Here is a 115343-nt window from a genome sequence, read left to right as displayed (position 1 = left end):
TCCAGCGGGCGATCCCCTCAAACAGCGTGCCGCTGCGGTTCCACTCCGGCTCCCCCGCCGTGAGCGTGGCGTCGAGATGGATATGCGGCTCGACGAACGGCGGGATAACCAGCTTTTGCCGCGCGTCGAGATCGCCGGCCGCGGCCACCTGTGCGGAGGACTGCTCCGTGATGCGGCTAATCACCCCGTCGTGCAATTCAAGGGTATGGAGTGTGTCTTTGTGGCGCAGGCGCGCGTTGATAATGTTCATAGATGTTCCCGTAAATTGTCTTGTGACATACGCCAGATGGTCAAAGCGACCGAGGCGTTGAGATGAAACTGCGGTTGACCGACAGCGTAGCCGGTCAGCTTTTCAATGCGTTGGATGCGCTGATGTAGCGTGTTGCGGTGGATGCCGAGCCGCTCGGCGGCCCTGACCACGTTGCCGTTCTCCTGAAGCAGGGTTTCCAGCGTCTCCATCAGCAGCCAGGGACTTTTGCGATCGCGCTCAATCAGGCAGCCGAGGGTGTCATGCATAAAATCGCTCAGCAGCGCAGGATCGCCGATGGCGGAGAGCAGCCGGATAAATCCCAGCTGCTGATAGTCGCTGATGCGCTGGGCCGGGCGCAGGTTTTCGCTGAGGTCCAGCGCCTGGCGCGCCTGCGACAGCGCGCGCTGGTAGTCCTGTAACTGCTGCACCTTTGCCGACAGGCCGCACAGCAGCGACAGCCCCTCATTGCCTTCCGCCAGTTCGCGCAGCCACTGTTGTAGCCACGTTTTCTGCTGATAAAACGCATCTTCCTCATCCGGGAGCAGGAAGATAAACATGTTGCCGCGTTCGACCAGCGGAAAGCCGTTGCCCTGCTGATTGAGCTGCTGCTGCAGGCGCTGGCGGATAATCCGGCGCGCCTGCTGCAGCCAGGCTTCCGCCTGTTCGGGAGGGAACTGGCGAAACAGATTCTGTATCCCCTCAAGGCGCAGCGCCGCCACCCGCAGCGGGCGGGTAAAATCCAGCTGCTGATGGATTGCGCGCTGCTGTAGCATCTGCAGATCGGGATAATCCCCGGTTAACAACTGCATCAGAATATCGCGCTGCGACTGCAGCGCATTTTCACTGCGCACCAGGGCGGTACCAATCCGTTCGGTCACTATCACCATCTTCAGCAGATAGGGCTGCTCGATCAGCGGAATACCCAGCTCGTCGGCCAGCGCGATAAGGCGCGGCGGGATTGACTGAATATAGGCGTCACCGGTCAGGATCACCATCCCGGCGATCCCGCGCTGTTTGCCCTCTATCAGCAGCTGGACCAGATTGTCCTCATCGCGCGGGTGATTGATGCCGGTGATAAACACCAGCTCGCCGCCCATGATCCAGTCGGCGATGTTTTCATTTTCCGCCACGTAGTACCAGCGCACCGCCAGCTGTAACCCCTGCCCGCCAGCGCGCAGCCGCAGGGCGGAGAGCCCGTCCAGCGCGAGGATGTCGCTCAGCGTCAGGCTCATGCTTACTGCTCCGCGACCGAATCGGCGGCGGGATGGCGTTTGCTGAGGCGAGTCAGAACGATGTAGGCCAGCGCGGAAACGGAAATACCCACCAGCGGAGCGATCCAGGGCGACAAATAAGCCGCAACGGCGCCCACCGCGTAAGCACCAAGTCCTGCCCCGTTAAAGCGCGGCAGGCGGGCCGTGTGCAGCAGAGGGTAGCGGCCGCCGCGATAGAACCAGTAGTCGGCGAGGATAACGCCGCCGATCGGGGGAATGATGCTGCCCAGCAGCACCAGGAACGGGATCAGCATTTCATACATACCGCCAATGGCCAGCAGAATGCCAACCCCGGCGGAAGCGACGGTCAGGGTGCGGCGGCGCTCGCTGCGCAGCAGATGGCAGGCCGCCGCCGAGACGTTATAAATCGTCGGCCCCTGAATGGTCAGCAGGTTGAGGCACAGCATCACCACTGCGGCGGCAGACAGCCCCTGCAAAATCAGCACCTCGACGATATCGGCCTGCTGGTAAACAATCGCGCACCAGGCTCCGGCCACGATCATCAGCCCGTTACCCAGCAGGAAGCTGCCCATACTGGCGACGATCGCAGTGCGGCTGGAACGGGCCAGACGCGTCCAGTTTGTTGCCTGGGTTGCCCCGCTGGCGAAGGTGCCGAAGACCATGGTGATGGCCGCCGACCAGGTCATAGTGTCGCTGGCGTCCGGCTTAATTTGGGTCATCGCCTGCCAGCCACCGGCGTGATGGGCCGCAATGTACATAGCAATGATCAGCAGAATAAACATCAGCGGCACCGTCACGCGGGACAGCGCATCCAGCCCCCTGTAGCCCACCAGCGCAGTGACGCAGAACAGGATACCGAAGACGATCATCAGCGGAACGGTCATCGCGTCGGGTATGCCGAGGATCTTGACCAGTGAAATGGCCACGGTCGCCGTCCCCCAGGCGTACCAGCCCAGCTCAGCGAAGCCCAGAATAAAATCAGCCAGCCTGCTGCCTGCTTCACCGAAGCAAAACCGCCCCATCAGCACGGTATTCAGCCCGCTGCGGGCCGCGATCCAGCCGAGCGACGCGGCATAGAGGGCCAGCAGCAGGTTACCGATAACGGCAATCCACAGCAGGTTAACGATGGAAAACGAGACGCCCAGTTTTCCTCCCGCAAACATCGTGCCGGTAAAGAACGTGAAGCTGAACAGGACCATGGAAATCGAAAATAGACCCTTGCGCTCCGAGGCGGGCGCTTCGACGAGCGGAAAATCATTGCTGTTTGACATAGTGAACCCCTGAGTGGCTGTCTGAATGGCTATGCCAGTAACAGCAAGAGATATGCCAAAATTATCTGGGCAGAGGCACCACAGGAAAGTGGGCACTCTGCACATAAAAGAGTATGAACTTGCGGGTAACTGTCAGGAAATTGTGCAAGGTGCAGGCTTTCGCACCATGACGGAGCAGCGGTGAGCATATGCACATCTACTCAAAGTTTGTTGGCCTTTATTTTAAAAAAAAACTAACATTGCGCCTCTTTTTTACATGTGATTAACAACCCTTACCCTTTGTAAGGCTTTAGCATTGCCGTTATCGCATGTGTTACACCTAAGGGAACATTTATGTCGGGTCACAAAAACACCAAAGCGGCGGCCGCATGGCTGACGGTTTTGGGTGCCATCATTCTGCTGATGGCCGCTTTCTTCATCTATTTCGGCTGGCAGCTTGTCAGCCTGCACGGCAGCGCCTACTTCCTGATAGCGGGTATCGCGCTATTGGTTTCAGCCATTCAGATTATTCGCCAGCGTGTTAGTGGCGCGGTGCTTTATGGCGCGGTGCTGGTGGGAACGGGTATCTGGGCGCTGTGGGACGTGGGCCTGGATTTTTGGCCGCTGGTTTCAAGGCTGCTGACGCTGGCAGGTTTTGGCATTCTGGTCGCGCTGTCCCTGCCGCTCCTGCTGAAGCGGTCGGGTAAAAAAGCCTGCTGGAAATTCTCCGCATCGCTGGCCGGCGTGCTGGCGATTGCCTTCGCGGCGACCCTGGGCGGGATGTTTGTCCCACATGCGCCCATCAGCGCGTCCGGTGAGTCTCTGCCGCTGGTTAAGGTGAAGCCGGGTGAAGAGCAGGTCAACTGGGATAATTATGGCAACACGTCGGGCGGTTCGCGCTTTGTCGCGCTGGACCAGATTACCCGCGACAATGTGAAAAACCTGCAGGTCGCCTGGACCTACCGCACCGGGGATATTCCCGTCAGCCCGAACGGCGGCGGTGCCGAAGATCAGCAGACACCTTTGCAGATCGGTAACCGTATCTTCTTATGTACGCCGCACAACAACGTGATTGCCGTTGATGCCACCACCGGTAAAGAGCTGTGGAAAACGGAAATCAACGCGAAGCAGAAAAAATGGATGCGCTGCCGTGGACTGGCCTACTTTGATGCCCAGGCACCGCTCAAGCAGCCTGATATGCCGGACTCCACCCCGGTCGCCAGCGTCTCCGTGCCGGCAGCGGCACAGTGTCAGCGCCGCATTCTGATGAACAGCGTCACGCCGGAGTTGATCGCCCTGGATGCCGATACCGGTGAGTTCTGTCATGACTTTGGTAACAACGGTCGGGTAAGCCTGAGCGACCATATGGGTAAAGGCGCGGACACGGGTGAATACTATCCGACCTCCGCGCCTACGCTGGCGGGCACCACCGTGGTGATCGGTGGCCGCGTGGCGGATAACGTGGCGACCGACATGCCCGGTGGCGTCATTCGTGGGTTTGATGTGATCACCGGCCAGCTGCGCTGGGCGTTTGACCCGGGTAATCCTGACCAGAAACAGGCACCGGAAGATAATAAGACCTATACGCGCTCCACGCCGAACGTGTGGGCGCCGATGTCTTACGACAGCCATTCAAACACCGTGTATATGCCAACCGGCAGCGCGGCGGTGGATTTATGGGGCGTCAAACATAACGATCTGGACCGTAAATTTGGTGCGTCGATGGTGGCCGTTGATGCCAGCACCGGTCGGGTGAAATGGGTGTATCAGACCGTTCATAACGATCTGTGGGACTTCGATGTTCCGATGCAGCCGTCCTTCTCTGATTTCCCGGGTGCGGACGGTAAAAAAACGCCGGCGCTGATTTTCGGCACCAAGTCAGGCCAGCTGTTTGTCCTGGATCGCGCCACCGGCAAGCCGCTGACCAAAGTGGAAGAACGCCCGGTGACCCAGGGGCAGATCCCGAATGAAAACTACTCGCCGACGCAGCCCTTCTCCGTGGGCATGCCGACCATTGGCGCGGATGTGCTGAAAGAGTCGGATATGTGGGGCGCAACGCCGTTCGACCAGCTGCTGTGCCGCATTCAGTTTAAATCCAAACGCTACAACGGGCTGTTCACCCCGCCGGGTACCGATCCTTCACTGAATCTGCCCGGCTCGTTAGGCGGCATGAACTGGGGCGGCCTGTCGACCGATCCGGTTAATCAGTTACTGTTTATCAACGATATGCGAGTGGGTCTGGAAGTGCAGCTGATCCCGGCTTCGCCAGAGATTCAGGGCATGAAGAACGACGGCAACGAAGCGGCGGCCATCAGTCGCCCTCTGCCGCTGTCAGGCACCCCGTATGCGATCAATGCGAAAGTGCGCTTTATGTCGCCGCTGGAAATCCCCTGCCAGAAGCCACCGTTCGGCACGCTGACCGCCGTTGACCTGAAAACGCAGAAAATTGCCTGGCAGGTACCGGTTGGCACCGTCCAGGACACCGGACCGTTCGGAGTGAAAATTGGCCTGCCGATGCCAATTGGTATGCCGACCATTGGCGGTACGCTCGCCACGCAGGGCGGCCTGGTGTTTATCGCCTCGACGCAGGATTACTATCTGCGCGCTTTCGATACCTCAACGGGTAAAGAAGTGTGGAAAGCCCGCCTGCCAGTCGGCAGCCAGGGCACGCCAATCAGCTACAAATCGCCGGTAGACGGTCAGCAGTATCTGCTGATCTCCGCAGGCGGCGCGCGTAACTCGCCGGATCGCGGTGATTACGTGATTGCTTATAAACTGCCGTGATTTAACGATCGGATTGTACAACCGGTCTACTGACTCGATTTCAGCCTGCTGCCAAAGGGGCTGAGACAAAACATGAGGAGGGCTAAGCCCTCCTCATCACGTTCGTACCTCATTCAGATACGCGCACCACTCCGGTCACGCACCCTATAGCGATGAATAGCCGGGACTTTCACCAGCACACAATTCAGCACAACGCATAAACATATGCACTATGCCCGTCCCTTTCACAGGCGGAACGCAGGTCAGGTTTATGGTTTCGGACAAAGAAATAGCCAAACCGTAATCGAGAAAATTTACATCCCGAATTAAACTAGTAATTAAAGATCCCATGACCTGTGAATAAAACTTTCATTATTTCAGTACGGATTTCCGGTGCCTGAATGGCGCCTTATAAGTCCATACATTTATCATGGATAATGTATTCCGACCGCTGCAACCTCCTAAAATCCGTCGCTAAATCACGGGTTTCACCCCTTGTGCTACCATTGTAAAGGCGTGTAAACGCCCTTTTATGTATTTATTGGCAAAGGAAAACATTTTGAAAATTTCAAAGCGTATACCCCGACTTTCCGTCTGGAATAAGCTGTTCGCCATCGCCCTGCTCTTATTTGGCGTGGGCATGGTTTATGGCGGAGGCTGGTTGGTTGCTGCAGGCGGAACCTGGTATTACCTGTTAGCAGGGATAGGATCGATTATTTCTGCTGTCCTGATTTTCATGCGCCGATCCAGTGCGGTGTACTGGTTTGCTCTGGTATTTATCGGCACTCTGTTCTGGACTATTTATGAGTCAGGGCTGGATTACTGGGGTTGGGTACCTCGTTTTGACCTGATGCTGATACTGGGGATCGTGTTTGCTTTTCAACTGCCGTCCCTGGCTCCCGGATTTAGCAAAAAACTGTCGCTGACCCTGACGGGGATATTTGCTGTCGGGTTTATCGCTGCGGCGATTATTCCGTTTACTGCACTGAACGTGACGCCGGCATCCGAAGTTCCTGCTCCGGGTAAGGATACTTTCGCGACCGATACCGGCTCCGGTAAGGCATCATCGCCCTCTTCTGGCGACTGGTATACCTATGGCGGTTCGCTCGCCTCACAGCGCTTTGCGGAATCGACCGAAATCACCCCTGAGAATGTAAAAGACCTCAAGCTGGCCTGGCAATTCAGGACCGGAGACCTGCCGAAAACGCGCTGGGGCGCAGAAAACACCCCGATTAAGGTCGGAGATACGCTTTATACCTGTACCCCACATAACCAGGTGTTTGCTCTGGATGCCGCTACCGGTAAAGAAAAGTGGCACTTCGATCCGAAGGTGAGCGATAAGTCTATCCCTTACACTGCGGCGTGCCGCGGACTGACCTGGTACGATGCCACGACCAACAGCCATGTCACCGCGTCGGAGAATGCTGTCGCTGCCGTCCCTGCCGGTTCAGGCGGAGATAATGACTGCGATCAGCGCATTATCCTGGGCACGCTCGATGCCCGCATTATCCAACTGAATGCGAAAACGGGTGAAGTCTGTAAAAGTTTCGGCAACGGCGGCACCGTGAATTTAGCTGAGGATATGGGCGAAATTTACGAAGGCTATGTAGCGATTAACTCCGCACCGGTGGTGATCCGTAATACGCTGGTCGTGGCTCACCAGACTATCGATGGCCAGCGCGCTTTCGGCCCGCCGGGCGTTATCAAAGCCTATGATGTCCTTACCGGGAAGCTGAAATGGGCATGGGATGCTGCCGCGCCGGAAACCAGCACGCCTAAAACGGGTCCCGATGCCTATAAGCGGGGTTCGCCCGACGTCTGGACCTCATTTACCGGTGACGATAAGCTCGGCCTGGTCTATCTTCCTGTCGCCAACTCCTCCGGGGATTACTGGAGCAGCTCCCGTACCGCCGCGGAGAACAAATACGCGGTTTCACTGACCGCAATCAACGTGGAAACCGGTCTTCCGGTGTGGTCGTTCCAGACCGCGCACAAAGACGTCTGGGACTATGACCAGGGTTCACAGCCAACACTGATTGACTACCCGGATAAAAACGGTCAGAAAATACCTGCCATTATTGTCCCCACCAAGCAGGGTGAAATTTATGTTCTCGATCGCCGCACGGGTAAATCCCTGTTTGGCGTTGAGGAGCGTCCGGTGCCGGGGGGTGGCGTTGAGCCAAAAGATCGTTCCCCGACGCAGCCGTATTCTCTGTTCCACCATCTGAGCAAGCCGGACCTGACCCCTCAGGATATGTGGGGACTCACGCCGTTCGATCAGATGGTGTGCCGTATTCAGTTCCAGAAAGCGGGCTATCAGGGACAATACACGCCGCCAGAAGCCGATCGTCATACCATTGAGTATCCGGGCTACAACGGGGGTTCAGACTGGGGCAGCGTTTCATTCGATCCCGGCCGTGGGATTATCATCGCCAACTACAATGATATGCCGAACCTGAATATTTTAGTGCCCCGCAAGAAGGCCGATGAGCTTGGCTGGAAACCCCGGGATCAGGTCACGCACAACCCACACGACACCGGCCATGCCGAAGGCGCCGGCGACCCGCAAATCGGCGTACCGTATGCGGTGAATGTTAACGCAGGCTGGCGTCTGCCCTTCACCGGTATGCTCTGTAAAGAACCTCCTTACGGCGGTATCCGGGCGATTGACGTGCGCGATGGCCGTACGATTTGGGATCGACCTCTGGGAACGGCCCGCCGCAATGGTCCATTTGGCCTGCCGACCGGTTTACCCATCAACATCGGTACCCCGAATAACGGCGGTTCAGTCGTGACATCGAGCGGTCTGATCTTTGTGGCTGCGGCGACCGATGATTTAATCCGTGCTATCGATATTACAACGGGTAAAACGGTCTGGAGCACCCCGTTACCGGCGGGAGGACAGGCGAACCCGATGATTTATACCCAGAACGGGCGTGAGTACCTGGTCATCGTTGCCGCGGGGCATCACTTTATGGAAACCCCCGCAGGCGACTATGTTCTGGCCTATGCCTTACCTGAGAAAAAATAACGATACGGCCTGATGATCAAGCGCGCCACGGCGCGCTTTTTTTTGCCCTGAACCTGAATTAATTAACCGGAGACCCCGTTCAGCCTGGCGTTTTGACGGGCTGAACGTCAGACCGAAAGCCTCCGCCTGACGATTTTTCCTGAAAACGTTTTAGGTAATGAGTGCCGGAAATGGATCCGGCGCGGCAGCACATGCCGCCCGCATCGCGCCGTCAGCGTTTCGCGGATGTGGTGTTTTAACATCGCCAACTGGCATGCATCCAAATCCTCCGTCACCACGTACAGCGCGACCATTTCACCCAGCAGGTGATGCGGCATGCGGGTTGCGACCACTTCCACGATCCCCTCAAGGTCCGTTAGCGCGTTTTCAATTTCGGCCGTAGCCACTCTTTTGCCGCCGACATTGATCACTTCGTCCATGCGTCCCCTCACCGCAATCCGGCCATCCTGCCGGACTGCACAATCATGGGTCAGGTAATGCCAGCGCCCCGAAATTTTGACCCAGTACTGTCTGTCGTGTGCCTCATCGCCGTCCCAGAGTGTCAGCATCGCGCCCGGTCCCAGCGTGTCTTTCACCAGCAGCAGCCCGGCAACGCCGTCCGCGCAGGGCTGGTACGTTCCCGGATGAACGATATCCACCCCGCGGGTAAAAACGGCGTTCAGCGCCGATCCTTCCCCGGCAAGCAGCGGCCAGCCGGATTCGGTCTGCCAGTAGTGGTTTTCGCATTTCACCGCCAGATGCGTTTTCACCCACCGTTCGGTAGCATCATCCAGCGGCTCACCCGCAAGATACAGGGTGCGCAGGGAACCCAGGCTGGCGCGCGGTGCGCCCTGCTGCCGTGCCAGACGGATCGCACCGGCAATGGTCAGCACGCGCGTAATACCCAGCTCATCAATCATCTGCCACCAGCTCTGGCCGGGTGAATTTACCGGGCTGGCCTCACACATCACCGTGGTTAACCCCGCCAGTAATGGCGCGTAAACGCCATAGCTGTGTCCGGTTACCCAGCCGACATCCGCCGAGGTGAAGCAGATTTCATCCTCGCCCAGTTTGAAGAGATGGTGCAGGCTCGCCAGCAGGGCAACCGCGTAGCCCCCGGTATCGCGCACGATGCCTTTCGGTGTGCCGGTGGTGCCGGAGGTAAACAGAATATGGGACGGCTGATCTGAATCCAGCCACACGCAGGGCGTGATCTGTCCCTGGTGCAGGGCGAGATGCTGTGCGAACTCAGCGGATGCCGTGTCGACGACCCGCATCGTGGCGGACGATGGCGGGATATGCGGCAGGATGCCGCGTCCACGCGGGTCGCCGTGATGCAGCAGCAGTACGGGCTGGCAGGCCGCGATGCGCTGAGCCAGGGCGTCGCTGGTCATCGCGGAATACACCACAACGTGCACCGCCCCAATACGCGCACAGGCCAGCATCGCCACCGCGGCCTGCGGCGTCATAGGCTGGGCGATCGTGACACGATCGCCCGGTTTTATCCCCCACTGGATCATCAGGCTGCTCAGCGCGTTGACCTGCTGCCACAGTTGGCGATAGGTCAGACGATGCGTCCGGCCCTGATAGTCGCGATGAATGATGGCGCATCGATCCCCGCGCCGATCCAGATGGCGATCCAGCGCGTTGAAGCATAAATTCGTGGTGCCATCCGGGAACCAGCGGCAGCGCGGCCCCCGCTCCGTCACCGCCACTACCTGCCGGAAAGCGCGCTGCCAGTGTATCCGCCGCGCTTCCTGCTGCCAGAAGGTGCGGCTGAACCCATCCTGATTATCGTTCATCGTTAACATAGTCATTTTCAGCAAGCTCCGCGCGCGCAGCGTGATGGTCGATATGTTGCGCCAGCCACTCGGCATCTTCGCCTATCCCCTCGAAGCGGCCCGATCCCCATGTCCACAACCACGGCAGACCGAGGAAATAGAGTCCGGGGTGTGACGACACGCCGCGGGTATGGCGCGGATAGCCGTTGGCGTTGAACGCGGGAGCATCAATCCAGCTGAAATCGGTGTGAAAACCGACGGCCCAGACAATGGCGCTGATAGCGCGCAGATCGAGGGTTTTTTCCCCGAGCTCCGGCTGCCACAGCGGCTGATAACGCGCCTCTGCCGGGGCATCAATCCCCTGTTCTGCGATCCAGGCATCAATACTGTCTTTGATTTTCTGCGAGGTGGCGTCCGCGGCGTCAAGATTGTGTTGCAAATCGTTTGCCGTCAGCAGTTGTCCTTCGCGATAGCCGAGCAGCCGTCCGTGTAATTGCATCCCCTGTAAGGCAAATGCCCGCAGGTCGATGTCGCGCCCGCCATCGCGCCCGGTGACGTAATGATTCGTTTTACGGCGGGCTTCTTCACCCAATGGGTGATTGTCTACCGTTAAACGGTAATGACCCATCATCTCCAGCCACTCAACCACGTCTTTTCCGCGATAGAAGCGTGCCACGCGGGGGGCGCTGCCGACGCATAAATGTACGCGGCGGCCGTCAAGATGAAGATCCTCTGCGATCTGCGCACCCGACTGCGCGGAGCCCACCACGAGCACTTCCCCTTCAGGCAACTGCCGTGAGGATTTGTAATCGGCAGAATGCACCTGGACGATGCGATCGGGTAGCTGTGCCGCAATTTCAGGGAAACGCGGGCGATGGTAATTCCCCACCGCCACCACGACCCGATCGGCGAGAAACTCCCCGGCGGAGGTGCGCAGCAGGAAACCCTCACCGCGCTGGGTCACCTGCTCAACCGTCACGCCTTCGCGCAGTGGGGCGTTGAAGCTTCGGGCATAGCGCTCAATGTAGGCCACAATGTCATCACGCAGCATAAACCCGTTGGGATCGTTGCCGTCATAGGGAAAGCCCGGCAGCTTACACTGCCAGTTAGGGGTCACGAGGCAGAAATTGTCCCAGCGCTGATGACGCCACGCCCAGGCCAGCTGATGACGTTCCAGTACGATATGACGGATCTGCTTTTGGGTCAGATGCCAGCTCATGGCGAGGCCAGCCTGCCCGCCGCCAATAATGACCACAGGATAATGATTATTCATAAGGTGTCCGCTTGTTGTCAGGCCGTTACAGGCTTAATGGTTTCGACAATGACGACCTGCTCCGGGCTGAACTGCTGCGCCCTGAGCCTGATGGCCGCCGACTGATCCATCGCACTGGAGCAGAAATAACCGAATTTCGCTTTTACCCGTTCGCTGGCTTCATCCAGCGCGCGACCCGCGATGGCGATAAACTCATCCAGCCGGTAGGGGTGATTAATCAGCAGGTGTTTCTCAATCGCCGTTGAAGGTGAATAACAGGTTTCTTTGCTGCCGTCCGGCCAGCAAACGACAAAGTGCATTGCAGGCATTGCTCGCTCCTTTCTAGTGATGGCTCATGCCGGTTAACGGCTGTTGGTCGAGATCCCAGTAGCAGGCGCGCTGCTGCCCGAGTTGCATTATCAGCTGTCTTTCCGCGGTGAAATGACCGACGCGCGCGCAGGCGATCCCGACGCTGTGAAACTGCTGCTGAACGGTTGAACACCGGTCAGGTTCTACGGCCAGCAGGAAGCCAAAGCTGGGGAAAGCACACAGCCACTGCTCAAGATCCACCTGCTGCGGAACAGGAACGTCGGCCAGATTGATTTCAGCCCCGACGCCAGCGCTTTCCAGCATCATCACCAGCGTGCCCGCCAGTCCGGCCTGGCTGATATCCTTCGCGGCATGGACCTGGCCAGAAGCTGCCAGATCAGGCAGTAAGCCCAGTGCACGCCGCAGTGCGGCGGGGTCAGCTTCCGTTGCGGCGTCCCAGTTGTGGCCCGGCGGATGCCAGCGCCCCTGCAGATTAATCGCCACCATCAATGCCTGACCGGGCTGCACCAGAAAACTGCTTAGCGGATGGCGGGTTTCGCCCAGTACCGCAACCGCAAGCTGTGGCCGATCGCCGCGCAGATTGGTATGCCCACCGACGATCGGAACCTGATAAGCCCGGGAGGCGGCCGCCATTCCCTGCATGATCCGTTCAGCATGCGGCAGCGAGTCGTCCCACAGGGCATTAACGACCGCCAGCGGTCGCCCGCCCATTGCGGCGATATCGCTCAGGTTCACCATCACGCCACACCAGCCTGCGAACCACGGATCCTCCGCGACAAAACGATTGATAAATCCCTCCATCGCCAGCAGTTTGTACCCCTCGCCGTCGGGGATCAGCGCGCAGTCATCACCGTTTGCGCAGGGGTTAGGCCACGCTTCACGCAGTTGCTGCGCAATAAGCTGAATATCCTGCTTGTGGGCCAGGCCGCTGAACGCCCGCAGACGGGCACTCATCGCGGTCAGTTCGTCAGTCATCACGCCGCTCCTGTCAGGAAGTCTGAGGTCCTCGCAGCGCGTGGCCGCGTCGCGCTGCCGATCACCATCCCGCTGCGGGGATCGTGGCAGGGGGGATAGAAATTGAGATCGGCCTGCATTCGCACATGACGCACGCCGTGCAGGTCGATACTGTCCAGCGCGTGCCAGTGCATGCGTCTGAACAGCGGTTCGTTCTGGTGCTGAACCTGCGCATAAAACGCCGTGCAGCCCAGTGCATGAGCGCTGCATACCGCCAGACGGATCAGCGTCGGGCCTAGCTGCCCCTGCCGCCGGTACAGACTGTCTACGGCCAGACGGGAACCGATCCAGATACCCGGCTCCGGCTGATGAATACGCACGGTGCCTACCACCTCATCGTGCCAGCCGCCGACGCTGCCCAGCGCGACCAGCAGACGGGCGTGCTTATCAATGTCATCGCGATCGTCGCCCTGGAACAGCTGTTGTTCCTGGCAGAAGACGCGCTGGCGCAGGTCATAGGCTTTTTGCCGTTCCCACGGCAGCGTGACCCATTTTATGGTGTATCCCGCGTAGTGATTCATCGATACTCCTTCAGGCCATCGCCTGCTCAAAGCTGGAGAGTGACGAACAGGCACCGCAGCGGCCGCAGCCGGCTTTGATATCGCGGGAGCGAAGATTGGCCTGATTCAGCATCTGTCCCAGCGGTTGCAGAATGGACGTCATAAAAGCGCTGTCCGGCGCGGCATGATGCTCCAGCGGTGTGCCGCTGATCGGTACGAACGGCACCACGAAGGGATAAACGCCCAGCGCAATCAGTTTCTCCGACAGCGTCAGAATGGCCTGCGGCGTATCCCCCAGCCCCGCCAGGATATAGGTACTGACCTGGCCCCGACCGAATACGGCCACCGCATCGGCGAAGGCAATCAGATACTGTTCAACGCTGACCTGCGCTTTCCCCGGCATAATACGTGCCCGCACCTCAGGTGTTACGGCCTCCAGATGCATGCCTAACGTATCAATCCCGGCATCCTTCAGGCGCTGAAACCAGCGCGGATCGCCCGGCGGTTCGCACTGCCCCTGTAGCGGCAGATTCACGGCGGCTTTAATCGCTTCGGCGCTTTCCACCAGGATGCGCGCGCCCCGATCGCTGCCCGACGGCGTGCCGGTGGTCATCACCATATGTTTAACGCCGTCTAATTCCACCGCCGCTTTCGCCACTTCGGCCAGCTGCTGTGGCGTCTTGCGGGCGATGGTACTGCCTGCCGCCAGGGACTGGCCGATGGCACAAAACTGACAGGCTTTGGCGCGGTTTTCATAACGAATGCAGGTCTGCAGCACCGTGGTGGCGAGCACATCGGTGCCGTGCAGGGTCGCTATCTGTGAATACGGGATCCCCTCCGCTGTCTGCCGCTCATAGAAGCGCGGCTTGCGGGTGACACCGATCTCCCGCACGGGAATGCTCTGGTTATACAGGCGGGTTGTGCCCGATTCTTCGTGCTTCACCTGCCACGGCGAACGGTGGGCGGAATGGGTATAAACCGGCACCATCACCGTCACGCCGTCGATATTCATCGCCTGGTGATCGGAAGGCCCGGCTCCGCCGTGGCGGCTGGCATGCTGCTGCTGCGGGTTGATCACCTGTACTCCCTGTGTAAGGAGCTCGGTGATCAGCTGCTGACGATTAAGTGGGGCGTTCTGCATCGCGCGCTCCTTCTGGTTCTGCTTCAGGGCTGCGGGGGATCACGTATCGGGCGGGCCTGTCATCCAGCACCAGGCTCAGCAGCTCCGGGCGGGCGTAGTGACCCACGGAATCCATCATCCGCTTACGCTTGGTGATCAGCGCCATATCCAGATCGGCCACCAGGATCCCTTCCCCTTCGGTCAGCGGCGGCACCAGATGGCGGCCTTCAGGGGAAATAATCGCGGTGTTGCATCCGCCGCGCAGCCCTTTCTGCAACGCGGGATCGGCTGTTAATTCATTGATTTGCGTTTCCGTCAGCCAGCCGGTGGCGTTGATGACAAAACAGCCGGACTCCAGCGCATGATGACGGATGGTGACATCCATCTGCTCCGCGAAAATCGGCCCCACCAGCGAGCCGGGGAACTGGCTGCAGTGGATCTCCTCGTGCTGCGTCATCAGGCTGTAGCGCGCCAGCGGGTTGTAATGCTCCCAGCAGGCCAGCGCACCCACACGCCCGACGGCGGTATCGACCACTTTTAACCCGGCACCATCGCCCTGTCCCCAGATCATGCGCTCATGATAGGTTGGTGTGATCTTGCGGCGTTTGAGCACCAGCTCCCCGCTGGCATCGAACACCAGCTGCGTGTTGTAAAGCGTGCCGCGATCGCGTTCATTGACCCCCAGCACCACCACTATATTGCGGACGCGGGCACGCTCGCCGACGGCATAGGTAATCGGACCGGGGACCACTACGGCCTGTTCGTAAAGTTTCAGATGTTCAGCACCGGCGGTCATCGCGGGGGTGATAAACGAAAAGTACGGGTAATAGGGAACAAAGGTTTCAGGAAATACGATGATTTCAGCGCCCTGCTCTGCGGCCTTATCGATTGCCTCGAGTACTTTGGCCAGCGTTTTGCTGGCCTCGTAAAGATCGGGAGCAATCTGAGCTGCAGCGGCGCGGACTATGCGAGATCCAGCCATCTTGCGCCTCCGCTTACATGGTCCAGGTATCAATGATCAGTGCGTTGTCACGCACATGCAGCAGCTTAAGATCCAGCACATCCAGCGGGTTGATTGGGCGGACCCCTTCCAGTAATGACGGTTCGCCGTGACCGTACAGCGCCTGTAATGCAAAACGACAGGCATACACTTTGCCGCCCTCGGCCATAAATTTGTTCAGCTGGTTGGCATAGTTCTGATGACCGGGAAACGCTTCCGCTCCGATGGTCGGGTAGCCTCGCACCACGCCCAGCAGCACGCCGGGTCCATAAAGCAGAATTGAGGTTTCGAATCCCTTACGCTGCAGGCGGGTGGCCTGCAGCATATTGACGAAGCCAATGGATCCTTCAAAGGCGACCGTGTGGAAGGTCACTAATGCCTTCTGTCCCGGTTCCGCTTTCACATCCTCGAACACCTTCTCTTCGTAATCGACAAAGAAATCACCGGTGGCATGAGCTGGTAATGTGACTTTTGGCATAGCACGTTTCTCCCGTTTATTGTCTGGGGGAGTCTGGCTCCCCATGTTGGCGCATCCGCAGGTGATGCTGTATTAACAGGAGCAAGGGACGTGCCAGCCGCGATTTAGCCTGATGCAATCAACCTCCCATCAATTGCTTATTTTGTGAGCCAGAAATTTTTTTACCCGGCGTAATTCCCTGTTATTCGCGGGGCCATCGCCTCCTCTTCACGGCATAAATGCACTGGTTTGATGCTGTTTTGCACCAAAAAAGCACACAATAAAAATCATCATGCAATCAATGATGCAATCAATGGGAATCTGATTGCAGAGGGGCATAGCGGACGGCATAGTGTGGGTCTTGCTATCGCCCGAGGCGCGACGACGATGCTGACCAAACTCTCCAGCAGCTGGAATACCCATCTCACCCATCAAACGCAACGCCCGGCTTATCTGCTGATTGCCGATATCATTGCTGATGGCATCAACAGCGGGGAGTTTCAGCCGCGCGACCGCCTGCCGCCTCTACGCGATCTGGCCGTGTCGCTGTCGCTTAACTACACCACCGTGACCCGGGGCTATGCCGAAGCGAAACGACGCGGGCTGATTGATTCCCGGCCGGGCTTGGGCAGCTTTATTCGCGGCAAGGTGCCTGCCGTCCCGCTCACCGGCGGCAGCAGTTACGAGATGACCATGAACTCGCCGATTGAGCCGGGTGAAGAGCTGGCGCAGGCCATCCGCGACGGGGCCGTCAACATGTTCGCGCAGAAAGACATTATCCACCTGCTGCGCTATCAGGATTTTGGCGGCACGGCTGACGATAAGGTGATTGCTAAAGTGTGGCTGGAAAAGCAGCTGCCACCGGTCAGCGTTGAGGAGGTGCTGATTACGCCCGGTATCCACAGTGCGCTGGTAGGGTTGCTGACCCTGTTGTGCCGCCGGGGTGGCAGTGTGGCGGTCGCCTCGCTGATTTATCCCGGTCTGAAAGCCATTGCCAGCCAGCTGAACATTCCACTACAGTCGCTGCCGTGTGATGAAGACGGCCCGCTGCCGCGCGCGTTTGAGCATCAGTGCCAGACGGGAAATATCGGCGCATTTTACGTTAACCCGACGCTACAGAACCCCACCACGCTGACCATTCCCCTGCGCCGACGCGAAGCCCTGGCCGACGTCGCTGAGCGCTACAGCATTCCGGTGATTGAAGATGAGGCGTATGCCGCGCTGGCGACGGATCACATTGCCAGTTTCAGTGAGCTGATACCGCAGCTGACGTGGTACATCACCGGTATGTCGAAATGCTTTGGCCCGGGATTACGCACCGCCTTTGTCAAAGGGCCGGGCAGGCGCAACACGGAACTGCTGGCCGGTGCGCTGCGCGCGCTGAATGTGATGGCCAGCCCGATAACCAATGGCCTGGTCGCGCAGTGGATCCAGGACGGTACCGCCGATCGCGTGCTGGATTCGATTCGTGCGGAGGCCGGCATCCGCCAGAAGCTCGCTGCGGAGATTTTGCAGCCGTTCACCGTGCGTGCCTCTAAGCAAGGGTTTCACCTCTGGCTGCTGCTGCCGCGCCACCACAACTGGAATCCGGCAGAAGTGGCCGTCAAGCTGCGCGAACTCGGCGTCAGCGCCGTTTCCAGCGCGGCGTTCTGCACCGATAATAACCCTCCCGATGCGCTGCGCATCTGCCTGGGCGGCGCGTGGTCGCGGGAACTCTGTGCAGAAAATCTGCAGACGATTTCCCACGTGTTGCAGTATCCGGAGCACTACCACAGCATCCTATTGTAAAATAGCCAAAAAGGGAGGGAGAGGATGTTAATGCGACAAACAGCGGTCAGTTTTACTTCAGCGCTTTGCTGGATAAGCTTCTGGATAGGTACCGTTCTGGTCGGCACGTCGTGGCTTTACGCCAGGCTACAGGGGCTGACATTTCTGACGGGTATTGAAAAGGGGTTTCTGGCCTTACAATCACCGGACAGCACCGTGGCGCTATTGCTTTCCGCGGGTGCGATGCTGATTGCCCTGGGCTTAATTTTCGTTCCTATGTACTATTCCGCGCTTTTGGTCGGTGCCTTCGTCAAAATTCTTACTCGTCGTCCGATCAGGATCTGATGCGAAGAGCGATCGGAAAATGAAAAAAGAGTTCGAGGTTGTCTTTACCACCAACCCAACATCTGAAGATATCTACGGTGAGATTCTGTACGACAGCCAAATCCTTTGCAGGCTGATTAAAACAGAGGTTGAGGTCGAAGAAGTGGAAATCGAATTTTTCTTCGATCAGATTGTGCTTGAGCGGGAAGCTGAAAGGCGCTTTCCGCTCAGGGACTTCATGAATATCCTGCAAGAAGTCGAGGGTGAACTGATTCGCTGGCTCAAGAATATTAATCACGTCGAGGAAATATAAACGACTCAATTACCGTTCTGTATCCTGATTATCAACGTTTCACCCGTCATCAGCCCAGTGACTATTTCCCTGGGTTAAGCTCAGAATGGTCAATGGCGACATCCTCAACGCCATATTTGGCGAGGATCTTTTGGTAAGTGCCGTCTTTGATCAATGAATTGATCGCTTCGACCCAGTATTTCGCATTGCCTGAAGATTTGCTGACGGGAATGCCGGCATAAACCGTGTCAAAGATGGGCCCGACGCGCTTTAAATCAGCCTGTTTCTGTAACAGCCAGCCATTCTCCCCGGTATAACCCAACGTGGCATCCGCACGACCGGATCGCAGTGCCAGCCAGGTGGCCCCGCGATCGGGGAACTGACTCACCTTCACCGCTGATTTACCACTCGATTCACACTGCTGTGAGATCTGCTCAAAGGTTTTCGTCGACGGATGGCTGGCAAGCAGCGCAATGGTTTTACCGCACAGATCGTTGAGCTTCACGTCCTGCTTCAGGGGGGAGTTTTTCAGCACAATCAGCTGATAGCCCGCCCGCACCGTTGAAGCGATATCGACCACCTGCTGCCGCTCTGGCGTGGCGTCCAGCCCTGCCGCCAGCGTGAATTTCCCCGACTGAATCGCCGGTATCACGGCGGCAAAATCACCGCTGGTCACCGCTAATTTTGCCCCCAGGCGATGTGCTGCCTCATTGGCAATATCGTAAAAATAGCCCGTGGGTTGCCCCTGGTCGTTTTTGTACGACAGCGGCTCCCAGTCATACTGGATCGCGGTGACCAGCGTTTTTCCCTCGTAGGGTGAGTCGCCGATCGTGGTGGCATTGGCCTGGCTCGCCGTCAGCAGGACCGACAGCGCAATAAAGCTCTTTTTCATTCTCTTTTCCCAAGTTGAAGTGACGGCTACAAAGCCGGAATTAAAGAAACGTTGCCAAATGAACGCGCCGCCAGATAGCCTTCCCGCGTGGCTTCAGTGAGTCCGCGCGGTGCGCGGGCATCCCCCACCAGCTGCACAGAAAACCCTGCCTGCTTCGCGGCGAGATACAGCGCGTTATTCCCGGCGGGGATCAGTGAGGTCACCAGCATGGCGAATGAACCGGAAAGCGGGATCCACGATCCGCTGAGCTGATTTTGTACCTGCAAGGATCCCTGATGCAGCGCCACGCGGTGTTCCGCCTGGAAAAGCACGCCGAGCTTCGCCAGACGACTCACTGCGGGTAACCGCACGGTGTCATTCAGTCCCTGTCCCGCCCATTTAAGCGAGGTGACAAATTCGACCTGATGGCCCTGCTGCGCGAGTAACTCGGCCACGCTGAGTGCCGCGCGGCCGCCCCATTCGTCGTAAACCATCACCGAACCCGGGACGCTGGCGGCGTGTTGCAACGCCTGATTAACGGTGAGGATCTCGCCCGAAAAACCGGCGTTCCCTTTGCTGACAGCGGTTTCCTGGCTGCCGGTGGCGATAATCACCCGATCGGCCGTCGCCGCGCGTAATTTGTCCAGCGTCACCTCTTCGCCAAAGCGGAATTCTGCCCCGCTGTGCGTCAGCTCGCGGACATACCAGTCGATGATATTGCGCAGATCCTGGCGATGAGGCACCTGCTCAATCAGCGCCAGCTGCCCGCCGGGGCGCGATGCACGGTCGTAGAGCACCACCTGATGCCCCTGCAGGGCCGCATTGCGCGCGGCTTCTAATCCGGCAGGTCCGGCGCCGACCACCACCACCTTTAAGGCTTTTTCATTGATCGGCGCGTGCCAGCGTGCGGCCTCGGCTTCACGACCGGCAACCGGATTGAATGCGCAGTGAATAGGCTTGCCGTCGGCAACGCGCTGCCAGCAGCCGGACTGGATGCCGACGCAGGGGCGCGTGCGGTCGCTTGCTCCCTGCTGCGCGTTGCGCGGCAGATCGGGATCGGCGACCAGCTCACGCGCCATAGTGACAGCGTCACAGACGCCTTCCGCAATTAAGCGGTCCGCCAGCGCCACGTTCAGCACGCGCCCGGCCAGCCAGATCGGTAAATGTGGTAACTGGCGCTTCAGCGTGGCTGCCGCCTGCTGCCACAGCGCAGGCGGGAAGCTGGCGTCCGGCAGATTGGTTGCCACCCCCCAGCCGCTGGAAAAATTGCCGCCGCTCACGGAGAGATAGTCCAGCAGGCCGCTGTTACCCAGCGCCACAATCTGCCCGGTGAGTTCCGCCCTTTCTTCCGCCTGCGGTGCCAGCTCAAGATTGACGCGCGCGCCCACCACTAATCGGGTGCCGATGCGGGCGCGGATACGTTCCAGAATCGCCAGCGCAAAACGACTGCGGTTTTCAGCGCTGCCACCCCAGCGGTCCTCCCGCACATTGGTTTCCGGGCTGAGGAACTGCTGCACCAGATTGCCGTGGCCGAAATGCAGTTCGATGCCATCCACTTTCGTCTGCGCGACGGCCTCCGCAGCGGCGGCGAAATCGTCGATGATTTGTTCAATCTGCGCCTCATCCAGCGCCAGCGGCACGCGGACCGCGCCCCCGTATTCGTGCTGCGGGATCGCCGACGCGGAAAACAAAATTTCGTCGCTGCGATTCGGGCCAAGAAACGCCTGACGGCCGGGATGATTAAGCTGCACAAAGCAGTAAGCACCGTGCGCCTGAATGCGGCTGGCCAGGCGATCGTATTTGCCGTCCCGCGCTTCATCGTGCACGTAAAAATCACCGCAGCCCGCACTGACCGCGTTCGCCTGAGTGATCACCACGGCCGCGCCGCCTTCAGCGCGTCGCGCTTCGTAGGCCAGTAAATCTTCGTTGTGCGTGCCCGGCCCCAGAGACGTACCGTGGCCGGAGTTGATGATACGGTTTCGCAGCAGCAAATGCCCCACCCGCAGCGGTTGGAAAACGGCCTCAAATACCGGTGTTTTAACGATGATCTCAGACATGTTCAGCCTCGCTGCGCAGAGAGGAGATTTGTTGCAGGAAGGCCCGCGTCCGCGGTTGCTGCGGTGCATCAAGCACCTGCTGCGGTGAGCCATATTCCACAATATGGCCCTTATCCAGAAACGCCACATTGCTGGCAACCCGGCGTGCAAACTGCATTTCATGGGTGGCAACCACCATTGTGATCCCGGTTGCCGCCAGATCGGTCATCACCGCCAGCACTTCATTAACCAGTTCGGGATCGAGTGCGCTGGTCGGTTCATCAAACAAGATCAACGCGGGATCGCGCGCCAGGGCACGGGCAATGGCCACGCGCTGCTGCTGCCCGCCTGAAAGTGAAGAGGGCCAGGCATCCGCTTTATGCGCCAGTCCAACACGTTCCAGCAGTGTGCGCGCTTTACCTTCGGCTTTCCCGCGCTGGCCCTGCAGGCGCGGGGCCAGCATGACGTTTTGCAGAACGGTCAGATGCGGAAACAGGTTGAACTGCTGGAAAACGAAACCAATGCGATCGCGCTGCTGCCTGATGATTTTTTCCGGGGCGACGTATAAATTGCCGCCTCGCTCCACAATGCCCAGCGGCGTGTCGTGAAAAAACACCACCCCGCTGTCCGGCGACTCCAGCGTCGCCAGCAGGCGCAGTAGCGTACTTTTACCCGACCCCGATGGGCCAATCAGGCACAGCACTTCACCTTCGACAATATCGAGATCGATATGCTGCAGAACGATATTATCGTCATAGCGTTTCTGTAAACGACGGGCGCGCAGCACCGTCGCCTTTTTATTATCCAAAGCCGAAACAGGGGATTCGCTCATAGCAAAACCTTAATTATTTTCGATGATAGCCGCGACCGTAATAACGTTCGCTCCAGTGTTGTAATAAAGACAATACGGACGTGACAACCACATACCAGAATGTCGCCACCAGTAAGAGTGGAATAATTTTGTAATTTCGGTTGTAGATAAGCTGGGCAGAATAAAGCAGCTCCGTCACCGCCACCACGCTGATAATCGAGGTGCCTTTTAAATTATCAATCAGGAAATTTCCCAGTGCGGGAATAATCGTGCGAAGCGACTGCGGCAGGGTAATTTTGATAAATATCTCTGACGGCGAAAGCCCCAGCATGGTGGCCGCTTCTTTCTGTCCCTGCGGAACCGCCAGCAGCCCTCCCCGAATAAACTCCGCTGAATAGGCCATGCCGTGCAGGGTTAAACCGAGAATCGAGGCGCCAATCGCGCTAATGAGATCGTTCGTTGACACGCTGAACCAGGGGGTACCGCCGGGCCAGCCCAGCGTCAGGCGCGGTACAAGATAGCCAATGTTGAACCAGAACAGCAGCTGCACCAGCAGGGGCGTGGCACGAAACAGCCAGATGTAACTCCAGGCAAAAAGAGAAACGACCGGATTACGCGAGAGCCGCATTAAGGCAACCACCACGCCAAAGACCACGCTCAGCAGCGTCACCAGAGCGGTCAGCCAGAGTGTTGTCCACAGGCCTTTGAGGATCTGGCCGTCAAATAAATAATGCCCGACCAGCGGCCAGTCAAACGCCGGATTTTCCGCTGCCTGCCAGATTAAAATAATTAAGATGGCGCTGACGACGATCGCAGAAAGATGTCTGCGCCAGCGCCATGGCTGGCGAACACCGTGTTTTCCTTCCGCCTGATTAATATGCTGCAATGTTTCAAGCTGAGGAGCCGTAACGGCCTGACTGGGCGGCCGAATAGTATGACCCGGCACAATTTTCACCAGGCTTTCATTTATTTCACTCATGATATTACCGGTTAACAATGAAGGTAATGAAATGGCATTAAGTCAGTTGTCACTATTCTGCTCAATGCCGATTTATGCATTCCTTTGCCGGTTTTTAACGATGTTGACGGGGGCTTATTTAGCCGGATTGATCACCACCGTTTTCAACGCCACGCTTTCCACACCGTATTTCTGTAAAATCTTTTGATAACTGCCATCAGCAATCAGCGCATTTACCGCATCAGCCCACAGCTGCGCATGCCCCTGCTGTTTATCAACGGCGAAACCGGACTGACCGCTGTTAAATACCGGCCCGGTAACCCGCCAGGTTGGATCTTTTTTAACTATCCAGCCCGCTTCACCGGTATAGACCGGGGTGAGTTCCGCCTGACCGCTTTTTACCGCCAGCCATGCCGCTGAACGCGACGGATAGATGGCCACCTTCAGCGCCGGTTTACCCTGCTGCTGGCAGGCCGCAGCCTGTTGATTTAACGCATCAATGGTAGATTGCCCGGCCAGGGCTGCGACGGAATGACCGCAGAGCGATGTCAGCTCGCTGGAGAGTTTTACGGGGCCATCGCTACGGGTAATAAACGAATAACCAGCATCAATTAAGGGCACGATATCCACGACCTGCTGGCGCGGCACGGTGGCATCGGTGCCGAGCGCCAGATCGTAACGGTGGCTTTGCAGGCCGGGAATAAAGGTATCAAAGGTGCCATTCTTAACGTCCAGCTTCGCACCCAGCTTCGTTGCCGCCGCTGAAACTATTTCGTAGAAATAGCCGCTGTTCTCTCCCTTATCGTCAACAAAGACGACCGGTTCGTAGTCATTCTGCATAATGCCGTGCAGCTGTTTATCTTTTAACGTTGTTGCTAAAGGCGCGGCCAGTGCAGCGTGCGTCAGGCTACCGATTACAGCGGCCAGTAATATTTTCTTCATGAGATACCCGGTGATTATCGAGAGTAAACCGCCTGCGGTTCAGCAAAATGCCGTTCAGGCGAAAAAAGAGGCCAGTCGCGTGCGATCTTCACGTCGCCTGCAACGGCCTGAGCCAGCAGCTCGCCCAGCGCGGGGGCGAGTTTGAAGCCATGCCCGGACAGGCCAATGCCAATCCAGACGTGGGGATGGTTTTTCAGTTCGCCAAGCAGCGGCGCCTGATCGTGGGTGTAGGCTTCCGGCCAGGTGCCGCCGCCCACAATGGTACGGTGTGCGCCGTTCACCGCATCCGCCACGTGACGATCGAGGCGCTCGTGGAGTACCGGCGTCAGACTGCCGGTGGCTTCAGTGGCGACAAGTTCGGGGTCGTGCAGTTCATTCAGCTCCGCATCGCCCACAAAGAATTTAAAGTTTTTGCCATCCGGCAGGGGTTGGGTATTCCACATCGCCCGCCCGGCGCTTACACGCATCGTCGGAGGAAATGCCACATTGTCGAAGCCGGTTGCTTTACCTACGTGAAAGCTCATACCCAGGCGGCGTGAGGAGATGGGTAAATCAGGGAACAGCCGTTTGCTCCACGCACCTGTGGTCACAATCACCCGGTCAAAAGAACGGACTTCGCCGTTAAACGTCAGTTCGACTCCGCCGTCTCGCGCCACAATCTCATTAATTTGAGTCTGTTCATGCACCTTTGCGCCCAGCTGTTTAGCCTGTTCGGCGGATGCCAGCAGCAGTTCATGCGTCAGCAAAATGCCCCCGGCGGGGTCAAAAATGCCTTCCTCATCCTCGTCAATATTCAGGCGCGGGAATCTCTGATTCAGCGCCACGCGCGATAATCGCTCATGGGGCAGATTTTGCTGCTTCGCCGAGTTTTCCACCGCCGTAAACCACGGGCTGTCAGGCGTGCCGATGGTGAGGAATCCGCCCCCCCAAAACAGCTGGATTTGTTGTTCCTCTTCCAGCTGATGCCAGAGCTGGCTGGCGCGCTGGAGCAAGGTCGTGTAGGCCGCGCCTTCGCCGTAGATCAGTCGATGCTGGCGTGTACGGCCCCCTGATGCACCGATATTATTCCCGACGCGATACTGCTCGAATCCCTCAACGTGAAAGCCTTTACGTGCCAGTGCCAGCAGGGTTGCACAGCCCAGCGCACCCAGTCCTACCACTGCTATCTTGATGGTCATGATGGCGACAACCTTAAAAGAAAATACGTTCTGTGCTCGTCAACGACGCTTCCCTGCACGCAGCGGATAAGCGGCGCGGGCAAAGCGTTCCGTATGAAATGCGCTAAATATTAAAAGGGTGACAGGGAGAAATAACGGGTATGGCATCAGCCATCATTCATTCCGCCTGAATCAGACAACCATACTGGAATGGTCAGAGGGGGTTGTAAAATCACTATATCGGCTATGTAATTCGGTAAAACAGATATGCCACGAATTATATAATGGTTTCTTTATGCTTTAGGCGAGCGTATGAATGTGATACCGAAGGGGTCAGGTTCCTTACGTGCAAGGAAGCTCTTACCTGTCGTAAGTCCTCACCGTTACAGACGGGATCAGCCCAGCCTGACACGGGCAGCTGCTTCTGCTGTGCTGCGTTCCGGCGAACTTACGCCCCACCACTGAATCGTCCGGAATATGTCCGACGATATTATACACGCCCGGGTACTGGCCACAGGTCACACTATCCTGCTCGCGAGCAATCGCTCTACCCAGCAGAGTATGATTGGGATCGCCTTCGATGATCGTGCCTCCGCAGGTCGTTTTGTCCTGTATCACCAGGTAGTAACCTTTTGCCATAACGCCGTCCTTTTTTTGTCTGCCCTGACTGGCAGGTTTAAATAAAGCCCGACCCCTAACCGTTCTACTGGCCCGTTACAATGGGTGCAACAACGGAACTCCAGACGGCATCGCGCCCCTGTTCAGCACTGATAATCATATGGTGGGTGGGTGCCAGACTGGCCGCCTGTGCCGCTGCGCAAATCCCCAGCCAGGGATTTGCGCAGCCAAGGTCGCCTAAAAACGCATTAAAATTATGCACGTTAGCGCAAGCGGAAACCGAGGATAACGGAGCCTTTCCCTGAACAACAATGGCGCTACGACAGGCTTCGCTTTCTGCCGGCAATCCGGCCAACCAAAGGTGTTCGATTTCATTGTCCAGCATCGGCACCCAGTTTGCCGCCTGTAAAACACCCGACTGCAATGACGCCTGCTGCGCATCGCTTCGTTCAGGCCGGTGAAGCAGCGCGAAAGGCGTTAACTTTGTTTGCGTCAGGCGATTGCCAAAGAGCAATCCGACGACGCACTCGCCGCTCATCTCTGTTTCTTCCGGAGCGATTTGCAGGGCAACGACCAACAGCAGCGATTTATCTTTGATACGGTGATCAAGCCACAGATCAATGGCTTCCAGCCCCTTTCCTTCCGTTAAGAAGGCCGGCTGTGATAAGAAACGATCTCGCCAGGCCTGTTGCCACAGTTCGCGTATCCGCGTTGCTGAATGTGAAGAGCTGGATTCAAGTAAAACGGTGACGGGATAATCTGAAGGCAGTTGAGATAACGGCACGGCCAGCTTTTCCAACAGGCGTGAAAATATGGCGAGAATTCTTATATCCGTTGGCATTCCGGATAAATCGGGCAAGCGGCTGTGCCGAATGTTCAGAGCACCATTCCAGGATGGCTGAGCCGTGATTTTATTTTCATTAGTTAATAATGCATCGGCGATGTCGGTAAATTCCATATCGACAGAATGCGCCGTAATGCATTCTGCCGCCAGGATTTGCAAAGCCCGGCGTCCGCGCCGAACCATCTGTAAAATATCCCTTTCGCGCGCTTGATCGTAGCCATTGGAATAACTCTGCTGCATCAGATAGAACAGCAGACGAACACTTGCAATGATCAGCCATAAAAAAACGGCGCTGCCGATGGCAAACCACCAGAAGACGTTTTCCTCAGGTTGTAATCCCTGATAATGCGCAAGCAGTGAACCGGCGACAAAAAAGCCAGGCAACGCACCCAACCATCGTAGAGGTTTGGGTGCCGATGGCCGCCATGCGGGGCCGGGAATCGTGTTTAATTCTACGGGCATTTGAAAAACTCAATGACGATGCTATCAGGGCCAGCCAATAACCTTGATATTAATAAGGTTTTTAAATTTATCATACTTCATCCGCTGCCGTCGTGGATTCCTTATCCAACTCGTGCGGCCAGCGCACCGTGTTAAACGGCGTCCAGCTCCACGGAACGTCTGTCAGCAGCGGTGCGGTCGGTACGGGCTTCGCCTCCATGTAATGGCAACAATGGCTCCATAATCCGTAAGCGTCAAAAATGCTGCCAACCGCCCAGGTCAGCACGAACCGGTCCACCACTTCAACCGTCCCCGGCTTGCAAACGCTGCAGTAGATGCGGTGCCCCCAGTCCGCGTGCCCGGCCATCAGGACGCGCTCGGCGTGAATATCTGTCCAGTTGAAAACCTTTATCTCGGCATGCCAGCGTTGCCACGGAAACATGCGGCGATGATATTCATAAACATACACTTTCTGGCGCTTGCGGTTGAAACGAACGGGAGCACCACGGGGTTCGAACAGAACCAACTTCAAACAATAAATGAAAAACGAAATGAAACAAAAGAGAGAGAAAAATATAATTAATGATAAAAATAGACTTAATGAACTCACAATATTTAAAATGAAAATCACAGACCAACTGGAACTTAAAAACAATACTAAAACGGGAAACCAAATCATCCCCCACCCATGATTTACATATCGAGGAATTTCCATCCAGATATCGTTAATTTCATTGACCCGAATCAGCTGTGGAGGATGGTATTGCTCTTCAGCGCCGTCGGGGAGGTCTTCATCCCAGTTATCCACCGGGGGGCATAACCGTGGCAGATTCTGCCTACGCTGGTTCCGCTCACGTTGTCTCTGCTGACGCTTCTTAATTTTACCCACTCTTATAAGTCCTTTTATTCACTTAAAATCGGATTAACACGGCTGGCCTGCTGACCCCTCATCCCGTCCCAACGGGATTAATCCGCTGCCGACGTGGATTCCTTATCCAGATCGTGCGGCCAGCGCACCGTGTTAAACGGCGTCCAGCTCAACGGAACGTCCGTCAGCAGCGGCGCGGTCGGTACGGGTTTCGCCTCCATGTAATGGCAGCAGTGGCTCCATAATCCGTAAGCGTCAAAAATGCTGCCAACCACCCAGGTCAGCACAAACCGGTCCACCACTTCAAACGTCCCCGGCTTGCAAACGCTGCAGTAGACGCGATGCCCCCAGTCTGCGTGCCCGGCCATCAGGACGCGTTCGGCGTGAATATCTGCCCAGTTGAAAACCTTTATCTCGGCGTGCCAGCGTTGCCAGGGGTTCCAACTACTACGGTGATACTCATAAACATAAACTTTCTGCCGTTTTCGATTAAACCGGACAGGAGCTCCACGGGGCTCGAATAGTAGAGTTTTAATAAAAAGCACAATTAATGTAATTAATGGTGCAAACAAAAAAAAGGAAAAAATAATCTCTAACATTCCAGAAAAGAGGAACTTAGTAAAGCTTGATGAAAATAGTAGACAAAAGCAAAGAGAACTAAAAGCAATCAATACCATAACCCATAATCCCAACCACCCATGATTTACATATCGAGGAATTTCCATCCAGATATCGTTAATCTTATTAACCCGAATCAGCTGTGGAGGATGGCATTGCTCTTCAGCGCCGTCGGGGAGGTCTTCATCCCAGTTATCCACCGGGGGGCATAACCGTGGCAGATTCTGCCTACGCAGGTCCCGTTCACGTTGTCTCTGCTGACGCTTCTTAATTTTACCCACTCTTATAAGTCCTTTTATTCACTGAAAATCGGATTAACACGGCTGGCCTGCTGACCCGTCATCCTGTGCCAACGGTTTAATCCGCTGCCGTCGTGGATTCCTTATCCAGATCGTGCGGCCAGCGCACCGTGTTAAACGGCGTCCAGCTCCACGGAACGTCCGTCAGCAGCGGCGCGGTCGGTACGGGCTTCGCCTCCATGTAATGGCAACAATGGCTCCATAATCCGTAAGCGTCAAAAATGCTGCCAACCGACCAGGTCAGCACAAACCGGTCCACCACCTCAAACGTCCCCGGTTTGCAAACGCTGCAGTAGACGCGATGCCCCCAGTCTGCGTGCCCGGCCATCAGGACGCGTTCGGCGTGAATATCTGCCCAGTTGAAAACCTTTATCTCGGCGTGCCAGCGTTGCCAGGGGTTCCAACTACTGCGGTGATACTCATAAACATAAACTTTCTGCCGTTTACAATTAAACCTGATAGGAGCTCCTCGAGGATAAAATAATAGTGATTTTAATAAAAACAACAGAATTGATAATAGAAAAATAACTGGTAAAAAAAACACAAGCAGCAATGAAAAATTTAAAACCACTGTTTGTGTAAAAATAAAAACCACAATCATAAACAAGGGTATCATAATTATAAATGCGACCAGCCATATCGCGGACCACATGACATATTTGAAGCGTGGAATTTCCATCCAGATATCGTTAATCTTATTAACCCGAATTAGCTGAGGAGGATAGCATTGCTCTTCAGCGCTATCGGGGAGATCTTCATCCCAGTTATCCACCGGGGGGAATAATCGTGGCAGATTCTGCCTACGCAGATCTCGTTCACGTTGTTTCTGCTGACGCCGTTTAATCTTGCCCATATTCTTCAGTCCCTATTCGCATTCAACTCTAAGCCCAGACGGAAATCCGGTTCCGCCCGATCCGGCCAGTAGTTTGCCGTTAGAGTGACCTTTGATGTTCGGGCGCGATCTACCCAAATACTGACCACAATGTTCAGGTTTTTCAGTCCGCTACCCTTTCCGTTGCCTTCTTTTACCTCTTCGAGCAGCCACAGATATTTATAATATCCCTCGGGCGCGGCGTGCCGTTCGTGATCGTTCAGGTCCGGAGCGTTGTCAGACTGGGTGAAAAGTACAAATCCGTCAGTGGATCGGGTTAAGGTTATTAACCGCCCGCTCACGCCCTCAACCCACCCCGGCAGACTTATCCTGAAATCAACCCGACGATAGGCAATATTATAAATGGTTGGGTTACCCGTAACGGTGTCAAAGGGCGAGGCGAAGGCAACATCGGCGACCATTCCGGTGATAATCGCACGATATTCAACTAACGCCTCGGCCAAATCAGTCATGCTGCTGGCGTGCCAGAGTGGATAGTTTTTAATGCTTTCGTTCGCTAAACCAAAGCAGGTTCGCCGTAGCCAGAGTTCAAAAGCAGTACTTCTAATTTTAGATGCTTCATATACGATAAAAAATCCCATGAAAATTAGTAATGCTGCCCATCCAGATGGGCCCAACCTTAGAAAACCTACTTTGCTGGTTAAGGCATAAATTCCGTCTGCTCCCCAGTAAGCAGATACTCCTCCGCCCGTAATAAGAAATACTCCGCCTATGGCAAAAGCAAATGAAGCATTTGTATCGCCATCTTTGTATGCTCTTAATCCATTGTCCAAATTACGGATACCATCAAAAATACCCGCAATCCCTCCGAGAACGGCGCCGAGTCTGACCAGTTTCGGTACCTGCTGACGCGCACTGAGGGTGAGCCAGTTCTGTTTTACCGCCAGCTTTGAGGCAAAACCGGCAATTTCTGCCATCCCTTCCAGCACCAGAAGTCGGTTAATGGCATAGTCGGCAACAGCATCCACATCGGTGCCCACGGAGTACTTCACGGCATCCGCTTTGGCATGCCAGTCCTCTAACTGTAGGGCCATGAGTCCCGCGCCCAGAATCAAACCGACGCTGTCGCCGCTAATCAGTCGTCGGCCCCGTTCATTCCATTCCGCCATCTGCGTATAAGTCGCCCGCAGTACAGGGCCTTTGATGTCTTTGCCCTGCAGCGACAAATCGGAGATAAACACGTTATCCAGGTCATTCATGCCTGCGAAATAGTGGAAGGGCCTATCATTGAGCGGGATGTTGCCTGCCGCCTTCTGAATTTCATCCAGCGTACCCGTCATGCTGAACTGCACTTTGATCGGAACGTCCAGCCCTTTGCCGCGCAGCCCCATCATTTCATCCACTACGGCCCCGCTGCCGCCCCTGAACCCCGTATTTTCAAAGGCCGGGTTATTTTTCGCCAGGGACTGGCGCAGCCCGGCATTCTCTTTGAGGTGGCGCTTTAGCTTCCGCAGGGTCGTGTTGTATTCCAGCACGATCGTGGACTCGCCGGCGGTCAGCATCGCTCCCTGCATCATTGCCAGGTAGCTTTTACGTGTTGCCGGGTTGATGGATTTCCCCAGCCGACTCACGGACCCGGTTACGGCCAGTATTCGGCTCGCCCAGCCGCGCTGGATAGCCAATTTTTTCAGGTAGTTGCCAAATTCATCGGAGGTTGCGGCCGTTTTGAGATCGTTAAAGACATTGCCGCCGTTAAAAAGCGTATCCTGCAGGGAGATTTGCATTCCCGTAAAGCCCAGATAGGCCGGGGAGTCCGCCTTTTGCAGCCACTGAGCCCAAACGTCTTGGGTGCTCTCGGTCATTGCACCGCCCTGAACGCAGGCCGCCAGCGTTAGCATCTGCGCTGCCCAGCCTGCGGCGCTGCTGTCAGGGGCGTAATCATAGCTGATGATATTCAGCCAGGTCTGGCTCCTGAACCAGGCCGCCAAATCCATATCAATCGCCCTGAGCTGCCGTTCCGGCATGGTGAAATGCTGCCTGAACTCTGCTGCAAAAGCGGCCCGTGCCGGTTCGTCATAGCTTTTCAGCAGACGAGCATACTGCTGAGCAAAGGTCTGCTCAGCCACTTTATCTGCGGGAATAAACTCAGGCCCATAGCCCCCAATGGCCGGGCCGTTCATTTTGAATGCGGGGGAACTCTGTTTTGCGACATCCTGTTTTAATCGGTCCAGATACTGAGTTATCGCACCTGAAATCATATGCTTATGGAAGACTTCAGGCTGGGCAATATAGGCCAGGCAGGCTTCCATGATTTGCATTCGTCCCAGGTTAAGCTCCTGAACAATCCCCACTGAGTCGTCAACGGCAATCGCCATGACCCCGCACTGATATTTCCTTTCAAGTTGAGAAACATAGCGGCCCATGGCACTTTGTTTGTCTTCGTCCGTACGGGAATAAAATCCGTGCGCCCCACCGGTCATTTCGCCGTCAGTCGGCGCGATATTGGTAAAGAGAGGGGTCGCAAACTCTGCCACGCTGGACTTCAGCGCCGATAGCGAAGCATCGAGTGGAATACAGACGCCGTCAGTGCCGGAAATCTGACCGTTTGACAGCGTTATCCTGGTGAAGCGGCTCGCCGGTCGCTTACCGCTCAGATACTCCGCCAGCACCTCTTCACTCCACGGATCGCTGCTGAACGCAATCCACGCTTCATGATATTTTCTGTCGTCGATATTGATAAAACTGGCCGCAATTTCGTGCCCCTGCGTCAGGCAAATCTGGCTCAGCGGCATTACGGCATCACCTTCCGGCATCGCCAGCGGATTAAACTGTCGCAGAAAGCCCTCAGCCGTGACCTCGTATCCCTGCCAGACGGTTTTATCCAGCAGTACGTAGAGGTAACCCATGCGTAAGGTGCGCAGAACATATTTGAATTCGCCGCCGGTAAGTGCCACCTCCTGGCGGGGAACGGCAGGCACCCAGCCGGAATTCAGCAAGGCTTTCGGCACCGCCGCCACGCGCAGCGGAAATATCGGCAGTCCGCTGCGCTGGCAGGCCTTACAGCCGGAAGGCGTTGACGTTGCCTGCTGGCTGGCAGCGGCGTTTTGATTAACCCGATCTTTAAGTTGCATGGAATTCCTTTCCTTAATCGTTATCCTGCTACGGCATTATCGTCTTTTCCAGCTCCTGCCAGACGGAGTCCGGCAAGGTTGAAAAAAGGTGTATAAAGCTCTGATGCGGTTCGGCGATCGCCTGCTGTAAAACGCACATCACGGCGGGGTGTTTTTCGATCTCCTCCGGTAACGTCAGGCGGTTCAGGGCGAGAAAATGGCGATCGTCACGGCGGTTAAGCCCGGTACAGGCCGTTCCCTGCCAGGCCTGTAACGCCTGTAACACGGCATTTTCCGGCAACAACGAGCTCACCCGCTGCCAGGCAAACAGAAGCGCCCAGATCTCCCTCACTTCACGCTGTGCACTCTCTACGGCCCAGTTTACCGGCCTGTTATCTGCGGAAGCCGAACCGGGCTGGCAGGCAATCTCACCCGACGTCCTCATATACAACCACTGGCTCACCGGCCAGACAGCGCCAGACATCTGTTCCGCCGGGAGCATCGCCTGTAGCAGTTCAAAACGCAGAGGTTCAAACAGCGGTATAAAGCCACCCTCAACGGGCTGCTGGCACCGTGCCGCCAGAGCAACGGCCAGTGATGCCGGAGGAAGTGTGCTACTTAGCCAGGCGCACAGGTAGCGTTTTTCGTGCAGTGCTTCGCTACGGGCATAGCGTTCTGCCCCGGCAAGCCAGGCAACATCACCCGGCTCGTCGGGAGATGCCAGCAAGACGAGCTGCGGGCAATGCGGTGGGGAATAGGCCAGATCGCTGCGCAGAACCGGAAAAATAGCGCGCTCGCCCAGTTCGTTACGTAATGTGGGCAGGGATAAAGGGTTGATCTCCGCAACGGCTTTCAGCGGATCGAGCAGTAAATAACGGTACTCACCCTGTTGCCGTTGCATTATTTCGTTCAGCGAACCGCTCATCTGATTGGATGTTGTCATTGGTTTATCCATTACCTGGCCTGCTCTACGCATTTTGCTTCCGGCGGCAGATCGGGCGGTGACGGCTCATAGCTGTGCGCTTTCAGCTGGTTCAGGCTGGCACACTTAATGTTAACCTCACCCGGCGTCAGGATCGTCACGCCAGAATTTTCAATGACCAGGGCGGTCTGACCGCATGCCAGCGTGATTTTTTTACTGGCCTGAATGTGTACTTCATCTTCTTTGCTGATGATTTTCATATCACGAAGAGAGGTCAGCGCCATGGCATCACCCTGCGCCTGAATGTCAACTTTCCCTCTGTTGGCATACATTTTTATCCCCAGGGTTTTAGCAAACAGGCTGATGATTTCACCCGCTGCCACGGTAAACTTTTTGAAAACGCTAAACTCACTGTTTTCCGCCGAGGTCTGGATAAAATTATTGCCGCTGCTGATTTGAATACTCTGCGGCGAGGCATGGACAATTCCGGCAGGGGCGCTGAGTAACAGAACGGACTGCTGAAGATCTTTAATCGAAGATTCCAGCAGCGCTTTCTGCTGCTGGATTTGTGCCAGTTCCGCCCGGGCGGTATCAACCGCCTGGCTCAGCGAGGTGCTCAGCCCCAGCGCCTGTTGCAGGCAATCCAGCGCGGGTCGCATCTCCAGTACCTTCCCCTGCGCCCGTGCTTGCCCATCGGCGCTGATGAAAATGCCTTTCTCCGCTCGAATGGCCCCGTACAGGCCGGTACGCAGTTCAAATCCCTGACCGCGCGGCAGCCTTTCACTGTCCACCAGGTGGCCCAGATTTAGCTGACTTTTGTCACCGTACTCCGTGCTGAGCTTGATATGCTCCTGCTTCCTTGTATCGTCGAGCCGGAGTTTGTTGTTGGCTGGCGTGCGCAGCACGTTACGTTTGTAATTACGAATGGTGACAGGATCGTTGTGTGCAGAGTCGTGGAGGGCGTGTGCGATATAAGGCCGATCGGGGTTGCCGTCCTCATAGGCAATAGCCACTTCGGTGCCAGCCAGAAGGGGGAGGTGCAGCCCGTATTCATCTCCCGCATACGGGCGGGCCTGGCGCACCCACAGACTTTCGAAACCCTGCTCCCAGACATCACGGTCGAACAGCATCTTTACCCGGTAACGCCCGAGTTTATCAATGTGGCCGTAAATATCATTTATCGCGGTACTGGTAACCCGCGCCGGTAAGGTGCCCGCCATTTTGGGTTTGCTAATCCGCGCCGGGCGGAAACAGTAATCCACCGAACAAGGAATGGCTTCAAATTCCACCTCATAGCTGCGATCCCGCCGGGCCAGACCGGTGATGCGTACAATAACGACATCTTTGATAAACGCCCCTGGCACATCACTGCCCGTCACCTTCAGTCTCACACCGGGTGCCAGTGTTACCGTATTGGCCAGTCCGGTTAAGCGGGTTTGCTGGTTCAGGTAGCGCTCGTGGCGCAAACGTGCATAGAAAACCCCACTTTCCGGCTCGGGACGATGCCCGGGGGTGCCGGGGATGAGATAATTCTCCGCGTAATGACAGGCTTCACCGTAGGTTGTGGCATCACCGCGAGTAACATCTGCCCTGCAGCTCATGTCGGTGATGGCCGTGCGATAGTTGTAATCATCGGTGCTGACTGATTTTTCCACCACCCGATGAATGCTGGACAGATCCCATACCGAATCTACACCGCTGTCATGCATCCCGGACGGGGGAACCACCCGCAACGTAATGGCCTGCGAATAATGCGATTGATGATCGTAAAACTCGACCACATCGATATTGAGCCGCTGGTCGGCAGTAAAGCGAAACCAGATCCCGACCTCTGCCAACAGGCGTGAGATGAACGTCAGATCATCTTCGCCATACTGCATCACCTGTTCGCGACGGGGATACTCATTAACCAGAGTGAAGACAAAGTCCTGTCCGCGCATTCCATGGCGCTCACGCAGGATTTTTTCCACAATGCCCGGTACCGAAATATCCTGATATATCGCGTTTTGATGGCTGTGTGACAGCAGGGCCAGACGGGGCTGTAAACAGATTTCGTAAAGGCTTTCGTCTCTGGAAGTGGACAGACGCTTAAAGCCGGTCACCTTACCTTGAATGACGCGAAGCGGCTGCTGGATTAATACGCCGTAAGCTTCATCAACCGGGGCCTGTAGGGTGAAAGAAGCCTGATGCAGCAGCATCGCGGCGGGAGTGATATCTTTGTCGCCGCTGGTGAACTGAATGTCATACCGATACGGTACGCTCAGTGACTCCTCAGCGGTAAAACCCAGTACATCCAGCGGAGCATTGCTGTTACGTACCGCTAATTTATGATGGCTGTGATCGAATAACAGCGCGGTGGATGGCTTGCCCATCTTTTCCCTCCATGAATTTCGGCATCATGCCGTGTCCTTTTGCCAGCGAGAAAAGGTTACGCCAGTTGCGTAACCTTTTAAAAGGGCTGTTTCACATTATCAGAAAACGAGGGTTAACTCTTCCCGCTCTCCCATCCTCCTCCCAGCGCCTGATACAGCCGCACCAGCGCCAGCGAAACGTTGGCGTCGCTTTTCACCAACGCCTGCTGCGAAGCCAGCAGCTCTTTTTGCATGGTCAGCACGTTGAGGAAGTCGGTGGCACCCGCCTCGTACTGCTTCGATGCCGCCGCCAGCGCGATGCGATCGTTTTCCACCAGGGTTGTCAGCTGACCGCACTGGCGCTGGTACGTGTCGTAATCCACCATCGCGTTACTCACTTCATGCCAGGCCTTGAGCACCGTGGACTGGAAGTGGATTGCCGCTTCCTGCTGCTGCGCTTTTTTCAGGGCCAGCTGGCCGCGCAGCCTTCCGCCCTCGAATATCGGCAGAGTCAGCGACGGACCGACGCTGTACAGGCGCGATCCCCAGTTCCCCAGCTGGCTGAACTGCATCGCCTGTAGCCCGATGTTGCCGGTCAGGGTAATGCTCGGATAGAAATCTGCGGTCGCCACGCCAACATCGGCGGTGGCCGCGTGCAGCTGCGCCTCGGCGGCGCGGATATCCGGCCGCCGCTGCGCCAGCTCGGACGGCAGCCCCACCGGCACTTCCGGCGGCGTCAGCGGTAGCGGTCGGCTTCCGGCCAGCCGCTCGGTTAATGCCCCCGGGTTCTCACCCAGCAGGAAACTCAGCGAATTCATCAGGTGCGCTTCCTGCTGTTCGAGGATCGGCAGGGTCGATTCCACCGAGGCGACCTGCGCCTGCGCCTGGGCCACCTCCAGCCGGGTGGCCACGCCGTCGGCCAGGCGGATGCCGGTCAGCTTCAGGCTGTGGCGTGCTCTCTCCAGGTTTTGCAGGCTGATATCGTGCTGAAGCTGTACGCTGCGCAGCTGGAAATAGTCGCTGACGGTCGCCGCCTGCACGGTTAACAGCACCGCACGGCGCTGTTCGTCGCTGACCTCCACGCGGGCGGCGGACGACTCTTTCTGGCGTCGCAGTCGGCCCCACATATCCAGCTCCCAGGCCGCACCAATGCCCGGCTGCCACACGCTCCAGGCCTTTTTACCAGCCAGCCCGGAGATATCCTGCAGCCCGTTCTGGCTGTTGCGGGCGCGCTGGTACGACGCCGTGGCATCAACCGACGGCAGGCTCTCTCCCGTCACTACCCGGTGCTCCGCCTGTGCCTGTAGCAGACGCGCGCCCGCCGCCTGCACATCGAGGTTGCTTCGCGCGGACTGTTCAACCAGCGCGGTCAGCGTGTCGTCATGGAAAATTTGCCACCACTGTGGCTGCAGTCCGCGTTCTACAATACGCCCCGACGCGTGACCCTGCGGCCACCCCTGCGGGCTGTTCACCGTCGGCGGCGTGAAATCCGGGCCGACCATGCAGCCGCTCAGCAGCAGAATACTGGTGGTTAAGGCGGCCAGTTTCATGATTTTTCTCCGGCTTTCGCGGTATGAATAGTGGCCTCCACCGCCATGCCCACCCGCAACTGCTCCGCCTGCCGCTGGCCGCCATCGAGTTCAATTTTGACCGGAATACGCTGCACCACCTTGGTAAAGTTGCCGGTGGCGTTATCCGGCGTAATCGCCGAGAACGTCACGCCGGTCGCCGGGGCGAAGCTGTTTACCACACCGTGCAGCAGGGCCCCGCCGAAGCTGTCGACGCGGATATCCACCCTCTGCCCAGGCCGCACGTGCTCAAGCTGGGTTTCCTGAAAATTCGCCACCACGTAGGCTTTATTTAGCGGCACAACCGCCAGCATCGGCGTGCCGGGCGTGACGTACACCCCCTCACGCACTACGCGCTGCCCGACCCATCCGGCAATCGGGGCCAGAATTTGGGTGTATGACAGATTTAGCCTGGCGCTATCCCGCACCGCCTGCGATCGCTGTAGCTCGCCCTGCGCCCGCTGGAACTCCGCCTGTAACACCACGGTTTTCGCCCGGGCGGCGTTGAGCGTGGCGGTATCGCGCGCCACGTTGGCCTGAGCGGTGTCGATCCGCGATCGCGCCAGCTGGGCATTTTGCTGGCTGCCCGCGCCGTGGGCGGCCAGATCGAGATAGCGCGCCAGCTCTGCTTTAGCAAAGACGTAACCGGCCCGGCTGGCGGCCAGCGTGGCATCAGCCTGGGCAATCATCGACTGCTGCTGCGCCAGGCTGGCGCTGGCATTAGCCACCGTGGCCTGCTGTACCACCACGCTGGCCTCTGCCGCGTTCAGTTCCGACAGCAGATCGCGGTCATCAACCTCGACCAGCAGCTGCCCCTGTTCCACATACTGATTGTCTTTTACCGCCACCCGCGCAATCTGCCCGGTGATGCGCGGCGTGACCACGGTGTAGTCGGCGCGGATAAAGGCATCGTTGGTTCGCTGATCGGCACGGTCGCTCAGCAGGCCGAACCCGATCCCCGCCGCCACGGCCAGCACGGCGGCTCCGGCCACAAGCGGTGCGTTTTTTTTAGTGAATTTAAATGAAGTCATGATCAAACCTTATGCATGAGAAGCGGCAAGCGGTCGCGGTGGATACACGCGGGTTGCCATTAATGGAATAAATAAAATCAGAATCGCGGTCAGCAGAGTCATCACCTGATAAACGTCGGCGGATGCCAGCACCACCGCCTGCACGTGGATCTGCTCCGCCAGCGTGGTCAGGTTTTCGCCCTCAGAGGGAGGGATCGACAGCGCCTGGCCGCTGTTGCCCCACTGATTGACCAGCGTGTTGGAGTGGAAATGCTCACGCGCGGTGGTCAGCCCTTCCAGTACGCCGGTACCCACCACCGCCGCCATGCCCTTCACGGTGTTAAACCACGCGGAGGCGAACGGCCCTTCGGCGGGCGGCAGGCCGTTGGTCGCCAGCAGCAGCAGCGGGATCACCGCCATCGGCTGCCCGAGGATCTGCAGCATTTGCAGGCCGTAGAAGTTGTCGCGTATCCAGTCGGAGGTCATCGCGCTGCCGAGGTAGCAGGTGACGCCGATCAGCCCCAGGCCGCAGGCCAGCACCCAGCGGCAGTCAACGCGGGTGAAATTGCACAGCGCCGACACCAGCGGCAGCGCCACCAGCTGGCCCAGCGCCACGTACAGCGCCAGCGGCACGGTTTGCAGCGGACGATAGCCCTGGATCTCGGCGAGATAGCCCGCCGGGATCCCCGGCACCGCCACCAGAACAACCAGCACGCCGCCGAGGGTAATCAGCGAAAAGGTTAAGTTACGCCGCGCCAGTTGCTGCACTTTGAAAAACGGCAGCGGATGGAACCATTCGTTGATCATAAACAGCGTCAGGGTGGTCAGCCCCAACAGCAGCATCCGGCAGATAAACGGTGAATCCAGCCAGCCCAGCCGCGTGCCCTGTTCCAGCACCACCACCAGCGAGGTAATGGCCGGGAGTCCGAGCAGCAGGCCAACCCAGTTGAACTGCGCGAAGCGTTCCAGCCGCAGCGGGTCCTGTGGAATACCCCAGGAAACGGCGGCCATCGCCAGCAGGCAGATCGGGATGATTTGCCAGAAAACCATTTGCCAGCCGGTGTACTCGGTCCACAGCGCCGCCAGCGGAATGCCCAGATTGGGTCCGAACGTTGCCGTCAGCGCATAGGCCCCCAGGCCGTACAGCTTGATCCCCGGCGGTAAAAAACGCAGCGCCGCGCTCATCAGCATCGGCGGCAGGCAGCCGCCAAACAGTCCCTGGATCGTGCGCAGCACGTAGAGGGTCTGCAGATTGGGTGCCAGCGGGCACAGCATTCCCGCCAGCATAAACACGGCGGTCACGCCGAGGGTAAAACGGCGCAGCGACAGCGTGGCCGAAAACCACGGAGCAAACGCCATCGCCGCCACCTGCGCGGATTCATACAGCGTGGTCAGCCAGCTGCCTTCATCGTGGCTGACCGACAGCACGCCGCGAACGTCGGTCATGGCGATATCCGTCACGTGCTCGTTTAATCCGGCCACCAGCGATGCCAGCAAAATGCCGGTCAGCCCTGTCATGATGCGCAGGTCAAACGCCGCCGCGGGCGGCGCAGCTTTGGGTTGCGCGAGTGTTTGCATAGTTCATCCTTTCCAGTCGTTCAGGCGCACAGTCTAGAAAGATGACGGAGGGACAGGAATTGCGATGTGTGCAGCCGAGGCGTGCGTCTGACGCACTGGTCAGATGCGCGCGAAGGCATTTATTTACCCGCGTGGGAACAGGAAGATGCGTGCTTTAACCCTGCCAAAGAAGGAAACAGCATGTTTAATACCATTTTGGTCGCACTGGACGGTTCACCACAGTCGGCGGCAGTGATTGAGCTGAGCCGTAAAGTCACCGCCGGGCACCCGGCAGCGATACACATTCTTTGCGTGGTGGACGGGGCGTATTTACTGCCCGAGGAGAACTATTTTTCCCTGGAGGAGCAGCACGCCACGGAGGCCAGCGACGGTCTGATTTACCCTCCCGCTGACCGTGAGTATCAGGCCGCGCAGGAAACGGTGAATCAGGCCGTTGGCAGCCTGCGCTGGGAGAATCGCAGGGTGAGTGGTCTGATTATCGGCGGCGAACCGACGCAGGTGATTATTCAGCAGGCGGCCAGGCTGAAGGTGGATCTGATCGTGATGGGGCACCGGCATTTGTCATCGCTGAAACGCTGGGTCGAACACTCCATCGTTAAGGAGGTGATCGACCTCGCGGCCTGTCCGGTGCTGGTGGAAAATGAGGAAACGGAGCAGTCGTGCTGAGGGGGTTTAGCCCCCGGCTGACTGAACGCAGAGTTGGTGAATAGTCCGCCGCAGCCACTGATGGGCGGGATCGTTCTGAAACCGTGGATGCCATGCCTGCACAATAGGAATGGCATCCAGCTCAAGGGGCAGCGAAAACCCCCGCGTTCTGATACCCATCTCCTGCACCGCGCGAACCACATGGCCCGGCAGCGGCAGGATCAGATCGGAGTTTCCCAGCGAAAACACCCCGGAATGGAAGGTCGGCACCACCAGCGAGATATGGCGCACCAGCCCCAGCTCCGCCAGACGTTTGTCTATCGGCCCGCGCGCGCGCCCACGGCGGGACACGCTGATCTGCTCGTAGCGGGCAAAGGATTCCGCGGTGATCTCGCTGGCGAATATCGGATGATCCTCGCGCGCCAGCCCCATGAAGTGCGTAGAAAACAGCGACTGCACGTGGATATCGTCGCCGAGCGGGCGCATGGCGCTGATATAGAGATCCACCTTGCCGTCGCGCAGGCTGTCTTCATCGCTGCCGCTTTCCGGGGTAAAGCGCAGGCCCACATTGCCCGCCTCCTGCCGCAGGCGGCTGAGCAGCACGCCGCCAAATGCGCTGATAAACACATCGTTGGCATGCAGCGTGAAAGTGCGCTCCAGCTGCGATAAATCCACCCCCGACTGCGGCTGTAGCAGGCGGATCGCCTCGCCCATCACCTGATGCACTTCTTCTCTGAGCGCCAGCGCCCGGGGGGTGGGCACCATTTTCCGGCCCGATTTAACCAGAATCGAGTCGCCCAGCTGATGCCGGATGCGGGTCAGCGTTCGGCTCATCGCCGGTGGGCTGAGGTTCATTCTGCGCGCCGCGCCAATGACCGAACCTTCATCCAGCAGGGCATCCAGCGCAATAATCAGATTTAAATCAGGAATTTTCATCGGTCAGGAAAAATTCTCCAGCACGGAGATAAACGAATGGCGATCGCCCTGCCCGGTCGTCAGCTTGACGCGGCTTTCGATATCGGCCAGATGATGTTCCATCAGCTGCTGCGCCTGCTGCAGATTTTTCTCTTTCAGAGCCTGAACAATCATCCGGTGATGATCCGCTCCACAATCGTCATGGCGATGATCCTCATACAGCGACATCACCAGCGACAGGCGGGCAACAATTTTCGCCAGCATTTCAGTCAGCACCGAATTGTGCGCAAGGTCCGCCAGCGCGATATGGAACTGCCCGGACTGCACGGCTCGCGATTTCTCATCACCGTGCTGATGAACCTGCTCTTCCTCATCGGCCAGTTTTTCCAGCGATTCCAGCTCGGCAGAGGTGACCCTTGCGGCCACCAGCTCAAGTAAAATACCTTCGAGCTTGCGGCGTGCCTCAAACAGACTGCGCGCTTCCTCAATACCCGGTTCGGCGACAAACGTGCCGCGATTGCGTTTGCGCTCCAGCAGGTGATCGCTCTCCAGCACGCCCAGCGCACCGCGAACTACGGTACGGCTGACGCCGAAGTGATCGGCGATCGCCTCTTCCAGAATTTTGCTGCCCGGTTTTAACGCACCCTCGCTGATGGCTTTCGCCAGCGTGATGCGGATCCGTTCAGAAACATCATCATGGCTGTCGGCGCTTTTATCGGCTGCCGCAGGACGGCCGCGCGGCTTTTTCATGTTTTCTCCCTTGTCACAGCGGAATTCAGACGGTTGCTTCACTATCTCTGTAATTAAATTCCTGCGCAACTTTTACCGTAAATCAATGCCCTGTGCGGCGCAGAGTGATCGAATATGGTCGGCGGATTGCTGAATAAAGCCTAAGGTCTGGCTGTAACCGTAGCTCTGATGCTGATAGCTGGGGTAGCCATAGTGCATACTTTCATAACTTTCCCAGTCGGCAGTCTCTCCGGCGGCAACTCGCTGCTCAAAGGCATCCAGCATGGCGAAATAGGCGTCCAGCTCCTGCTGATTCAGGTCCGGATGGCCCGCGCGCCAGAGCGGATCGTCGATCTGAATACACTGCCGTGGCCAGGCCTGGCGCGGCTTATCCTCGCACGACTGCGCGATCTCCAGCGACAGATTAATCTGCGGATTGACCTCGGCCAGCAGAACCAGTATCGGAGCAAAGTCCACAATCCCAGTACCGCAGGGGCGTGGCTGGAAGTCCAGTCCGCCCGGCGCTCGGCCAACGTAGGCATCCTTAATGTGGGTTTGCCGCACCCATGGCGCCAGCCTGCGTGCCGCCAGCAGCGGATGCTCGCCGCGCTGCAGCATGTTCGCCGTATCCAACACCACGCCAACGCAGTCCTCACCCACAGCGTCGATCAGCCGCAGGATCTCGAATGAGGTAATCTCATCGTGGGTTTCGATATTCATATGCACGCCGTGGGCCCGGGCAACCGGGGCCAGCGAACGCAGCACCTTTTCCGTTGCCAGCAGCTGATCTTCCCAGCTGACGTCGGTGCGGAAGCGGTCAACGGCAAAGCGCCCGCTAAACTGCGGTTTAAAATTCCCGGTAGAAACCCACAGTTCGCGGCAGCCAATCTCAGCGCCGGCCTCAATCATCCGGCCTAGTCCTGCAATAATATCGCCGCCACCTGCGGCACGCAGTTCAGGCATTTCCGCATTGCAGAACGGATTGATTTTCCCCAGCCCGGCTTCCAGGTAAAGATCCAGCTCGTCGGCCCTGCTGCGCAGTTCCCGCAGAGCGCCGCGATCCAACGTGGCGCTCATATCCAGCAGCGTACTGAAGAAGACCCCACCCAACCCCAGTGACTTCACATGCTCCAGACTGGCCAGCGCCCCGCGCTTTTTCACTTCCGGCAGTTTTAACCCATCGATACCTAATCTCATGACGCTTTCCTTATGATAGTGAGCAACGGCCAGAGACACTGCAAATCATGTGCCATGAAAGCGAACCACCACCCAACATGCTGATTTAAATCATCATTATTATAATTAACTTTTGTATTAACTTTGTTCGTAAGTTAATTATTTATTTAATTGTTCTCAGCGTTGCAGACTGAAACAGGCTTACAACCAAGATATCTATCTGATTAATATAACAAATTAGTCATAATGGATGAGTTTGACGGCTTTTTGCTTCCCCAGTTGATTGCTGACATTGCACACGGATGCACCAATATGAGGATGAGTTTGCACCAGCGCGGGTAGCTGAAATGCATAAAAACAGTATTAATTAAAGATTCAAATTCTTGCGAAACTTTATGCGAATTTATATTTTAAATTTATTTTCATTCAATTTCATTGCATTAGAAACAAAACCCATTCATCCGTTCAATCTGGCACATCGCTTGCTAACGTCTTAACACGTCATTCTTGGCTTTAATGAGCACCTTCAACCTGGGAAGCACTATGGCAGAAATCCAATCCATGTCCGTACGCAAGCGACTGAGCGTGCAGGGCCTGACTCACAGCTACGGCGGCAGCAATGCGATAAACGATATCTCCTTCATCATTGAACCCGGGGAAGTGGTTGCGCTGTTAGGGCCAAGCGGCTGTGGCAAATCAACGGTACTGCGTGCAATCGCCGGACTGATCCAGCCCAAGGCAGGCAAGATCGTACTGGGGGATGACAATCTCGCGTCGTTATCCGCCAGAGCGCGCGGCATAGGTATGGTTTTCCAGAACTACGCGCTGTTCCCACACCTGACCGTTGCGGAAAACATCGCCTACCCGCTGGCCTGTCAGCAGATTTCCCGCCCGGCGCGGAAAAAACGGGTTGAAGAGATGCTGGCGATGGTGCGCCTCGGTGAATTCGGCAATCGTCTGCCGCGTGAACTGTCCGGCGGGCAGCAGCAGCGAGTGGCGGTTGCTCGGGCTATTGCCGGTCGCCCTTCACTACTTCTGCTCGATGAACCGTTCGGCGCACTGGATCGCGCCCTGCGCTTTGATTTACAGGTGGAGCTGCTGCATCTGCAAAAAACGTTGGGTATTACCACACTGATCGTCACCCATGACCAGGAAGAGGCGCAAAGTCTGGCCAATCGCCTGGTGCTGATGAACAAAGGTCACGTTGAGCAGATTGATACGCCCATGGCCGTTTACGACCGGCCACGCTCGCTGTTTGTGAATACCTTTATTGGCCAGGCCAATCAGCTGCCTGCCACCGTGCTGCGTTTTGACAATGACACCACGCTGATTGGACTTGCGGACAATACCACGCTGCGTCTGCCGCGCCGCCTCAGCTTTACGCCCGGATCAAAAGTCACCCTGACCTGCCGCCCGGAGGAGGTCCTTCTGCTGCCTGAGCCCGGCGAGAACAGTCAGAAGGTGACGGTCGCCGTTTCCGTACCGCTCGGTCCGGTGCTGCTTCACGAACTGAAGCTGGACTGCGGCACCAGCCTGCGTGCCTCTGAAGTCCGCAGTCCCGGCACGCCGGTGCCGTTACCCGGCACGTCACTCTATGCCGACATTGATACCACACGCTGTCACGCCTTTCCGGCTGAACCGCAACCCTGAATGCTTAACCTGAGGTCAACACCATGAAAGATTTCCCAATCAGTCGTCGTCGGTTTGGTCAGCTACTGGCAGGCTCCGCCGCCGCCGCAATGTTACCTGTTTCACTGCGCGCGATGGCGGCCGATAAAGGCCGCGCGGTGGCAGCGACTTTCCCCGGTACCTGGGAGGATGCCTATCGCACCGTCCTGACGCCGATGCTGCAAAAAGAGGGCTACGGACTGACTATCGCCCCGGCGATGGCGCAGGATCAGCTGGCAAAAGTGATGGCCAGCCGGGGAAATCCCTCCTACGACGCCCTGCTGATGTCGCCGGGGCAGATGACCGTCGCGGTACAAAATAATCTGATCCAGAAAATCGATCCGACCCGCCTGAAAAACTGGCATCTGATCGCCCCCGATTTTCAGGGCGAGTACGGGCCAACGGTCACCGTGGAAGTGAACGGTATTGCCTATAACCCGGATCTGGTTCCGCGCCCGCGTGGCTATAAAGACCTGTTTGAAAACCCGGCTTACAAAGGGCTGGTGTCCTGGACCGGTTTTGCCTCCAACACGGCGGTGATGGCCTACACGGAAATCGCCAAACTCTACGGCAGCGGCCCGGAGGATATGAAAGCGGTGTTCGACCTGTTCCGCAAATACCCCGAGCAGCTGAAAAACGTTGTCGACAGCACCAACCATCAGATGACGCTGTTCCAGCAGGGCGAAATCGCGGTGTTTATGTGCAGTACCGGCAACGTGGCGCGCCTGAAAAGCCTGGGAATGAACGCCGAGTTTGTTCACCCGGAAAGTGGTTCCCCGGCAGCCCCGGTCAACATCCACCTTGCCAACGGCAGCCGCAATGCCGATGCGGTCTACGCCTATATGGATGCGGCTATTTCCCAGGCGGCGCAGGATCGGTTCAAGCTGCCTCCGGCCGAAATGTTCCCCACCAACAGCGAGGTCGCGCTGACGCCGGAGATTGCCGCCTATGTTACCCGCGAGCAGCTGAAAACGCTGGTCTATCCCGACTGGGACAGCATCAACAAAAATCGCGATCTCTGGATCCGCGAATTTGACACCCTTGTTGCAGGCTGAGGTGACGGAATGAAGCACAGCGGCTTTCCTTATGTTGTTCCGATGCTGGTGCTGTCGGTGCTGTTCTTTGCCGTGCCGCTCGTTGTACTGATCGGATTCAGCTTTATCCATCCTGGCGGGCTTACCCTTGAACACTACGCGCGATTTTTTGGCGATGCCTTTAACTTTCGCGTACTGGTGAACACCGCCCGACTGGGGCTGGAAACGGCGATCGGCACCACCCTTCTCGGCCTGCCGATTGCACTGCTTTACTGGCACAGCGGGCGCACGGTGCGGCAAATCATTATTTTTCTGACGCTGATCCCGATGCTGACCAGCAACGTAGTGCGCACGTTCGCGTGGATCGTCATCCTGGGTCGTCAGGGTCCGATCAGCGATGCGTTGATGGCGCTGGGGATCACCGGGGCCCCCACCAGCCTGATGTTTACCGAGCTGGGGCTGGTGATGGCGATGTGTCAGATCGATCTGCCGCTGATCCTGCTGCCGCTGATTGCCATACTGACCCGTACGCCTTACTCGCTGACCGAAGCCGCACAGGTCTCCGGTGCCGGGCCGTGGCGCATTCTGATTACCGTGATGCTGCCCGTCATGCTGCCGGGTCTGTTGGCAGGCTGGATACTGGTGATTGCCAGCACCAGCAGCTCGTTCGTCACCCAGGCGGTGATCGGTGGGGCACGCAACGTCTACGTTCCGCAACTGATCTATCGTGAAGTCGGCACGCTGTTTGACTGGCCGCTGGCTTCAGCGATTGCGGTGGTGCTGCTGCTTTCCACCGGCTGTTTACTGGTCGCCCTCTCGATGATTTCACGCCACAGGAGGCTGAACGGTCATGCATAACTTTCGCGAAAATCCCATTCCAGCACTGCTTTACAAGGTGTTTGTCTACGGTTTTGGCATACTCTGCCTGATCTATCTGATCGCACCGATTGTTATCGCGCTGATGATGTCGTTCACCGCCGGTCAGACGCTGAAATACCCGCCAGAAGGGTTTTCGCTGCGCTGGTATGAAGCGCTGCTGGACCCGGTCAGGTCCGCAACCGAGCATATTGCGGCGGGAAATTCGCTGAAAATTGCCGCTCTGGCGGTCGCGGGATCGCTGCTGTTTGCGGTACCGGCCACCATTGGAATGACGCGTATGAAGCGGAAAAGCGTGAACAGCATTGAACCCCTGCTGCTTGCGCCGCTGGTGATGCCGAGCCTGGTTTACGGCCTGGCCGCGCTGATTGTCGCTAATTTTGTCGGCTTCCAGCCTTCGCTCTGGCTGACGGTCACCGGTCATATCGTGGTGTTTGGCCCGCTGATGTATCGCGCCGCCTCGGTGGTGGCTCAGGGGATGAACCCTTCGCTGGCCGAAGCATCAACCACCATGGGTGCCAGCTGGTTTATGACGCTGCGCCGCGTCACGCTGCCGCTGCTGATGCCGGGCATTCTGGCCGGTGCGTTTCTGGTGTTTATCCAGTCGCTGGATAACGTCACGGTGTCACTTTTCCTCGCGGACGCCAGTACCACGGTACTGCCGCTGCGAATGTTTGCGCTGATTGAAGAATCACTGGACGTCCGTGTGGCGGCGATCTCCGGGATATTGATTGGCTTCACCCTGTTGGGATTACTGGTCGCTCGCCGGGTGCTGGCTCCGCGACCGCAAAATCACTGATCGACTGATTTCACAAGGAACTATTATGCATACTCATGCGACCGCGTCGGCGGGCTATCGCATCGGCTCTCTGCTGGCCGATTTCCAGCCGGACTTCACCTTTTCGGCACCGCTGCCTTTGCCGGAAGCCGAGTTCGCCGAGCGCCTGCGGCGCATCCGTCGACAGGCGGTAGAAGCCGGTCACGATGCGCTTGTCGTCCATGCGGGCAGCGTCGGCTGGTTTCACGCGTCCAACGCTTACCTGCGCTACATTTGCGACTGGATGCGCGAAGGGGTACTGATTATTCCCACCGACGCCGACAAGCCGCTGACCCTGCTTTCCTTCTTCACGCAATCGGTGCTGCTGCCGCCGGCGGGCGAGCCGCTGCTGGTTGAGGATATCTGGCAGATCGGGCCGATTGGCCGCGAATATGCCGATCGACCCGGCGATGCCGTACTGAAAACCGCAGAAAAATGCGCGGAGCTCCTCGCCCGCCTCGGGCTGAGCAAAGCGCAGATTGGGGAAATTGGCGATCGGACATCGCTGACCTTCCAGGCCGCGCTGCATACCTTAATGCCCGGCTGTCGCTTTGTCGGCGATAACTCGATTCTCGACCGCCTGCAGAAAATTCGCTCCCCGCGTGAAATAGAGATGTTCCGCGCGGCCGCACAGTTAATCAGCATCGGCACCCAGGCGGCATATCACGTGGCAAAACCGGGTGTTACCGACCATGAAATATTTGCCGCCTTTACCGCCGCGCAGATGGCCTTTGGTGGCGAAACCGGTGACGGCTACCAGATTGGGATTAACGAGTTTGGCACGCACTGCGGCAAGCCCTACGGGCACGTCGTGCGTCCGGGAGATTTGATCAACCTTTATATCTCCAACGTCACCTGGCGTGGCTATACCGCGCAAACGGCGCGCATGATTGCTGTCGGTGACATCACGGAGCGCCAGGAGACGGTGCTGGCGGCCTGCACCCAAGGCGTGAAGCGTGCCGAACGCCTGATTAAGCCCGGTGCATTAATGCGTGATATCAACAATGCCGCCTTTGGCCCGATGATCGAACAGGGCATGCTGGACGATGCCGAAGCGCGCACCATGCCCTATAACTGGTCAGCCATGCCGGATGGCGAGGCACGGCTGATCCCGCAGCAGTACGTGCGCGATATCGACTGGGAAGCCCAGGGGCGTAAGCTGATGCACGTTTATCCGGCAACCCATGGCCCGCATAACCCGAATCTAGGCCATTCGGTCGGTATGGCGGGCGGGCAAAACAGCTTTAATATCTCATCGCATAACTACGATCGGCTGGAAACCGGCATGGTGTTTGTTCTGCATACGCAGTGGCTCGAGCCGCTGTCGGCAGGCTGCAACATTGGCGACTGTTACGTTGTCACCGAGGACGGTTTTGAGAACCTCAGCCGCCATACTCCGCTGGAAACCCACCGCATTCGCGCCGGAGTCTGATATGAGCTTGCCTGAAAATCATACATGGTTTGATTTTGCCGAACTGAGCGAGCGGGAACGCTATAAGATCCTGATTGGTACCGTTATCCCCCGGCCCGTTGCTCTGGTGACCACGGTCGATAAAAACGGTAAACCGAACGCCGGGCCCTTCAGCTTCTTTAACGTGCTGACGCACGACCCGGCGATTGTGGCCATCGGCGTGGAAAACTACAGCGATATGCGCTTTAAGGATACTGCGCGCAACATCCGTGAAACCGGCGAATTTACCGTGCATATCGTCGATGATGCACTGGTGCGTCAGATGGAGATCTGCGCGATTAAATTTGGGCCCGAAGTGAACGAACTGGCGGAGGCCGGCCTGGCAACCGTGGCAGGTAACCGGGTTGGCAGCCCGCGCATTCTCGCCGCCCCCGCCGCGCTGGAATGCCGTCGCCACACCACCCTGCAGGTTGGCCCGGCACGGGAAATCATCCTGGGCGAAGTGGTAGGCGTTTACGTGCGTAGCGATGCGGTAAACCCCGAGAATCTGCACATCGATCAGCAGCTGATGGATGCCATTGGCCGCATGGGCGGCAACACCTATTGCCGCACCCGCGACCAGTTTGATGTGAAGACCCTGACCAAAGAGCAGTGGGAGGTGAAAAAAGACGCCGAACGCTGATACGTTTAGCCGGAGACACTAAGCGGTATCCGGCGCGATGGATCATCTCAAAACTGATAAACCAGCCCGACCGCCAGCACATCATCCGTCGACACGCCTGCGGCCTGGCTGAAGTCGCTGTTATCGATCAGGTTCAGTTTGTAATCAACGTAGGTTTGCATATTGCGGTTAAACAGCCAGGATGCGCCAAAGTCGATAAACCGCACCAGATCCTGATTCCCGTAGATCTGACCACTGGCAGCGCGGCCAAGATTTTTGGCGCGGGCCTGGTTATAGGCGATAAACGGCACCACCCCGGAGTCAAAGCTGTACTGGGCAAACAGTTCGAAAATCTCAGACTGATTAGCATAGCCATATGCCCCACTCCCTGAGGCGGAGCCAAAGCGTGAGGCATTCCTCGCCTGCGTGTACATCGTGGCGAGATAAAGCCCGTGAGCTTCATATTTTATCGCGCCGGAATAGGCTTCCGCCCGCTCACCCTGCCCCATTATGCCGCTGCCGGAGTCGTTCTGCGCCCCGGTTCGTCTGGACTGAGTAAACGCGCCAACCGCCTTAAAATCACCGGCAAATTCCCAGGCCACCGACATGCCGTAGCCGTCACCGTTCTGACGCAGTGCGCTGCGTGAGCCGGGTTCGCCGTTGCCGTCGTTCTTACCCTGATACTGGAGCGTAACGTTCAGCCCGTCCACCAGGCCAAAGAAGTTGCTGTTACGGTAGGTCGCCAGGCTATTGCCACGGCGAAACATAAACTGATCGGTGTTATAGGTCTGCGCGTCAAACTCCGGCTGCATGTCGGTCAGGCTCAGTGCGTCGTACAGCACACCGATATTGCGGCCATAATCCAGCGAACCATAGTCACCCAGTTTGATGCCGGCAAAGCCCAAACGGGTATACATTGAGGCCCCGTTGTTTTCGGGTTGATTCATATCGACCTGGGCCTGCCACTGCCCGTAGCCGATCAGCTGCGGGGAAATCTGCGTCTCGCCCTTAAAGCCGAAGCGCATATAGGACTGGTCGCCGTCCTCGCTTTTGTTATCGCTCAGGTAACGCAGGCCGGAGATTAGCCCGGACAGTTCCAGTCGGTTGCCGTCGCGATTGTAGATTTCAGCCGCGAAACCCGACGTGGAGAGCAGGATAGAGGACGCCAGCAGCGTCAGTTGTTGAATTCTCATTGCCCCTCACCTGAGAGGCAGCGCCAGGCAAAGATCACCTGACTGTTGTCACGCTGTAACGATCGGCGTGCGTGCTTCTTTCTGAATGCGGCGGGAGGCACATTCAGATACTTTCGGAATGTCCGTGAGAAGGTCTGCTGGCTGGTAAAGCCGTTATCAAATGCAATTTGCATAATGTCTTTATTGGTAAACAGCAGCGATTGTGCCGCGCGGATCAAACGCCGGGTGCGAATATACTCGGCCAGGTTGTAGCCCGTATGTTTTCTGAACACGCGCTGGAAGTGGGAATGCCCGTAGCCGCTTTTGCGAGTGACCGTACTGACCCTGATACGCTCGTTGTCCAGGTTGTCTTCAATCCACGGGATAATGTCCTGCACAACGGATTTAATCCCCCTTCCCGAATACTGCTCTGTACGGGACAGCGATTCCCGGGCAGGACTGACAATAGGCATAATTTCTCCATTCCGATCGTTTTAACGTTCGGATAGTGATTAAGGCGAAGTGATTCGCTTAATGAGTAAGATAAAAATGGAGAATGATTATCTTCCTGGTGCCGTGGAAAGATAAGTTATACAGAAGGATAGTTATACAGAAAGATAGTTATACGAAGAGATAATTGAATTAGCGATAAAACGGAGATAATGGCGTTATTCCTTCACTCACTTATTTTACATCTTTGCCGCAAACATTCGCTGTTACGCACGGTGTTTTATAGCGGACCCACCGTCGTTTAACACTTGCTAACGCACGGTATCAGACAACAAAAAACGCTCGCCGCACATCATTCAAATTTTCTGATTTACTTCAGCAAAAGACAGGGATGTTATTCATCCACGCACGGGTCTACTATGCATTCCATCGAGGCAAAACGCCTCACCATAAACAAAATCAACTGAGGAGTTAATCATGAAATCTATCAAAACTTTCGTTGCAGTATCCGCACTGGCTCTGGTTTCTTTCGGCAGCATGGCGCAAAACATCACCGCTACCGCCTCTACACTGGATGCCGCAGAAGCGAAGGTTGCCGCTCAGGCAAAACAGAGTGGTGCAACGTATAAAATTACCGGTGCCCGCGTTGATAACCACGCCTACGTGACTGCCGAGCTGATTAAATAATCCCCCACACTGGAACACCCTCCTGACGCCTGTGAACGATTTATCACAGGCGGCCGGGAAGAATAAAAGGAGTAACGTATGAACACGCTCAAGACACTGGTCGCACTGTCTTTTATCACCCTGTTTATGGCAGTCTTATCGGCGAAACGTTCGCGCCAGGCCCATCGGCAATAACAACGAATAATCCTGGCTGTTTGATAGCAGTAAATCCCACGCGATGGCGATGTTGAGGTTAGACCTGTTCCTCGCCCTGCATGGGTTTGTGTCTGAACGTTCCTCTCTGTTGCATCGTCCTTACCCCTCTTGCTTGTTAATGATAAGAAAAACTTCACGCTGATTTTTTACACCTTTCCCCTACCGCAATCCGCCTATATCTCTGTTTTTTTTCAGCATTGACGCAGATAAGCCCGGCAGTATCAAACGTCATCGTAAGGCGTTAATTTTATGATCGATTCGAATGTTAATTATGCAGAAAATGACAATCTACTCTATTCCCTTCGCTTATCGCGGATAATATTGTCGTGTAACAATATTAAAATAACGTCCGGTACGTTTCAGAATGAGCATGCTGTTTGAATAATAATATTTAACTGTTTGCGGAAAAAGCCCTCCACTCCACCTAAGATAAATCCTATAAGAAATATCTCTCCGTCGCTGAGAAATATTTTGCAATATTCATCACGGCTCGGTGATTTACAATTATACGACTTAAGAAAATAACTTTCTTCATACTTTCATGGCGTTACAAACTGACAGGCGGAAATGAAAACTGTCGTCATTTACAGAAAGTTAGTATAGTATTTAATAATAAAATCACGATTTCTTTATATAACACTTACAGACATCCATTATTTTGCACCTCATCGGTGCATGACATTTTCGTTACGGACACAACATCAATTGAGAATCCGCCAATGAATCACACCGTTTATCTTGTTGATGATGATGCATCGGTTATCACTGCACTGACCAACCTGCTTGAATCCGCAGATTATCGTGTCGCACCGTATACCTCTCCTCAGTCTTTCCTCGCGGAATCACTCTCTTCCGGGCCGTGCTGTCTGGTTGTGGATATCAATATGCCCGGCGCTGACGGCTTTGATGTTACGCGCGCGCTCAGCGATCGCGGCTATTCAATTCCGACCATCTTTCTCACCGGATTCGGTACGATTCCCATCACGGTTAAGGCAATGAAAGCCGGAGCCTGCGAATTCTTAACCAAACCGGTCGATCCCGATCATCTGCTGCAGGCCGTAGCGGAAGCGCTGCGAATATCTGAACAGGGTATGGAAACTGCCCGCGAGAAGCTGGCATTAACCGAACGGCATTTGACGCTGACACCCCGTGAAAACGAGGTCATGCTGCTGGCGATTGGGGGTTTGCAGAACAAGCAGATTGCCGCCGAGATGGGCGTCAGTGAGATCACCGCCAAGGTGCATAAGCGCAGGGTGATGGAGAAAATGCAGGTGCGTTCGCTATCAGACCTGGTCAGGGCCGCCGAGCGGCTCAGCATCGTAAAGTCGGCCAGCCGCTAAGCGTTCCCCACAGCGTCCGCAATCAGTGAATTCCCTGAGCTCATCCTCAGGGAACAGGATGTTAGCCTTCCGCTTCCGTTGGCAGCGCGAACCAGAATTTACTGCCGCCACCGGCCCGGTTCGCCGCTTTCAGTTCGCCTTTATGCTTTTTGATGATCCCTTCGCTGATGGTTAGCCCCATCCCCATTCCCTCTTTTTTCGTCGTATAGAAAGAGTCGAAAATACGCGATATCACCTCATCCGACAGGCCGGTGCCGTTATCCGCTACCTCAAAAAGAATCGTATCAGGGGTGGGATTAGACGAAGACAGCTTCAATACACTGGATCCTCTGCCTTTTTCAACCATCGCATCAATGGCATTCACCACCAGATTCAGTAGCACCTGTTGGATCTGCACCCGCTCGCAATAAATATTGTCGTTCTCCGCACGCAGATCTAAATCCAGTGAAATCCAACGCCGCTCCAGCTCCATGCGCGAAAGCGACAGGATATCCCGCGCGAGGTGGTGCAGTTTAGCGGGAGCAAACTCAGAAATCTGATTGCGCGTCAGCCCCTGAAGCCCGCGAATGATATCTCCGGCGCGTTTTCCTTCGCTCAGAATTTCCTGCAGACCGCGGCAGGCGTTGTCCATATGCTCGGGGCCGCGTTTTATCCAACGCATGCTGGCCCCGGCGTTTGCCACAATCGACATCAGCGGCTGGTTGATCTCGTGGGCAATCGACGCGGTAAGCTGCCCCACCGTGGTCGCACGGGAAACACGGGCAAGGTCGGCCTGCGCAATACGCACGGCATCCTCGGCAAGGCGCTGTGAAGTGATATCGGAAATGGTGCCAAAATACTCGCTGACGTCGGGCAGGTTTTCTACCGGGTCGCCGATGCCTTTGATATAGCGGCACTCGCCGTCGCGACGGATAATACGAAATTCCGCCTGCATGCTGACCCCGTTAATCACGCTTTCTCTGACCAGTTCGCTGATGCAGCCATGATCGTCAGGATGAACCATGGTCATAAACTCCGCCATAGACAGGCTGCTTTGCTCCGGCGGCAGGCCGAGGATCCGCCGATATTCGTCGGAAATCATCATCTGGTCTTTTGCCAGATTCCAGTGCCAGGTGCCGGTGTGGCTGATTTTTTCTCCCATGATCAGCGAGGTCTGGCTGGCGCGCAGCTGCTTTTCAACACGACGGCGGTTAACGTTCTCCTCCATCAGTTCGGCATACAGCCGTGCGGTTTCCAGCGAGACGGCGGCCTGCGCCCCCAGCATCGACACCACGCGCGAATGTTCGGCGGTAAATACATCCGGCATCAATCGGTTTTCCAGATACAACACCCCGACCATCCGCGCCTGCTTAAACATCGGCACACACATCACCGCCGCGCCGGATGCCACCAGATACGGATCCTGGCTGAACGGGCTGAAGACCTCCGGTTTGCCGGTGCGGATCTCCTGCCCGGTGCGGATCACCGCCGACAGTACCGACAGCGGCAGGTCCGTTGCCAGCGGCGTTTGCTGAACGATTTTCACCCGAATACCGTCAGCCGTGGTGGTGGCTCGCGCTTCAATTTCCGGCACGCTGCCGTCCAACAGTCTGATCAACAGGCAGTGCTGGGCACCCGCTCTTTCCAGCAGCATCATCATCAGCGTGTTGATCAGCCGGTCGAGGTTGATCTCCTCGGTCAGCGCACGCACCGCGGTAATCACACTTTGCAAATCGCTCAACTCGGCGCTCTGCTCGAACGGCACCGTGCTAAAGGCGGCATGACGGTGGGAAGAGGCATGATGCGGATAGCGCAGCTCAAGCTGTCGGACTTTAGCCCCGGCTCCCCAACGTTCCCAGGCGGCGATAGCGCCTTTGATATAGCCATCCGCCGCCACGCTCAGGCCGCAGGTGCTTGCATAGCTTGCGGCCAATTCACAGGCCAGGCCGTTGATATGATCAAAACGGCCTTCGCGCGACAGCGTTATCGCCAGCTCATACTGCTGGGCAGCCTGTAGAGAATCCCCTTCCAGCCGCAGCATTTCCGCGCGCAGCAGTCCGGCTTTATCGGCAAAGGTCCGCGGGTTTTCAGTGGCCCAGGTGGCAATCATTTCATAGTGTGCGGCAACAAACTGCCGATCGTCATCGGTGCAGGTGTGCGAGGTCAGCGGAATCGTTACCGACAGCGCACTGTAGAGATGAAAATCGAGCCGGTGAATGTGCCCGGGAATGGAACCGGTGAGCGGCGCGGCCTGGGCAAAACAGTCCGCTGCGCAGGCATATTCCCCGGCGAAAAAGTGAGCCATGCCCTGATACAGCCATGACCAGAACTGCATCAAAAGAATAGGTTCAATGCCGGTGCCGGGTTTCATCTGCAAAATGGGCTGCGGCTGGAAGTTTTTCCCGGACAGCGGCGCATCCCCGGCAAAGCGCAGAAACAGCACATAGTCGCGCTGCATTTGCAAAATCACTTCAACGTCACGGTACTGCGCCTTACTGACGTACGCCAGACCACGCTCGATGGAGGTCTGCACCCCTTCCAGGTGATCGCCTCGCGTTAAATAATTCATCACCAGATGGCGCAGGGCAAGGCAGGCAGAGGTGCGATCGCCCACGGCCACGGCGGTGTCGAAGGTGGTTTTGGCGCAGTCGATAGAATAGGTGGTTGGCATGGTCCAGATACTGACCTGGTCCAGCGGCAGCAGCGTGCGCGCTTTGAAACTGGTGAAGTCGTGTTTATAGACCAGTTCCCGGGCCAGCAGCGTGCTGGCAAATCCCCGGCTGTACTCGTTGTAGTGATCGCCACACAGCACCCCATACCAGGACAGTGCAAATGTTGACGCGCCGGTCATCCCGCGATCCATCGTCAGATGCAGCATCTTGCAAACGATCATGAAGTGCAGCCGTGGACTGACAAACGCAGCAAACATGCAGGCGCTGGCCATCAAATTCATAATCGCTTCTGTCTTACGGCACGCCATCAGCGGCAGCGGTCTGAGGCGGGTATAGGGATTTTTACCGACCTGTTGCTTGAGTTTAATACGGGCAGCATCGCATTCGGCTTTATCCGGCTCCCGATTCAGGTGAATGCCGAAGACCGCCAGCCAGGCAATTGCCGTTTCCAGCGCCAGCTGGCTGTCCGACTGCCGCATATGAATTTCCGCCATCATGCAGGCGGCAATGGCTTTATCGGTGGGATTTCCCGGCGCGCTAAGCAGCCGCGTGCAGTGTCGCTGCGCGGTCGACAGGTTGCCGTGTAAAAATTCGCACTCTGCCGCTTCCAGCGTAAAGGTGAAATCTTCTTCGGGCGTCAGCGGTGCATTCAGCCGCTGGGTAGCCTGTAAAAACCGCAGCGCTGAAACGTAATCACCGGTGTTTTTAGCCCGACGGGTCGCCAGCAGAATCAGCTGACGATACCGGCTCGCGCTCTGATGAAGCAGCTCGGTGTTTTTAATCGCGGCCACATGGTGAACGACCCGGAACAGCGCATCGTTGCTGAGATCCTCATTGGCCCGCTCGGCCAGCAGGCTGGCGGCGCGAAAGTGCAGACGATCTTTTTCATCCGTATCAATCAGATTGATTGCCGCTTCCTGTACGCGGTCGTGAGTAAAGGCATAGTCATCGTTGTTCAGCGTGATTAACTGCGCCACTACCGCAGGCAAAAGATGCATGCGGATCTCTTCCTGCGTCAGATTCAGCACCTTGCCGGGCAGACTCAGCCCGCCGGAACCGCCAAGGCATGCGATGCTGCTCAGTACCTGTCGGGTAATGTCCGGCACAATCTCCATGCGCTGTAAAACCAGGCTGGCAACATTTTCGGTGTACTGGCAGGCCTTGATGGCGTCGAGATCATAGTGCCAGGTCAACGGGAATTTACGGTGGCTAATCAAACCATGCTGCACCGCCTGGCGTATAAATTCCTGAGTAAACAGCGGATTGCCGCCCGTTTTTTCATGAACGACCCGCGCCAGTTCGCAGGTGGCAGACGCCCGCACGTGAAACATCCCCGCCAGCCTGCGGGCAATTTGTTTGATGCTCAGAATCTGCGGCGTAATGTCGCTCACCCGCACTGCCGAAGCGCGCAGTTTTGCCAGCAGCTCGCGCATCGTCTGGCAGGGCATAGAGGCAAGATCCCGATGCCCGACGACGACCATCAGCGGGATATCTTCGCTCTGGCTAAGCAAATTTTGCAGCAGCCCCAGGCTGGCGCGATCCGCCCAGTGAATATCGTCAATCATCATCACCAGCGGCCTGCCGGGAGTGGCAAACGCTTTGATCATGCTGCAGGCCATCGTATTGAAGCGATCGCGGGCATCCAGCGAGTGGATATCCGCCGCGAAGTGCCCCTTCTGATTCAGCAATACGCCCAGTTCGGGGAAGAAGTGGATTGCCAGTTCGCTGTAGTCGCCCAGCAGGCGGGTAAAATGCGCACGCCAGCGGGCGACATCCGCCGCAGGCAGGCCCATCAGCTGCAGAGTTAACGTGCGAATTGCGGAGATGAGAATGCCGTGCGGCAAAATGGGCGAATGCCGGTCGGCTTTCACTACCGTCAGCAACAGTTTCTTTTGCTGCAGTTTTTTCGCTGCCGAAGCGATGAGCGACGTTTTCCCCGAGCCCAGCGCACCGTCAATCATCACCAGTTTGTGCTTACCGCTGTTGCTGAACCGTTCGAAAGCGTCCAGCACCTCCTGAGCCTGGGGATGATCGTAGTACATCGCATCCGAATACGGCCCGGTCTGCGGCAGATCCTGCGAGCCGAGGTCAAAGTGCTCAATGTGCCCTTCGGGGGTGATGATAGACAGGCAGCGGCGCAGATCGGCCTGTAGCCCTTCGGCACTCTGATAGCGATGCTCCGGTGATTTGGACAGTAAACGCAGAATGATGGCCGAGAGGACAGCAGGCACATCGTGACGCACCCGCTCAGGGGGCAGCGGCTCGGAGGCAATGTGGTGATGCACCCACTCGGAATGCCCGGCGCCCGGCGTGCCAAAAGGCAGTTTGCCGGTCAGCAGCTCGTACATCACAATGCCGAGGCTATAGAGATCGCTCAGGCTACTCACCCGCTGGGTCGTGCGCGTGGTGTGTTCCGGCGACATATAAGCCAGCGTACCGCCTGAGGCAGGCAGCTGTGTTTGCAGTAAAACTTCAGAAGAAGGGCACGCGAGCCCGAAGCCACCGAGTTTACATCCCCCTGCTTCGGTGACAAAAAAATGCGCCGGTTTGATATCGCCGTGGATCAGCCCCTGCTGATGCATCATTCCCAGCGTGTTGGCCATCATCGCCGCGCTGTGCAGGAAGTTGCTCAGCGACGGCCTTCGCACGCGCATCACTTCGGCCAGCGTCTGATAGGCGAAAATCGGATAAATCAGCGCGTAGCGGCCGCGGTAGAGCGTATGTGCTGATGGCTTCAACGCCCATTGCGTAGAGAGATTGTCTCGCAGCAGGTATTCGTTTTTAAGCAGCTGCGAAACCTGAAACTGGACGGCTTCGCTGGCGGCAGCGGTGAGGACAAACTCTTCGCCCAATGAGGGGCTGCGGCATAAAAACCATTCGCTGTTGCCCTCCTGCGCCAGCGAGGTAATGACGAGATCGTCAGGCAGGGTCAGCGTATTGGATTCAAAGGAGGGAGGCACGTCCGGGAGTGAACTCATCGGCATCCCCTGCTCGTCGTCAGCGCCAGCCGAACGTTATCAAGCAGCGTATCGATATCAATGGGCTTCGGTAAAAAAGCGATGGCCCCGAGGCTGATAGCATAGCGCAGCGTATTATCGTCGCCGTTGCCGGAAATAATAATACCCGGCGGATTTTCAATCCGCCGGGTGAGTTCTATGAAAAGTTCAAAACCGCTCATTCCCTTGAGCCTGACATCAATGATAAACAGCGCGGCCTCTGCCAGCGCGTTTGCATCTTCCAGCAGCGTTTCCGCCGACTCATAAATCCGGGTTGAATACCCCTCCGACTGGAGCAGGTTACTCAGCCCACTACGAACGGAACGTTCGTCATCAACGACGACAATGCGCTGCGACAGCTGCATGCTGTTATCCTTTGAAATGCTCACGTAACGTGAGAGCGTCCTTAACCGGACTTTTCGTCTGGCGGCGGCGGGGTGCCGCTGATTTTCGGTACGCACTCCTGTTTAAACCAGGTGAGCGTCACCGGCTCTCGTTTAATCCACCGTTTAACCAGCGGGACAATCTGCTCACCCACCAGCATGCCGAACAGGCCCACCAGCGCAAAAATTGGTGGAGCCGGTGAATCAACGGCGATCAGTGAATAAATAACGCCGGCCAGCATGCCGACCATCAGCGAAATAGCGTAAGACTTTAACATCTTCACTCCATCCTGTTAGCAGAAATCAACGCGACAGGAACTGCGTTGCCAGCTGGCCACCGATAACCATACCCAGCAGGCCAATCAGTGCAATGGCGGGCGGTGCCGGTGAACGCACTTTAAGCAGCGCATAAACCAGCCCGATCAGCACACCCGCGCCAAGCGAAACAAGTAACGGACTCATGGTTTTTCCCCATCATGAGTCAATGCCGACCGGCGCACGGGCACCGGTCGGCAAAGAACAATTAACGTGCCGGGACCGGAGCCAGAGTACGGTGCTCGCTCTTCTGACGTGAAGGCGCTTTGTGTACCATGGTGTAGGCGTAGTCAACACCGATACCGTAAGCACCAGAGTGCTCCTTCGCAATGTCCATGACGGCATTGTAGGTATCACGGTGTGCCCAGTCGCGCTGCCATTCCAGCATCACCTGCTGCCAGGTTACCGGGATTACACCGGCCTGGATCATGCGCTGCATGGCATAGTCGTGTGCTTCTTTAGTGGTACCGCCGGATGCATCCGCCACCATGTAGATTTCGTAGCCGCCTTCCAGCATGGCACACAGGGCGAAGCTGTTGTTACACACTTCAGTCCACAGGCCAGATACCACCACTTTCTTCTTGCCGTTAGCCGCCAGCGCGTCACGCACTTTCTGGTCATCCCAGGAGTTCATTGAGGTACGCTCCAGGATATCCTGGCCCGGGAACACATCCAGCAGTTCCGGGTAGGTGTGGCCGGAGAAGCTTTCGGTTTCAACGGTGGTGATGATGGTTGGGATATTGAACACCTTCGCCGCTTTTGCCAGAGCAACGGTGTTGTTCTTCAGAACCTGGCGGTCGATAGACTGCACGCCAAAGGCCATTTGCGGCTGCTGGTCGATGAAAATGATCTGGCTGTTGTGTGGCGTCAGGACTTCAAGCTTCGAGTTAGTCATAGTAATACCCATTGAGGTTAATGTTGCTGGATTAATAAAAAATGACGACGTTTAGTTATCTGCGTCACGCGGCCCGCTGCAATATGAAGTGGACCGGGCTGACCATGGAGCGCAGTCTACGAAGCTTTTTTTCCCCGCACTATTATCTCTGTGTATACCTATACGGAGAGATACCTATCCGTTTGTATAACTAGACGCTCCTCCCCCCCGCTGACCATAATCCCGTCATCTACCTACACGTCCTGCCTTTTCCGGCAGCGATTTTCTTTGTCCGTGGCCATCGAGCCTGATTCGGACATCTCAGTTCAGGAGGTTCTATGGTAACGCTTGGCAAAGCAGACCTGATTTTAACCAACGGTCGTTTTCACACCGTCGATCGCGAAAACCCGATTGCTGACGCCGTGGCGATCCGCGACGGTAAGTTTCTGGAAGTTGGCACCGTCGCCGAAGTGATGCAGCACAGCTGTGAAGGCACAAAGATCATCGATCTGAAAGGCCACACGGCGGTCCCCGGCCTGAACGACTCACACCTGCACCTGATCCGCGGCGGGCTTAACTACAACCTGGAACTGCGCTGGGAAGGCGTGCCGTCGATTGCTGACGCCATGCGCATGCTGAGAGAACAGGCACTGCGCACCCCAAACCCGCAGTGGGTGCGCGTGGTGGGCGGCTGGAACGAGTTCCAGTTTGCCGAGCGCCGCATGCCAACGCTGGAAGAGATTAATGAAGCCGCACCGGATACTCCGGTCTTCGTGCTGCACCTCTACGATCGCGCCCTGCTTAACCGCGCGGCATTAAAAGTGGTGGGTTACACCCGCGATACGCCGAACCCGCCGGGCGGCGAGATCCAGCGCGACAGCAACGGCAACCCGACCGGTATGCTGATTGCCCGTCCTAACGCGATGATCCTTTACTCCACATTGGCAAAAGGGCCGAAGCTGCCGCTGGAACAGCAGGTGAACTCTACCCGCCAGTTTATGCGCGAGCTGAACCGCCTGGGCCTGACCAGCGCCATTGATGCAGGCGGCGGCTTCCAGAACTATCCGGAAGATTACGAAGTGATCTCCGAGCTGCACGAGAAGAAGCAGATGACGCTGCGTATCGCCTATAACCTGTTCACCCAGCGTCCGGGCCACGAGCTGGAAGATTTCGAGAAGTGGACCGATATGCTGACCCCGGGCCAGGGCACCGACTATTTCCGCCACAACGGCGCGGGCGAGATGCTGGTGTTCTCCGCCGCCGACTTCGAGGATTTCCTCGAGCCGCGCCCGGACCTGGCGCCGGGAATGGAAGATGAGCTGGAGCGCGTGGTACGTCACCTGGTGGAACACCGCTGGCCGTTCCGCCTGCACGCCACCTACAACGAATCGATCAGCCGTATGCTGGACGTGTTCGAGAAAGTGAACCGGGATATTCCGTTCAACGGCCTGCACTGGTTCTTCGACCACGCGGAAACCGTGACCCAGAAGAACATCGATCGCATCAAAGAGCTGGGCGGCGGCATCGCGGTGCAGCACCGCATGGCGTTCCAGGGGGAATACTTCGCCGAGCGCTACGGGATTGAAGCCACCAAGCACACGCCACCGGTCGCGCGGATGCTGGAAACCGGCGTCCCGGTCGGCCTGGGGACGGATGCCACCCGCGTGGCCAGCTATAACCCGTGGACCGCGCTGTACTGGCTGGTATCGGGTCGTACCGTCGGCGGGATGCAGATGTATGACGTCAATGCCCGCCTGGATCGCGATACCGCGCTGATGCTGTGGACCCAGGGCAGCGCGTGGTTCTCCAGCGAGCAGGGTAAAAAAGGCCAGATCAAAACCGGCCAGCTGGCGGATCTGGCAGTGCTGAGCAAAGACTACTTTGTGGTGCCGGAAGAGGAGATTAAAGGCATTGAATCGGTGCTGACCGTGGTTGACGGTAATGTGGTGTATGCGGCGGGATCGTTCACCTCCGAAGCCCCACCGTCGATTCCGGTGCTGCCGGAGTGGTCGCCGGTCATCAAATTCCCGGGCCACTACCGCAGCGCGCCTCCTCAGGCGAACGGCCGTGCGGCCTTTGCTTCACAGCCTCACCAGTGCAGCGGCCCGTGCGGCGTGCACAGCCATCATCATGATATCGCACGCGGATCCAGCGTGCCGGTTGCAGAAGACAACGCCTTCTGGGGCGCGCTGGGCTGCAGCTGCTTCGCATTCTAATCGCCTGACACACGGTTAATTCTGCCGCCCCGTATCACTACGGGGCGGTTTTTCTGCGCCTGAATTTCAGCGGGACGTGCCGTCGCGCTGGGTTTCCCAGGGGCTTAACTTTAGTAACTGACTGACTCCGAATGAGAGATCGCTATCGCGGATGCCTTTCAGGGCGGGTTGGTAACAGGAGGTGCGCAATGGCGCAAACTAACGATATTCACAGCGCAACGCCGGACGTTGCCGAGCTGCCGCCGCAGGCCGGGGTTTCTCCCTGGCAGCCGCTGAGCCAGCCGGTCTTTCGCCTGCTGTGGATTGCCACCGTGGTTTCCAACATCGGTTCCTGGATGAACGATGTCGGCGTGAACTGGACTATGCTGACGCTCAGCGCCGACCCGCTCAGCGTGGCGCTGGTGCAGGCGGCCAGCAGCCTGCCGATGTTTCTGTTTGCCCTGCCTTCCGGGGTGATGGCTGACATTGTCGATCGCCGAAAGTATTTATTATTCTCCCAGCTGTGGGTATTTATCGCCGCCGCCGGATTAACCGTGCTTTCTTTCACTGGCCATGTCACTCCGCCGATCCTGCTTATCGCTGCGTTCCTGCTCAGCGCCGGGGCGGCGATGAGTTCACCGCCGTTCCAGGCGATTGTGCCGGATCTGGTGCGCAAGGAGGAACTCGGCCCGGCCATCGCTCTTAACTCTCTGGGGATTAATATCAGTCGTGCTATTGGCCCGGCGCTGGGCGGCCTGATCCTCTCCTTTGCCGGTCCATGGATGGTATTTCTGCTGAATGCCCTCTCCGTTCTCGGCGTAGCGTGGGTGCTTTATCGCTGGAAAGCGGAACCGGCGGTGCAGCGCCTGCCGCCGGAGCACTTCTTCTCAGCGGTTCGCGCGGGTTTACGTTACGTGCATGCCGCGCCGGTGCTGAGAAACGTGCTGGTTCGTACGGTCGCCTTCTTCGTTTTCGGCAGCGCCGGTTGGGCGCTGCTGCCGCTGGTCGCCCGTCGTGAGTTAAATCTTGGCCCCGGCGGCTACGGGATTATGCTGGCATTTATCGGCGTCGGAGCCATTTGTGGCGCAGTTATGCTGCCGCGGCTGCGCAGGCGTTTTAACCCGGACCGTTTGATGGTTCTGTCCAGTCTGATGTTTGCGATCACCCTGCTGGCGCTGGCCTTCGTGCGCAATTTCTGGCTGCTGAATGCCTTCGAGTTCTTCACCGGCTTCTCGTGGATTGCCGTGCTTTCCACGCTGAATCTGGGGGCACAGCGTAGCGCGGCAAAATGGGTGAAAGCCCGTGCGCTGGCGGTATACCTCACCGTATTCTTCGGCGCCATGACCGTTGGGAGTGCTGTCTGGGGTCAGCTGGCCTCGCATTACGGTATCCCGGCCTCCCTGTGTGTGGCCACGGTCGGCATGCTACTGGCCAGCACCACGGCGCTGCGCTGGCGGCTGGATCAGGATCCTGACCTGGATCTTGACCTCAGCAATGTGGACAGCGGCGTCCCGGCACTGGATATTCACCACGACCGCGGGCCGGTGATGGTCAGCTATGAATACCTGATCCGCCAGGAAGATGCGCATGACTTTGTTCTCTGCATGCAGGATATGCGACGCGTCAGGCGACGTGGCGGAGCAATAAACTGGTCGGTTTATGAAGATATCCTGCAGCCCGGTATTTTTGTGGAAACCTTTATCGTGGGTTCCTGGATGGAGCACCTGCGCCAGCGGGACCGTTACACCATGAACGATCAGAAAATTCAGAACAGGCTTTACGAATTCCATCAGCAGGACAGCCTGCCGGCGGTCCGCTATCTGGTGGCCCCGGTTTAAACGCTACGCTTAACGTTAGCAACATAAAAAAAGCGCTGACCGAAGTCAGCGCTTTTTTATCATCCGTCGCTTAGCGCGTTGGCTGGTTCACTTCCACCGGGCGCAGATCGAACAGCAGCACTTCCGCGTCCTGGCCGTCGGTAAAGCTCAGCGTCTGCTCGTTGCGCACCCGCGCACCGTCACCTTCTTTAAACTCAATACCGTTGACGGTGATGCTACCGCGGGCAACGTGAATGTAGGCGTAACGATCGTCCGGCAGCGTGACCGTCTGGCTTTCGTCACCGTTAAACAAACCGGTATAAATCCGCATGTCCTGGCGCACCTTCAGCGAGCCGTCAGTGCCTTCAGGGGAGACAATCAGCCGCATCTGCCCGCGTTTTTCACTGTCCGGCACGGAAACCTGCTGATAGCCCGGCGCGGTATTTTTCTCAGACGGCACAATCCAGATCTGCAGGAAGTGAACGCCTTCGGTCTGCGAATGGTTGAACTCGCTGTGGGTCACGCCGCTGCCCGCACTCATCAGCTGCACATCACCCGGGACAATCACCGAACCGGTTCCCATTGAATCTTTGTGAGCCAGCGCGCCTTCCAACACATAGGAGATAATTTCCATGTTGCTGTGCGGATGTGCGCCGAAACCGCGGGATTTCGCCACCTGGTCGTCGTTTATCACCAGCAGGTCTGAAAAACCAACCTGTTTTGGATCCCAGTAGTTTGCGAAGGAGAAGGTGTGGCGTGAATGCAACCAGCCGTGATCGCCCAGTCCGCGTTGTGCTGAAAGTCTTTGCTCGATCATGATGTGTTCCTTAGTTTTGTTGGGTGGCGGGCGTTTGCCCTTCCGATAGAGATAGAATATAAGTAAACTCACATGCCCAACAATGGCCTGTAATGGCAATCACCGTCGCGTTTTAGTGGACAATATGCAGATAGAAGATCTCAAAATTTACGTCGCCGTGATTAACGCCGGCAGCTTCACCGCAGCGGCCGAACAGCTGCTGTTGTCCAAGCAATACGTCAGCCGCCGTATGGCCGCGCTGGAGGCCTCGCTCGGGGCTCGCCTGTTGATCCGCAACACGCGCAAACTGTCGGTGACTGATGCCGGGCGGACCTTTGCGCAGCACGCGCTAAAGATCCTCGATGACATTCAGGAAGCGCAACAGTCCGTTTCGGACCGCCGCCGCGAGCTGCACGGCACCTTCCGCCTGAGCATGCCGATGTCGTTTGGCATGAGCCATCTGTCGCCGCTGCTGGCCGCCTTTCTTGCCCGGCATCCGGGCGTGCAGCTGCAAACGGAACTGGCGGACCGTTATGTAGACGTCATTGGCGAAGGTTTTGATATGGCAATTCGTATTGGTACCCTCGCGGACTCCACGCTGATGGCCCGCCGCCTCGGGGAGCTGCGGCGCGTGATCTGCGCCAGCCCAGCCTACCTTCAACGCGCGGGCACGCCGCAGCTGGCGGAGGATTTGCAGCATCACGCCTGTCTACGCTTCGGGCGCGAAGGGCAATACGGCTGGGAGCTGAACGTTGAGGGAAAGGCGAAGATTGTCGCGGTCTGCGGGCCGATGCAGAGCAATAACGGCGAGGTGCTGCGCGATGCGGCGGTGGCCGGACTGGGTCTGGTGCTGCTGCCGGAATTTATCGTCGGTGACGCGCTGAAGCGCGGGGAGCTGGTCAGCGTACTGGATGACTGCCATCCGTCGTCACTCACGCTGAGCGCGGTCTATCCGCAGCACCGCCAGCAGAGCGAAACTATTCGCGTGCTGATCGACTTTTTGCTGGCGGAGCTGGGCCGTTAAAACGCAAACGGGCCGCCGATTCTCCGTATTCGAGAAACGGCGGCCCTTATCAACTTATCAACTTATCAACGTTTCAGCGTTTCAGCGTTTCAGCGTTTCAGCGTTTCAGCGTTTCAGCGTTTCAGCGTTTCAGCGTTTCAGCGTTTCAGCGTTTCAGCGTTTCAGCTTACAGGCTGATGTATTTATGCAGCACGCGCACCAGCTGGGTCACAAATCCGTACTCGTTATCGTACCAGGAGACGGTTTTCACCAGCTGTAAATCGCCCACTTCACTGATTTCCGTCTGGGTCGCATCGAAAACAGAACCGAACGGCAGACCGATAACATCCGAGGAAACAATCTCGTCGTCGGTATATTTGAACGATTCGTTATTCTCGCAGGCGGCCTGCAGCGCGGCGTTAATTTCTGCCACCGTCACTTTTTTATCCAGCACGGTGACCAGCTCGGTTACCGAACCGGTTTTGGTCGGTACGCGCTGCGCGTGGCCTTTCAGTTTGCCGGCCAGGGCCGGGATCACCAGCCCGATGGCCTTCGCCGCGCCGGTGGTGTGCGGAATAATATTTTCTGCCGCTGCACGTGAGGCGCGGAAATCTTTGCCGCGCGGCCCATCCACCAGCGCCTGGGTGCCGGTATAGGCGTGAACCGTGGTCATGGTGCCCACGCGAATGCCGAAGCTGTCGTTCAGCGCTTTCGCCATCGGTGCCAGGCAGTTGGTGGTGCAGGACGCCACGGAGATAATGGTATCGTCCGCCGTCATCTGGTCATCGTTGACGTTATAAACGATGGTTTTCATCTCACCGGCCGGTGCTGAGATCAGTACGCGTGCCGCGCCCGCATCAATGTGCGCCTGCGCTTTTTCGGTTGAGGTATAGAAGCCGGTACATTCGATCACCACGTCAACGCCCAGATCGCCCCACGGAATATTGCGGGCGTCTTTTTCCGCGAAAACGGTAATCTGTTTTCCGCCCACTACCAGCGATTTCTCACCGGCGCTGACGGTTGCCGGGAACGCACCGTAGTTGGAATCGTATTTCAGCAGGTAGGCGAGCATTTCCGGCGAGGTGAGGTCGTTAATCGCCACGATTTCCACCGGCTCGTTTTGCTCCAGAATACGACGGAGTACCAGGCGGCCAATACGTCCGAAACCATTGATGCCAATCTTTTTCATGGGGCTCTCCAGAATTCAGTTCAGTAGTTGATTACGCAGAGCGTTTGTTAAAACAGCTGTTGCGCGGCTGTTAAAAAGCATAATCCCCATGGCGATAAACAAACAGCGAAAAGCTTTGTCGTCCAACGTCAAAAAAAGTGAATGAGGTTGTTTTAGCTGACGGATTCGGATTTCCGGTAGCGGAGGTAATGCATAAATTGCTGCACGGCGCGGGAGCAGGTTTTGCTGCTGCGCAATGCCAGCGCGATATCGCGATAGGGCGCAACATCCAGCGGGCGGGTGACGATGCGGTAAGGGATATTCCTGAGGATCAGTCGGGGTAGAATGCTGACGCCCAGCCCCTTCTCGACCATTGCCATCACCGCGTAATCATCCCACAGGGTAAATTTGACGCGCGGTGCCAGCCCGGATGCGTTAAAGATCTCCACAATTTCGTGATTACTGCCTTTTTCCAGCAGGATAAAGGGGCTGTCGCACAGCGCAGCCAGCGGCACGGTGTCGTGATCTGCCAATGGATGATCCTGCGGCAGCACCGCCAGATACTCATCCTTTTCAAGGAAAATCGCCTCCAGCCCCGCTAACGCAGGGAGTCGGGTAAAACCGCAGTCCACGCGGCCTTCCGCGATCCAGCCCTCGATTTCGGTGTAGTCCCCCAGCAGTAATTCGAACTCAATGTTTGGGTAATCGCGCTGAAAGGCTCTGAGCATATCGGGCAGCCAGTGGGTGGCAACGCTGGAAAAGGTGCCGATGCGGATCATGCCGGACTGAAGCCCGTTAAGCGCATCCACCTCCGCCTGCAGTTTTAGGTATTCCTCGCAAACACTTTTGGCAAACGGCAGCAGCTTGATGCCGTCGGAGGTCAGCCGCACGCCGCTGCGGTGACGCTCGAACAGCGACACCTGCCACTCTTTTTCCAGATCGTTAATCATCCGGCTGATTGCCGACTGGGAATAAAACAGTTTTTCAGCCGCTTTGGTAAAGCTGCCCAGCTCCACCACTTTCATAAAGGCTTTATATTTCTGAATATTGATATCCATTCGGCAACACACCTATCTGATTTTGTCATGCAATCCATGATAAACATTCGTTTTTGTCATTTCAAAGCCAATGGTAGATTGCCTGTTATCTGAACCGGGTGCTTGCCGGAAAAAACCGAACGCTAAGGAACGACGAAATCGATGCGTATATCTAAAACAACGCTGGCCGCCCAGGGCGCGACCTCCGGATTTGTGCTGCTGTGGGGATCGGCGGCAATTTTTACCCGCCTCGGACTGGATAACGCCTCGCCGCTTGCGCTGCTGATTGTGCGCTTCGCCATTGCCCTCACCGCGCTGTCGATTATCGGCGGCCTGCGCAAAACCCTGCTGCCTGCGAAGCGGACACGTGTGCGGGTAGCGCTGACCGGGCTGATGCTGATTGGCGGCTATTCAGTGTGTTACTTCCGGGCGATGTCGGACGGCGTCACCCCGGGGGCCATCGCCACGATAATGGGCATCCAGCCGATTCTGACTCTGTGCCTGACCGAGCGCCGTTTGCAGGGAATGCGGCTTTGTGGTCTGCTGATCGCGCTGGCGGGCCTGGTGCTGATGGTCTGGCAAAGCCTGATTGCCTCCCGTCTGCCCTTCTCCGGCGTGGCCTGCGCGCTGGCCGCACTCGGTTTTATGACTTTCGGGACAATCATGCAGAAGAAAAACCGCCAGTCGCCCGCGGAGATCCTGCCCATGCAGTACGGCATCAGCCTGCTGCTGTGCCTGTTTCTGCTGCCGACTGAAACCGTTCACCTTCGCCTCAACGCCGCATTTATCACCTCGGCGCTGTTCCTCGGTGTGCTGATTTCCGTGGTTGCTCAACTGCTGTTCTATCGTCTGCTGAGTGCTGGCAGTATTGTGAATGTCACCAGCCTGTTTTATCTGGTGCCGGTGATCACTGCCGTGCTGGATTATTTGCTGCTCGGCAACCGGCTGCCGTGGTCCGGCATTGCCGGCATGACGGCAATTCTGCTGGGGATCATGCTGGTGTTTCGCGCGCCGCAAAAGCCGCAGCGCATCGCCAGCTAAGAGATACCCCCGCTTCGTTTACAGGCTGGAACGGGGGTAGTTTCCCACCGAGAGATTAACGGCAGCCCAGGCGGCCATCCTTGTGGCGTTTCTCTCTTACCGGATCAAAAGCGATACGCCATTTTCACCCGTCGTAAATATGTTTCAGTGTTAAGGCATAACCCTCGCCTGAATTTAATCACTCTGAGTAACGGTTCCCTCTTGACACTGCTGCAATAAAACATCATAACTGTACCGTACAGTTTAGTTATTATGTTTCCAGTTATTTACAGGAGTGAACACCATGTCGTCAATCGTTCGAAAAACCACCTCCCTGGCGATCGTCGCCTCCCTTGCCCTTTTGGCCGGATGCTCAGGCTCATCCCCGAATAAATATGCCGGACTGGAATCCTCCTCGCGTTTAACACCCAATCCCTCCGAGGACAGCGACAGAATTCCATTCAAATACGCGTCTCCTGTGGACTGGAAGAAGTACAACAGCATCAATATCGAACCCGTGACGATTTATCAGGGCAGCGATGGTCAGTTTAATGACGTCGAGCGCTCCGACCGCAAACAGCTTGCGGACTATATGCAGAAAAAATTCAGTGAAGTTCTGGGTAAAAAATTCCGGGTTGTCTCTGACAATTCACCCGGTACGCTGAAGTTAAAACTGACGTTGACCGGGGCGGATACCACGCCGCAGGTTATCGGCACCTTCACCAAATTCGATCTTGCCGGCGGCCCGTACAATATTGTTCAATCGGTCAGAGGGGGACGTGGTCTGATGAGCGGCTACGTTAACTACGCGGTTGAGCTGCATGACGCCACAACGGATGAACTGCTGCTGGCCTACATCGCCGAACAGTACCCTAATGCGATGAATGTGGGCGCAACGTTTGGGGCCCTCAGCGCAGCGGAAACGGGCATTGATAAAGGTGCCGACCAGCTGCTGGAAAAATTACAGTGAGCGCGATAAAACCCGCCCTGCCTGCCGCGCTTCCTTTCACCGTGGGGCTACTACTGGGCACGGTGACGCTGTCAACCTGCCAGGCAACGGATCTGTCTCTGGGCCTTGCCGCGGCGGGTTTTATTGTTCCTTATAAAGATACGCCCGCTAAAGTGATGCCTTTACCGGCCGTGGGTTACGAAGATGGCACGCTTTTCTGGCAGGGAGCGAGAGGCGGATTCCATATTGTTGAAAACAGTTCGCACCGCCTCGATTTTTATCTGGGTGTCGATCCCCGCCAGTTCCGGCCTGAAGACAGTACGGACTGGCAAATCAGGCAGTTGAACAAACGGCGCATCGGCGTCGCATCGGGTCTGGCCTACACACTGGCTACCCGAGCGGGAAGTTTCAGCACGTCGCTGGAACGGGATGTCATCAATCACAGTGACGGCATGTCAGCAGAGGCGGCATGGTCGTATACCCTGCGGCAGGATCGATGGTCGCTGATCCCTGCGGCTGGCGTGCGGTGGGATAACGGTGCGCAAAATCGATACTACTACGGTATCAGCGCGCAGGAATCCGAGCGCAGTCACCTTGCCGAGTGGCGGCCCGGCGATGCATTTACGCCGTGGCTGGGGCTGAGCCTGCGTTACGCCCCAGACAACCAATTGTTGACGTATATTTCCGCACAATATGAGCGACTGCCCGATGAGGTCAGGCACAGTCCAATGAACGATCGCGACAGTGCAGCCATCATCACAGCCGGGTTCAGTTACCGATTCCTTTAATTCTGCCACCACCAGGGCAATCCTGCAGCGATTCTGGCTGCAGGATTTTTTTTACCGTTGCGCCAAAAACGGCAGCCACCGGGAGGAACTCTTGTTCTCCCGGTGGCAGAGTGTGATGCGGAACGGCGCAGGTTATGGCGGGTGATAAATCTACGAGGGGATCAGATGTGACTGCCGATGGAAAGGCAGCCCGAGAGCAGGAAAACGCCGGCGATAAGATAACAATTGAGCACGATTTTCATTATTTCAAACCCGCCTTAAAAGAGAGACACGCAGCCGCTCAACATCAGCGCTGCGGAGAAAAGTGATACGGAAACGACGATGGATCTGAACATGGCACACCTCATAATTAAACTGTACGGTTCAGTTTACTTAAAGGGCGTAATTTGTCAATCGCCGTTTCCTTCTCTCAATCAACGTTGGGTAAGATGAATGCCCCGGCTAGCAGGCACCCTTGATAAACAGCGTGACTGCCGCAGACACCATCTTCTGAATGCGGTCTTCGCTGAGGGTTTCCACCTCTCTTTTCAGCAGCAGCTCGTCTACTTCGGCTTTGACCAGTGACGTAAACTGCTTCGCCCGCAGTTCCGGTGAGCTGACGGACAGCGCCCCCTGATCCATTGATGCCTGCATAAGCACGGTCAGTGCGGTCATGCTTTCACGTACGCCAGATTCACGAAACAGCTCGCCAATATCCGAATGCCCAGCCTCGCCAACAACGACGCGATAAAGCTGCATCGCCTGGCTGTCCGTGGTCAACACGCTGAGCATACGCTTACCAAAGACGGTGAGCTTCTCTTCCAGGCTGAGCGACGCGTTACTCTTGCGGTCCAGCTCGCTGGCTGCCTGGGTCAGATAATGGGTGCTGTAGGTTCTGACCACGTTTTCAAACAGCGCTTCTTTGGATGGGAAGTAGTTATACAGCGTCGCCTTCGAGCCACCGGCACGCTTAGCCACTTCATTCATCGACGCGCGTTCATAGCCAAATTCCTGAAATACCGCCGAGGCGGCGGCAAGAATCGCATTTCGTTTTTCATCAGTCAGTGTTCGCATCGTTTCCTCCTAAAACCGGCCTGAATGATAACAAAACCAGCCGGTTCATAATAGGAAGTACGACGCAAAACAGCAGGTTGGGATGGGGAATATCGTTAGCAGGCGTGTGGATTGTCAAGAGCGGAAACCGTGCCAGGGCACGGTGTCCGTTTATTCATCCGTAAAAAATTTACTCGTTACCGACGGCCTGCTTTTTCGATTTCAGCAGATTGATCACGGCAAGTACGCCAAAGATGCCGGTTAACAACGCGGTAATCATGTTCTTGTCGAGAACATGTACCAGATTGCCCAACAGGATCCCCACAACGCCGAAATCCGCATCAGAGAACGTGGTGTTGGCGAGTCCCAACGAGCCCAGTACCGGCAACAGCGCGACAGGAAGGAAGGTGATCAACAACCCGTGGGCAAACGCACCGATCACGGCACCACGACGGCCGCCCGTAGCATTACCGAACACCCCGGCGGTGGCACCACAGAAGAAATGCGGCACCACGCCCGGCAGGATCAGCACCAGGTCCAGATGCCCCAGCACGAACAGCCCCACCAGCCCGCCGACGAAGCTGGAGATAAAGCCAATCAGCACGGCGTTAGGCGCATAGGGATAGATTACCGGGCAATCGAGTGCCGGACGGGCATTCGGCACCAGCTTTTCAGAAAATCCGGTAAAGGCCGGGACAATCTCCGCCAGAATCAGGCGCACGCCCTGCAGGATAATGAACACACCTGCCGCGAAGGTAATCGCCTGAACAATGGAGAACACCAGATAGTTCTGCCCGTGACTAAAGGTGCTTTCAACATACTCTTTGCCCGCTGAGATGCAGAGGATCAGATAGATAATCATCATCGTCAGTGAAATAGAGATGGTGCTGTCACGCAGGAAGCTGAGGTTCTTCGGCAGGTTCATCTCTTCCGTTGAACGTGAGCCTTTGCCGACCACCGAACCAATCCAGCCCGATAATACATAGCCTACCGTACCGAAATGACCGAACGCGATCTGGTCGTTATTGGTTATTTTTCGCATATAGGGCTGGGCCAGCGCCGGGAAGAACGCCATGATGAAGCCCAGCGTCAGCGCGCCGGTATAGATTAACTGGATACCGGTAAATCCAGCCACGGACAGAATGATCGCGACCATACAGGCCATATAGAAGGTAATGTGGCCGGACAAGAAGATATATTTCAGGCTAGTGAAGCGAGCAATAACGATATTCGCCACCATACCAAACGCCATAATCAACGTAGTTGAGGCACCATATTCGCCCAGTCCGATGGAAACAATCGCTTCATTGTTGGGAATTATCCCTTGTACGTTGAAGGCATGTTTAAAAATGTCTCCGAGTGGGGATAAGGAACCGACTAATACCGTGGCTCCACCCGCAAGGACCAGGAACCCCAGAATCGTTTTTATTGTTCCCTTGACGACATCAGGAAAACTTTTTTTCTGTGCGACAAGTCCCAGCAGCGCCACCAGTCCAACAAGAATGGCCGGTACTTTAAGAATGTCGACTACGAGAGATAAAATGTCTTTAATCATCTTGTTTACCTTAGAAACACGATTCGATCATGCAATCAAGACTGAAACCAGGCTTTGATTTTTTCTTCGACTTCATTCAAATCGATGATGTTATTAATCACGATCACTTTTTCTTCAGGAAGGTTGGCGCTGTAGGCAATATCACGGCCCATGACAAAAACATCAGCGGCCTCTTTAGTGACTGAACCTAAATCTGAATGGTCAACATCTGCCTGAATATCAATTTTCTTCAGAACCTTTTTGATGTTCATTTCCATCATAAAGCTGCTGCCTAAACCTGCTCCACACACGGCCATAATTTTCATGGAATTTTCCTCTTTATTATTAATTAATAAGCAATTTGGTTAGTTCTTCTTTATCGGAAGAGTTAAATATTTTGTGCATCACTTCGTCGTCGGATAAAACTTCTGCCAGTTCGGTAATCATCTCTACGTGGCTATTACTGTCCGGCGCTGAAAACATAAACAGAATGCGAACGGGGTCGTTTTCCTCGGCGTTAAAAATAACCCCCTCATTCACCATCAATACCGATAGCCCCAGAGCCAGTGCCCCCTCTTCAGGGCGGGCATGCGGTAACGCAATTTGTGGTGCCAGAACAAAATACGGACCGGTTGATTCCTTCGTGGCAATAATCGCGTCAATATAGCGAGGTGTAATCGTCCCCTCGGCTAATAACGGTGCGCCTACTACGTGGATTGATTCTTTCCAGTCAGCGAGCGTTTCAACAAACTGCACACGTGCAGGGTTTAACCATGAAGCGATGCTCATCGTTTTTCCTTGGAACAAGATTTAAATATGAGGTGGCGGGAATACCGCCACCTGGTATTACGCGCGGGCTAACAGCGCTCGCGCCCGTTCAATCACGTTTTGCGTACTGAAACCAAAGTGTTCGAACAAAACGGCGGCCGGTGCGGACTCACCAAAGCTGTTCATGCCGATCACATCACCATCCAGCCCCGCATAGCCTTTCCAGAATCCCGCGATGCTCGCCTCAACCACCAGGCGTTTACGCACGGCACCGGGCAGCACCGATTCTTTCCACGCGGCGTCCTGTTTTTCAAAGCGTTCGGTACACGGCATGGAAACCACCTGCACGCGAACACCTTCCTGCTCCAGGACGTCGGCGGCCTCTGTGGCCAGTTCCAGTTCCGAACCGCTGGAAATCAGCAGCAGGTCGGGCTGCCCTTCGCACGCTTTTACGACATAGCCACCGCGCTTGATGGCTTCCAGCTGGGCCGCGGTTCGCGGCTGCTGTTTCAGCGGCTGACGGGTAAAGATCAGCGCGCTTGGACCGTCCTCGCGCTCAATGGCCTGCTGCCAGCCTACCGTTGCCTCAACCTGGTCGCAGCCGCGCCAGGTTTCCATATTTGGCGTCAGGCGCAGCGCGGCAAGCTGCTCAACCGGCTGGTGCGTCGGGCCGTCTTCACCCAGACCAATGGTGTCGTGGGTGTAGACAAAGATGCTGCGCTGCTTCATCAGCGCGGCCATACGTACTGCATTGCGGGCGTATTCCATAAACATCAGGAAAGTGCCGCCGTAAGGAATAAAGCCACCGTGCAGCGCGATGCCGTTCATAATCGCGGACATACCAAACTCGCGTACGCCATACGGCAGATAATTACCGGCAGCATTATCATGCGTGATGTCCTGTGCTTTCGCGTGGCGTGTCAGGTTCGACGGTGACAGGTCGGCGGAACCGCCAAGCAGTTCGGGCAGCCAGTCAATAAACTGATTCAGCGCCTTCTGGCTGGCCTGCCGTGTAGCCAGGTTCTGCGGGTTGTCCTGCAGCGACTGCACGTACTGCTGAGATTTCTCAGCCCAGTCGGTCGGCAGCGCTTTGTTACCGCGGCGCAACAGCTCCTGCGCCAGCTCCGGCCAGGCCTGCTGATAGCGGGCAAACAGATCGTCCCAATCCGCCTGCAGCTGCTGCCCTTTCTCTTCGGCATTCCACAGTCCGTAGATAACCTGCGGGATCTCAAACGCGGCATATTCCCAGCCGAGAGACTCACGCACGCGGGCGACTTCTTCCGCGCCCAGCGGTGAACCGTGGCAGTCGTGGCTGTCGGCCTTGTTCGGCGAGCCGTAACCAATGGTGGTTTTGCAGCAGATTAAGGTTGGACGCGTCAGGTCTTTGCGCGCTTCATTCAGCGCCGCTTTGATCTGCTGCGGGTTGTGGCCGTCAATGCTTTCAATAACCTGCCAGCCGTATGCGCGGTATCTTGCTGCCGTATCTTCAGCGAACCAGCCGTCAACGTGACCGTCAATCGAGATATTGTTGTCATCCCACAGCGCGATCAGCTTGCCGAGTCCCAGCGTTCCCGCCAGCGAGCAGGCTTCGTGGGAAACGCCTTCCATCAGGCAGCCGTCGCCCAGAAACGCGTAGGTGAAGTGATCCACGACATCGAACTCATCACGGTTGAATTCCGCGGCCAGGGTTCTTTCTGCCAGCGCCATGCCGACCGCATTGGCAATGCCCTGCCCCAGGGGGCCAGAAGTGGTTTCAACCCCCGGGGTGTAACCGTATTCCGGGTGACCCGGGGTTTTCGAGTGCAGCTTACGGAACTGTTTGATGTCCTCAATGCTCAGGTCGTAGCCCGTAAGGTGCAGCACGGCGTACAGCAGCATTGAGCTGTGGCCGTTAGACAGCACAAAGCGGTCGCGATCCAGCCAGTTCGGATCTTTCGGGTTGTGGCGCAGGAAGTCGCGCCACAGTACCGTTGCCATTTCTGCCATGCCCATCGGTGCACCCGGATGCCCTGAATTAGCCTGTTGTACGGCATCAATGCTGAGGAATCGTACGGCATTGGCAAGCTGTCTGTTGTCCACATTACACTCCTGATGATTATCAAAAAACCTGTTATCCCGTCGGGATTGAATAAGTACATACAGGTTAAAGTTGTCTAGTCACCTTTAGAATGCACCTCGACTAAGCAGTACACAAGGGGTAAACTGCAAAGATGACCAGACAGGATGGTCTTTATTTAAAGGCTGTTATATCGATCACACTTTTCCGGTTGCAGACGCTATGATTCTCCTGTCTGCTGTTATTCAGGCAGCTAATGAATTGAAATAAGAGAGAAAATGTCAGAAAACATCACTGAGAAGCAAAAAGAGGTGATTGAATTCATCCTCAACAAAATCAATGAGGATGGCCTGACGTCCGGAGATAAGCTGGATACGGAAATCGCCATTGCCAAAACGCTGGGTATCACCCGGGCGACGGTGCGGGAAGCCACGCGCATTCTGATCGAGCAGGAAAAGATTTATCGTGTGAAGGGATCGGGCATCTTCGTCGGTTCAACCGGTTACAGTAATCATTCGGGAAAATTTCATGCACTCTCCCCCTTTGACTATCAGGCGCAAAAGAGCGGCCACAAAGGGGTAAGAAAAGTGATTTCTGCCAGCATCATCAAAGTTCCCAGCCCGGCGATGGCTCAGGAACTGCGGATTAAAACGAACGATCAGGTTTACAAGATCCTGCGCCTGATGTCGTTCGATGACATTCCCGTTTCGCTGGAGTACATCCATTTCCCCGTCAGTCTGTTCAGCACGCTGGAATTCAGTCAGTTAGAGATTTCAAAATATTCGTATATCGAAAAATTGACAGGCAAAGGCGTACAGCGCAGGGCGCAAAACGTGCGGGCGTTTAACGTCAGGGATGAGGATCAGATTCGTCTGCTTAATGTCGCCGAGGGCGATGCGCTGATGGAACTGCATGAGGTGGTTTATCTGGATGACGGCACGCCGTTTGAGGTTAACGTCGCCATTGTGAATACCAATATCCTGCATCTTCGCCAGATTGCCGAACGCGGCGAGTAACGGGGAGCCTTGGGCGCCCTGTTCGTTGACCGATGCGGCAGCGCCGGGTATTCACCCGGCGCTTTTGATCATCAGCCAGTTCGTCCCTTCAGGGCTGACCGATCAGCACTTTCAGTTTGCCGTCCAGCTGACCGGACGTTGCCTTCGCAAAGGCATCAGCCGCCTCCTCCAGTGCAAAGACCTGCGGATAAACAATACCTCGCAAAGCCTGCTCAATCTCCGGCAACCTTACTGCATCGGCGCTGGCCTGCAGGTCATCGCTGTTGTACATATGGCTTGAGGTGACGGTGATTTCAGACGACATAATCTCGTGCAGCCCGACGGTGGAACCCGGCTGATACTGGCCAATAATCACAATCTGCTCGGGCTTACGCTGGGCGGCAATCAGCGCTTCCAGCACCGGATAGTAGCCCGTACATTCAAAGACAACAGGGCGCTGGCGCAGCTGAAGCGCATCAACCTCAGCCACCGAGCCGTAGACGCGAAAGCCCATCCCTTCCAGCTGTGCGATACGCTGCGGGTCTTTTTCAACGATCAGCGGATCGGCCTGATACAGGTATTTCAGCACCAGCGCGGTAACCACGCCAATAGTGCCGCCGCCGGTAACGATCACCGGCAGAGCAGTTAAATCCCGCCACTTCACCAGAGAAACCGCATGATGGCCGACGGCGAACGGCTCAATCATCGCCGCCACGCGCAGGTCGGCCTGAGGATGCAGTTTAATCAGCTGCGCGGGACCCACCGCCATCTGCTCGCACATCGTACCGTTCAGGCGAAACCCCATCACCTTACGGCTGACGCGACAGATATTCGGCAGATTATCCAGACAGTTAAAGCACTCACCGCAGCCGACAAGCGGGTTTATCGCCACCCGATCGCCCACTGCAAATCCCTGAGTCTCTTCACTGACGGCACTGACCACGCCGACGGCCTCATGCCCCTGAATAAAGCCCGTTGGCGGCTTCAGCGACGGGTGATGCCCAAGGAAGAAATGCATGTCCGATCCGCATATTCCACTGTACTTGACGTCGACCATCACTTGACCCGCCGCCAGCGTCGGGGCGACGACGTCACCCACGTTAATTTCTTTCACTGCCGTAATTTCAACGAATTTCATCATCTTCTCCAGTAGCTGAATGGCTTTCAGTTACACATCGGAAAGTTGGGGAGCCGCCCCGGACGCTTTCTGCTCGCGCAGTTCCTGTAACAGCGTTTCCAGTTTTGGATCGCCAAGATAGTTTTTGATTTCAATCACCGGCACGTTCTTGCTCATTCTCACGCGGTCGGCCAGATTCTGATGCACCACCACCAGATCGGCATGATCCGGGATGCTTTCAATGGCGAAGTGACGCACGGTAATGCCCTCATCCAGCCCCGCTTTTTGCAGCTTTTTACGGAAAGTGGTGGCCCCCATGGCGCTGGAACCGGCACCGGCATCACAGGCGAAGGCAATAAAGCGCACGCTGCTGACGTTAACCGCAGTCATTGAGTCGCTAACGCCTGCCAAGCCCTGAGATTCACGTTTCGCCGCGGCGTAGGCTTCGCTCATACCGGCTTCTTTGGTGGATTTCATCTGATCCTGAGACGACACAAAGCTGTCGCTGTCTTCCGTTGAGCGATCGAACTTCAGCACGATGCTGGCACCGATAAAGGTCACGATAGCCGCAGCACCAATACCGCTCAGGGTGGCGAGGAATTTCCCCGGTGGGGTCAGCGCCATAAAGGCAAAGATGGATCCCGGCGTGGCACCGGCCACCAGCCCCGCATGCATCAGCGAGAAGACTTCGATGCCCACCGCAGAACCGAGCATCAACGGCAGGATCATCAGCGGCTTCATGTACACGTACGGGAAGTACATCTCGTGAATGCCGCCGAAAATGTGAATGATGGTCGCGGCCGGAGCGGATTTCTTCGCCATGCCTTTACCGAAGATGCAGAACGCCAGCAGCAGACCTAAACCCGGGCCAGGGCTGGCAAAGACCATAAAGAAGATCGAACTGCCGTTAACTGCCGCATCTTTCATGCCCAGCTGATAGAAAATCGCCTGGTCGATGGCGTTGTTAAGGAACAGAACACGGGTCGGTTCAATCAGCAGCGCCAGCGTTGGCAGATAGCCCGTTTTCAGCAGGCCATCAATGGCAAAGGCAATGCCATTGGTGATGCCCAGCATAAACGGCCCGATAAACTCATAGCCCAGCAGCGCCAGCACCATACCGGCAATACCGAGGGCAAAGTTCTGCACCACGTTTTCGAGACCCGCCGGAATGCGGTCTTCAAGCAGGCGGTCGATCTGCTTACTCACCAGCCCTCCCAGCGGACCCATCGCCATCGCGCCAAGCAGCATTGGCACGTTGGTCCCGACTATCACCCCCATCGTCCCGACCGTACCGATAACCGCGCCGCGCTTGCCACCCACCATCTGGCCGCCGGTGTATCCCACCAGCATCGGCAGCATGTAGCGGATCATCGGTTCAACCAGCGACCCGAACTCCTTATTCGGGAACCATCCGGCGGGAATAAACAGTGCGGTAATGAATCCCCACGCCATAAACGCGCCGATATTCGGGATCACCATGGCGGTAAGAAAACCACCAAAGCTCTGCATTCTTGCTCTTATAGATATGTTTTTCATAGGGTTAATCCTGAGCCAAGTTTTCTTAACGGGTTACTATCCTGGTGAGAAAATACGAATCCGGGCTAAGCCGAATTCGCTGGAGTGACTAATCGAAGCACAAGATGTCTAGTCATCTTCATAGTTGATTATTCACCTGACCATTTCAACCCGTCTGTTAGTGCATGGCTGAGAATTTATAAAAGTTGTAAAGCACCTCACAATTTCATGCTGCGAGGTGCGAATGCAGGAATTATTTTCTCAGAAGATTTTCCACCAGCGCGACCCACAGGCTGATGCCCGGCGCGATGATGTCATCATTGAAGTCGTAATAAGGACTGTGAAGCGGGTAATGTGTGGAAGGCGCGTCGTCGACTTTCGATCCCAGCCAGAAATAGGCGCCTTTGCAGCTTTCCAGCATAAACGCAAAATCCTCTGAAGCCATGGAGGGTGCCATGTTCCAGTAAACCTTTGACTCGCCCAGCGCCGATATTGCCGCCTTGCGCACGCTGGCCGCTTCGGTGGGATGATTCATCGTTACCGGATAGCCCACCTGATAGTCGAGTACGCCTTTCACGCCCTGTGCCTGAGCACTTTGCGCGACCAGTTGTTCGATGTGCCTGCGCACTTCCAGACGAACATCTTCCTGCAGACATCGCACCGTACCGCGAATAACCGCAGTTTCCGGGATAACGTTATAGGCATCGCCCGCATGGATTTGCGTGACGCTCACTACAGCATTCGCCAGTGGTGAAATACGCCGCGAAACAATCCGGTTTAGTGCGCCGATCAGATCCGTTGCCAGCAAAATCGTATCGGTTCCGCTCTCCGGCATCGCCGCATGACAACCTCTACCGGTCAGCACAATGTCAAACGTGTCGAGCGAGGCCATCATCGCTCCCTCGCTGACGCCGACGTGGCCAAAAGGCAGCCCAGGCCAGTTATGCAGGCTGTAAACGCCCTCCATGGCAAAGTCGCGGAACAGTCCGTCCTCAATCATTGCCCTGGCACCGGCAAACCCCTCCTCGGCCGGTTGGAAAATAAAGTGCACCGTACCGTGAAAATTCCGGTTTTCACTCAGCTGTTTCGCCGTGGCAAGCAGAATAGCCGTGTGCCCGTCGTGGCCACAGGCATGCATCACCCCCGGCACGGTCGAGCACCAGTCCTGCGTTCCCAACTCATCGATCGGCAATGCATCAATGTCGGCCCGCAGACCAATGGTCGGACCCTGACCGTTGATCAGCGTCCCCACCACTCCCGTTCCGCCGATGCCCGTTGTTACCGAAAGGCCAAAACTCGTTAATAGCCGGGCGATCATCGCTGAGGTTCTGAATTCGGCATACGCCATTTCAGGATAAGCATGTATCTCGCGACGCCAGGCCACCGCCTCAGTCAGCACATCAACGGAAAAGGTCATTGACTTATTTCTCCTGCGCGCCGTAGCCAAAGTTGACCAGCGGCTGTTCGGCGGTTTCAACCCAGACGCTTTTCACTTCGCTGTATTCGCGCAGCGCTTCCAGCCCGGATGAACGCCCGTAACCACTTTCACCGTAACCCCCGAATGGCGACGCCACGTTGATGGTTTTGTAGCCGTTAATCCAGAAGGTTCCGGCTTTGACCTGGCGGGCGATGCGATGGGCACGACCTACATCTTTCGTCCATACGGCCCCGGCAAGACCGAACCGGCTCTCGTTAGCAATACGAATAGCGTCCTGTTCGTCTTTGAACGGAATGGCGATCACCACCGGCCCAAAAATCTCTTCCTGCGCGACGTACATTGCGTTGTTGCCGGTCAGGATGGTCGGATTGATATAGAAACCGTCGCCCTGTGGCACGGGATCCGTGCCGTTACCCGCCACCAACGCGCCTTCTTCCCGCGCTTTGTCCAGCATGTTACAGACGTGACGATACTGCTTCTCGTTGTTAATCGGACCGATCTGCGTTTCAGGGTCTTCAGGGTTGCCGACACGAAACTTCTGCGAAGCCACGGCCATATCGGCGATAAATTTCTCGTAGATGCTTTCCTGCACCAACAGGCGTGAGCCTGAAACACAGCTCTGACCGGCTCCGCCGAAGATCGCCCCCTGCGCACCGCGCAGTGCCTTATCCCAGTCCGTATCTTCAAAAACGATATTGGCGGATTTCCCACCCAGCTCCAGCACCGCCGGAATACCGCGCTGTGCTGCCGCCACGGCGATAAGCTTACCGGTTGCAGGCGATCCCACGAAGACCACTTTACGGATCGCCGAGTGAGCAATAATCTGCTGACCAATGGTATGGCCGTTTCCGGCAATCACATTGACCAGTCCACGCGGTGCACCCGCACGTTCTATCAGCACACCCACAATCAGCGAGGTCAGTGCAGTCAGCTCCGACGGCTTGATGATCACCGCATTCCCGGCGGCGATCGCCGGGGCAATCTGCCAGCCACAGGTAAAGATCGGCGCATTCCATGGGGTGATTTGCAGCACGGTGCCCAGCGGTTCATAGGTCACGTAGTTCAAATGCGTGGTGGGAACCGGGATAACATCGCCGTAAAGTTTATCGGCCCAGCCGGCGTAGTATTCAAACATTTCAGCGACTTTCTGCACCTCACCGCGGGCATCGCGTATGGGTTTGTTGGCGGATAGCGCTTCAATTTCGGCCAGCGCGTCGGCTTCCTTACGGATTTCAGCGCCGATGGCGTACATGATGCGGCCACGGGCCTGCGCGGTCAGCGCCCACCACTCCGCCTGCGCACGCTCTGTGGCTTCTGCCAGCACGGGTAGCAGCGAGGCATCCGCATCCTGATAGGTATAAAGCACGCTGTTATCGTGCGCGCGTTTAACAGTAATCGTGTCGCCCTGGCCCGCAATAAACCTGCCGTCAACGTAGCTGGCGATGCCGTCATGTCCGCCCCAGTACGGGGCCAGTTTTTCCTGCAGTGTGCTGTGACTCATCGTTTATTGTCCTTTCGAAAAGAGGCTGTTATCGGTCTGGGAGACGATATAGGTAAAATCTTCATTGTCCGGGATCGTAGTCAGGCTTTTCTGCCACAGACGGCCCACCGAGGCGAACAGCGGCAGATCCAGCTCAAGCTGATCGGTTAGCGCCAGTCCAAGCCCCACATCTTTACGCATCAGGCCCATGGTAAAGCCAGAGTCGTAAGCCTTGTTAAGGATCCACTTTTCGAACGAGACTTTACTGACCGCGCTGCCGCCGGAGCCGGCATTAATCCCTGCCAGCACCCGTTCAGGATCCACACCGGCGTGTGACGCCATCGACAGCGCTTCGGCTGTGGAAATTAGATGAGCAGCACAGAGCATGTTATTGGCAATTTTTGCCACGTTACCGGCACCGCAGTCGCCGACATGAACCTGAGAAGCGCTCATGGCTTCCAGCACCGGGCGGACCGTAGCAAACTGCTCATCCGTTGCGCCGACCACCATCGACATGGTTCCCGCCGCCGCACCGGCAGGGCCGCCGGACACCGGCGCATCGATGAAACCGATATTTTTTTCACCCAGCCTGGCCGCCAGCGAGCGGCTGACTTCCGGCGTGGAGGTGGTGGTATCAATCACCATCAACCCCGGTTTGCCATGATCGAAGATACCGTTATCCCCCAGGCAGACCGCCTGCACGTGCTCTGCTTTTGGCAGCGACAGTACGACCGCGTCCACGCTTTGCAGCAGTTCAGCAACGCTGGCCACGCTGGATACCCCTTTCTCTTCCAGACGCGTACGTGCCTGCTCGGATAAATCAAAACCGCGTACGTTAAAGCCCTTACGAGCCAGCGTGGTCGCCATGCCAGCGCCCATGTTACCGAGCCCGATTACACCAATGCTGAGAGCCATCTGTGCCTCCAATTTGTTAACTGATAAATTCGAAAATGACGTTACCGGTCCACTCGGGTGCCACCAGCAGGCGGTGCTCAAGTTCGGTGTAAGGAATATTCTGATGTTCCAGGATCAGGCGAAGATCGTCAGGTTTGGTGGTATGCAGGGTGATCACCACGCCGTGCGGGCCCTGCCCTTCACGCCGGGGAAGCGGCAGACCAGGATAGCGGCGACTCAGTGCAGTTTCATCCATTGCTCGAAGTTCGCCGCAGCCGCTATCGGCAATCAGTACGCCATCCAGCACACGGCTTTTGCCGGGATAAAGCGTTTCCCAACGCGCTTGCAGTTCTTCCGGGGCCGCCAGCCAGGTCACCGCAGCAATACCGTCTACGCCGTTCGGGTGGTTTTGCCAGCCCGGCACCCAGATCAGTTCAGGTTTGTGCTGGTGACAGATGAAATTCGAGGCGTCCGGCATCGTTTCATCCACCAGCAGACCAAGCGAAACTACCGCCTCATCGGGCGTGCCGTCGGGAAGGGTCATTTTGCGCCTGAAATCAATACGCCCCTGTCCCGGCAGTCCCGCTTCCGTCAGCTGTGCATAATCTTCATCGGCATTTTTGCTGTGCAGCGCAACCAGGGAAATCCCTTCTTCGCCGCGCTGCAGAAACGCGCCCAGCTGTCGGCCAAAACAGAAGCCGTTGACGGCGTTAGTGCCAAACTTCGAGGCGTCATCCACGCCAATCAGTTCGATAAAATTGTTCGGGAACATCATCAGAGTTGTCACCGTTCCCCACGGGTGGTAGCTCACCGGCGAAGGGGAAAAGCCCATGCGAATATAGTTTTGCATTGCGCGCGGATGATCTTTTACAGTGACCAGCGGATGGTCAATACCAAATCGAGCCTGAGCGGGAGGGATCATAACGTCTCCTGATTACTTCACGGATTTAGAGGTAAGTGTGTCGAGTTGTGCGGGAACATCCGCAATCACTTTTGCCGGGCATCCGGCAACGATTTTTCTTTCCGGTACCGTCCGGGTCACCACCGAGTTTGCGGCGACAATGGCCCCGGCACCGACCTGAATATTGCCGAGTACGGTGGCGCTGGCGCAGATCAACGCTCCGCGTCCGATTTTCGGGTGCCTGTCGCCGGCTTCCGTCAGCGTGCTGCCGAGCGTGACTCCGTGCCAGATGCTGACGTCATCTTCCACCACGGCGGTTTCACCAATCACAATGCCGATACCGTGATCGACAAACAGCCCTTTCCCCATGCGTGCCGCAGGATGGATATCGATATTCCACTGCTGCGAGGACCAGTTTTGCAGCAGCACCGCGCTCTGACGGTCGCCGTCATGCCAAATCTGATGAGACACCCGCTGTGAAGCGAGGGCAATAATGCCGCGAAATGCCAGCAGGCCGGTCAGTTCATCAGGGCAGGCTGGATTCACCGCTACCAGCTTTTGCAGATCGCACTCGGTGGCATGAACGAGGGTAGGGTTACTGCGCAAAACATCGCTGAACCAGCCCTGTAATTCGGCACCGTGCGCATGCGCCGTCAGGCAACGATGCAGGTGATAAGAGAGCGCCGTTGCCAGGTCGCCAAAGTCGAGAATCATTGATTGCAGATAGCCGCGGAGTCTGGGGTTACGCGCTTCCAGCCCGGCAGCCTGAGTACAGATGTCAGTCCACAACATAGCGTTAAACTCTCTGTAACAAAAAGTTGAGCCCAGTATAGACATCCGTCAGAGCGCTAAACAATAATCAAGATATTGCAAAATCGTTGCCTTTTTGAGAACACTGGAGGAGCTATGCAGGGGATCAGTTTTAATCGACTGAGGTATTTTTTTGAGGCCGTCAGGCTGAAAAGCGTCAGGGGCGCGGCAGATTATCTTAACGTTGCCCCCTCCGCGGTTAGCCGTCAGATCTCACAGCTTGAGCAGGAGCTGAACAGCCAGCTGGTTGAGCGCCATCGCCGCGGGATCAAACCGACCGAAGCCGGTGAACGCGTGCTTGAGTATTACCAGCTGCATCTCGCCGAGCAGGATTTACTGTTTGATTCGCTGCAGGCGCTGCGTGGCGTTCAGGCGGGCAGCATTACCCTGGCGATAGGCGAAGGCTACATTGAAAGTATTTCCGCTATCCTGTCCGATTTCACCGCGCGTTATCCCAACATTCGCATCAATATCGAAATTTGCGGCAGCAATGACGTGATGCGTTTGATTGTGGAGGATGAAGCCAACATTGGGATTCTGTTTAATCCTGCGCTGGAATCCCGTCTTCGTTCACACCTGTCATTTACTCACCCCCTGTGCGTCGTCACCAGCCCTGCACACCCGTTAACCCGACAGCCCCAGCCGCTTGAAATGCATAGCCTGATTGAACACCGGCCAGCCCTCACACGTGTCTCGCACGGTATCCGGCAGATTGTGACCCGCGTTGAAGAAGATACCGGCGTGAACCTTGAACCTGCCGTGGTCTGCAACAACCTGCTGCTGCTAAAAAACTATGCCATTGACGGCGGCGTGTCGCTGCTGCCTGATTTTATGGTTAGAGACGAAGTCCGCGCCGGGAAGCTGGTGGCGATCCCCCTGCATCATCAGCTGTTTGCACATACTCAAACGCACATCATCACGCGACTGGGCCGGCAGCACAGCTCCGGCGTGAACAAGTTACTTCAGCGGCTAACCTCGGCAATTTTCCAGGATCGCAGCAGCTGACCTCCGGTTGTGTTCTCATTTGGGCAACAAAAGAAACCGTCTGTGATATTGTTGCCCTTAAGCGAGATGATAATATGCCAGTCAAATATATTATCTCGCCTTTATTTAAAATAATAAGGGCTTTTTGTATTTATTAAAATCACCAGTCACCACGCAAAATAGACATAAAACCAACACCACTGACGGGTAGATTTAATTTATTTTTAACACCTGTGACGCACGCCAAATTAAGAAAAATTAAACGTCATAACAAAATCCAATTACTCACAAGATCACATATTTTGTTATTTTCCTGTGCAAACATCTTCACATGTTAATTATAACTTCGTTAATTCACCTGCTGACTTAACGGTCTTGTTATCTTCCTGTGAGCTGTCAGGACATAGCTCCATTAAGCACCAACACGAAGTGGGTAATTTTCAGACAATATTCCTGTTAACAGAGGTAATGGTATATGTCCCAGGGCAAACAACAGCGTGGCCTGAAAGAAAGACATCTGAGCGTCATGGCATTAGGCGCAGCAATCGGCGTGGGCCTGTTTCTTGGCTCTGCTAATGCCATAAAACTGGCAGGACCGGGCATTATGCTGGGTTATCTGGTAGGAGGTCTGGCTATATTTATTATTATGCGGTCACTGGGTGAAATGGCCATCAACAATCCGGTTTCCGGCTCCTTCAGCCGCTATGCTCGCGATTATATTGGCCCCCTCAGCGGTTATCTTACCGGCTGGACATACTGGTTTATGTGGATAGTCACCTGTATGGCGGAAATTACCGCCGTCGGGATTTACATGCATATCTGGTATCCCGATACGGCCAACTGGATTTGGGCGCTGGCGGCGCTAGTCGCGATGGCCTCGGTCAATTTCTTTGCGGTGAAATTTTATGGCGAATTTGAATTCTGGTTCGCGATGATTAAGATTGTCACCATTGTTTTGATGATTGTTTCAGGCGTCGGAGCCATATTCTTCGGACTGGGTCACGGTGGTGTCGCGACGGGCGTTGATAACCTCTGGCAACACGGCGGCTTCCTGCCTTACGGCATGTCCGGCCTGCTAATGGCTATTCCGCTGGTGATGTTCTCCTATGGCGGCATCGAAATTATCGGTGTAACCGCCGGCGAAGCGCAGAATCCGGAAAAATCACTGAGCCGCGCGGTTAACTCGGTATTCTGGCGCATCCTGTTGTTCTACGTCGGTGCCCTGTTCGTGATTATGGCGATTTATCCCTGGGACCAGCTCGGCACACAGGGCAGCCCGTTTGTCATGATCTTCGAGAAAATGGGCATCCCGTATGCGCCAGGCATCATCAACTTTGTGGTGATCACCGCCGCGCTTTCATCCTGTAACAGCGGTATTTTCGGCACCGGTCGTATGCTGCTCAACCTGTCCGAACAGGGGCATGCACTTCCTGTTTTCCGGCAAATCAGTAAGAACGGTGTGCCGACCGCCGCGATCGTCTTTTCAGTCGCCATGCTGTTGATTGGCGTAGTGATGAATTATCTGGCTCCGGCGGAAATCTTCATCTGGCTTAGCGCCGTCTCGACTTTCGCCTCGGTGTGGACCTGGTTGATTATCCTTTACTCCCATATCCGCTTCCGTCAGTCGATTAGCGGCAGTGATAAGACCGTTGCACCGTCTTCGCTGATGGTGCCTCTGTTCCCGCTGACCTCCTGGCTGGCGATCCTTTTCCTGTTTGGCGTGCTCGGCGTGATGCTTTACCAACCGGCGCTTCGGCCTTCCGTGTTGATAGGGCTGGGATGGATAGCCATGCTGACCGTGCTTTACTATCTGCTGGGCTACAACAAATCCCCTGCGGATTCCAAGAGAGTGGGCCGCGCAGTCACCGATAAGCCATCGTAGATACCGATACCCTGCAGGTTGCGAAAAGCCCCCATTAAGGGGGCTTTTTCATTGTCCCGACTAAAGATTGCGTTGGGATATGTATAAAGAGAGGTGAGAATCAGTCGACAATAATGCGGGGAACGCGCGGGGTCACTGCACTTAATAATTCATAACCTATCGTACCGGCATGACCTGCTACGGTGTCCACAGGAAGATGCTCTCCCCACAGTTCCACGCCAGTTCCAATCCCCGCCTGCGGAAACGCCGTCAAATCTATCGCGATCATATCCATCGATACCGTACCGCGGGTCTGCGTCAACCGTCCGTTGATTGATACCGGTGTTCCACTTGCCGCCTGGCGGGGGTAGCCGTCGGCGTAGCCGCAGGCAACAATGCCGATACGCTCTTCCCCGGTCGCGATGTAGCGCCCACCGTAGCCGACCGAACTGCCCGGCCGCAGTGGCTGAACGGCAATCACCTCACTTTTTAGGCTCATCACCGGTTGGACACCCAGATTGCTGATGTCGTTAAAAACGCCGGAAGGAGAAGCGCCATAAAGGATGATGCCGGGCCGCACCCAGCCGTTGCGCGTTTCATGATGCCAGAGCGTTGCCGCAGAATTGGCAATGCAGAGCGGCAGGCCCGTTTCGTCAGCAATATGGCGGATCGCCGCTTCCGGTTCGCTAACGCCTTCCTTTTCATCCGCGCGGGAGAAGTGTGACATCAGCGTAATATCGCCGATCGCCTTCGAGCGCTGGGCGAGCTGACAGATGCGTAAAGCCTGCTCAACGGGAAAACCCAGACGGTTCATGCCGGTGTTGATTTTCAAATACACAGGGAACGGCACGGCAGGACGGTAGGTTTCAAGGGCATTAAGCTGCCACTCGCTGTGTACCGCCGTGGTCAGCTGATAGCGTTCAATCAGCTTCAGATCGGCCGGGTGAAAAAAACCTTCCAGCAGCAGGATCGGGCGGGTCCACCCTGATTCCCGCGCCCTGACTGCTTCATCAAAATCCAGCAGTGCCAGACCACTGGCGCTACCCAGTGCGGGCAGTACGTTTTCGATACCGTGACCGTAAGCGTTCGCTTTAATGACTGCCCAGAGCTGCGCATCACCGGCCAGGGCGGCGACACGGTGAAGATTATGTTTTAACGCACGAAGGTTTATTTCGGCTCTGATCGGACGGGGCATGACTTTTCTCCTGAATTAAGCCTGGTGGCAACGCTCAGCTGGCCTGCGCCGTTTGATAACGAAAAATGTTGAGATCACGCGTGTCAATTTCTGGCTCTTTACCTGAAATAATGTCGGCAATGATCGCCCCGGATCCACAGGACATGGTCCAGCCCAGCGTGCCGTGACCGGTATTAAGATACAGATTGCTCAGCGAGGTTTTGCCGATAATCGGCGTGCCGTCAGGTGTCATCGGCCGCAGCCCGGTCCAGAACGTGGCGTCTTCAATGTGCCCCCCGCCCGGGTACAGGTCGCTGACCACCATTTCCAACGTTGCGCGGCGTTTTTGCCGCAGCTCAGTGTTGTAACCCACGATCTCCGCCATCCCGCCAACGCGAATGCGGTCGTCGAAGCGCGTTACGGCAACCTTATAGGTTTCATCAAGGATGGTTGAAGACGGTGCCTTTTCCCGGTTTTTAATCGGAATGGTCAGTGAATAGCCCTTGAGCGGATACACCGGAATGCTGAGGCCTTTCGGCATTAATGACGGTGAATAAGAACCCAGCGCGACAATATACTTATCGGCATAGAATACCTGGTTCCCACATTGAATACCGGTAACGCTGCGGCTGTCGTGAAGAATGGTATCGATGTGTTTGTTAAACACAAACTCTACCCCAGCCTTCTTCGCCAGCTCGGTTAACGCCCGCGTAAACATCTGACAGTCGCCGGTTTCATCCTCCGGCAACTGCAATCCGCCGGTCAGTTTATCGGCCACCTGAGCCAGTGCGGGCTCGGCAAGATGCAGTTCGGCGGCGCTTAACAGCTTGTACTGAACCCCTGCGCCTTTCAGAACTTCGATATCCCGATGCGCATTATCAAACTGCTTCTGCGATCGGAACAGCTGCAGTGTGCCGCCCTGGCGTCCCTCATACTGAATGCCCGTTTCGCTTCGCAATTCTTTAATTTTTTGCCGACTGTAGTTCGCCAGCCTGACCATACGTGATTTATTCAGCGCATAGCTTTCCGCATCACAATTTTTCAACATCTGTAGCATCCACGACAGCTGCCGCACGCTGCCATCCGGACGGATCGCCAGCGGCGCATGCTGCTGGAACATCCACTTAACGGCCTTGACCGGGATGCCGGGTGCAGCCCAGGGGGCCGCGTAACCGTAGGAAAGCTGACCGGCATTACCCGCGCTGGTTTCCAGCGCGGGGCCTTCCTGACGGTCAATCACCGTAACCTGGTGCCCCGCTTTTGCAAGATACCAGGCGCTGGCGACGCCGACGATTCCACTGCCTAAGACAATTATGTGCATAATGGTTAATCCTGAAATAGACCTGACGATATCAGGCTGGCCGCGCAACGAGTGGCGGCCAGCCATTGTTTACTGGTTCAGGACAGATAATTACCATCCGGCAGCCATCGTAACAATGTCAGTCATTTCGAGATTTGTTGATTAAATAGCAACACAGATTCGAGCGCCGGTGCTGCTATTGAATGGCTAATATAATCAACATCTTCAGTGGCGGATGCCGCAGCGCTTAGCGCTCAACCGTGCTGGCTAATTCTGCCGCAGGCAGGCGCGGCTGGGAACGCTGCCAGCCGGAGCCGTAGCGGGTGTACTGTGGCGGTACGGGCATCACCACGTTGAGATCGTCGGCAGCGGTACGTGCCCAAAACGGATCTTTCAGCATTTCACGTCCCACCAGCACCATATCTGCGCGGCCGTTCTGCAAAATTTCTTCCGCCTGGCGGCCGGTTTCAATCAGGCCAACCGCCCCGGTTTTGATATCCAGTTCGCGGCGCAGCAGTTCGGCGGCCGGAACCTGATAATTCGGATAGGTGTTCACCTGCACCATCGCGATGCCGCCGCTGGAGCAGTCGATCAGATCGATCCCCTGCTCTTTCATCCACGTCCCCCACAGCAGGAAATCCTGCGGGCGATTGCCGCCTTCGGCATAGTCCGTCGATGAGATCCGCAGGAACAGCGGGCCGTTCCACTCGCGGCGCACGGCATCAATCACCTCGCGCACGATGCGGTAGCGGTTTTCCTGGCTGCCGCCGTATTCGTCGGTCCGCGTGTTCGCCAGCGGCGAGAGGAACTGGTTCAGCAGATAGCCGTGAGCGCAGTGGATTTCAATCACGTCGAAACAGGACTCGCGGGCGCGGCGGGCCCCCTCTCCGAACGCACGGATAACTTCTTTGATCTGTTCCACGCTCATCGCCTGTGGCACGCGGGATTCTGTGGTAAAGGGAATGGCCGATGGTGCAATGGACGGCAGGTTGATCCCCAACTGGCGACCGGCATGACCAATCTGCGCACCGGCCTTCGCACCAAAACGGTGGATGGCTGCCGTCACCCGGGACAATCCTTCAATATGACGATCGTCCCAGATGCCGATGTCGCCCGGTCCAATTGGACCATTCGGCAGCACCGCTGCGGTTTCCAGCATCACCAGGCCCGCGCCCCCTAACGCCCGGGCTCCGTAGTGGATCACGTGAAAATCGTTGGTTTCCCCATCGTCAGAGGCCGAGTGCATACACATCGGCGACATGGCAATGCGGTTACGAAACTCCACGCCGTTGATGGTAATGGGTTCAAAAAGTAAAGCTGACATAGCGACTCCCAAAAAGCGATTGATCTTCAGAGCGCTGAAAGTACCATAGGGTTAATTTACGTTTATACCCTAAAAAAATTCATATACTTACCAAAAGGTAACTGTGGGATTGTCATGAAAAAATTACGTAACTACGACTCAGCCCCGGGCTGTTCGATGGAAGCCGCGCTGCATATTATGGGCGGAAAATGGAAGGGCGTGATCCTCTATCACCTGTTCAAGGACGGCACTCAGCGGTTCAGCGAGCTGCAGCGTTCGATGCCCAGCATCAACCAGCGCCTGCTGACCAAACAGCTACGCGAGCTGGAGGAGGATGGACTGATCCTGCGGCAGGTGTATCCTGTTGTGCCACCGAAAGTCGAGTATTCACTCAGCGATGAAGGCCGGGAGCTGAACAAGCTGGTGCTGGATCTGAGCCTTTGGGGCAGGCAGTGGCTGGAGCGGCGCGGCATGAAAACAGCGGTTGAGGAAGATCTGGACGAGATTAAAAAAGCACTGGCCGATCCTGTGAAATGATACAACGGCGGTATAAACAAATCATCAGGCAAAGACACCAATGAATATTATTCTGATGCGCCACGGCAAACCGACGTTTGCCGGTGCGGCAAAAGTCACATCCCAGGAGATGACCCACTGGGTTAAGCAGTACGATGTTTCGGATACGGGTGGCGACATACCGCCGGAATCCGCCATCGCCTTGAAAAATACAGGGCCGATCGCCGTCAGCAGCCCACTACCCCGGGCAATCTCCTCCCTTCAGGCTCTCGGCTGCGAGCCGGTGCTGGTTGATGAAGTGTTCAAAGAAGCCGAGCTGCCGCTATACATCATTCCCGGCCTTCGGCTTTCCCCCTTTCACTGGGCGGTGGTTTATCGCCTGCTGTGGCTTTGCGGATTTGCTCGTAATGTTGAATCGCTGAACACGGCGAAAGTGCGTGCAGCCAGCGCGGCGCGAAGGCTGGTCGATCTGGCGAAGGAAAGCAATCGCCCCGTACTGCTGATGGGGCACGGCATTATCAACCGGCTGATCGCCCGTGAGCTGAAGTCGCTGGGCTGGCAGGAGGACAGTCGGCCTGGGAAAGGGTATTGGGGGGCGGGGATTTATTCGGTTCGGTGAGGATTGTGGTTTATTATCTGATAATAAAAACAATTCAGGTTTAACCAGACAAGGCACACTATGGGATTACTGAAGGCAGGGCTTCGAACCGCGAATGCTATCGTTACGCTCGGTGGTTCGCTGGAATTAGAGCATGCGAAAGCAAGTTTCGAATCCACACATGCTTCCTACAAAATAACGTATGACGAAGTCACACAGATAAAAGCCAGGATTGATAATCGCATTACTGAATTGGGTGACACGTTAAAAACCGTAAAAGCTAAACTGGATCATATTGAGCACGTGTTAGAAACCACTCCCCTTTTTAGCGATAAACAGCGCAGGCCAACACTACGTGCATCGCAGAGTATTGAACAATTTAACCAACATTACTCCGGCGTACTAAGCGCAGGGTTTGGTGGAATGGTCGGTGGCTCAATGGCATTGGGGGCGTGGGCTATCGTATCAGCCATCGGTACCGCATCTACGGGTACGGCCATCGGCACTTTGTCCGGTGTTGCAGCCACCAATGCGACCCTTGCCTGGTTTGGCGGGGGAGCATTGGCCGCTGGCGGAGCGGGAATGAGCGGCGGGATGTTGGTTCTGGGCGGGATCGTCGCGGCACCGATTATCTATTTTGCAGCGAAAGGAGCCTGGACTAAAGCCCGCGCTTTTCAGGACCAGGAAGTACTCGTTGCACAAGAGCATGAACAATTACGTGCACTAAAACCTGAACTTGAGAAGCAATATAACGAGGTATTCGCGTACACAGCTCAATTAAATCGTTATTGCCACACATGGCTGGAACAAATGGATCACGCTTTAGCGATTCTTTATCCCTGGGGGAAGCTCAGTGTGTTTTATCGGGATATTCTGCATATCGTCGGCATTAAGTGGAAAAAACCGGAGCATCTGGCGGCGATTGAAACGATGAATCAGCAAACCATTCAATTCTTGCGTTTTTTCCACAACGGGAACGCGTGACCGGCTCCCTCCGTATTAACACATCATGATGTGAGTCGTGCCTGTGTTTGCACGAGGATCAGTATAAAAATATCGCCGGATAACTATGAGCGTGGAGCGGACATGCCTTTTTTAGGTTGAATGTCGGCGCTTCCACTCATCAACAACATCAGCCAAATTTTTGGCGGCATCATTTCTTATCCAGGCCATAAACTCGCGATCAAATCGAAAATTCGGGCCACATTCTTCAATCATGAAGCGGCGAACGTTTTGGGTATTTTTGTAGTTTTTATCAACCACAGTGGTACGTGTTAATAATGAACGATGCCAGTCGATGTTCATTTGTTGACTCCTGAATTAAGCTCACGCCTGCCCCTAACCAAACCGCCCCACGCAAAAATCCAGAAAGCTGCGCAGCGCGGGCGTCATTCTCCGGTCGCGGGCATAAAGTATGTGAACGGCGCGGCCGGGCAGCTGGTACTCCTCCAGCACCCGCACCAGCTGGCCTGATTCCAACTCCGCGCCGATCAGCTGACGGGGTTGCATAATGATACCGAGCCCGGCGAGCGCTGCCGCACGTAATGCTTCGCTGTTGTCAGTTTTAAATCGGCCGGTCACGGCAACGGCGATCGGCCCGTCGGGGCCTTCAAATTTCCATTCCGTGCGCATCGTAGTATGGGTGAAGATCAAACACTGATGTTCACTCAGATCGTGCGGAGATGCCAGCTTGCCCGAAGATTCAAGATAGGATGGCGCGGCGCAAATCACCATTTCGTAAGGCGCCAGACGCCGGGCAAGCAGCTGGCTATCCGGCAGTTCACCGGTCCGAAACACCGCATCAAATCCCTCTTCGATCGGGTCCGTCAGGCGGTTTGACAGGCACAGCTCAACGGACACCTGCGGGTTTTGCTTGAGGTATTCAGGCAGCTGAGTGGCCAGCAGCTGGGTGCCGAAGGTGATCGGCGCGCTGATCCTGAGGTTGCCTTTCGGCACTGAGCGAGTCTCAGCGATCAGGGCTTCGGCCTCCGCCATTTCCGCCAGAATGATTTTAGCCCTGTCATAAAATATCCGGCCGCTGTCCGTCAGGCTCTGGCTGCGGGTGGTGCGGCCCAGTAACTGTATCCCAAGGCTCTGCTCCAGCGCGCGGAGCTGCTTGCCGGTCAGCTGTGAGGATTGATCCAGTTCACCCGCCGCGGCTGAAATAGAGCCGCATTCAACCACTTTGATAAACGTCCGCATGCACGCCAGTCGATCCATTTGAAACCTTTTATTTCAAGTTCACGTTCATTATGGAAATTTATCGCAAAAGATTTTGAATGTACATTAGCGGCACGTTTTCAGGCTTCACTACCGGGGCCAGACACTTCACATAATGGCAGGTTAAACCATGAAACTTTTTTCCCGTTCTCTACTGATGGCCGCATCCATGAGCTGTTCAGCCTTCGCTTCTACCACCGATATTCAGGCCGCTAAACCGACGGTGGTGCTGGTTCACGGTGCGTTTTCTGACGGCTCTGCCTGGAATCAGGTTATTCCGCTTCTTCAGGCTGAAGGGCTGAATGTGGTTGCCGTGCAGAATCCCCTAACCTCACTGGCCGAAGACGTTGCCACCACCAAACGGACGCTGGAGAGGCTGACAGGCCCGCTGGTTCTTGTTGGGCATTCATGGGGCGGCGCGGTGATTACCGAGGCAGGCATGGATGAAAAAGTGAAAGCGCTGGTTTACGTTGCAGCATTTGCCCCCTCTCCAGGTCAGTCAGTCAGCGATTTGACCCAAGGATATCCTACACCTTCCGGCTTTAGCCATATTGATGCGGACAGCAAGGGTTATCTCAAACTCACCCGTGAGGGCGTGGCAAAACATCTGGCGCAAGATGTATCCGATGAGCAGGCCGGGCTGATGTTCGCCACCCAGGGGCCGGTGCAGAGCCACGTATTTGCAGAGAAAGTCGGTGCGGCGGCTTGGCGGACGAAACCGTCCTGGTACATCGTTAGCGAGCAGGATCATATGCTGGATACCGGTCTGCAAAATGCGATGGCGAAGAAAATCAACGCCCGCACTACGCACCTTACGGCCAGCCATACGCCACAAATCTCTCAACCGGCAGAGGTGGCGGACGTCATTTTGGCGGCGGTGAACAGCGTCAAATAAGTCAAACATGAGCGCGGCATCCTTCTGCGCTCAATTTCCCCTTACAGCGTGCCGGTACCGCCATCCGAGCACCACACCTGGCCGGAGGTATAGCTGCTTTCTACCGACGCCATGGTGACGTAGAGCGCGGCAATCTCCGCCGGCTGGCCGGGGCGGCCGAGCGGGGCCGAAGCGCCAAACTCTTTCACTTTCTCCTGCGGTTGCCCGCCGCTGGACTGAAGTGGCGTCCAGTAAGGGCCTGGCGCAACGGCATTGACGCGAATGCCCTCTTTACCCAGCTGTTTTGCCAGCGACTTGGTGAAGGCAACAATACTCGCTTTGGTTTGTGCATAATCCAGCAGAATTTCGCTGGGCTTATAGGCCTGGACCGAGCTGGTATTTATAATCGACGCGCCGCGAGGAAGATATTCCAGTGCGGCTTTGGTGATCCAGAACATGGCGTAAACATTGGTTTTAAACGTTGCGTCAAAATCTTCGGTACTTAGAGTCCGAATGGATTCGTTATATTGCTGGCGGCCTGCGTTATTAACCAGAATATCCAGCCCGTCCAGTTTTTCAGCGGCCTCTTTTACCAGCTGCTGGCAAAATGCTTCGCTCCGAATATCGCCAGGCAGCGCAATGGCCTTGCGCCCTTCCGCTTCGATCAGGCGGATGACTTCCGCAGCGTCCGGCTCTTCTTCCGGCAGATAACCGATTGCCACATCGGCCCCTTCACGGGCGTAGGCAATCGCCACCGCCCGGCCAATACCGGAGTCGCCGCCGGTGATTAACGCTTTGCGCCCGGCAAGGCGACCACTGCCCTTATAGCTTTTTTCCCCGTGATCCGGCACCGGGATCATTTTACTGGCCAGCCCCGGCATCGGCTGAGGCTGTTCGACGAAGGGAGGTACAGGGTAGTCAACAGGATTAAGATTCTTGTGAGTAGGCATGTATTCTCCTTCATTTTTTCAGTGAGGTTTAAGCCTGGCACAGATATTCATTTTCACAATAAAAAAACCGTGCTCAGATATTAACCGTTAAATTCATATCCACTTAAAAAAACAAAAGGAAATAACAAAATCCTGTCAACCATCGTGCAAATGCACGTTTAAAAAACCAATAAGTTCGACAGATTAATATCTGTGATTGTCACACATCAAGATATTACCACCGGAATGGGTGATTAACATTTAGCCTGTAATGAATCTAATAAAATAAGATCCAGGATAATATGAAGTAAGGCTGGCGGTAATAATCAGGAAGTGAAACATGCTGTTTCAGCGGGGAATAAATTGGGCAGGCCGCCGTCACTATCGGCCAAAGAGTTTGCCAAGAAGATCTCGCAGATGCATCAGTTCAGTCTCATCCGTTGTGGCGTCGAGTCGAACGATCAGCTTAAGACATACGGAAGTACAGCTAAGATTTTTCCCCTGACGGAGTATTTCTACGGTGATTTTTCCAAGAATCTCAATTTGATAAGGGTGAGTGACCCGGCAAAAATAACTGCTAATCCCGCCGGATTTTTCCGGAAGCATGCCATCTTGATGCATAGGAAGTCCTGGCTAAAAAAGTGGGCGATGCCGCAAAATAACTGATGCCCGTGTTCAAGTACAGTAGAGATTGAAATTAACAACTTAATCCCAGAAGAAGACTCTCGCGGAGAGGCCAAATGCAACATGCTACCAGACACTTTGACAGATTCAGGTCATTACACAGTGCTAATTGCCATAATGCATTGCGCAAAGCGGGAGGCGTTGTATAGTTTTGATTGAACTCGGTGAGTTTGTGTCTGATAACACGTGTACTGCATTTGAATATGACGTCAGCAACAAAACATTTTGACGACAGCGCCGGCTTTGTACAGCCAATCAACCCTCCACATGGGATATCTATGCAGCAGACCAATATTGAGTCAGAGATCGTTCAGCACTTTCGCCAGACGGGAATTAAACTGGCCGTAGAAACACACATCCTGGACGATATTGTCCAGTCTATTTCCGCCGCTGGGGGGATGGTGAACAACAAAGCCATTATCCTCCACCTTATCGCGGAGCTCGATGGCACTTCCGATCCTGTCAGGCAAAACGTGTTGCGAAACATACTGGAGATAGTTGTTGGCCGTACGCCGGATGATGAAGGGTTTTAGTATCTGAGTAATGGGTCTCGCAAGGATTGCTGAAGTGAAGGTTGGGGAGACCCAAACTCAGTTGTAGTGAAGATTAATGAATCTAAGGATTTAAAACTTGAAATTGTGAAGGTATCAATGCATCAAACGGGCCAGAAATTTTATCGCTTCCCGACAGGCGTTAACAAAATCTGGTTCTTCAGTATTTTGCGCCATCCTGTGGAGCTCATTGATTATCTCATGAACGGTCAGCGGCTGGTCCGGCTTAAGTAGTCGTGTTACAACCGTTCCTATAGCGACATAGATATCTTCAGTGGTAGTGTCATCTATCACAAAACCTCTCTAGACAGGTGGACAAGTGTTTATTATAGCACAATCCAGTTTATTGTGCTGACTGGCGCCTTGCCAGCATTGCTTATCGACTGTGGTGAGCGGCGTTAGTGGATCTGCTGTCGTGAAGGTATATCAGCGGACGAACTGTCTTTTTCCCCGGAACTGTTCAGCCTTTCCGACCGGATTTCTTTTATTGCCCGTACTGCCGCATTGACGCGATCTTCATCAAGTTCGTTAGCAACGATCGCATGAAGTTTGGCCAGTAGCGAATGCCACGTGATGGCGGCGTTGTCATTGAGCAACTCCGTGACAGCTTCGCCAATAATGTGCTCTGTCATTTTTTCATCTGAATGATTATTCATCGGTCAATTCCTGTAACGTGTTTAACGCGAAGCTTAACATAAACTCAAAACAAACATGACAGGCCAATCCCGCCGCTCTGCGGTGAAGCCCTCAGTACCCTGTACACCGGTCATTATTCTCTATGTCTAAACATATCCCCCGCCCGTCAGCGGCTGGCTGGCATTCTTCAAGACATTATTCAGCCGCTGCAATGCGTTAGAAAGCTGGGTGAGATCCCGCGCGCCGCCGAGTGAAATCCGGATACCGGACAGCACGCCGCCAACGGGTGAGAACACATAAGATGGCGTAATCCCCAGCCCGACTTTCGCCGCCGAATGCACCAGTGAATGAGGATCGAACCCCGCTTCACCCTCCAGCCAGACGTGTAGCCCGAACGGACTGGAGATAATTTTTCCGGGCAGAATACTGTTCGCCAGCGCCACGCGCTGAGCATTTTCCTGCCGCAGTTCCTGCAGCAGCGCCATCGCCGCGCCGGAATTGATCCAGTCCGCCGTGACCGCCAGCATCAGCGGGTTAGCAATCAGTACGTTGGCACGGATAATACCCGCCAGCGGCTCCCACGAGGTGGATTCAGGGCAAATCACCCAGGCCACGCGTACGCCCGGGGTCAGGCACTTCGACAGCGTGGATACATACCAGCTATTGTGCGGTGCCAGGGTGGCAATCGGTGCAGGCGGCTCATCCGGCAGCAGGCCGTAAGGGTCATCCTCGATCAGCGTCAGATTATGCGCTATCAGCGCCGCCGCTATGGCTTTACGCCGCTCGGCGGAAACAGTCAGCGCCGTGGGATTGTGGATCGTGGGGTTCAGATACACCACTTTTGCGCCATAGGTTTTGCAGGCATGGAGCAGCCCGTCAGGATCCATCCCCTGTTCATCGGCCGCCACGGTGACAATCTGCAGGTTATGCTGCCGGGCCGCGGAGATAAATCCCGGATAAGTCAGTTCATCCGTCACCACCACGTCACCGGGTTTGGTCAGCAGCGCGAGCAGCGCACTGATGGCCGTCTGCGCACCCGGGCAGGCCACCACCCGCTGGCTGTCGAACTCACCGAGCAGCGGTTTCAGCCACTTTACCGCCGCATTGCGCTCCACTGCTGAACCGGCCCCCACGTGATAGGTCATCAGCGATTCCGCATCGATTGAGGACTGCAAACGTTCTAAGGAGCGGCTTATCAACGGCAGTATTTTTGCCGATCCCGGCGGCGTATTCATGCTCAGGTCGATATGCGACAGCGTATCCGGCTGGTAGGAGATAAACGATCCCCTTCCGCTCGCCGCCTGCGTCAGATTTCTTTCGCGCAGCTCATTGTAGGCACGAGTGACCGTGGTCAAATCCACCTTCAAAAATTCTGCCAGCTCACGCTGGGTCGGCATCCGATCCCCGGGCAACAGCTCTCCGGCATCAATTGCGGCGGTCACCATATTGATGATTTGCTTATATCTTGCCCCGTTGCCCGGCTTTATCGGATAGATCCAATGGGTTTTTATCGAGATTGTCTTCTTTTTTTCGGCAAATGACATAGATCACCCTTTAAAATACCCATACAAAAGAGTATAAAAAGCGCCTGTTGTTGCAAATAAAATGCATTTAATCGCTATCTTGTATGGATTTTGTTGGCATATAAACACAAAACCAAAAAGAGGATAACAAATTGATAACAGGGTCGACTGTAAATGGTGTGAAACAGATAGCCGTGGAAATGCTGTCTGAGCACCGCGTATTGCCAGAAGGATACAACATTTCGCCTGCGGAACTCTGCATAAATGCGAAGAAATTATAGGGTATTCAGGATGTTGAAAAACGCACGAAATTCAATTAAGGCAATGATTGTTCTTGCAATTATCCCCTTAATGTCCGGCTGTAACTGGACACTGTTTAACTCCAAAGGCCAGGTGGGCAAAGATCAGAGCAACCTGATTATCACCGCGATTCTGCTGATGCTGATCGTGGTTATCCCGGCGATTCTCATGACCTTTGCCTTTGCATGGCGCTATCGCGCTGGGAACAAAAAGGCGAAATACACACCTGAATGGGCGCACTCCACGAAGGTTGAGATCGTTGTTTGGGGCGTGCCGCTGATTATCATCATCGCGCTGGCAATTATTGTATGGATAAGTACCCACCGTCTCGATCCCTACAAACCGTTAGAATCTGCAAAACCGCCCCTCACGGTTGAAGTGATCGCCACCGACTGGAAATGGGTATTTATCTACCCGGAAGAAAACATCGCAACGGTCAACGAACTCTATATTCCCGTCGACCGCCCGGTCTCTTTCCAGATCACGTCTGACTCCACGATGAATACCTTTTTCATCCCACAGCTGGGCGGCCAGATTTATGCCATGGCCGGCATGCGAACTCAGCTTCATCTGATAGCTGATGAAACCGGTCAGTTTGACGGTATCTCGGGCAACTTCAGCGGACCGGGATTCTCGGACATGAAGTTTATTACCCATTCAACCTCCGACGACGAATTCCATAACTGGGTTAGCCGGATTAAAGCGGAAAACCATCCCTTGAGCTTCAGTGGCTTTAAAACGCTGGCCCTGCCTTCCGAAAAACATCCGATTGAATATTACTCCAGCGTTGAGCCGGAGCTGTTCCAGCGGATTATCGACCAGTACATGGACTCCGGTATGGACCGGCACGCAGATGACGCGCATGCCGGCATGAGTATGGGTTCAGCCGAAATGCATATGAGCCATACAGGCGAATAAGAACGATGGAGCAAGCGATGTTTGGCAAATTAACATTAGATGCAATCCCCTATCACGAACCCATCGTCATGGTGACGGTGGCCGCCATTATTCTGGGCGGGCTGGCGGTGGTGGCGGGCATAACCTGGTTTAAAAAATGGACCGTGCTGTGGAACGACTGGCTGACCACCGTTGACCACAAGCGCATCGGCATTATGTACATCTTTGTAGCGCTGATTATGCTGATCCGCGGTTTTGCGGATGCCATTATGATGCGTACCCAGCTGGCGGTGGCCGGTGGCGGCAGCGAAGGTTTCCTGCCGCCCCATCACTACGATCAGATCTTCACCGCCCACGGCGTGATTATGATCTTCTTCGTTGCCACACCGTTTATTACCGGTCTGATGAACATCATCATGCCGCTGCAAATCGGCGCGCGCGACGTCTCGTTCCCGTGGCTTAACGCACTCAGCTTCTGGCTGTTCGTCGGCGGGGTTATTTTGGTTAACCTCTCCCTTGGCGTCGGTGAATTCGCCCAAACCGGCTGGGTGGCTTATCCGCCGCTATCGGGGATCAAATTCAGCCCCGGCGTTGGGGTCGATTACTATATCTGGAGCCTGCAACTCTCGGGGCTGGGTACATTACTGACCGGGGTGAATCTGTTTGTTACCATCCTGAAAATGCGCGCGCCAGGCATGAAACTGATGACTATGCCGGTATTCACCTGGACCACACTGGTGACCTGCGCGATTATCATTGCGGCGTTCCCTATCCTGACGGCGGCGCTGGCAATGCTGACGCTGGACCGCTATCTGGATATGCATTTCTTCACCAATGAATTGGGTGGGAATGCGATGATGTACGTGAACTTGATTTGGGCCTGGGGCCACCCGGAAGTGTATATTCTGGTGCTTCCCGCCTTTGGCGTGTTCTCCGAAGTCACCCCCACATTTGCCCGCAAAAAACTGTTCGGCTACACCTCAATGGTTAGCGCCACAGTGGCCATCGGTATTCTGTCGTTTATCGTCTGGCTGCACCACTTCTTCACGATGGGGTCCGGGGCCAGTGTTAACGCCTTCTTCGGTATTATGACCATGATTATCGCCATCCCGACCGGGGTGAAGATCTTCACCTGGCTGTTCACCATGTATCGCGGCAACTTGGTCTTTACCACGCCGATGCTCTGGGTGCTGGGATCGCTGGTGACCTTTACCGTCGGCGGCATGACCGGCGTGCTGTTAGCCATCCCCGGCGCGGATTTCCTGCTGCACAACAGCCTGTTCCTCGTGGCTCACTTCCATAACGTGATTATCGGCGGGGCGCTGTTTGGTTACTTCGCGGGCTTCGGCTTCTGGTTCCCGAAAGTCTTCGGCATCAAGCTGAATGAAAGACTGGGCCGCTACTCGTTCTGGTGCTGGATTATTGGCTTCTATCTGGCGTTTATCCCGATGTATATCCTCGGCTTTATGGGCATGACCCGACGCCTGAACCACTACACCAACCCGGACTGGGGACCGTATCTGAAGATCGCCGAAGTCGGTGCCTTCTTTATCCTGTTTGGCATTATCTTCTTCCTCGCGCAGATCTACGTCAGCGTCCGCGATCACTATAAACATAAGCAGCAGCCCTGCGCTGAAGATCCGTGGGACGGCCGCACGCTGGAATGGGCCACCTCCTCGCCTCCGGCATTCTATAACTTCGCCGTCGTTCCGCATGTGGACAGCCTGGATTACTGGCACGAAGCGAAGAAAAAAGGACTGCCGACCAAACCCGCTAAATACGAAGCATTCCTGATGCCGCGGAATTCCGCCTCGCCGTTTGTGGTGTCGATGATCGGTACCCTGCTGGGCTTCGCACTGATCTGGCATATCTGGTGGCTGGCAATCTTCTGCGTGTTTGGTATGGCCGCGGGCGTCTTTATGCGCGTCTATGACCAGGACATCGAGTACACCGTCACGGCGGAAGAGATTGAAAAAATCGAAAAACAGCGCGTTCATTCTGTTACGGAAAAGGCTTAACTATGAGTAGTCACACACTCAATCCAGCTCTGCATCATCAGGCAGAGCATGAGCATCACGATCACGGGACCAAACTGGGTCTGTGGATCTATTTGATGTCCGACTGCATTCTGTTTGGCAGTTTCTTCGCCACCTACGCGGTGTTGAGCGACGCGTTTGCCGGCGGGCCAACGCCAAAGGATATCTTCGAGATCCCTTACGTTCTCACCGAAACCTTTATGCTGCTGCTGTCGAGCATCACCTGCGGTTTCGTGATGATCGCACTTCGCCAGGGGAAAAAGAATCAGGTGCTGTTCTGGTTGGCCGTGACCTTCCTGTTTGGCCTCGCCTTTGTTGGAATGGAGATTAACGAGTTCCATCATCTGATTGAGAATAACGCAGGTCCCGACCGCAGCGCCTGGCTGTCTGCATTCTTTACCCTGGTGGCGACACACGGCCTGCACGTTAGCGTTGGTCTGATCTGGATGGGTATCATGATCCACCAAATTATGACCCGAGGACTGGGAGGCAAAACGACCCTGCGGCTGGAGTGCCTTAGCCTGTTCTGGCACTTCCTCGATCTGGTATGGATCTGCGTCTTTACCGTTGTCTATCTGCTGGGGGCTTATTAAATGAGTAAGGCGCTACACCATTCCAAGAGCCACGATCACGGCAGCTATAAAAGCTATCTTACCGGCTTTGTGCTCTGCGTGATTTTAACGCTGATCCCTTTCATGCTGGTGATGTATCCGGCGGGGCCTCGCTGGGTCACTATTACGCTTTTTGTGGTGACGGCGGTGGCCCAGCTGCTGGTACAGCTGGTTTATTTCCTGCATTTAAATCGTAAGACCGAGGACGGCTGGAATTTGGCAAGCTTTGTCTTTACTCTGCTCATTCTGCTCATCATTATCGGGCTATCAATCTGGATCATCTGGAGCATGCATTACCACATGATGATTAACCGATAATAAAAATGGCCTGTTGTTTATATTCAACAGGCCATTTCTTAATTTTCATTCTTAAACTTTGCTGCATGCTGCTTAATCAGTTCGGCGCAGGATTCATTATCGAAGTAATCTCTTATTTTATCTTTACCTCCTCCTTCGGCCTGAGTACAGGCATCAATCTGCTTTAACGAATTCTCTTTCGCGGATGATTTATCCTGCAGCGTCATACAGAGGATCATCACGCCATATACCGCCGCGATAAAAACGCAGGCTGCCAGCATAAGCATTACGCACCCGGTTTTGCCGTGTTCCTTTTTTCTGCCTGTTATTCGATTCACCTATAGCTCCAATAAAAAAAGCCCGACCCCAAAATGGGGCGGGCATACGAACAGGAGGGATCACACACTTAAACAACAACACCTCCCTTGTCGAATTAAATATTACGCCCCACACAATACCAAGTAAAGTTAAATATAAAAATAAAACTGTTATAGTATTTACTTCGGAGACTGTTATCGTTACCGCTCGTCAATAAGTTACCATAACAATTAATTAACCCATTACTCAACGTGGAATATATTCCCTCAGAAACCCGTATGTTTTTTATCATGTAAATTATTTGCTGATAAAAATTCGCCCCAGGACGCCAGACTTTCAGAGAATAGCCACGGTGATATTGTCATATCACTGACGAGCCTTATACGACGGCATGAAAATCCCTGGCAGAGTCGATCACCGGTGCGACAATCTGGCTACGGATGACAAAGTCGCCGAACCCTTCATCTGCATCACGCCCGGCAGACCAGCGGGCTATCAGTTCATCCATGATTTTCAGCAGCTCGGCGCTGCTGAAATTATCGCGATAAAGCCGGGGGATCCGTGTTCCCTGCCGGTTACCACCCAGGTAAAGGCTGTAGCGATCAGGTGCTCTGCCGACCAGCCCCATTTCTGCCAGCATGGCGCGGCCACAGCCGTTCGGGCAGCCGGTGATGCGGAAAACGATGGCTTCGTCGGTGAGTCCATAGCGGTCCAGCGACTGCTCCAGGCTTTTTACGAAATCAGGCAGTACCCGTTCGGCTTCCGCCATTGCCAGCGGACAGGTTGGGAACGAAACGCAGGCCATGGAATTTTTTTCCAGATGGGTAACAGTGTCGTCGATCAGACCAAACTGGCGCGCAATATCGTCAATCTGCTGCTTTTTATCGTCGCTAACACCCGCCACGATGATGTTTTGATTCGCCGTCAGGCGGAAGTCACCCTGGTGAATTTTCGCAATTTCAGCAATGCCGCTTTTAAACGGATAGCCGGGTTTATCAATCAGCCGTCCGCTGGGAATAAACAGCGTTAGGTGCCACTGCTTATCCACGCCTGCAACCCAGCCGATACGATCGCCGCGCCCGGTAAGCTGATACGGCTTCACTGGCTGGAAGTTGACGCCCGTTCGCTTTTCCACCTCGGCTTTGAATACCTCAACGCCTACGCGTTCAAGGGTGTATTTAGTTTTGGCATTGCGCCGGTTGCTGCGATTACCCCAGTCACGTTGAACCGACACCACCGCTTCAGCAATCTGCAGCGTCTGCGCCAGCGGGATAAAACCAAATTCCGACGCCAGCCGCGGCCAGGTGGAGGCATCTCCCTGGGTCATGGCCAGGCCACCCCCGACCAGCACATTAAAACCGATCAGCTTTCCCTTCTCACCCACGGCAATAAAGTTAAGATCGTTAGCATGAAGGTCGACATCATTCTGCGGCGGGATCACCACGGCAGTTTTAAATTTTCTTGGCAGATAGGTGGCACCGAGAATAGGCTCCTTCTCTTCATTCAGCGATACTTTTTCTTTATCCAGCCACACTTCGGCATAGGCATTAGTACGCGGCAAAAGATGTTCGGAGATCTTTTTTGCCCATTCGTAGGCTTCAATATGCAGATTCGACTCAACGGGGTTGGCCGTGCATAATACATTTCGGTTTACGTCCCCTGCGGTGGCTCTGGAATCCAGCCCCAGCCGATGAAGTAATTGATGTACGGGTTTAATATTATGTTTTAATACGCCATGAAACTGAACGGTTTGACGATTGGTAATACGGATGCTGCCATACAGCGTATTATCACGCGCAAACTCATCTATGCCTAACCACTGCTGCGGCGTAATTATCCCACCCGGCAGTCTCACCCTGAGCATGACGGTATGCAACGGCTCAAGTTTTTGTGCAATACGATCCTGACGGATATCGCGGTCGTCCTGCTGATACATACCGTGAAAGCGAATCAGCTGGAAGTTATCGCCGTCAAAGCCACCGGTAATATCATTTTCAAGATCGCTGGAAATGGTGCCGCGAAGTAATGCGCTATTGCCTTTTAACCGCTCGTTATCAGACAGTTTTTCATCGCTCATAATAGACTTACCACTCTTCATCATAATGAATGGAAAGTTAATCACTGAAAACGGACTGCCACCATGCACAGAAATAATCTAGCGAGCTATAACAGTTGATTTATATAGCGCTAATCACTTTTATTTATTAAACCTATCGATTCCGCAAATAATAAGCCATGAACGCATGGCTTATTATTATATCGAACAGAAATATGAACAGGCTAAATGTTATAAATCAATCCGCATATTATTACAGCGAAGCGACATATTGACCTCTCAGCTTGCTTTCCTGCAGTTCATTACGCTTCGCGCAGCCAGGGTGTAAAGGTCACGCCCGTCAGCAGGCCTTCCGGGCTGAGCAGTCGCGTCACCGTCTGGCCCCAGGACTCTTCGCGCTCTGCCACCAGCAGGCGATAGCCCTGCGCCTCCAGCGTGCAGGTCGCCGCCTGAATATCACGCACTTCGAACTCGATCCATCCCTGGGGTTCGGGCAGATCGGAAGGCCACTGCTCGCTGCCGAAGCAGGATAACGCGGCCTGCGCCAGTGGCCACAGTGCAAAATGTTTTACCCCACCCAGCGCATCGTGCTCGCTCAGCAGGTAGTCGTCATTTCCTTCCATTGCCTTCAGCGGTAAACCGAGTGCATCGCGATAAAATGCAGTGCTGACTGCGCTACTGCGCGTGACTGGCCCAAAACCGGCAACAAACAGAACATCTACTCCCGCTAAATGCTGTGTCATGGCGCTTCCCTTTTTCACATTATCGACATCAGTACATTCTGATGCCGATAACGTAGCAGGGTTTTTCGATGAAAGCGAAATCGCTGCCAGCGCCTTATTCCGTCACCAGTTGACCATCGCGCACCGAATAATTTTTCTGGTTATCTGGCCCGATAAAATCACTGGCGGGTTTTCCGACCACCAGATTGTCCCATGCGGTTGATTTCACCGGACGATAGCTTGCAGCATCGGTTATTGCGCCTTTCCCCGTGTAGCGGGCGATGTAGGGATACGGATAAACCGGGCGCGTGGCCTTGAAGTCCGGCATCGCCTCACCCAGCGGTGAACTTTGCCGCTGCACGCCGTGGAACTGGGCTTCTGCAGATTTTTCCTGCCCCGCTGTGGGCGCGGAAGGGGGAGCCGCAGGCAGACCGCGCGGATCGTGTACGGCCTTACCGACAATCAGTTGCTGCGGCGCTTTACCCTGCTCGGTCCAGGCCATTAGCGGGGTCAGCAGGTCCAGCTGATCAGGGCCATCTCCGCCGCCACAGTGCCCGACGCCCGGCAGCAGGAACAGTCGGGCAAAGCTATCGGTGACAGCATTACCCAGCTGTTTTTGTACGCCGCGATAGTAGGCCAGTGAGAAGGCTGGCGACACCGAATCGTCCGCCAGACCGTGCCACATAATCAGTTTGCCGCCGCGCTGCTGGTAGCGGCTCAGGTTCGTATTACTGGCGTTATAGAGCGGAGCAAGTTCGGCTACCTTCTTGAAGTTGTCCAGGGTAAGCGGGAAGTCCTTCATCGCGGCGATCGGCTTTTTATCACCCGGCAGTAATACCGATTGCAGCGCGGGCAGCACCATGCTTTCCGCCATGGAATGACCGGTTGCCGTTTTCGGCACCGGCCAGCGCAGTTCCGACCCCAGAGGCAGGCCACCGAGGACAAACTGATTTCCGGCATCATCGGTCGCGCCGCGATAGAGTTTTTCCGCCACGCGAATCTCTTCTGCCGTCAGACAGTCGGATCGATTCTTCACGTCTGCCGAACACAATTTCACCCATTTTGCAGAGAAACGGCAGGCGTAGGGATTTTCAAGAACACCGTCACTAACGCCAGAAAGCGTCGGGCAATTTTTTATCACTGCCGCATGCAGGATCGGTAAACGGTCCTGTAACAGGATTGCCGAACCGTCGGCACGCTGATTAGCCATAATGCTCCAGCCGTGGAAGAACGAGTTCTGGAACTGGAAAAACGCCGCTGGCGCACCGGCAGTGATGCCGTCAAAATCATCCGGGTAGCGCTGTGCTTCCATCAGCGCTTCGCGGCCGCCGTCCGAGCAGCCCATAAAGTAGGCGTATTTTTGCGGCTGATGGTAATAGGCCTGAATCAGCGCTTTCGTGAGCTGAGCCGTAAGATGGTTAGCGCGCCAGGCAAAATCAATCCGCTTCTGCGGATCCTCCGCCCAACTGGCGTCCATCATGCCACCACCGTGCCCCATATCGGTGGCCGCCACGGCGAATTCGCCGTTCATTGCCGGCAGACAGCCGCTGGCGTTGGATAAGCTCAGATTGACGTTACCGCACAATCCACCACAGCCAACCTGCAGGAAACGCTGCGTCCAGCGCTCGGCAGGCAGCGCCACTTCCACACTGATTGCCGGTGCAATGGTCGCGGTGACTTTGCAAAACGAACCCTTTGCGGTCTGCAAAGTTTCTGCCATTTTCACCGTAACGTTCTCGCCCAGCTGCTCACTGAATGAAACCTTTGCCAGCTGCTCACAGGCAATCGCCGGTTTGACCACCGGCAGAATTTCTGCCGCAGCCGCCTGAGCGGTTATGCTAGCCACAGCGAAAAGCGCCAGCCAGCGCAATGATAGATGCAAAAAAGATGTCATCGGAAATGGCCTTATCAGATCGGTCAAATTGAGAATAATATGATTAAGCGTATCTGAAGCGGCGCGGAAAATATGGGTTATTACGCTTTCTTTCGCCTTTCTTTGCAAAAAATCCTGAGGGCTCTGGTATAGGCTGATTCCGGGCTTAACTCAGGGTAACGGCCTGATGTTGAGGATCATCAAGGATCACCATCGCGAAGGACAACGCCACGATGAAAACTGTACGCAATGTGACTTATGAATTGCTGCGCCGCAACGGTATTAATAAGATGTTCGGCAACCCGGGTTCTAACGAACTCCCCTTCCTGAAGAATTTCCCCAAAGATTTTGACTACGTGCTGGCTCTGCACGAAGGCGTTGCCGTGGGCATCGCTGATGGCTATGCCAGGGCCTCGGGCAAACCCGCGCTGGTCAACATTCATTCTGCGGCGGGTACCGGCAACGCCATGGGGGCGTTGGCCAATGCCTGGAGCGGTCATTCACCGCTGATTATTACCGCCGGGCAGCAAACCCGCGCGATGGTTGCTCTGGAACCCTTGCTCACCAACATTGATGCCGCAACGCTTCCCAGACCGCTGGTGAAATGGAGCCGGGAACCGGCATCGGCACAGGAAGTGCCCCACGCCTTCAGTCGCGCGCTCCACACCGCCACCGCCGACGCGCCCGGACCGGTGTATCTCTCTATTCCCTATGATGACTGGGATAAGCGGGCAGATGAGTCGTCGTCCAGCCTCCTGAAACGTCGGGTCAGCAATGCCCGGGCGCTGCCCGAAGAGGCGCTGCTGGGGCTGGTTCAGCGACTTGACGCAGCGGTTAATCCGGTGCTGATTCTGGGGGCCGATGTCGATGCGGCGAATGCCAACGAGGCTGCGGTCGAGCTCGCGGAAAAACTCAAGTGCCCGGTATGGGCCGCGCCGTCCTCGCCGCGCTGCGCGTTTCCGACCCGCCACGCCTGCTTCAGGGGGATGCTGCCCGCCGGGATTGCCTCGCTCAGCCACCTGCTTGCCGGACATGATTTGGTTATCGTTATCGGCGCCCCGGTGTTCCGCTATCATCAGTTTGAAGCCGGGCCTTTTCTACCCAAAGGATCTGAACTGATACTCATCTCCTGCGACCAGCAGGAAGCCGCACGCGCGCCGGTCGGCGATGCCTGGATTGGCGACATTCATCCCATCCTCAACCAGCTTGCCCGTCACGTAACCTGTCGGGACCAGGCGATGCCGGATGCCCTGCCCGTTCCCGCCGCTGTACCGCCCTCTCAACCGCTCAAGCCGGAGTCCGTTTTTGATCTGATAAACAGCGTAGCGCCGCCCCGTTCCATCTTCGTCAATGAATCCACTTCAACCATTCCTGCGCTGTGGCAGCGCATCAATATGGCTACTCAGGGCAGCTATTACCTCGCAGCGGCCGGTGGGTTGGGATTTGCCATGCCGGCTGGCGTCGGTATTCAGCTGGCCAGTCCCGATCGGCAGGTCTTTGTCATCGTCGGTGACGGCTCGGCCAACTACAGCATCCAGGCGCTGTGGACCGCGGCACACTATGCGATCCCGGTCATTTTTATCGTGATGAGAAACGGCACCTACGGCGCGTTACGTTGGTTCGCGGACGTGCTGGATGCCACGGATATTCCCGGCCTGAATCTGCCGGATATCGATTTCACGGCGCTGGCAGAAGGCTACGGCGTTCAGGCATCCAGGGCCAACACGCCCGAGCAAATCCGCACGGCAATCAGTCAGGCGCGGGCATCGGGTAAACCCGCCTTAATTGAGGTAGAAACCGGCTGGACAGATGGGGGAGAGAAACCATGAACAGCAGGCGGGTCAACGTTGAAGATTACCGGCGGCTGGCCAGAAAAACATTGCCTCGAGTAATCTTTGATTACCTGGATGGCGGCGCTGAGGACGAAAAAGGCCTGGCGCATAACCGCAACGCGTTTGACCAGTGGCGTTTTACGCCGCACCGGCTGACGGATGTCAGCCAGCGGGATATATCCACGTCGCTGTTTGGCACACGGTGGAGCGCGCCGTTTGCCATCGCGCCTACGGGGTTTAACAGTGCCCTGTGGCCAGATGGCGATATTAAACTGGCCAGTGCCGCCGCCAGCGCGGGTATCCCGTTTATTCTTTCCACCGCCTCCAATGCGTCGATTGAAGAAGTCGCCCGCTGCGCCGAAGGGGAAAAATGGTTCCAGCTCTACGTCGTCCAGCAGCAACTGGCAGAAAAGCTGGTCATGCGCGCGCTGAAAGCAGGCTATACCACCCTGATTGTCACGGTGGATGTTGGGGTTAACGGCAATCGCGAGCGCGACAGGCATAATCAGTTCAGTCTGCCGCTGAAGTCTACGCCTTCGCTGATCCTGTCCGGCTGCCTTCATCCTTCCTGGACGCTGCGATTCCTGCAAAACGGCATGCCGCAGCTGGCCAATTTTGTCAGCACAGAAAACGGCAGCCTGCAGGCGCAGGCCGCGGTGATGAGCCGCCAGATGGATGCCGGTTTCAATCCGAACAGCCTGAAACGCCTTCGTGAACTGTGGCCGTACAGGCTGCTGGTCAAGGGCATTATCCGGCCGGAAGATGCGGAGGTGTGTATAAGCTGCGGCGCCGACGGCGTGATTTTATCCAATCACGGTGGCCGCCAGCTCGACGGTAGTCTGGCGCCGATTGAAACCCTGGCCGAGGTGGTCGCCCGCATCGATCGCCCGGTACTGGCCGACAGCGGATTCCGCCGGGGTTCCGATATCGTTAAGGCAATTTGCCTTGGTGCGGATATGGTGCTGCTGGGTAGGGCAACGCTTTACGGGCTGGCCGCGCGGGGGCAGCAAGGTGTTGATGAGGTCATTGCGCTGCTGAAGGCGGAAGTAGACTGTACCCTGGCACAGATTGGCTGCCCCGCCGTTGATGAGTTGTCAGCGGCGTATCTGCGACGTGTGTCCTGAATAAACGGACAGCATGATGCATTCATGTTGTCTGACTGCCAGTCGGGAGTTTCCCCGGCTGGCCGAGGCCTTTTGCCTCATAACATCCGTCAGTCCGATCGGTTACATGGTTCAGTCGGTCACTTTTCCACGCGGATCGTCAATATGCTGTATTGCCACATCATAACGCACCCCTTCGCGATGCAGGATGCGGACTTCTTTCACGACGGTAGATAGCGCCTGTAAAAAAGTTGCGGAATGTTCATGCCTTTCATAAGCGTCGATATCCGCCCAACCTTCAGAAAGATGGAAAGCATCGGGATTCACTAAATCCTGCGAGAAAGCATAGAACACACAGCCGGGAAGCTGCTGTGCCGCCTGCATTTCTGGTTTCACCGCATCGATAAAGGTCTGCCGATCTTCCGGATGAACACGGTAATAAGCACTGACCACGATCGCCGTTGGCTGCGTTTTATCATGGTCACCAATGCTGGAAATACGTGCATCGGTAAAGGCCCGCTGTGCGGCCAGCGTATCCATTGACTCTCTTAGCAGAGTAATCTGCCCCTTTTCTGCCACAAGACGCCCAGCATAGGTTTGTTTATAGATTTGACCGGTAGCGGGAACCTCAGCCTCAACGCTGTATTCGGCAAACGCCTGAGCAGGCGTATCGATCAGGAACCGGATGTTGCGGAAGCGGAAATCCGGCACCTTTTTCAACAACCCGGCGATAAACGCCTGAATCTGCTCACGGCCCTGCACGCGGTGCGGCAAACCCAGCGTCTGAAGGTAGGGAAGCTCCAGCACGCCGTCTTCAGCGAACAGTGAGGCGGCTGCCTGCGGATCCTGAATAGCATCGAGATAGTTTTGCAGTAACTGAATAGCGTTTTTCATCCTGTTGCTCCTGAAGTATTGAGTGGATGCCCCGTTGCCGGTGGCGTGGGATAACAATAAAAAACTTCAGATACATTGAAAACAGCAATGAATGAAAGCTATCATTTCAAAAATGCAATAATGGCGTTAGCACAGACAGAACGACGGCGCCGCAGCTCAGGGCCAGCGCCAGGCAGGTTCCGCAAGGTGACGGGCAAAAAAGTCCGATAGCACTCTGACTTTTAGCGGACGACTGCGCGCGGTGGGCGTGACGAAATACAACCCGCCCTGAGTCATCGACCATTCATCCAGCAAATGAACAAGCCGACCATCGCGCAGGTACTCTGCGGCAATAAACTCCGGCAGTTCTGCAATACCTAACCCTTCCAGCAATGGTGGCAGCAGTGCATCCGAGTTGGTCACCCGCAGCGGTCCGTTCGGCACGATATCCTCCTGCGCACCGCTGCTATGGCTGAAGCGCCAGACCTGGCTGCGGGCGCGATAGGCGTAACTAAAGCACTGCCTGCTGCTCAGTTCGCGTGGATGCAAAGGAGTGCCGTGCTGCGCCAGATAGGCCGGTGAGGCAACCAGATACTGAGTGACCGGGCACAACCGACGGGCCACCAGCGAAGAATCAGGCAAAGCGGCAATACGCAGCGCGGCGTCAAAACCTTCGGCAATTAAATCCACTGAAGCATCGGACAAATGAAGATCGACATTCAGCTCCGGAAACTGGCGGATAAGTTCCGGCATTAGCGGTGCCACCCAGCGCAGGCCGAACGACATCG

General features: G+C 55.8%; 103 protein-coding genes (2 of these 103 cut by a window edge). 35 read left to right on the top strand and 68 right to left on the bottom strand.

Features of this window, described 5'->3' with window-relative positions; all coding sequences use genetic code 11:
* The 3 genes in view from codA to codB are tightly spaced (at most 2 nt apart) and all read right to left on the bottom strand, a layout consistent with a single transcriptional unit that may run on beyond the window.
* Positions 1 to 250, bottom strand: the beginning of a protein-coding gene (codA, locus tag EC836_RS12375) for a cytosine deaminase (protein ID WP_123333481.1). The gene continues 989 nt to the left of window position 1, outside the view; only the first 250 of its 1239 coding nucleotides appear in the window; its start codon is at positions 248 to 250; the stop codon falls past the left edge of the window.
* A complete protein-coding gene (locus tag EC836_RS12370; RefSeq protein ID WP_123333479.1) occupies positions 247 to 1482 on the bottom strand; it encodes a PucR family transcriptional regulator ligand-binding domain-containing protein in 1236 nt (411 codons plus the stop codon). The genes codA and EC836_RS12370 overlap by 4 nt, the downstream gene beginning before the upstream one ends.
* Positions 1483 to 1484: 2 nt before the next feature.
* Positions 1485 to 2753, bottom strand: coding sequence for a cytosine permease (gene codB, locus EC836_RS12365; RefSeq protein WP_123333477.1), 1269 nt, complete (start codon positions 2751 to 2753; stop codon positions 1485 to 1487).
* A 333-nt stretch (positions 2754 to 3086) separates the two neighbouring features.
* Here codB and EC836_RS12360 point away from each other — a divergent pair, with 333 nt between their 5' ends.
* The gene (locus EC836_RS12360; protein WP_123333475.1) at positions 3087 to 5516 is read left to right on the top strand and encodes a membrane-bound PQQ-dependent dehydrogenase, glucose/quinate/shikimate family; all 2430 of its coding nucleotides are present in this window, start codon (positions 3087 to 3089) and stop codon (positions 5514 to 5516) included.
* Positions 5517 to 6054: 538 nt separating this feature from the next.
* Entirely contained in the window at positions 6055 to 8526 is a 2472-nt protein-coding gene (locus tag EC836_RS12355; protein WP_233599304.1) for a membrane-bound PQQ-dependent dehydrogenase, glucose/quinate/shikimate family, read from the top strand.
* A gap of 107 nt (positions 8527 to 8633) precedes the next feature.
* Here EC836_RS12355 and EC836_RS12350 read toward each other — a convergent pair whose 3' ends face one another.
* From EC836_RS12350 to EC836_RS12315, 8 genes are read right to left on the bottom strand one after another with little or no spacing between them, the layout of a single operon-like run.
* Entirely contained in the window at positions 8634 to 10322 is a 1689-nt protein-coding gene (locus tag EC836_RS12350; RefSeq protein WP_233599303.1) for an AMP-binding protein, read from the bottom strand.
* Positions 10297 to 11559 (bottom strand): MSMEG_0569 family flavin-dependent oxidoreductase, encoded by a 1263-nt coding sequence (locus EC836_RS12345; protein WP_123333469.1) that lies wholly within the window; start codon positions 11557 to 11559, stop codon positions 10297 to 10299. Before EC836_RS12345 ends, EC836_RS12350 begins: the two co-directional genes overlap by 26 nt.
* 17 nt (positions 11560 to 11576) lie before the next feature.
* Positions 11577 to 11867 (bottom strand): MSMEG_0570 family nitrogen starvation response protein, encoded by a 291-nt coding sequence (locus EC836_RS12340; protein ID WP_123333467.1) that lies wholly within the window; start codon positions 11865 to 11867, stop codon positions 11577 to 11579.
* 13 nt (positions 11868 to 11880) lie between these two features.
* Positions 11881 to 12843, bottom strand: a complete 963-nt coding sequence (locus EC836_RS12335; protein WP_123333465.1) for a sll0787 family AIR synthase-like protein — start codon at positions 12841 to 12843, stop codon at positions 11881 to 11883.
* Positions 12843 to 13403: an MSMEG_0567/Sll0786 family nitrogen starvation N-acetyltransferase gene (locus tag EC836_RS12330; protein ID WP_123333463.1), complete on the bottom strand. Its 561-nt coding sequence runs from the start codon at positions 13401 to 13403 to the stop codon at positions 12843 to 12845. Before EC836_RS12330 ends, EC836_RS12335 begins: the two co-directional genes overlap by 1 nt.
* 10 nt (positions 13404 to 13413) lie before the next feature.
* Complete coding sequence (locus EC836_RS12325) at positions 13414 to 14523, bottom strand: MSMEG_0568 family radical SAM protein (RefSeq protein WP_123333461.1); 1110 nt, start codon at positions 14521 to 14523, stop codon at positions 13414 to 13416.
* Positions 14504 to 15484 carry a Nit6803 family nitrilase gene (locus tag EC836_RS12320; protein ID WP_123333459.1) on the bottom strand — a complete coding sequence of 327 codons (981 nt, stop codon included), beginning with the start codon at positions 15482 to 15484 and terminating at the stop codon, positions 14504 to 14506. The genes EC836_RS12325 and EC836_RS12320 overlap by 20 nt, the downstream gene beginning before the upstream one ends.
* A 13-nt stretch (positions 15485 to 15497) precedes the next feature.
* Positions 15498 to 15980, bottom strand: a complete 483-nt coding sequence (locus EC836_RS12315) for an MSMEG_0572/Sll0783 family nitrogen starvation response protein (protein WP_123333457.1) — start codon at positions 15978 to 15980, stop codon at positions 15498 to 15500.
* A 333-nt stretch (positions 15981 to 16313) separates the two neighbouring features.
* Here EC836_RS12315 and EC836_RS12310 point away from each other — a divergent pair, with 333 nt between their 5' ends.
* From EC836_RS12310 to EC836_RS12300, 3 genes are read left to right on the top strand one after another with little or no spacing between them, the layout of a single operon-like run.
* On the top strand, positions 16314 to 17747 hold the full coding sequence (locus EC836_RS12310; protein WP_233599301.1) for a PLP-dependent aminotransferase family protein: 1434 nt from the start codon (positions 16314 to 16316) through the stop codon (positions 17745 to 17747).
* A 24-nt stretch (positions 17748 to 17771) separates the two neighbouring features.
* Complete coding sequence (locus tag EC836_RS12305; RefSeq protein ID WP_123333453.1) at positions 17772 to 18071, top strand: hypothetical protein; 300 nt, start codon at positions 17772 to 17774, stop codon at positions 18069 to 18071.
* Between the two features lie 19 nt (positions 18072 to 18090).
* On the top strand, positions 18091 to 18363 hold the full coding sequence (locus EC836_RS12300) for a hypothetical protein (RefSeq protein ID WP_123333451.1): 273 nt from the start codon (positions 18091 to 18093) through the stop codon (positions 18361 to 18363).
* A gap of 61 nt (positions 18364 to 18424) precedes the next feature.
* Here the strand turns inward: EC836_RS12300 and EC836_RS12295 are convergent, their stop codons facing one another.
* The 12 genes from EC836_RS12295 to EC836_RS12240 form a co-directional block, all read right to left on the bottom strand.
* Positions 18425 to 19234 (bottom strand): transporter substrate-binding domain-containing protein, encoded by an 810-nt coding sequence (locus EC836_RS12295; protein ID WP_123333449.1) that lies wholly within the window; start codon positions 19232 to 19234, stop codon positions 18425 to 18427.
* A 26-nt stretch (positions 19235 to 19260) separates the two neighbouring features.
* Positions 19261 to 21270 (bottom strand): FAD-dependent oxidoreductase, encoded by a 2010-nt coding sequence (locus EC836_RS12290; protein ID WP_158612786.1) that lies wholly within the window; start codon positions 21268 to 21270, stop codon positions 19261 to 19263.
* A complete protein-coding gene (locus EC836_RS12285; protein WP_123333445.1) occupies positions 21263 to 22081 on the bottom strand; it encodes an amino acid ABC transporter ATP-binding protein in 819 nt (272 codons plus the stop codon). The genes EC836_RS12290 and EC836_RS12285 overlap by 8 nt, the downstream gene beginning before the upstream one ends.
* A 13-nt stretch (positions 22082 to 22094) precedes the next feature.
* Positions 22095 to 23039, bottom strand: a complete 945-nt coding sequence (locus EC836_RS12280) for an amino acid ABC transporter permease (protein WP_123333443.1) — start codon at positions 23037 to 23039, stop codon at positions 22095 to 22097.
* A 114-nt stretch (positions 23040 to 23153) separates the two neighbouring features.
* A complete protein-coding gene (locus tag EC836_RS12275; RefSeq protein WP_123333441.1) occupies positions 23154 to 23960 on the bottom strand; it encodes a transporter substrate-binding domain-containing protein in 807 nt (268 codons plus the stop codon).
* A 14-nt stretch (positions 23961 to 23974) separates the two neighbouring features.
* Entirely contained in the window at positions 23975 to 25138 is a 1164-nt protein-coding gene (locus EC836_RS12270; protein ID WP_123333439.1) for an FAD-dependent oxidoreductase, read from the bottom strand.
* Between the two features lie 339 nt (positions 25139 to 25477).
* Positions 25478 to 25756, bottom strand: a complete 279-nt coding sequence (locus tag EC836_RS12265) for a PAAR domain-containing protein (protein WP_123333437.1) — start codon at positions 25754 to 25756, stop codon at positions 25478 to 25480.
* Positions 25757 to 25820: 64 nt separating this feature from the next.
* The gene (locus tag EC836_RS12260) at positions 25821 to 27041 is read right to left on the bottom strand and encodes a hypothetical protein (RefSeq protein WP_199735134.1); all 1221 of its coding nucleotides are present in this window, start codon (positions 27039 to 27041) and stop codon (positions 25821 to 25823) included.
* Between the two features lie 70 nt (positions 27042 to 27111).
* Positions 27112 to 27828, bottom strand: coding sequence for a DUF6708 domain-containing protein (locus EC836_RS12255; RefSeq protein ID WP_233599299.1), 717 nt, complete (start codon positions 27826 to 27828; stop codon positions 27112 to 27114).
* 158 nt (positions 27829 to 27986) lie between these two features.
* Positions 27987 to 28706 carry a DUF6708 domain-containing protein gene (locus EC836_RS12250; protein ID WP_233599297.1) on the bottom strand — a complete coding sequence of 240 codons (720 nt, stop codon included), beginning with the start codon at positions 28704 to 28706 and terminating at the stop codon, positions 27987 to 27989.
* Positions 28707 to 28863: 157 nt separating this feature from the next.
* The gene (locus EC836_RS12245) at positions 28864 to 29658 is read right to left on the bottom strand and encodes a DUF6708 domain-containing protein (RefSeq protein ID WP_123333434.1); all 795 of its coding nucleotides are present in this window, start codon (positions 29656 to 29658) and stop codon (positions 28864 to 28866) included.
* A 5-nt stretch (positions 29659 to 29663) separates the two neighbouring features.
* Positions 29664 to 32645 carry a T6SS effector BTH_I2691 family protein gene (locus tag EC836_RS12240; RefSeq protein ID WP_304466143.1) on the bottom strand — a complete coding sequence of 994 codons (2982 nt, stop codon included), beginning with the start codon at positions 32643 to 32645 and terminating at the stop codon, positions 29664 to 29666.
* Between EC836_RS12240 and EC836_RS24620 the strand changes: the two genes are divergently transcribed.
* Positions 32566 to 32745: a hypothetical protein gene (locus EC836_RS24620; protein ID WP_148050371.1), complete on the top strand. Its 180-nt coding sequence runs from the start codon at positions 32566 to 32568 to the stop codon at positions 32743 to 32745. The two genes, EC836_RS12240 and EC836_RS24620, sit on opposite strands and share 80 nt — an antisense overlap.
* Before the next feature lie 51 nt (positions 32746 to 32796).
* Here EC836_RS24620 and EC836_RS12235 read toward each other — a convergent pair whose 3' ends face one another.
* From EC836_RS12235 to EC836_RS12215, 5 genes are all read right to left on the bottom strand, one after another.
* Complete coding sequence (locus tag EC836_RS12235; RefSeq protein ID WP_148050370.1) at positions 32797 to 33690, bottom strand: hypothetical protein; 894 nt, start codon at positions 33688 to 33690, stop codon at positions 32797 to 32799.
* Positions 33691 to 33701: 11 nt separating this feature from the next.
* Positions 33702 to 36041 (bottom strand): type VI secretion system Vgr family protein, encoded by a 2340-nt coding sequence (locus EC836_RS12230; protein ID WP_123333428.1) that lies wholly within the window; start codon positions 36039 to 36041, stop codon positions 33702 to 33704.
* A 113-nt stretch (positions 36042 to 36154) separates the two neighbouring features.
* A complete protein-coding gene (locus EC836_RS12225) occupies positions 36155 to 37570 on the bottom strand; it encodes an efflux transporter outer membrane subunit (RefSeq protein ID WP_123333426.1) in 1416 nt (471 codons plus the stop codon).
* Positions 37567 to 38619 carry an HlyD family secretion protein gene (locus EC836_RS12220; protein WP_123333424.1) on the bottom strand — a complete coding sequence of 351 codons (1053 nt, stop codon included), beginning with the start codon at positions 38617 to 38619 and terminating at the stop codon, positions 37567 to 37569. The genes EC836_RS12225 and EC836_RS12220 overlap by 4 nt, the downstream gene beginning before the upstream one ends.
* Positions 38620 to 38628: 9 nt before the next feature.
* Complete coding sequence (locus tag EC836_RS12215; protein ID WP_123333422.1) at positions 38629 to 40176, bottom strand: MFS transporter; 1548 nt, start codon at positions 40174 to 40176, stop codon at positions 38629 to 38631.
* A gap of 180 nt (positions 40177 to 40356) precedes the next feature.
* Here EC836_RS12215 and EC836_RS12210 point away from each other — a divergent pair, with 180 nt between their 5' ends.
* Entirely contained in the window at positions 40357 to 40842 is a 486-nt protein-coding gene (locus EC836_RS12210; RefSeq protein WP_123333930.1) for a universal stress protein, read from the top strand.
* A 6-nt stretch (positions 40843 to 40848) separates the two neighbouring features.
* Here EC836_RS12210 and EC836_RS12205 read toward each other — a convergent pair whose 3' ends face one another.
* The 3 genes from EC836_RS12205 to EC836_RS12195 all read right to left on the bottom strand — a co-directional run bounded on the left by EC836_RS12205 (position 40849) and on the right by EC836_RS12195 (position 43662).
* Positions 40849 to 41757, bottom strand: coding sequence for a LysR family transcriptional regulator (locus EC836_RS12205; protein ID WP_123333420.1), 909 nt, complete (start codon positions 41755 to 41757; stop codon positions 40849 to 40851).
* Between the two features lie 3 nt (positions 41758 to 41760).
* On the bottom strand, positions 41761 to 42486 hold the full coding sequence (locus tag EC836_RS12200) for a GntR family transcriptional regulator (protein WP_123333418.1): 726 nt from the start codon (positions 42484 to 42486) through the stop codon (positions 41761 to 41763).
* 72 nt (positions 42487 to 42558) lie between these two features.
* Positions 42559 to 43662 (bottom strand): sugar phosphate isomerase/epimerase, encoded by a 1104-nt coding sequence (locus EC836_RS12195; RefSeq protein WP_123333416.1) that lies wholly within the window; start codon positions 43660 to 43662, stop codon positions 42559 to 42561.
* Positions 43663 to 44184: 522 nt separating this feature from the next.
* Between EC836_RS12195 and EC836_RS12190 the strand changes: the two genes are divergently transcribed.
* Genes EC836_RS12190 through EC836_RS12165 form a run of 6 tightly spaced genes read left to right on the top strand, consistent with a single transcriptional unit; the run spans position 44185 to position 50129 of the window.
* On the top strand, positions 44185 to 45291 hold the full coding sequence (locus EC836_RS12190; protein ID WP_123333414.1) for an ABC transporter ATP-binding protein: 1107 nt from the start codon (positions 44185 to 44187) through the stop codon (positions 45289 to 45291).
* A gap of 23 nt (positions 45292 to 45314) precedes the next feature.
* Positions 45315 to 46364: a PotD/PotF family extracellular solute-binding protein gene (locus EC836_RS12185; protein WP_123333412.1), complete on the top strand. Its 1050-nt coding sequence runs from the start codon at positions 45315 to 45317 to the stop codon at positions 46362 to 46364.
* 9 nt (positions 46365 to 46373) lie between these two features.
* Positions 46374 to 47201: an ABC transporter permease gene (locus EC836_RS12180; protein WP_123333410.1), complete on the top strand. Its 828-nt coding sequence runs from the start codon at positions 46374 to 46376 to the stop codon at positions 47199 to 47201.
* Positions 47194 to 48018: an ABC transporter permease gene (locus tag EC836_RS12175; RefSeq protein WP_123333408.1), complete on the top strand. Its 825-nt coding sequence runs from the start codon at positions 47194 to 47196 to the stop codon at positions 48016 to 48018. Before EC836_RS12180 ends, EC836_RS12175 begins: the two co-directional genes overlap by 8 nt.
* A gap of 25 nt (positions 48019 to 48043) precedes the next feature.
* Positions 48044 to 49468 (top strand): M24 family metallopeptidase, encoded by a 1425-nt coding sequence (locus EC836_RS12170; protein WP_123333406.1) that lies wholly within the window; start codon positions 48044 to 48046, stop codon positions 49466 to 49468.
* Position 49469: 1 nt separating this feature from the next.
* Entirely contained in the window at positions 49470 to 50129 is a 660-nt protein-coding gene (locus EC836_RS12165) for a flavin reductase family protein (protein ID WP_123333405.1), read from the top strand.
* 47 nt (positions 50130 to 50176) lie between these two features.
* Here the strand turns inward: EC836_RS12165 and EC836_RS12160 are convergent, their stop codons facing one another.
* Together EC836_RS12160 and EC836_RS12155 are read right to left on the bottom strand one after the other, a co-directional pair.
* A complete protein-coding gene (locus EC836_RS12160; RefSeq protein ID WP_123333403.1) occupies positions 50177 to 51301 on the bottom strand; it encodes a porin in 1125 nt (374 codons plus the stop codon).
* Complete coding sequence (locus EC836_RS12155; protein ID WP_123333401.1) at positions 51298 to 51753, bottom strand: helix-turn-helix domain-containing protein; 456 nt, start codon at positions 51751 to 51753, stop codon at positions 51298 to 51300. Before EC836_RS12155 ends, EC836_RS12160 begins: the two co-directional genes overlap by 4 nt.
* A gap of 454 nt (positions 51754 to 52207) precedes the next feature.
* Between EC836_RS12155 and EC836_RS12150 the strand changes: the two genes are divergently transcribed.
* Entirely contained in the window at positions 52208 to 52417 is a 210-nt protein-coding gene (locus EC836_RS12150; protein WP_123333399.1) for a YdgH/BhsA/McbA-like domain containing protein, read from the top strand.
* 914 nt (positions 52418 to 53331) lie between these two features.
* The gene (locus EC836_RS12145; RefSeq protein ID WP_123333397.1) at positions 53332 to 53952 is read left to right on the top strand and encodes a response regulator transcription factor; all 621 of its coding nucleotides are present in this window, start codon (positions 53332 to 53334) and stop codon (positions 53950 to 53952) included.
* Positions 53953 to 54013: 61 nt separating this feature from the next.
* Here EC836_RS12145 and EC836_RS12140 read toward each other — a convergent pair whose 3' ends face one another.
* The 5 genes from EC836_RS12140 to EC836_RS12120 form a co-directional block, all read right to left on the bottom strand.
* Entirely contained in the window at positions 54014 to 59581 is a 5568-nt protein-coding gene (locus EC836_RS12140) for an ATP-binding protein (protein WP_233599295.1), read from the bottom strand.
* Entirely contained in the window at positions 59578 to 59964 is a 387-nt protein-coding gene (locus EC836_RS12135) for a response regulator transcription factor (RefSeq protein WP_123333393.1), read from the bottom strand. The genes EC836_RS12140 and EC836_RS12135 overlap by 4 nt, the downstream gene beginning before the upstream one ends.
* A 41-nt stretch (positions 59965 to 60005) precedes the next feature.
* Positions 60006 to 60260: a XapX domain-containing protein gene (locus EC836_RS12130; RefSeq protein WP_123333391.1), complete on the bottom strand. Its 255-nt coding sequence runs from the start codon at positions 60258 to 60260 to the stop codon at positions 60006 to 60008.
* Positions 60261 to 60285: 25 nt separating this feature from the next.
* Positions 60286 to 60444 carry a DUF1427 family protein gene (locus EC836_RS12125; RefSeq protein ID WP_123333389.1) on the bottom strand — a complete coding sequence of 53 codons (159 nt, stop codon included), beginning with the start codon at positions 60442 to 60444 and terminating at the stop codon, positions 60286 to 60288.
* A 61-nt stretch (positions 60445 to 60505) separates the two neighbouring features.
* Positions 60506 to 61192: a hydrolase gene (locus EC836_RS12120; RefSeq protein ID WP_123333928.1), complete on the bottom strand. Its 687-nt coding sequence runs from the start codon at positions 61190 to 61192 to the stop codon at positions 60506 to 60508.
* 317 nt (positions 61193 to 61509) lie between these two features.
* On the opposite strand from EC836_RS12120, the gene EC836_RS12115 reads away from it, so the two are divergent.
* A complete protein-coding gene (locus EC836_RS12115; RefSeq protein ID WP_123333387.1) occupies positions 61510 to 63387 on the top strand; it encodes an amidohydrolase in 1878 nt (625 codons plus the stop codon).
* A gap of 188 nt (positions 63388 to 63575) precedes the next feature.
* Complete coding sequence (locus EC836_RS12110; RefSeq protein WP_123333385.1) at positions 63576 to 65204, top strand: MFS transporter; 1629 nt, start codon at positions 63576 to 63578, stop codon at positions 65202 to 65204.
* A gap of 70 nt (positions 65205 to 65274) precedes the next feature.
* Here EC836_RS12110 and EC836_RS12105 read toward each other — a convergent pair whose 3' ends face one another.
* Complete coding sequence (locus EC836_RS12105; RefSeq protein ID WP_123333383.1) at positions 65275 to 66000, bottom strand: pirin family protein; 726 nt, start codon at positions 65998 to 66000, stop codon at positions 65275 to 65277.
* Positions 66001 to 66124: 124 nt separating this feature from the next.
* On the opposite strand from EC836_RS12105, the gene EC836_RS12100 reads away from it, so the two are divergent.
* Positions 66125 to 67003, top strand: coding sequence for a LysR family transcriptional regulator (locus EC836_RS12100; protein WP_123333381.1), 879 nt, complete (start codon positions 66125 to 66127; stop codon positions 67001 to 67003).
* Positions 67004 to 67169: 166 nt separating this feature from the next.
* Here EC836_RS12100 and gap read toward each other — a convergent pair whose 3' ends face one another.
* Both gap and EC836_RS12090 read right to left on the bottom strand, forming a co-directional pair.
* The gene (gap, locus tag EC836_RS12095) at positions 67170 to 68171 is read right to left on the bottom strand and encodes a type I glyceraldehyde-3-phosphate dehydrogenase (protein WP_123333379.1); all 1002 of its coding nucleotides are present in this window, start codon (positions 68169 to 68171) and stop codon (positions 67170 to 67172) included.
* A 152-nt stretch (positions 68172 to 68323) separates the two neighbouring features.
* Positions 68324 to 69208, bottom strand: coding sequence for a LysR family transcriptional regulator (locus tag EC836_RS12090; protein ID WP_123333377.1), 885 nt, complete (start codon positions 69206 to 69208; stop codon positions 68324 to 68326).
* Positions 69209 to 69349: 141 nt separating this feature from the next.
* Between EC836_RS12090 and EC836_RS12085 the strand changes: the two genes are divergently transcribed.
* The 3 genes from EC836_RS12085 to EC836_RS12075 all read left to right on the top strand — a co-directional run bounded on the left by EC836_RS12085 (position 69350) and on the right by EC836_RS12075 (position 71944).
* On the top strand, positions 69350 to 70228 hold the full coding sequence (locus EC836_RS12085) for a DMT family transporter (protein ID WP_123333375.1): 879 nt from the start codon (positions 69350 to 69352) through the stop codon (positions 70226 to 70228).
* 283 nt (positions 70229 to 70511) lie between these two features.
* A complete protein-coding gene (locus EC836_RS12080) occupies positions 70512 to 71177 on the top strand; it encodes a DUF3313 domain-containing protein (protein WP_123333373.1) in 666 nt (221 codons plus the stop codon).
* Entirely contained in the window at positions 71174 to 71944 is a 771-nt protein-coding gene (locus tag EC836_RS12075; protein WP_123333371.1) for a MipA/OmpV family protein, read from the top strand. The genes EC836_RS12080 and EC836_RS12075 overlap by 4 nt, the downstream gene beginning before the upstream one ends.
* Before the next feature lie 441 nt (positions 71945 to 72385).
* Here EC836_RS12075 and EC836_RS12070 read toward each other — a convergent pair whose 3' ends face one another.
* The 5 genes from EC836_RS12070 to tkt form a co-directional block, all read right to left on the bottom strand.
* A complete protein-coding gene (locus tag EC836_RS12070) occupies positions 72386 to 72997 on the bottom strand; it encodes a TetR/AcrR family transcriptional regulator (RefSeq protein ID WP_123333369.1) in 612 nt (203 codons plus the stop codon).
* Between the two features lie 169 nt (positions 72998 to 73166).
* The gene (locus tag EC836_RS12065) at positions 73167 to 74531 is read right to left on the bottom strand and encodes a PTS ascorbate transporter subunit IIC (protein WP_123333367.1); all 1365 of its coding nucleotides are present in this window, start codon (positions 74529 to 74531) and stop codon (positions 73167 to 73169) included.
* A 35-nt stretch (positions 74532 to 74566) separates the two neighbouring features.
* Positions 74567 to 74836, bottom strand: a complete 270-nt coding sequence (locus tag EC836_RS12060) for a PTS sugar transporter subunit IIB (protein ID WP_123333365.1) — start codon at positions 74834 to 74836, stop codon at positions 74567 to 74569.
* A 19-nt stretch (positions 74837 to 74855) separates the two neighbouring features.
* Positions 74856 to 75299 carry a PTS sugar transporter subunit IIA gene (locus EC836_RS12055; RefSeq protein ID WP_123333363.1) on the bottom strand — a complete coding sequence of 148 codons (444 nt, stop codon included), beginning with the start codon at positions 75297 to 75299 and terminating at the stop codon, positions 74856 to 74858.
* A 57-nt stretch (positions 75300 to 75356) separates the two neighbouring features.
* Positions 75357 to 77357, bottom strand: a complete 2001-nt coding sequence (gene tkt, locus EC836_RS12050; protein WP_123333361.1) for a transketolase — start codon at positions 77355 to 77357, stop codon at positions 75357 to 75359.
* Between the two features lie 255 nt (positions 77358 to 77612).
* Between tkt and EC836_RS12045 the strand changes: the two genes are divergently transcribed.
* Positions 77613 to 78350: a GntR family transcriptional regulator gene (locus tag EC836_RS12045; RefSeq protein ID WP_123333359.1), complete on the top strand. Its 738-nt coding sequence runs from the start codon at positions 77613 to 77615 to the stop codon at positions 78348 to 78350.
* A gap of 88 nt (positions 78351 to 78438) precedes the next feature.
* Here the strand turns inward: EC836_RS12045 and EC836_RS12040 are convergent, their stop codons facing one another.
* The 7 genes from EC836_RS12040 to epsC form a co-directional block, all read right to left on the bottom strand.
* Positions 78439 to 79467, bottom strand: coding sequence for a zinc-binding dehydrogenase (locus tag EC836_RS12040; protein ID WP_123333357.1), 1029 nt, complete (start codon positions 79465 to 79467; stop codon positions 78439 to 78441).
* A 30-nt stretch (positions 79468 to 79497) separates the two neighbouring features.
* Positions 79498 to 80982: a PTS mannitol transporter subunit IICB gene (locus EC836_RS12035; RefSeq protein ID WP_123333355.1), complete on the bottom strand. Its 1485-nt coding sequence runs from the start codon at positions 80980 to 80982 to the stop codon at positions 79498 to 79500.
* Between the two features lie 232 nt (positions 80983 to 81214).
* Positions 81215 to 82378, bottom strand: a complete 1164-nt coding sequence (locus EC836_RS12030) for a M20 aminoacylase family protein (RefSeq protein ID WP_123333353.1) — start codon at positions 82376 to 82378, stop codon at positions 81215 to 81217.
* Between the two features lie 4 nt (positions 82379 to 82382).
* Complete coding sequence (locus EC836_RS12025) at positions 82383 to 83900, bottom strand: aldehyde dehydrogenase family protein (RefSeq protein WP_123333351.1); 1518 nt, start codon at positions 83898 to 83900, stop codon at positions 82383 to 82385.
* A gap of 3 nt (positions 83901 to 83903) precedes the next feature.
* Positions 83904 to 84794: an NAD(P)-dependent oxidoreductase gene (locus EC836_RS12020; RefSeq protein ID WP_123333349.1), complete on the bottom strand. Its 891-nt coding sequence runs from the start codon at positions 84792 to 84794 to the stop codon at positions 83904 to 83906.
* 16 nt (positions 84795 to 84810) lie between these two features.
* Positions 84811 to 85695 (bottom strand): VOC family protein, encoded by an 885-nt coding sequence (locus tag EC836_RS12015; RefSeq protein WP_123333347.1) that lies wholly within the window; start codon positions 85693 to 85695, stop codon positions 84811 to 84813.
* Between the two features lie 12 nt (positions 85696 to 85707).
* Positions 85708 to 86466 (bottom strand): serine O-acetyltransferase EpsC, encoded by a 759-nt coding sequence (gene epsC, locus EC836_RS12010; protein ID WP_123333345.1) that lies wholly within the window; start codon positions 86464 to 86466, stop codon positions 85708 to 85710.
* Between the two features lie 114 nt (positions 86467 to 86580).
* Between epsC and EC836_RS12005 the strand changes: the two genes are divergently transcribed.
* Together EC836_RS12005 and EC836_RS12000 are read left to right on the top strand one after the other, a co-directional pair.
* Complete coding sequence (locus EC836_RS12005) at positions 86581 to 87489, top strand: LysR family transcriptional regulator (protein ID WP_123333343.1); 909 nt, start codon at positions 86581 to 86583, stop codon at positions 87487 to 87489.
* Positions 87490 to 87943: 454 nt separating this feature from the next.
* Complete coding sequence (locus EC836_RS12000; protein WP_123333341.1) at positions 87944 to 89350, top strand: amino acid permease; 1407 nt, start codon at positions 87944 to 87946, stop codon at positions 89348 to 89350.
* Positions 89351 to 89450: 100 nt separating this feature from the next.
* Here EC836_RS12000 and alr read toward each other — a convergent pair whose 3' ends face one another.
* The 3 genes from alr to namA all read right to left on the bottom strand — a co-directional run bounded on the left by alr (position 89451) and on the right by namA (position 93127).
* A complete protein-coding gene (alr, locus tag EC836_RS11995; RefSeq protein ID WP_123333339.1) occupies positions 89451 to 90524 on the bottom strand; it encodes an alanine racemase in 1074 nt (357 codons plus the stop codon).
* Positions 90525 to 90558: 34 nt separating this feature from the next.
* Complete coding sequence (locus EC836_RS11990) at positions 90559 to 91824, bottom strand: D-amino acid dehydrogenase (RefSeq protein ID WP_123333336.1); 1266 nt, start codon at positions 91822 to 91824, stop codon at positions 90559 to 90561.
* 226 nt (positions 91825 to 92050) lie between these two features.
* Complete coding sequence (gene namA / locus EC836_RS11985) at positions 92051 to 93127, bottom strand: NADPH dehydrogenase NamA (protein ID WP_123333334.1); 1077 nt, start codon at positions 93125 to 93127, stop codon at positions 92051 to 92053.
* A gap of 114 nt (positions 93128 to 93241) precedes the next feature.
* Here namA and EC836_RS11980 point away from each other — a divergent pair, with 114 nt between their 5' ends.
* The 3 genes from EC836_RS11980 to EC836_RS24845 are packed head-to-tail and all read left to right on the top strand — an operon-like array spanning position 93242 to position 95204.
* Positions 93242 to 93643 (top strand): helix-turn-helix domain-containing protein, encoded by a 402-nt coding sequence (locus EC836_RS11980; protein ID WP_123333332.1) that lies wholly within the window; start codon positions 93242 to 93244, stop codon positions 93641 to 93643.
* Between the two features lie 40 nt (positions 93644 to 93683).
* Positions 93684 to 94241, top strand: a complete 558-nt coding sequence (locus tag EC836_RS11975; protein ID WP_233599294.1) for a histidine phosphatase family protein — start codon at positions 93684 to 93686, stop codon at positions 94239 to 94241.
* A gap of 60 nt (positions 94242 to 94301) precedes the next feature.
* Entirely contained in the window at positions 94302 to 95204 is a 903-nt protein-coding gene (locus tag EC836_RS24845) for a hypothetical protein (RefSeq protein ID WP_199735173.1), read from the top strand.
* A 111-nt stretch (positions 95205 to 95315) separates the two neighbouring features.
* Here the strand turns inward: EC836_RS24845 and EC836_RS11965 are convergent, their stop codons facing one another.
* Complete coding sequence (locus EC836_RS11965; protein ID WP_123333330.1) at positions 95316 to 95525, bottom strand: DUF6434 domain-containing protein; 210 nt, start codon at positions 95523 to 95525, stop codon at positions 95316 to 95318.
* 33 nt (positions 95526 to 95558) lie between these two features.
* Entirely contained in the window at positions 95559 to 96440 is an 882-nt protein-coding gene (locus tag EC836_RS11960; RefSeq protein ID WP_123333328.1) for a LysR family transcriptional regulator, read from the bottom strand.
* 130 nt (positions 96441 to 96570) lie between these two features.
* On the opposite strand from EC836_RS11960, the gene EC836_RS11955 reads away from it, so the two are divergent.
* Positions 96571 to 97335: an alpha/beta fold hydrolase gene (locus EC836_RS11955; RefSeq protein WP_123333326.1), complete on the top strand. Its 765-nt coding sequence runs from the start codon at positions 96571 to 96573 to the stop codon at positions 97333 to 97335.
* A gap of 41 nt (positions 97336 to 97376) precedes the next feature.
* Here the strand turns inward: EC836_RS11955 and EC836_RS11950 are convergent, their stop codons facing one another.
* The gene (locus EC836_RS11950; protein ID WP_123333324.1) at positions 97377 to 98264 is read right to left on the bottom strand and encodes an SDR family oxidoreductase; all 888 of its coding nucleotides are present in this window, start codon (positions 98262 to 98264) and stop codon (positions 97377 to 97379) included.
* Positions 98265 to 98624: 360 nt separating this feature from the next.
* Positions 98625 to 98864, bottom strand: a complete 240-nt coding sequence (locus EC836_RS11945) for a biofilm development regulator YmgB/AriR family protein (RefSeq protein WP_123333323.1) — start codon at positions 98862 to 98864, stop codon at positions 98625 to 98627.
* A 341-nt stretch (positions 98865 to 99205) separates the two neighbouring features.
* On the opposite strand from EC836_RS11945, the gene EC836_RS11940 reads away from it, so the two are divergent.
* Positions 99206 to 99460, top strand: coding sequence for a biofilm development regulator YmgB/AriR family protein (locus EC836_RS11940; RefSeq protein WP_123333321.1), 255 nt, complete (start codon positions 99206 to 99208; stop codon positions 99458 to 99460).
* A gap of 416 nt (positions 99461 to 99876) precedes the next feature.
* On the opposite strand, the gene EC836_RS11930 is transcribed toward EC836_RS11940, so the two are convergent.
* Together EC836_RS11930 and EC836_RS11925 are read right to left on the bottom strand one after the other, a co-directional pair.
* Positions 99877 to 100134, bottom strand: coding sequence for a hypothetical protein (locus tag EC836_RS11930; protein WP_123333317.1), 258 nt, complete (start codon positions 100132 to 100134; stop codon positions 99877 to 99879).
* A 126-nt stretch (positions 100135 to 100260) separates the two neighbouring features.
* A complete protein-coding gene (locus EC836_RS11925) occupies positions 100261 to 101658 on the bottom strand; it encodes a PLP-dependent aminotransferase family protein (protein WP_123333315.1) in 1398 nt (465 codons plus the stop codon).
* 243 nt (positions 101659 to 101901) lie between these two features.
* On the opposite strand from EC836_RS11925, the gene cyoA reads away from it, so the two are divergent.
* Genes cyoA through cyoD form a run of 4 tightly spaced genes read left to right on the top strand, consistent with a single transcriptional unit; the run spans position 101902 to position 105799 of the window.
* Positions 101902 to 102855 (top strand): ubiquinol oxidase subunit II, encoded by a 954-nt coding sequence (cyoA, locus tag EC836_RS11920; RefSeq protein WP_123333313.1) that lies wholly within the window; start codon positions 101902 to 101904, stop codon positions 102853 to 102855.
* Between the two features lie 17 nt (positions 102856 to 102872).
* Positions 102873 to 104852, top strand: a complete 1980-nt coding sequence (cyoB, locus tag EC836_RS11915) for a cytochrome o ubiquinol oxidase subunit I (protein WP_123333311.1) — start codon at positions 102873 to 102875, stop codon at positions 104850 to 104852.
* A gap of 2 nt (positions 104853 to 104854) precedes the next feature.
* A complete protein-coding gene (gene cyoC, locus EC836_RS11910; protein ID WP_123333309.1) occupies positions 104855 to 105463 on the top strand; it encodes a cytochrome o ubiquinol oxidase subunit III in 609 nt (202 codons plus the stop codon).
* Entirely contained in the window at positions 105464 to 105799 is a 336-nt protein-coding gene (gene cyoD / locus EC836_RS11905) for a cytochrome o ubiquinol oxidase subunit IV (protein WP_123333307.1), read from the top strand. It begins immediately after the preceding gene.
* Positions 105800 to 105837: 38 nt separating this feature from the next.
* Here the strand turns inward: cyoD and EC836_RS11900 are convergent, their stop codons facing one another.
* From EC836_RS11900 to EC836_RS11885, 4 genes are all read right to left on the bottom strand, one after another.
* On the bottom strand, positions 105838 to 106065 hold the full coding sequence (locus EC836_RS11900) for a hypothetical protein (RefSeq protein WP_123333305.1): 228 nt from the start codon (positions 106063 to 106065) through the stop codon (positions 105838 to 105840).
* A 410-nt stretch (positions 106066 to 106475) separates the two neighbouring features.
* Complete coding sequence (cysI, locus tag EC836_RS11895) at positions 106476 to 108197, bottom strand: assimilatory sulfite reductase (NADPH) hemoprotein subunit (RefSeq protein ID WP_123333924.1); 1722 nt, start codon at positions 108195 to 108197, stop codon at positions 106476 to 106478.
* A gap of 257 nt (positions 108198 to 108454) precedes the next feature.
* Positions 108455 to 108895 carry a VOC family protein gene (locus EC836_RS11890; protein ID WP_123333303.1) on the bottom strand — a complete coding sequence of 147 codons (441 nt, stop codon included), beginning with the start codon at positions 108893 to 108895 and terminating at the stop codon, positions 108455 to 108457.
* 94 nt (positions 108896 to 108989) lie between these two features.
* Complete coding sequence (locus tag EC836_RS11885; protein WP_123333302.1) at positions 108990 to 110768, bottom strand: tannase/feruloyl esterase family alpha/beta hydrolase; 1779 nt, start codon at positions 110766 to 110768, stop codon at positions 108990 to 108992.
* Between the two features lie 212 nt (positions 110769 to 110980).
* Between EC836_RS11885 and mdlC the strand changes: the two genes are divergently transcribed.
* Positions 110981 to 112576, top strand: a complete 1596-nt coding sequence (mdlC, locus tag EC836_RS11880; protein ID WP_123333300.1) for a benzoylformate decarboxylase — start codon at positions 110981 to 110983, stop codon at positions 112574 to 112576.
* Positions 112573 to 113703, top strand: coding sequence for an alpha-hydroxy-acid oxidizing protein (locus EC836_RS11875; RefSeq protein WP_123333298.1), 1131 nt, complete (start codon positions 112573 to 112575; stop codon positions 113701 to 113703). The genes mdlC and EC836_RS11875 overlap by 4 nt, the downstream gene beginning before the upstream one ends.
* Positions 113704 to 113814: 111 nt before the next feature.
* On the opposite strand, the gene EC836_RS24980 is transcribed toward EC836_RS11875, so the two are convergent.
* Positions 113815 to 114576, bottom strand: coding sequence for an antibiotic biosynthesis monooxygenase (locus tag EC836_RS24980; RefSeq protein ID WP_123333296.1), 762 nt, complete (start codon positions 114574 to 114576; stop codon positions 113815 to 113817).
* A gap of 156 nt (positions 114577 to 114732) precedes the next feature.
* Positions 114733 to 115343: the 3' portion of a LysR family transcriptional regulator gene (locus EC836_RS11865; protein WP_123333294.1), read on the bottom strand. 304 nt of this gene lie beyond the right edge of the window; only the last 611 of its 915 coding nucleotides appear in the window; the start codon falls outside the window, past its right edge — the gene reads right to left on this strand; the stop codon is at positions 114733 to 114735.

Source organism: Erwinia sp. JUb26, assembly GCF_003751505.1.
In the GTDB taxonomy this organism is placed as follows: Bacteria; Pseudomonadota; Gammaproteobacteria; order Enterobacterales; family Enterobacteriaceae; genus Erwinia.
This window is presented reverse-complemented; position numbering and strand designations above follow the sequence as displayed.

What these genes read in the sequence shown, in the direction of transcription:
- EC836_RS12370 (WP_123333479.1), bottom strand. Translation starts at nt 1,482, where the DNA reads ATGAGCCTGACGCTGAGCGACATCCTCGCGCTGGACGGGCTCTCCGCC.
- codB (WP_123333477.1), bottom strand. Translation starts at nt 2,753, where the DNA reads ATGTCAAACAGCAATGATTTTCCGCTCGTCGAAGCGCCCGCCTCGGAG.
- EC836_RS12360 (WP_123333475.1), top strand. Translation starts at nt 3,087, where the DNA reads ATGTCGGGTCACAAAAACACCAAAGCGGCGGCCGCATGGCTGACGGTT.
- EC836_RS12350 (WP_233599303.1), bottom strand. Translation starts at nt 10,322, where the DNA reads ATGACTATGTTAACGATGAACGATAATCAGGATGGGTTCAGCCGCACC.
- EC836_RS12345 (WP_123333469.1), bottom strand. Translation starts at nt 11,559, where the DNA reads ATGAATAATCATTATCCTGTGGTCATTATTGGCGGCGGGCAGGCTGGC.
- EC836_RS12340 (WP_123333467.1), bottom strand. Translation starts at nt 11,867, where the DNA reads ATGCCTGCAATGCACTTTGTCGTTTGCTGGCCGGACGGCAGCAAAGAA.
- EC836_RS12335 (WP_123333465.1), bottom strand. Translation starts at nt 12,843, where the DNA reads ATGACTGACGAACTGACCGCGATGAGTGCCCGTCTGCGGGCGTTCAGC.
- EC836_RS12330 (WP_123333463.1), bottom strand. Translation starts at nt 13,403, where the DNA reads ATGAATCACTACGCGGGATACACCATAAAATGGGTCACGCTGCCGTGG.
- EC836_RS12325 (WP_123333461.1), bottom strand. Translation starts at nt 14,523, where the DNA reads ATGCAGAACGCCCCACTTAATCGTCAGCAGCTGATCACCGAGCTCCTT.
- EC836_RS12320 (WP_123333459.1), bottom strand. Translation starts at nt 15,484, where the DNA reads ATGGCTGGATCTCGCATAGTCCGCGCCGCTGCAGCTCAGATTGCTCCC.
- EC836_RS12315 (WP_123333457.1), bottom strand. Translation starts at nt 15,980, where the DNA reads ATGCCAAAAGTCACATTACCAGCTCATGCCACCGGTGATTTCTTTGTC.
- EC836_RS12305 (WP_123333453.1), top strand. Translation starts at nt 17,772, where the DNA reads ATGTTAATGCGACAAACAGCGGTCAGTTTTACTTCAGCGCTTTGCTGG.
- EC836_RS12300 (WP_123333451.1), top strand. Translation starts at nt 18,091, where the DNA reads ATGAAAAAAGAGTTCGAGGTTGTCTTTACCACCAACCCAACATCTGAA.
- EC836_RS12295 (WP_123333449.1), bottom strand. Translation starts at nt 19,234, where the DNA reads ATGAAAAAGAGCTTTATTGCGCTGTCGGTCCTGCTGACGGCGAGCCAG.
- EC836_RS12290 (WP_158612786.1), bottom strand. Translation starts at nt 21,270, where the DNA reads ATGTCTGAGATCATCGTTAAAACACCGGTATTTGAGGCCGTTTTCCAA.
- EC836_RS12285 (WP_123333445.1), bottom strand. Translation starts at nt 22,081, where the DNA reads ATGAGCGAATCCCCTGTTTCGGCTTTGGATAATAAAAAGGCGACGGTG.
- EC836_RS12280 (WP_123333443.1), bottom strand. Translation starts at nt 23,039, where the DNA reads ATGAGTGAAATAAATGAAAGCCTGGTGAAAATTGTGCCGGGTCATACT.
- EC836_RS12275 (WP_123333441.1), bottom strand. Translation starts at nt 23,960, where the DNA reads ATGAAGAAAATATTACTGGCCGCTGTAATCGGTAGCCTGACGCACGCT.
- EC836_RS12270 (WP_123333439.1), bottom strand. Translation starts at nt 25,138, where the DNA reads ATGACCATCAAGATAGCAGTGGTAGGACTGGGTGCGCTGGGCTGTGCA.
- EC836_RS12265 (WP_123333437.1), bottom strand. Translation starts at nt 25,756, where the DNA reads ATGGCAAAAGGTTACTACCTGGTGATACAGGACAAAACGACCTGCGGA.
- EC836_RS12260 (WP_199735134.1), bottom strand. Translation starts at nt 27,041, where the DNA reads ATGCCCGTAGAATTAAACACGATTCCCGGCCCCGCATGGCGGCCATCG.
- EC836_RS12245 (WP_123333434.1), bottom strand. Translation starts at nt 29,658, where the DNA reads ATGGGCAAGATTAAACGGCGTCAGCAGAAACAACGTGAACGAGATCTG.
- EC836_RS12235 (WP_148050370.1), bottom strand. Translation starts at nt 33,690, where the DNA reads ATGACAACATCCAATCAGATGAGCGGTTCGCTGAACGAAATAATGCAA.
- EC836_RS12230 (WP_123333428.1), bottom strand. Translation starts at nt 36,041, where the DNA reads ATGGGCAAGCCATCCACCGCGCTGTTATTCGATCACAGCCATCATAAA.
- EC836_RS12225 (WP_123333426.1), bottom strand. Translation starts at nt 37,570, where the DNA reads ATGAAACTGGCCGCCTTAACCACCAGTATTCTGCTGCTGAGCGGCTGC.
- EC836_RS12220 (WP_123333424.1), bottom strand. Translation starts at nt 38,619, where the DNA reads ATGACTTCATTTAAATTCACTAAAAAAAACGCACCGCTTGTGGCCGGA.
- EC836_RS12215 (WP_123333422.1), bottom strand. Translation starts at nt 40,176, where the DNA reads ATGCAAACACTCGCGCAACCCAAAGCTGCGCCGCCCGCGGCGGCGTTT.
- EC836_RS12210 (WP_123333930.1), top strand. Translation starts at nt 40,357, where the DNA reads ATGTTTAATACCATTTTGGTCGCACTGGACGGTTCACCACAGTCGGCG.
- EC836_RS12205 (WP_123333420.1), bottom strand. Translation starts at nt 41,757, where the DNA reads ATGAAAATTCCTGATTTAAATCTGATTATTGCGCTGGATGCCCTGCTG.
- EC836_RS12200 (WP_123333418.1), bottom strand. Translation starts at nt 42,486, where the DNA reads ATGAAAAAGCCGCGCGGCCGTCCTGCGGCAGCCGATAAAAGCGCCGAC.
- EC836_RS12195 (WP_123333416.1), bottom strand. Translation starts at nt 43,662, where the DNA reads ATGAGATTAGGTATCGATGGGTTAAAACTGCCGGAAGTGAAAAAGCGC.
- EC836_RS12190 (WP_123333414.1), top strand. Translation starts at nt 44,185, where the DNA reads ATGGCAGAAATCCAATCCATGTCCGTACGCAAGCGACTGAGCGTGCAG.
- EC836_RS12185 (WP_123333412.1), top strand. Translation starts at nt 45,315, where the DNA reads ATGAAAGATTTCCCAATCAGTCGTCGTCGGTTTGGTCAGCTACTGGCA.
- EC836_RS12180 (WP_123333410.1), top strand. Translation starts at nt 46,374, where the DNA reads ATGAAGCACAGCGGCTTTCCTTATGTTGTTCCGATGCTGGTGCTGTCG.
- EC836_RS12175 (WP_123333408.1), top strand. Translation starts at nt 47,194, where the DNA reads ATGCATAACTTTCGCGAAAATCCCATTCCAGCACTGCTTTACAAGGTG.
- EC836_RS12170 (WP_123333406.1), top strand. Translation starts at nt 48,044, where the DNA reads ATGCATACTCATGCGACCGCGTCGGCGGGCTATCGCATCGGCTCTCTG.
- EC836_RS12165 (WP_123333405.1), top strand. Translation starts at nt 49,470, where the DNA reads ATGAGCTTGCCTGAAAATCATACATGGTTTGATTTTGCCGAACTGAGC.
- EC836_RS12160 (WP_123333403.1), bottom strand. Translation starts at nt 51,301, where the DNA reads ATGAGAATTCAACAACTGACGCTGCTGGCGTCCTCTATCCTGCTCTCC.
- EC836_RS12155 (WP_123333401.1), bottom strand. Translation starts at nt 51,753, where the DNA reads ATGCCTATTGTCAGTCCTGCCCGGGAATCGCTGTCCCGTACAGAGCAG.
- EC836_RS12150 (WP_123333399.1), top strand. Translation starts at nt 52,208, where the DNA reads ATGAAATCTATCAAAACTTTCGTTGCAGTATCCGCACTGGCTCTGGTT.
- EC836_RS12145 (WP_123333397.1), top strand. Translation starts at nt 53,332, where the DNA reads ATGAATCACACCGTTTATCTTGTTGATGATGATGCATCGGTTATCACT.
- EC836_RS12140 (WP_233599295.1), bottom strand. Translation starts at nt 59,581, where the DNA reads ATGAGTTCACTCCCGGACGTGCCTCCCTCCTTTGAATCCAATACGCTG.
- EC836_RS12135 (WP_123333393.1), bottom strand. Translation starts at nt 59,964, where the DNA reads ATGCAGCTGTCGCAGCGCATTGTCGTCGTTGATGACGAACGTTCCGTT.
- EC836_RS12130 (WP_123333391.1), bottom strand. Translation starts at nt 60,260, where the DNA reads ATGTTAAAGTCTTACGCTATTTCGCTGATGGTCGGCATGCTGGCCGGC.
- EC836_RS12125 (WP_123333389.1), bottom strand. Translation starts at nt 60,444, where the DNA reads ATGAGTCCGTTACTTGTTTCGCTTGGCGCGGGTGTGCTGATCGGGCTG.
- EC836_RS12120 (WP_123333928.1), bottom strand. Translation starts at nt 61,192, where the DNA reads ATGACTAACTCGAAGCTTGAAGTCCTGACGCCACACAACAGCCAGATC.
- EC836_RS12115 (WP_123333387.1), top strand. Translation starts at nt 61,510, where the DNA reads ATGGTAACGCTTGGCAAAGCAGACCTGATTTTAACCAACGGTCGTTTT.
- EC836_RS12110 (WP_123333385.1), top strand. Translation starts at nt 63,576, where the DNA reads ATGGCGCAAACTAACGATATTCACAGCGCAACGCCGGACGTTGCCGAG.
- EC836_RS12105 (WP_123333383.1), bottom strand. Translation starts at nt 66,000, where the DNA reads ATGATCGAGCAAAGACTTTCAGCACAACGCGGACTGGGCGATCACGGC.
- EC836_RS12100 (WP_123333381.1), top strand. Translation starts at nt 66,125, where the DNA reads ATGCAGATAGAAGATCTCAAAATTTACGTCGCCGTGATTAACGCCGGC.
- gap (WP_123333379.1), bottom strand. Translation starts at nt 68,171, where the DNA reads ATGAAAAAGATTGGCATCAATGGTTTCGGACGTATTGGCCGCCTGGTA.
- EC836_RS12090 (WP_123333377.1), bottom strand. Translation starts at nt 69,208, where the DNA reads ATGGATATCAATATTCAGAAATATAAAGCCTTTATGAAAGTGGTGGAG.
- EC836_RS12085 (WP_123333375.1), top strand. Translation starts at nt 69,350, where the DNA reads ATGCGTATATCTAAAACAACGCTGGCCGCCCAGGGCGCGACCTCCGGA.
- EC836_RS12080 (WP_123333373.1), top strand. Translation starts at nt 70,512, where the DNA reads ATGTCGTCAATCGTTCGAAAAACCACCTCCCTGGCGATCGTCGCCTCC.
- EC836_RS12070 (WP_123333369.1), bottom strand. Translation starts at nt 72,997, where the DNA reads ATGCGAACACTGACTGATGAAAAACGAAATGCGATTCTTGCCGCCGCC.
- EC836_RS12065 (WP_123333367.1), bottom strand. Translation starts at nt 74,531, where the DNA reads ATGATTAAAGACATTTTATCTCTCGTAGTCGACATTCTTAAAGTACCG.
- EC836_RS12060 (WP_123333365.1), bottom strand. Translation starts at nt 74,836, where the DNA reads ATGAAAATTATGGCCGTGTGTGGAGCAGGTTTAGGCAGCAGCTTTATG.
- EC836_RS12055 (WP_123333363.1), bottom strand. Translation starts at nt 75,299, where the DNA reads ATGAGCATCGCTTCATGGTTAAACCCTGCACGTGTGCAGTTTGTTGAA.
- EC836_RS12045 (WP_123333359.1), top strand. Translation starts at nt 77,613, where the DNA reads ATGTCAGAAAACATCACTGAGAAGCAAAAAGAGGTGATTGAATTCATC.
- EC836_RS12040 (WP_123333357.1), bottom strand. Translation starts at nt 79,467, where the DNA reads ATGAAATTCGTTGAAATTACGGCAGTGAAAGAAATTAACGTGGGTGAC.
- EC836_RS12035 (WP_123333355.1), bottom strand. Translation starts at nt 80,982, where the DNA reads ATGAAAAACATATCTATAAGAGCAAGAATGCAGAGCTTTGGTGGTTTT.
- EC836_RS12030 (WP_123333353.1), bottom strand. Translation starts at nt 82,378, where the DNA reads ATGACCTTTTCCGTTGATGTGCTGACTGAGGCGGTGGCCTGGCGTCGC.
- EC836_RS12025 (WP_123333351.1), bottom strand. Translation starts at nt 83,900, where the DNA reads ATGAGTCACAGCACACTGCAGGAAAAACTGGCCCCGTACTGGGGCGGA.
- EC836_RS12020 (WP_123333349.1), bottom strand. Translation starts at nt 84,794, where the DNA reads ATGGCTCTCAGCATTGGTGTAATCGGGCTCGGTAACATGGGCGCTGGC.
- EC836_RS12015 (WP_123333347.1), bottom strand. Translation starts at nt 85,695, where the DNA reads ATGATCCCTCCCGCTCAGGCTCGATTTGGTATTGACCATCCGCTGGTC.
- epsC (WP_123333345.1), bottom strand. Translation starts at nt 86,466, where the DNA reads ATGTTGTGGACTGACATCTGTACTCAGGCTGCCGGGCTGGAAGCGCGT.
- EC836_RS12005 (WP_123333343.1), top strand. Translation starts at nt 86,581, where the DNA reads ATGCAGGGGATCAGTTTTAATCGACTGAGGTATTTTTTTGAGGCCGTC.
- EC836_RS12000 (WP_123333341.1), top strand. Translation starts at nt 87,944, where the DNA reads ATGTCCCAGGGCAAACAACAGCGTGGCCTGAAAGAAAGACATCTGAGC.
- alr (WP_123333339.1), bottom strand. Translation starts at nt 90,524, where the DNA reads ATGCCCCGTCCGATCAGAGCCGAAATAAACCTTCGTGCGTTAAAACAT.
- EC836_RS11990 (WP_123333336.1), bottom strand. Translation starts at nt 91,824, where the DNA reads ATGCACATAATTGTCTTAGGCAGTGGAATCGTCGGCGTCGCCAGCGCC.
- namA (WP_123333334.1), bottom strand. Translation starts at nt 93,127, where the DNA reads ATGTCAGCTTTACTTTTTGAACCCATTACCATCAACGGCGTGGAGTTT.
- EC836_RS11980 (WP_123333332.1), top strand. Translation starts at nt 93,242, where the DNA reads ATGAAAAAATTACGTAACTACGACTCAGCCCCGGGCTGTTCGATGGAA.
- EC836_RS11975 (WP_233599294.1), top strand. Translation starts at nt 93,684, where the DNA reads ATGAATATTATTCTGATGCGCCACGGCAAACCGACGTTTGCCGGTGCG.
- EC836_RS24845 (WP_199735173.1), top strand. Translation starts at nt 94,302, where the DNA reads ATGGGATTACTGAAGGCAGGGCTTCGAACCGCGAATGCTATCGTTACG.
- EC836_RS11965 (WP_123333330.1), bottom strand. Translation starts at nt 95,525, where the DNA reads ATGAACATCGACTGGCATCGTTCATTATTAACACGTACCACTGTGGTT.
- EC836_RS11960 (WP_123333328.1), bottom strand. Translation starts at nt 96,440, where the DNA reads ATGGATCGACTGGCGTGCATGCGGACGTTTATCAAAGTGGTTGAATGC.
- EC836_RS11955 (WP_123333326.1), top strand. Translation starts at nt 96,571, where the DNA reads ATGAAACTTTTTTCCCGTTCTCTACTGATGGCCGCATCCATGAGCTGT.
- EC836_RS11950 (WP_123333324.1), bottom strand. Translation starts at nt 98,264, where the DNA reads ATGCCTACTCACAAGAATCTTAATCCTGTTGACTACCCTGTACCTCCC.
- EC836_RS11945 (WP_123333323.1), bottom strand. Translation starts at nt 98,864, where the DNA reads ATGCATCAAGATGGCATGCTTCCGGAAAAATCCGGCGGGATTAGCAGT.
- EC836_RS11940 (WP_123333321.1), top strand. Translation starts at nt 99,206, where the DNA reads ATGCAGCAGACCAATATTGAGTCAGAGATCGTTCAGCACTTTCGCCAG.
- EC836_RS11930 (WP_123333317.1), bottom strand. Translation starts at nt 100,134, where the DNA reads ATGAATAATCATTCAGATGAAAAAATGACAGAGCACATTATTGGCGAA.
- EC836_RS11925 (WP_123333315.1), bottom strand. Translation starts at nt 101,658, where the DNA reads ATGTCATTTGCCGAAAAAAAGAAGACAATCTCGATAAAAACCCATTGG.
- cyoA (WP_123333313.1), top strand. Translation starts at nt 101,902, where the DNA reads ATGCGAAGAAATTATAGGGTATTCAGGATGTTGAAAAACGCACGAAAT.
- cyoB (WP_123333311.1), top strand. Translation starts at nt 102,873, where the DNA reads ATGTTTGGCAAATTAACATTAGATGCAATCCCCTATCACGAACCCATC.
- cyoC (WP_123333309.1), top strand. Translation starts at nt 104,855, where the DNA reads ATGAGTAGTCACACACTCAATCCAGCTCTGCATCATCAGGCAGAGCAT.
- cyoD (WP_123333307.1), top strand. Translation starts at nt 105,464, where the DNA reads ATGAGTAAGGCGCTACACCATTCCAAGAGCCACGATCACGGCAGCTAT.
- EC836_RS11900 (WP_123333305.1), bottom strand. Translation starts at nt 106,065, where the DNA reads ATGCTTATGCTGGCAGCCTGCGTTTTTATCGCGGCGGTATATGGCGTG.
- cysI (WP_123333924.1), bottom strand. Translation starts at nt 108,197, where the DNA reads ATGATGAAGAGTGGTAAGTCTATTATGAGCGATGAAAAACTGTCTGAT.
- EC836_RS11890 (WP_123333303.1), bottom strand. Translation starts at nt 108,895, where the DNA reads ATGACACAGCATTTAGCGGGAGTAGATGTTCTGTTTGTTGCCGGTTTT.
- EC836_RS11885 (WP_123333302.1), bottom strand. Translation starts at nt 110,768, where the DNA reads ATGACATCTTTTTTGCATCTATCATTGCGCTGGCTGGCGCTTTTCGCT.
- mdlC (WP_123333300.1), top strand. Translation starts at nt 110,981, where the DNA reads ATGAAAACTGTACGCAATGTGACTTATGAATTGCTGCGCCGCAACGGT.
- EC836_RS11875 (WP_123333298.1), top strand. Translation starts at nt 112,573, where the DNA reads ATGAACAGCAGGCGGGTCAACGTTGAAGATTACCGGCGGCTGGCCAGA.
- EC836_RS24980 (WP_123333296.1), bottom strand. Translation starts at nt 114,576, where the DNA reads ATGAAAAACGCTATTCAGTTACTGCAAAACTATCTCGATGCTATTCAG.